The organism is Nonomuraea sp. SYSU D8015 (assembly GCF_008065375.1).
In the GTDB taxonomy this organism is placed as follows: domain Bacteria; phylum Actinomycetota; class Actinomycetes; order Streptosporangiales; family Streptosporangiaceae; genus Nonomuraea.
This window is the reverse complement of the sequence record NZ_VJYI01000003.1, coordinates 57672-173014: the sequence shown is the minus strand read 5'-3', so window position 1 is coordinate 173014 and position 115343 is coordinate 57672. Positions and strand designations below refer to the sequence as shown.

107 protein-coding genes and 1 pseudogene (2 of these 108 cut by a window edge) are annotated in these 115343 nt (G+C 71.4%); 56 read left to right on the top strand and 52 right to left on the bottom strand.

All coding sequences use genetic code 11. The annotated features are described in order from the left end of the window. The 3 genes in view from ID574_RS16250 to ID574_RS16240 are tightly spaced (at most 9 nt apart) and all read left to right on the top strand, a layout consistent with a single transcriptional unit that may run on beyond the window. A protein-coding gene (locus ID574_RS16250) for a non-ribosomal peptide synthetase (RefSeq protein ID WP_188189738.1) crosses the window boundary here: on the top strand, positions 1-2645 show its 3' portion. Its footprint begins 1600 nt before the window's first position; 2645 of the gene's 4245 nt are visible here — the last part of the coding sequence; its start codon lies off the left edge, out of view; the stop codon is at positions 2643-2645. Further along, positions 2642-3931, top strand: a complete 1290-nt coding sequence (locus ID574_RS16245; protein ID WP_188189737.1) for an MFS transporter — start codon at positions 2642-2644, stop codon at positions 3929-3931. The genes ID574_RS16250 and ID574_RS16245 overlap by 4 nt, the downstream gene beginning before the upstream one ends. A gap of 9 nt (positions 3932-3940) precedes the next feature. Then, positions 3941-4966, top strand: a complete 1026-nt coding sequence (locus ID574_RS16240; RefSeq protein WP_188189736.1) for a methyltransferase — start codon at positions 3941-3943, stop codon at positions 4964-4966. 52 nt (positions 4967-5018) lie between these two features. Here the strand turns inward: ID574_RS16240 and ID574_RS16235 are convergent, their stop codons facing one another. The 3 genes from ID574_RS16235 to ID574_RS16225 all read right to left on the bottom strand — a co-directional run bounded on the left by ID574_RS16235 (position 5019) and on the right by ID574_RS16225 (position 6858). After that, positions 5019-5315 (bottom strand): DUF3817 domain-containing protein, encoded by a 297-nt coding sequence (locus tag ID574_RS16235; protein WP_188189735.1) that lies wholly within the window; start codon positions 5313-5315, stop codon positions 5019-5021. 84 nt (positions 5316-5399) lie between these two features. Then, positions 5400-6107, bottom strand: coding sequence for a PDC sensor domain-containing protein (locus ID574_RS16230; RefSeq protein ID WP_188189734.1), 708 nt, complete (start codon positions 6105-6107; stop codon positions 5400-5402). A 10-nt stretch (positions 6108-6117) separates the two neighbouring features. Continuing rightward, positions 6118-6858, bottom strand: coding sequence for a FadR/GntR family transcriptional regulator (locus tag ID574_RS16225; RefSeq protein WP_223166747.1), 741 nt, complete (start codon positions 6856-6858; stop codon positions 6118-6120). Positions 6859-6928: 70 nt separating this feature from the next. On the opposite strand from ID574_RS16225, the gene ID574_RS16220 reads away from it, so the two are divergent. From ID574_RS16220 to ID574_RS61570, 6 genes are all read left to right on the top strand, one after another. Beyond that, positions 6929-8119: a (Fe-S)-binding protein gene (locus ID574_RS16220; protein WP_188189732.1), complete on the top strand. Its 1191-nt coding sequence runs from the start codon at positions 6929-6931 to the stop codon at positions 8117-8119. Between the two features lie 19 nt (positions 8120-8138). Continuing rightward, on the top strand, positions 8139-9638 hold the full coding sequence (locus tag ID574_RS16215; protein ID WP_188189731.1) for an FAD-binding oxidoreductase: 1500 nt from the start codon (positions 8139-8141) through the stop codon (positions 9636-9638). Then, positions 9635-9889, top strand: a complete 255-nt coding sequence (locus ID574_RS16210; protein WP_223166746.1) for a hypothetical protein — start codon at positions 9635-9637, stop codon at positions 9887-9889. Before ID574_RS16215 ends, ID574_RS16210 begins: the two co-directional genes overlap by 4 nt. Beyond that, positions 9873-11363, top strand: a complete 1491-nt coding sequence (locus ID574_RS16205; RefSeq protein ID WP_188189730.1) for an APC family permease — start codon at positions 9873-9875, stop codon at positions 11361-11363. Before ID574_RS16210 ends, ID574_RS16205 begins: the two co-directional genes overlap by 17 nt. Then, the gene (locus ID574_RS16200; RefSeq protein ID WP_188189729.1) at positions 11360-12409 is read left to right on the top strand and encodes an LLM class flavin-dependent oxidoreductase; all 1050 of its coding nucleotides are present in this window, start codon (positions 11360-11362) and stop codon (positions 12407-12409) included. The genes ID574_RS16205 and ID574_RS16200 overlap by 4 nt, the downstream gene beginning before the upstream one ends. A 137-nt stretch (positions 12410-12546) precedes the next feature. After that, the gene (locus ID574_RS61570) at positions 12547-13956 is read left to right on the top strand and encodes an FAD-binding oxidoreductase (RefSeq protein ID WP_262495997.1); all 1410 of its coding nucleotides are present in this window, start codon (positions 12547-12549) and stop codon (positions 13954-13956) included. Here ID574_RS61570 and ID574_RS16190 read toward each other — a convergent pair. After that, positions 13907-15106: a cytochrome P450 gene (locus ID574_RS16190; RefSeq protein WP_188189728.1), complete on the bottom strand. Its 1200-nt coding sequence runs from the start codon at positions 15104-15106 to the stop codon at positions 13907-13909. The two genes, ID574_RS61570 and ID574_RS16190, sit on opposite strands and share 50 nt — an antisense overlap. 108 nt (positions 15107-15214) lie before the next feature. Here ID574_RS16190 and ID574_RS16185 point away from each other — a divergent pair, with 108 nt between their 5' ends. Continuing rightward, on the top strand, positions 15215-15745 hold the full coding sequence (locus tag ID574_RS16185) for a hypothetical protein (RefSeq protein WP_188189727.1): 531 nt from the start codon (positions 15215-15217) through the stop codon (positions 15743-15745). Between the two features lie 19 nt (positions 15746-15764). Further along, a complete protein-coding gene (locus ID574_RS16180) occupies positions 15765-16196 on the top strand; it encodes a T3SS (YopN, CesT) and YbjN peptide-binding chaperone 1 (protein ID WP_188189726.1) in 432 nt (143 codons plus the stop codon). A 138-nt stretch (positions 16197-16334) separates the two neighbouring features. Here the strand turns inward: ID574_RS16180 and ID574_RS16175 are convergent, their stop codons facing one another. The 5 genes from ID574_RS16175 to ID574_RS16155 all read right to left on the bottom strand — a co-directional run bounded on the left by ID574_RS16175 (position 16335) and on the right by ID574_RS16155 (position 19604). Continuing rightward, the gene (locus ID574_RS16175; RefSeq protein ID WP_223166745.1) at positions 16335-16814 is read right to left on the bottom strand and encodes a GbsR/MarR family transcriptional regulator; all 480 of its coding nucleotides are present in this window, start codon (positions 16812-16814) and stop codon (positions 16335-16337) included. 242 nt (positions 16815-17056) lie between these two features. Then, positions 17057-17185, bottom strand: a complete 129-nt coding sequence (locus ID574_RS59700) for a DUF1707 SHOCT-like domain-containing protein (RefSeq protein WP_223166744.1) — start codon at positions 17183-17185, stop codon at positions 17057-17059. Next, on the bottom strand, positions 17182-17985 hold the full coding sequence (locus ID574_RS16165; RefSeq protein WP_188189725.1) for an ABC transporter permease: 804 nt from the start codon (positions 17983-17985) through the stop codon (positions 17182-17184). The genes ID574_RS59700 and ID574_RS16165 overlap by 4 nt, the downstream gene beginning before the upstream one ends. Next, positions 17982-18950 (bottom strand): ATP-binding cassette domain-containing protein, encoded by a 969-nt coding sequence (locus ID574_RS16160; RefSeq protein WP_188189724.1) that lies wholly within the window; start codon positions 18948-18950, stop codon positions 17982-17984. The genes ID574_RS16165 and ID574_RS16160 overlap by 4 nt, the downstream gene beginning before the upstream one ends. A gap of 108 nt (positions 18951-19058) precedes the next feature. Next, positions 19059-19604 carry an EXLDI protein gene (locus ID574_RS16155; protein ID WP_188189723.1) on the bottom strand — a complete coding sequence of 182 codons (546 nt, stop codon included), beginning with the start codon at positions 19602-19604 and terminating at the stop codon, positions 19059-19061. A gap of 164 nt (positions 19605-19768) precedes the next feature. Here ID574_RS16155 and ID574_RS16150 point away from each other — a divergent pair, with 164 nt between their 5' ends. Then, positions 19769-20710 carry a sulfite exporter TauE/SafE family protein gene (locus tag ID574_RS16150; protein WP_188189722.1) on the top strand — a complete coding sequence of 314 codons (942 nt, stop codon included), beginning with the start codon at positions 19769-19771 and terminating at the stop codon, positions 20708-20710. Positions 20711-20765: 55 nt separating this feature from the next. Next, complete coding sequence (locus ID574_RS16145; RefSeq protein WP_188189721.1) at positions 20766-21233, top strand: RrF2 family transcriptional regulator; 468 nt, start codon at positions 20766-20768, stop codon at positions 21231-21233. Here ID574_RS16145 and ID574_RS16140 read toward each other — a convergent pair. Together ID574_RS16140 and ID574_RS16135 are read right to left on the bottom strand one after the other, a co-directional pair. Continuing rightward, on the bottom strand, positions 21172-26673 hold the full coding sequence (locus ID574_RS16140) for an ATP-binding protein (RefSeq protein WP_188189720.1): 5502 nt from the start codon (positions 26671-26673) through the stop codon (positions 21172-21174). The two genes, ID574_RS16145 and ID574_RS16140, sit on opposite strands and share 62 nt — an antisense overlap. 212 nt (positions 26674-26885) lie before the next feature. Then, a complete protein-coding gene (locus tag ID574_RS16135; RefSeq protein WP_188189719.1) occupies positions 26886-27872 on the bottom strand; it encodes a serine hydrolase in 987 nt (328 codons plus the stop codon). A 172-nt stretch (positions 27873-28044) separates the two neighbouring features. Here ID574_RS16135 and ID574_RS16130 point away from each other — a divergent pair, with 172 nt between their 5' ends. Next, positions 28045-28605 (top strand): TetR/AcrR family transcriptional regulator, encoded by a 561-nt coding sequence (locus ID574_RS16130; protein WP_223166743.1) that lies wholly within the window; start codon positions 28045-28047, stop codon positions 28603-28605. A gap of 133 nt (positions 28606-28738) precedes the next feature. On the opposite strand, the gene ID574_RS16125 is transcribed toward ID574_RS16130, so the two are convergent. Continuing rightward, positions 28739-28951, bottom strand: a complete 213-nt coding sequence (locus tag ID574_RS16125) for a transposase (protein ID WP_188189717.1) — start codon at positions 28949-28951, stop codon at positions 28739-28741. A gap of 29 nt (positions 28952-28980) precedes the next feature. Between ID574_RS16125 and ID574_RS16120 the strand changes: the two genes are divergently transcribed. The 3 genes from ID574_RS16120 to ID574_RS16110 all read left to right on the top strand — a co-directional run bounded on the left by ID574_RS16120 (position 28981) and on the right by ID574_RS16110 (position 30732). After that, a complete protein-coding gene (locus ID574_RS16120; RefSeq protein ID WP_442939306.1) occupies positions 28981-29313 on the top strand; it encodes a helix-turn-helix domain-containing protein in 333 nt (110 codons plus the stop codon). A gap of 38 nt (positions 29314-29351) precedes the next feature. Beyond that, on the top strand, positions 29352-29579 hold the full coding sequence (locus tag ID574_RS16115) for a zinc ribbon domain-containing protein (protein ID WP_223166741.1): 228 nt from the start codon (positions 29352-29354) through the stop codon (positions 29577-29579). Positions 29580-29682: 103 nt separating this feature from the next. Then, entirely contained in the window at positions 29683-30732 is a 1050-nt protein-coding gene (locus ID574_RS16110; RefSeq protein ID WP_188189715.1) for an FAD-dependent oxidoreductase, read from the top strand. 83 nt (positions 30733-30815) lie between these two features. Here ID574_RS16110 and ID574_RS16105 read toward each other — a convergent pair whose 3' ends face one another. After that, complete coding sequence (locus tag ID574_RS16105) at positions 30816-32042, bottom strand: hypothetical protein (RefSeq protein WP_188189714.1); 1227 nt, start codon at positions 32040-32042, stop codon at positions 30816-30818. Positions 32043-32351: 309 nt separating this feature from the next. Between ID574_RS16105 and ID574_RS16100 the strand changes: the two genes are divergently transcribed. From ID574_RS16100 to ID574_RS16070, 7 genes are all read left to right on the top strand, one after another. Then, a complete protein-coding gene (locus ID574_RS16100) occupies positions 32352-38393 on the top strand; it encodes a golvesin C-terminal-like domain-containing protein (protein ID WP_188189713.1) in 6042 nt (2013 codons plus the stop codon). 90 nt (positions 38394-38483) lie between these two features. After that, complete coding sequence (locus ID574_RS16095) at positions 38484-39497, top strand: SMI1/KNR4 family protein (RefSeq protein ID WP_188189712.1); 1014 nt, start codon at positions 38484-38486, stop codon at positions 39495-39497. Between the two features lie 279 nt (positions 39498-39776). Further along, complete coding sequence (locus ID574_RS16090; RefSeq protein ID WP_188189711.1) at positions 39777-40475, top strand: DUF2637 domain-containing protein; 699 nt, start codon at positions 39777-39779, stop codon at positions 40473-40475. Between the two features lie 117 nt (positions 40476-40592). Further along, on the top strand, positions 40593-40907 hold the full coding sequence (locus tag ID574_RS16085) for a hypothetical protein (protein WP_188189710.1): 315 nt from the start codon (positions 40593-40595) through the stop codon (positions 40905-40907). Positions 40908-41086: 179 nt separating this feature from the next. Next, entirely contained in the window at positions 41087-42232 is a 1146-nt protein-coding gene (locus tag ID574_RS16080) for a thiolase family protein (RefSeq protein WP_188189709.1), read from the top strand. Between the two features lie 164 nt (positions 42233-42396). Then, positions 42397-43161, top strand: coding sequence for an SDR family NAD(P)-dependent oxidoreductase (locus tag ID574_RS16075; RefSeq protein ID WP_188189708.1), 765 nt, complete (start codon positions 42397-42399; stop codon positions 43159-43161). A 32-nt stretch (positions 43162-43193) separates the two neighbouring features. Continuing rightward, positions 43194-44087, top strand: a complete 894-nt coding sequence (locus ID574_RS16070; protein ID WP_188189707.1) for a LysR family transcriptional regulator — start codon at positions 43194-43196, stop codon at positions 44085-44087. Here the strand turns inward: ID574_RS16070 and ID574_RS16065 are convergent. Both ID574_RS16065 and ID574_RS16060 read right to left on the bottom strand, forming a co-directional pair. Beyond that, a complete protein-coding gene (locus ID574_RS16065) occupies positions 44018-45649 on the bottom strand; it encodes a long-chain-fatty-acid--CoA ligase (RefSeq protein ID WP_223166740.1) in 1632 nt (543 codons plus the stop codon). The genes ID574_RS16070 and ID574_RS16065 overlap by 70 nt on opposite strands. Before the next feature lie 103 nt (positions 45650-45752). Next, entirely contained in the window at positions 45753-46646 is an 894-nt protein-coding gene (locus tag ID574_RS16060; protein WP_188189706.1) for a LysR family transcriptional regulator, read from the bottom strand. Positions 46647-46786: 140 nt separating this feature from the next. Here ID574_RS16060 and ID574_RS16055 point away from each other — a divergent pair, with 140 nt between their 5' ends. The 10 genes from ID574_RS16055 to ID574_RS16010 are packed head-to-tail and all read left to right on the top strand — an operon-like array spanning position 46787 to position 57201. Further along, a complete protein-coding gene (locus ID574_RS16055) occupies positions 46787-47578 on the top strand; it encodes a crotonase/enoyl-CoA hydratase family protein (RefSeq protein WP_188189705.1) in 792 nt (263 codons plus the stop codon). Continuing rightward, on the top strand, positions 47575-48717 hold the full coding sequence (locus tag ID574_RS16050; protein ID WP_188189704.1) for a CaiB/BaiF CoA transferase family protein: 1143 nt from the start codon (positions 47575-47577) through the stop codon (positions 48715-48717). Before ID574_RS16055 ends, ID574_RS16050 begins: the two co-directional genes overlap by 4 nt. Further along, positions 48714-50399, top strand: a complete 1686-nt coding sequence (locus ID574_RS16045; protein ID WP_223166739.1) for a class I adenylate-forming enzyme family protein — start codon at positions 48714-48716, stop codon at positions 50397-50399. Before ID574_RS16050 ends, ID574_RS16045 begins: the two co-directional genes overlap by 4 nt. A gap of 3 nt (positions 50400-50402) precedes the next feature. Next, entirely contained in the window at positions 50403-51575 is a 1173-nt protein-coding gene (locus ID574_RS16040; protein WP_188189703.1) for an acyl-CoA dehydrogenase family protein, read from the top strand. Then, on the top strand, positions 51572-52765 hold the full coding sequence (locus tag ID574_RS16035) for a CoA transferase (protein WP_188189702.1): 1194 nt from the start codon (positions 51572-51574) through the stop codon (positions 52763-52765). Before ID574_RS16040 ends, ID574_RS16035 begins: the two co-directional genes overlap by 4 nt. A gap of 17 nt (positions 52766-52782) precedes the next feature. Further along, positions 52783-53937, top strand: a complete 1155-nt coding sequence (locus tag ID574_RS16030; protein WP_188189701.1) for an acyl-CoA dehydrogenase family protein — start codon at positions 52783-52785, stop codon at positions 53935-53937. A 7-nt stretch (positions 53938-53944) separates the two neighbouring features. After that, entirely contained in the window at positions 53945-54682 is a 738-nt protein-coding gene (fabG, locus tag ID574_RS16025) for a 3-oxoacyl-ACP reductase FabG (RefSeq protein ID WP_188189700.1), read from the top strand. Beyond that, positions 54679-55539, top strand: a complete 861-nt coding sequence (locus tag ID574_RS16020; RefSeq protein ID WP_188189699.1) for an HTD2 family dehydratase — start codon at positions 54679-54681, stop codon at positions 55537-55539. Before fabG ends, ID574_RS16020 begins: the two co-directional genes overlap by 4 nt. Continuing rightward, a complete protein-coding gene (locus tag ID574_RS16015; RefSeq protein ID WP_188189698.1) occupies positions 55532-56743 on the top strand; it encodes an acetyl-CoA C-acetyltransferase in 1212 nt (403 codons plus the stop codon). The genes ID574_RS16020 and ID574_RS16015 overlap by 8 nt, the downstream gene beginning before the upstream one ends. Then, complete coding sequence (locus ID574_RS16010; RefSeq protein ID WP_188189697.1) at positions 56740-57201, top strand: MaoC family dehydratase; 462 nt, start codon at positions 56740-56742, stop codon at positions 57199-57201. The genes ID574_RS16015 and ID574_RS16010 overlap by 4 nt, the downstream gene beginning before the upstream one ends. Positions 57202-57280: 79 nt before the next feature. On the opposite strand, the gene ID574_RS16005 is transcribed toward ID574_RS16010, so the two are convergent. The 8 genes from ID574_RS16005 to ID574_RS15970 form a co-directional block, all read right to left on the bottom strand. Continuing rightward, on the bottom strand, positions 57281-58042 hold the full coding sequence (locus ID574_RS16005; RefSeq protein ID WP_188189696.1) for a crotonase/enoyl-CoA hydratase family protein: 762 nt from the start codon (positions 58040-58042) through the stop codon (positions 57281-57283). A 75-nt stretch (positions 58043-58117) separates the two neighbouring features. After that, the gene (locus ID574_RS16000) at positions 58118-59266 is read right to left on the bottom strand and encodes an acyl-CoA dehydrogenase family protein (RefSeq protein WP_188190255.1); all 1149 of its coding nucleotides are present in this window, start codon (positions 59264-59266) and stop codon (positions 58118-58120) included. A gap of 88 nt (positions 59267-59354) precedes the next feature. Next, positions 59355-59966: a TetR/AcrR family transcriptional regulator gene (locus ID574_RS15995; RefSeq protein WP_223166738.1), complete on the bottom strand. Its 612-nt coding sequence runs from the start codon at positions 59964-59966 to the stop codon at positions 59355-59357. 116 nt (positions 59967-60082) lie between these two features. After that, complete coding sequence (locus tag ID574_RS15990) at positions 60083-61324, bottom strand: ABC transporter substrate-binding protein (RefSeq protein WP_188189694.1); 1242 nt, start codon at positions 61322-61324, stop codon at positions 60083-60085. 39 nt (positions 61325-61363) lie between these two features. Next, positions 61364-62500, bottom strand: a complete 1137-nt coding sequence (locus tag ID574_RS15985; RefSeq protein WP_223166737.1) for a branched-chain amino acid ABC transporter permease — start codon at positions 62498-62500, stop codon at positions 61364-61366. Positions 62501-62522: 22 nt separating this feature from the next. Next, a complete protein-coding gene (locus tag ID574_RS15980; protein WP_188189693.1) occupies positions 62523-63413 on the bottom strand; it encodes a branched-chain amino acid ABC transporter permease in 891 nt (296 codons plus the stop codon). Next, the gene (locus ID574_RS15975) at positions 63410-64243 is read right to left on the bottom strand and encodes an ABC transporter ATP-binding protein (protein WP_188189692.1); all 834 of its coding nucleotides are present in this window, start codon (positions 64241-64243) and stop codon (positions 63410-63412) included. The genes ID574_RS15980 and ID574_RS15975 overlap by 4 nt, the downstream gene beginning before the upstream one ends. Next, positions 64240-65040, bottom strand: coding sequence for an ABC transporter ATP-binding protein (locus ID574_RS15970; RefSeq protein ID WP_188189691.1), 801 nt, complete (start codon positions 65038-65040; stop codon positions 64240-64242). The genes ID574_RS15975 and ID574_RS15970 overlap by 4 nt, the downstream gene beginning before the upstream one ends. A 283-nt stretch (positions 65041-65323) precedes the next feature. Between ID574_RS15970 and ID574_RS15965 the strand changes: the two genes are divergently transcribed. Further along, positions 65324-66364 carry an LLM class F420-dependent oxidoreductase gene (locus ID574_RS15965; protein WP_188189690.1) on the top strand — a complete coding sequence of 347 codons (1041 nt, stop codon included), beginning with the start codon at positions 65324-65326 and terminating at the stop codon, positions 66362-66364. 69 nt (positions 66365-66433) lie between these two features. On the opposite strand, the gene ID574_RS15960 is transcribed toward ID574_RS15965, so the two are convergent. The 8 genes from ID574_RS15960 to ID574_RS15925 all read right to left on the bottom strand — a co-directional run bounded on the left by ID574_RS15960 (position 66434) and on the right by ID574_RS15925 (position 71828). Then, positions 66434-66823, bottom strand: coding sequence for a hypothetical protein (locus ID574_RS15960; protein ID WP_188189689.1), 390 nt, complete (start codon positions 66821-66823; stop codon positions 66434-66436). A gap of 8 nt (positions 66824-66831) precedes the next feature. After that, positions 66832-67293, bottom strand: a complete 462-nt coding sequence (locus ID574_RS15955; RefSeq protein WP_188189688.1) for a hypothetical protein — start codon at positions 67291-67293, stop codon at positions 66832-66834. Positions 67294-67417: 124 nt separating this feature from the next. Next, complete coding sequence (locus ID574_RS15950) at positions 67418-67909, bottom strand: hypothetical protein (RefSeq protein WP_188189687.1); 492 nt, start codon at positions 67907-67909, stop codon at positions 67418-67420. Next, the gene (locus ID574_RS15945; RefSeq protein ID WP_188189686.1) at positions 67906-68238 is read right to left on the bottom strand and encodes a hypothetical protein; all 333 of its coding nucleotides are present in this window, start codon (positions 68236-68238) and stop codon (positions 67906-67908) included. Before ID574_RS15945 ends, ID574_RS15950 begins: the two co-directional genes overlap by 4 nt. Beyond that, entirely contained in the window at positions 68235-68681 is a 447-nt protein-coding gene (locus ID574_RS15940) for a YbaB/EbfC family nucleoid-associated protein (RefSeq protein WP_188189685.1), read from the bottom strand. Before ID574_RS15940 ends, ID574_RS15945 begins: the two co-directional genes overlap by 4 nt. 118 nt (positions 68682-68799) lie before the next feature. Next, positions 68800-69171 (bottom strand): Mth938-like domain-containing protein, encoded by a 372-nt coding sequence (locus ID574_RS15935; RefSeq protein ID WP_188189684.1) that lies wholly within the window; start codon positions 69169-69171, stop codon positions 68800-68802. 15 nt (positions 69172-69186) lie between these two features. Continuing rightward, positions 69187-70449 (bottom strand): cytochrome P450, encoded by a 1263-nt coding sequence (locus ID574_RS15930; RefSeq protein ID WP_188189683.1) that lies wholly within the window; start codon positions 70447-70449, stop codon positions 69187-69189. A 20-nt stretch (positions 70450-70469) separates the two neighbouring features. After that, positions 70470-71828 (bottom strand): glutamine synthetase family protein, encoded by a 1359-nt coding sequence (locus ID574_RS15925; RefSeq protein WP_188189682.1) that lies wholly within the window; start codon positions 71826-71828, stop codon positions 70470-70472. A 192-nt stretch (positions 71829-72020) separates the two neighbouring features. On the opposite strand from ID574_RS15925, the gene ID574_RS15920 reads away from it, so the two are divergent. From ID574_RS15920 to ID574_RS15880, 9 genes are all read left to right on the top strand, one after another. Further along, the gene (locus ID574_RS15920; protein WP_188189681.1) at positions 72021-72209 is read left to right on the top strand and encodes a ferredoxin; all 189 of its coding nucleotides are present in this window, start codon (positions 72021-72023) and stop codon (positions 72207-72209) included. 1 nt (position 72210) lies between these two features. Then, positions 72211-73419 (top strand): NAD(P)/FAD-dependent oxidoreductase, encoded by a 1209-nt coding sequence (locus ID574_RS15915; protein WP_188189680.1) that lies wholly within the window; start codon positions 72211-72213, stop codon positions 73417-73419. Between the two features lie 13 nt (positions 73420-73432). Beyond that, complete coding sequence (locus ID574_RS15910) at positions 73433-74221, top strand: acetoacetate decarboxylase family protein (RefSeq protein WP_188189679.1); 789 nt, start codon at positions 73433-73435, stop codon at positions 74219-74221. Continuing rightward, positions 74218-75690 carry an aldehyde dehydrogenase gene (locus ID574_RS15905; protein WP_188189678.1) on the top strand — a complete coding sequence of 491 codons (1473 nt, stop codon included), beginning with the start codon at positions 74218-74220 and terminating at the stop codon, positions 75688-75690. Before ID574_RS15910 ends, ID574_RS15905 begins: the two co-directional genes overlap by 4 nt. Continuing rightward, positions 75683-76594, top strand: a complete 912-nt coding sequence (locus ID574_RS15900) for a 3,4-dihydroxyphenylacetate 2,3-dioxygenase (protein WP_188189677.1) — start codon at positions 75683-75685, stop codon at positions 76592-76594. Before ID574_RS15905 ends, ID574_RS15900 begins: the two co-directional genes overlap by 8 nt. After that, on the top strand, positions 76587-77432 hold the full coding sequence (locus ID574_RS15895) for a fumarylacetoacetate hydrolase family protein (RefSeq protein WP_188189676.1): 846 nt from the start codon (positions 76587-76589) through the stop codon (positions 77430-77432). Before ID574_RS15900 ends, ID574_RS15895 begins: the two co-directional genes overlap by 8 nt. A gap of 137 nt (positions 77433-77569) precedes the next feature. After that, entirely contained in the window at positions 77570-79018 is a 1449-nt protein-coding gene (locus ID574_RS15890) for an APC family permease (RefSeq protein ID WP_188189675.1), read from the top strand. Beyond that, positions 79015-80487, top strand: a complete 1473-nt coding sequence (locus ID574_RS15885) for an aldehyde dehydrogenase (RefSeq protein WP_188189674.1) — start codon at positions 79015-79017, stop codon at positions 80485-80487. Before ID574_RS15890 ends, ID574_RS15885 begins: the two co-directional genes overlap by 4 nt. Then, positions 80484-81197 carry a gamma-glutamyl-gamma-aminobutyrate hydrolase family protein gene (locus ID574_RS15880; RefSeq protein WP_223166736.1) on the top strand — a complete coding sequence of 238 codons (714 nt, stop codon included), beginning with the start codon at positions 80484-80486 and terminating at the stop codon, positions 81195-81197. The genes ID574_RS15885 and ID574_RS15880 overlap by 4 nt, the downstream gene beginning before the upstream one ends. Positions 81198-81285: 88 nt before the next feature. Here the strand turns inward: ID574_RS15880 and ID574_RS15875 are convergent, their stop codons facing one another. The 15 genes and pseudogenes from ID574_RS15875 to ID574_RS15810 all read right to left on the bottom strand — a co-directional run bounded on the left by ID574_RS15875 (position 81286) and on the right by ID574_RS15810 (position 92606). Then, positions 81286-81876: a MarR family winged helix-turn-helix transcriptional regulator gene (locus ID574_RS15875; protein ID WP_188189672.1), complete on the bottom strand. Its 591-nt coding sequence runs from the start codon at positions 81874-81876 to the stop codon at positions 81286-81288. Positions 81877-81950: 74 nt separating this feature from the next. Beyond that, a complete protein-coding gene (locus ID574_RS15870) occupies positions 81951-83033 on the bottom strand; it encodes an Nramp family divalent metal transporter (protein ID WP_262495996.1) in 1083 nt (360 codons plus the stop codon). A 335-nt stretch (positions 83034-83368) separates the two neighbouring features. Beyond that, on the bottom strand, positions 83369-83680 hold the full coding sequence (locus ID574_RS15865; protein ID WP_188189671.1) for an alpha/beta hydrolase: 312 nt from the start codon (positions 83678-83680) through the stop codon (positions 83369-83371). 36 nt (positions 83681-83716) lie between these two features. Further along, positions 83717-83956, bottom strand: a complete 240-nt coding sequence (locus ID574_RS15860) for an alpha/beta hydrolase (protein WP_188189670.1) — start codon at positions 83954-83956, stop codon at positions 83717-83719. A gap of 1 nt (position 83957) precedes the next feature. After that, a complete protein-coding gene (locus ID574_RS62785) occupies positions 83958-84494 on the bottom strand; it encodes a dehydroquinate synthase/iron-containing alcohol dehydrogenase family protein (RefSeq protein ID WP_442939305.1) in 537 nt (178 codons plus the stop codon). Between the two features lie 131 nt (positions 84495-84625). Beyond that, positions 84626-84991: pseudogene (locus tag ID574_RS62780) on the bottom strand (iron-containing alcohol dehydrogenase); the annotation flags it as partial. A 133-nt stretch (positions 84992-85124) separates the two neighbouring features. Beyond that, on the bottom strand, positions 85125-85373 hold the full coding sequence (locus ID574_RS15850; protein WP_223166735.1) for a VOC family protein: 249 nt from the start codon (positions 85371-85373) through the stop codon (positions 85125-85127). Between the two features lie 31 nt (positions 85374-85404). After that, positions 85405-85767 (bottom strand): hypothetical protein, encoded by a 363-nt coding sequence (locus tag ID574_RS15845; protein WP_188189669.1) that lies wholly within the window; start codon positions 85765-85767, stop codon positions 85405-85407. 144 nt (positions 85768-85911) lie between these two features. Beyond that, positions 85912-86463, bottom strand: a complete 552-nt coding sequence (locus ID574_RS15840) for a gluconokinase (RefSeq protein ID WP_188189668.1) — start codon at positions 86461-86463, stop codon at positions 85912-85914. Further along, on the bottom strand, positions 86453-87682 hold the full coding sequence (gene manD / locus ID574_RS15835; RefSeq protein WP_188189667.1) for a D-mannonate dehydratase ManD: 1230 nt from the start codon (positions 87680-87682) through the stop codon (positions 86453-86455). Before manD ends, ID574_RS15840 begins: the two co-directional genes overlap by 11 nt. A gap of 31 nt (positions 87683-87713) precedes the next feature. Next, complete coding sequence (locus ID574_RS15830; protein ID WP_223166734.1) at positions 87714-88337, bottom strand: bifunctional 4-hydroxy-2-oxoglutarate aldolase/2-dehydro-3-deoxy-phosphogluconate aldolase; 624 nt, start codon at positions 88335-88337, stop codon at positions 87714-87716. 2 nt (positions 88338-88339) lie between these two features. Further along, positions 88340-89488 carry a galactonate dehydratase gene (gene dgoD / locus ID574_RS15825; RefSeq protein WP_188189665.1) on the bottom strand — a complete coding sequence of 383 codons (1149 nt, stop codon included), beginning with the start codon at positions 89486-89488 and terminating at the stop codon, positions 88340-88342. Positions 89489-89493: 5 nt separating this feature from the next. After that, the gene (locus ID574_RS15820) at positions 89494-90309 is read right to left on the bottom strand and encodes a carbohydrate ABC transporter permease (RefSeq protein ID WP_188189664.1); all 816 of its coding nucleotides are present in this window, start codon (positions 90307-90309) and stop codon (positions 89494-89496) included. Then, positions 90306-91250 (bottom strand): carbohydrate ABC transporter permease, encoded by a 945-nt coding sequence (locus tag ID574_RS15815; protein ID WP_223166733.1) that lies wholly within the window; start codon positions 91248-91250, stop codon positions 90306-90308. Before ID574_RS15815 ends, ID574_RS15820 begins: the two co-directional genes overlap by 4 nt. Before the next feature lie 69 nt (positions 91251-91319). Continuing rightward, positions 91320-92606 (bottom strand): ABC transporter substrate-binding protein, encoded by a 1287-nt coding sequence (locus ID574_RS15810; protein ID WP_223166732.1) that lies wholly within the window; start codon positions 92604-92606, stop codon positions 91320-91322. Between the two features lie 139 nt (positions 92607-92745). On the opposite strand from ID574_RS15810, the gene ID574_RS15805 reads away from it, so the two are divergent. The 3 genes from ID574_RS15805 to ID574_RS15795 all read left to right on the top strand — a co-directional run bounded on the left by ID574_RS15805 (position 92746) and on the right by ID574_RS15795 (position 100930). Continuing rightward, positions 92746-93507 (top strand): FadR/GntR family transcriptional regulator, encoded by a 762-nt coding sequence (locus ID574_RS15805; protein ID WP_223166731.1) that lies wholly within the window; start codon positions 92746-92748, stop codon positions 93505-93507. A gap of 332 nt (positions 93508-93839) precedes the next feature. Then, positions 93840-95387 carry a pectate lyase family protein gene (locus ID574_RS15800; protein WP_188189661.1) on the top strand — a complete coding sequence of 516 codons (1548 nt, stop codon included), beginning with the start codon at positions 93840-93842 and terminating at the stop codon, positions 95385-95387. Between the two features lie 242 nt (positions 95388-95629). Next, on the top strand, positions 95630-100930 hold the full coding sequence (locus ID574_RS15795; RefSeq protein ID WP_188189660.1) for a type I polyketide synthase: 5301 nt from the start codon (positions 95630-95632) through the stop codon (positions 100928-100930). 89 nt (positions 100931-101019) lie between these two features. Here ID574_RS15795 and ID574_RS15790 read toward each other — a convergent pair whose 3' ends face one another. Continuing rightward, a complete protein-coding gene (locus ID574_RS15790; protein ID WP_188189659.1) occupies positions 101020-101838 on the bottom strand; it encodes an ABC transporter permease in 819 nt (272 codons plus the stop codon). 20 nt (positions 101839-101858) lie between these two features. Further along, positions 101859-102764 (bottom strand): ABC transporter substrate-binding protein, encoded by a 906-nt coding sequence (locus ID574_RS15785; RefSeq protein ID WP_223166730.1) that lies wholly within the window; start codon positions 102762-102764, stop codon positions 101859-101861. Positions 102765-103186: 422 nt separating this feature from the next. Between ID574_RS15785 and ID574_RS15780 the strand changes: the two genes are divergently transcribed. Next, complete coding sequence (locus tag ID574_RS15780) at positions 103187-103921, top strand: ABC transporter ATP-binding protein (protein ID WP_223166729.1); 735 nt, start codon at positions 103187-103189, stop codon at positions 103919-103921. A gap of 2 nt (positions 103922-103923) precedes the next feature. After that, positions 103924-104874, top strand: a complete 951-nt coding sequence (locus ID574_RS15775; protein ID WP_188190252.1) for an LLM class F420-dependent oxidoreductase — start codon at positions 103924-103926, stop codon at positions 104872-104874. Between the two features lie 18 nt (positions 104875-104892). Here ID574_RS15775 and ID574_RS15770 read toward each other — a convergent pair whose 3' ends face one another. Further along, complete coding sequence (locus tag ID574_RS15770) at positions 104893-105528, bottom strand: DUF305 domain-containing protein (RefSeq protein WP_188189656.1); 636 nt, start codon at positions 105526-105528, stop codon at positions 104893-104895. 199 nt (positions 105529-105727) lie between these two features. Between ID574_RS15770 and ID574_RS15765 the strand changes: the two genes are divergently transcribed. Next, complete coding sequence (locus tag ID574_RS15765; RefSeq protein ID WP_188189655.1) at positions 105728-107533, top strand: LVIVD repeat-containing protein; 1806 nt, start codon at positions 105728-105730, stop codon at positions 107531-107533. Positions 107534-108003: 470 nt separating this feature from the next. Beyond that, on the top strand, positions 108004-108189 hold the full coding sequence (locus ID574_RS15760) for a hypothetical protein (protein ID WP_188189654.1): 186 nt from the start codon (positions 108004-108006) through the stop codon (positions 108187-108189). On the opposite strand, the gene ID574_RS15755 is transcribed toward ID574_RS15760, so the two are convergent. Then, positions 108190-108849, bottom strand: a complete 660-nt coding sequence (locus ID574_RS15755; protein ID WP_188189653.1) for a TetR/AcrR family transcriptional regulator — start codon at positions 108847-108849, stop codon at positions 108190-108192. 83 nt (positions 108850-108932) lie between these two features. Between ID574_RS15755 and ID574_RS15750 the strand changes: the two genes are divergently transcribed. The 3 genes from ID574_RS15750 to ID574_RS15740 all read left to right on the top strand — a co-directional run bounded on the left by ID574_RS15750 (position 108933) and on the right by ID574_RS15740 (position 111517). Next, on the top strand, positions 108933-109613 hold the full coding sequence (locus tag ID574_RS15750; RefSeq protein WP_188189652.1) for a GAP family protein: 681 nt from the start codon (positions 108933-108935) through the stop codon (positions 109611-109613). Between the two features lie 92 nt (positions 109614-109705). Continuing rightward, positions 109706-110542, top strand: coding sequence for a leishmanolysin-related zinc metalloendopeptidase (locus ID574_RS15745; protein WP_188189651.1), 837 nt, complete (start codon positions 109706-109708; stop codon positions 110540-110542). A gap of 264 nt (positions 110543-110806) precedes the next feature. Beyond that, positions 110807-111517 (top strand): class I SAM-dependent DNA methyltransferase, encoded by a 711-nt coding sequence (locus ID574_RS15740; protein ID WP_188189650.1) that lies wholly within the window; start codon positions 110807-110809, stop codon positions 111515-111517. A gap of 44 nt (positions 111518-111561) precedes the next feature. Here ID574_RS15740 and ID574_RS15735 read toward each other — a convergent pair whose 3' ends face one another. Continuing rightward, positions 111562-112761 carry an aminoglycoside phosphotransferase family protein gene (locus tag ID574_RS15735; protein ID WP_188189649.1) on the bottom strand — a complete coding sequence of 400 codons (1200 nt, stop codon included), beginning with the start codon at positions 112759-112761 and terminating at the stop codon, positions 111562-111564. 145 nt (positions 112762-112906) lie between these two features. On the opposite strand from ID574_RS15735, the gene ID574_RS15730 reads away from it, so the two are divergent. Next, positions 112907-113566 (top strand): class I SAM-dependent methyltransferase, encoded by a 660-nt coding sequence (locus ID574_RS15730; RefSeq protein ID WP_188189648.1) that lies wholly within the window; start codon positions 112907-112909, stop codon positions 113564-113566. Further along, the gene (locus ID574_RS15725) at positions 113563-114315 is read left to right on the top strand and encodes a class-II aminoacyl-tRNA synthetase family protein (protein WP_188189647.1); all 753 of its coding nucleotides are present in this window, start codon (positions 113563-113565) and stop codon (positions 114313-114315) included. The genes ID574_RS15730 and ID574_RS15725 overlap by 4 nt, the downstream gene beginning before the upstream one ends. 18 nt (positions 114316-114333) lie before the next feature. On the opposite strand, the gene ID574_RS15720 is transcribed toward ID574_RS15725, so the two are convergent. Beyond that, positions 114334-115343, bottom strand: partial view of a bis-aminopropyl spermidine synthase family protein gene (locus ID574_RS15720; RefSeq protein ID WP_223166728.1) — the 3' portion only. The gene runs 562 nt beyond the window's last position; 1010 of the gene's 1572 nt are visible here — the last part of the coding sequence; its start codon lies beyond the right edge, outside the window; its stop codon occupies positions 114334-114336.

Here is a 115343-nt window from a genome sequence, read left to right as displayed (position 1 = left end):
CTGCCCGGGCGGCGCTGCTGCTGCGTCAGGCGCAGGCGGTCGCGGTGGTCGCGCCGCCCGGCAGGCTCGCCGAGCTGCGTGCGTTCGCGGGGGCGAAGGTACCGGTGTCCGGCGGCACCGCGGGCTCAGCCGGCGACCACCGGGTGCGGCCCGGCGGCGGCGTCGAGCGGTCGGCCGGCGGCCACCGGGTTCGGCCCGGCGACCCGGCGTACGTGATCTTCACTTCGGGGTCGACGGGCACGCCCAAGGGCGTGCTGGTGCCGCACGGCGCCGTCGCGGAGTTCACCCGGTCGTTCGTCGACGTGCACGGCTTCGGGCCGGAGCACCGGGTGCTCATGTTGCCGCCGCTCACCTTCGACGCCTCGGTCGGCGACCTGTTCCCCGTGCTCACCTCCGGCGGCGCCCTCGTCATCCATCCCGAGCCCGCCCGGCTGGACGGCGCCGAGCTCGTGCGTTTCTGCGCCGAGCACGGCGTCACCGCCGTCGACGCGCCCGTGGCGTTGTGGCGGCGCTGGGTGGCCGACCTGGCGGAGACGGGTGTCCCCGAGAGCTGGCCGGTCGAGATCATGATGGTCGGCGGCGAGGAGGTGCCGGTCGAGGACGTGCGTACGTGGCAACGCGTGACACGCGGCAGGTGCGCCTTGTTCAACCACTACGGACCCACCGAGGCCACGGTCTGCGCCACCGTGCACCGCATCGGCGGCGCCGACGAGCTCGGCGACCTGGGCCGGGTGCCGATCGGCACGCCCCTGCCGCACGTGCGCGCCCGCGTCCTGGACCGGTCGGGGCGCGCGGTGCCGACCGGCGGCGTGGGCGAGCTGCACCTGGGCGGGGCCGGCCTGGCCGAAGGGTACGTGCGCGAGCCCGCCCTGACCGCGGCGGCCTTCGTGCCCGACCCGGAAGGGCCCGCCGGGGCGCGCCTGTACCGGACGGGCGACCTGGCGCGGGTACGGCCGGGCGGCGCGATCGAGTTCCTGGGCAGGCGCGACCGCCAGGTGAAGATCCGGGGCCACCGGATCGAACCGGCCGAGGTCGAGCACGCCATCATGGCGCACCCGTCCGTCACCGACAGCGCCGTCGTCGTCTCGGGGGACCGGCTCGTCGCCTACGCGGCGACCGGCGCGCCGGAGGTGACGCCGGGCGCGTTGCGCACCTTCCTGCGCGAACGCCTGCCCGGATACCTGGTGCCGGCGGCGCTCGTGACGGTCGCCGCCATCCCGCGCACCACGCACGGGAAGGTGGACCCGGCCGCGCTGCCGCCCCTGCGGGGACCGGGGGGAGAGGCCCCCGCGAGCAGCACGGAGTCGGTGCTGGCCGCGGTGTGGCAGCGGGTCATCGGCGTGCGCGACGTGCGCAGGTCGGACAACTTCTTCGAGGTGGGCGGGCACTCGCTGCTGGCCGCCCGGGTGGTGGCGGAGGTCAAGCGGGAGCTCGGCGTGGACGTGTCCCTGCGGGCCGTGCTCGAGACGGCCGACCTCGCCGAGTTCGCCGCCGTCGTGGAGGGCGGGGCCGAGCAGGAGCACCTCGACCTGGAACCGTTCGCCGTACTGCCGCCCGATCTCGCCGTGCGGCCGGCGACCGCATCCCGGGCACGGCGCGGCCCGGCGATCCTGCTGACCGGGGCCACCGGCTTCCTCGGCGCCCACCTCGTAGGCGAGCTCCTGGCCCGCACCGACGCCGAGATCGTCTGCCTCGTCAGGGCCGCCGACGAGCACCACGCCCGGCAGCGGGTGCTGGACAACCTGCGGGTCCACGGGGTGGACGCTCCGCCGGGCATGCTGCGCGGGCTGCCCGGCGATCTGGGCTCGGCCCGGTTCGGCCTGGACGAGGAGCGGTTCGCCGAGCTGGCCGGCGCGGTGGAGGCCATCTGCCACAACGGCGGGCGCGTGAACTTCTACGAGAGCTTCCACCGCCTGCGCCCGGTGAACGTCGGCGGCACGGTCGAGGCCCTGCGGCTGGCCGCACTCGGCGGCGCCCGCCTGCACGTCGTCTCCACCCTCGATGTCTTCCTTGGCCGGGCCCACCGGGACGGGGTCGTGGACGAGACGACCGCCCCCGACGATCCGGCCGGCCTGGAGACGGGCTACGACCAGAGCAAGTGGGTGGCCGACCGGCTGGCGCGCCGGGCCCGGGACGAGGGCCTGCCGGTCGTGGTGCACCGCCCGGCGCGGGTCGGCGGGCACAGCGGGACCGGCCTGGGCAACGCCGGCGACTACTTCGGCCGCCTGCTGGCCACGTGCGTCCGCCTCGGCATGGTGCCCGACCTGCCGGCCGAGGAGGACCTGGCACCCGTGGACTACGTCGCGGCGGGCATCGCCCATCTGATCAACGATCCCGCCGCGGCCGGCGACTTCCACTATTTCAACGGCGCGACGATCTCGTACCGGGAGATCGCCGAGGCGATCGGAGCCGAGTGCGTGCCCTGGGACACGTGGCGGGCGCGGGCCGGTGAGCTGGGCACGGACAGTCCGATGGCGCCGTTCGCGGCGGTGCTGTCGGGGGCGGCCCCGCAGTTCCGGCGGCCCGCCTTCGACTGCCGTCACACCGAGCGGGTCCTCGCCCGCGCCGGGATCGTGTGCCCGCCCGCGGACGGCGCGCTCGTCCGGCGCTACGCCGATCGCCTGGCCGAGGCGGTGCACGCGTGAACATCGTCAGATTCGCGCTCATCTGGACGGCGTCGCTGCTGTCGTCCGTCGGCTCCAGCCTCACCACGTTCGTGCTGGGCGTCTGGGTGTACCAGAGCACCCGGTCGCCGACGGAGTTCGCGCTGGTCGTGCTCAGCGGCATGCTCCCGGGCATCCTCATCGGGCCGTTCGCCGGGGTGATCGTCGACCGGTTCGACCGGCGCCGGGTGATGATCGTCACCGACTGCCTGGCGGCCCTGTCGACGGCCGCCGTCGCCGCCCTGATCTGGACGCAGGCGCTGGCCGTGTGGCACGTCGCCCTGGCCGGCGCCGTCAGCGGCGCGTGCGGCGCCTTCCACCTGACCGCCTACCAGGCCATGACGCCGCTGCTGATCCCCGAACGGCACCTGGGCCGCGCCAACGGGCTCATGCACCTGTCCACCGGCATCCAGATCGCCGCGCCCGTCCTCGGGGCCACGCTCCTGGCCACGGTCGGGATGGCCGGGGTGGTGGTGCTGGACCTGGCCACCTTCGGCGCGGCCATGCTGGCCCTGCTGCTGATCCGGCTGCCCGCCGCGGTGCTGCGGCCCAACGCCGCCGCCGAGCGGACTGCCGTACTGGAGGATCTCGGGTCGGGCATGCGCCACCTGCGTGCCCGGGCCGGGCTGGGGGCGCTGGTGGCCGCGCTGACCGGCTTCAACTTCACCTTCGCCGTCGCCGGGGTGCTGGTGCAGCCGCTCATCCTGTCCTTCGCCGACCCCGGGGTGCTGGGCGTGCTGATGTTCGCGGGAGGCGCGGGCATGTTCGCCGGCAGCCTCGTCATGGGCGCCTGGGGCGGGCCGCGCCGGAAGATCACCGGGATGACGGCGTTCATGGCGCTCGGCGGGGTCTTCCTGGTGCTGCACTCGCTGAGTCCCTCGCCGCTGCTGGTGGGTGTGGCCGCCGCCGGGTTCCTGTTCACGTTGCCCGTGGTGAACGGCTGCGCGCACGCCGTGCTGCAGAGCCGTATCGCGCCGGCCGTACTCGGGCGGGCCATGGGCACCGTGCACACGCTGGGATCGGCCGCCGTCCCCGTCGGGTACCTGCTGGCCGCGCCCGTGGCCGAGCACCTGCTGAACCCGGCGTTGTCGCCCGGCGGGGCGCTCGCGGGCAGCGTGGGCCTGATCGTCGGCGTCGGCGAGGGGCGCGGGATCGCCTTCGTCCTGCTCCTCGACGGGCTGCTCCTGCTGGCCATGGCCGCCGCCCTGGCGGCGCTGCCCGCCCTGCGCCGGCTGGATCGCCGGCCGGTCCCCGTCCCCGTCGCCTGAGAGGACCCCATGCCCATCGACCTGCCACCCCACGAGGTGGCCGCATTCCGCCGGGGCGAAGCCCCGGCGCCGATGCTGGACCTGATCGGCCTCATGGCCTGCCACGCCATCGGGGCCGCGCGCTCGCTGGGGCTGTTCGACGCGCTCGCCGCCGGGCCGTTGACCACGGACGAGCTCGCCGAGGCCGTCGGCGCCGCCCCCGACGGGCTGGACCAGCTGCTCGGACTGCTGCGTGCCACAGGGTACGTGGAGCGCCGCGACGGCCGGCACGCCAACACGCCCGCGACGGCGGCCTGGCTCTGCTCGACCTCGCCCGTCGACTACGGGCGGATCCTCGGCCTGTGGCAGGCCATCGTGGAGGAGCAGTGGGCCGGACTGGCCGCCGCCGTGCGCTCGGGGACCCCGGCCGGCGGCTTCTACACCTGGCTCGCCGGCCGCCCCGACCTGTCCTCGGCCTTCCACGACCTGCAACGCGGCCTCGCCGAGTGGCTGGCGGAGGAGGTCGTCTCGCTGGTGCCGCTGCCGGAGGCCAGCAAGAGCCTGCTCGACCTGGGCGGCGGCCACGGGTCGTACGCAGAGGCGTTCTGCCGGGCGTACCCCGGGCTGTCCGGCACGATCGTCGACAGCGCCGTCGCGGAACGCTCCGACGGGAACCTGACGTGGCGGGCCGCCGACCTGCTCACCGCCGACCTGCCGGGCGAGCAGGACGTGACCGTGCTCTTCAACGTGCTGCACGGGTTCGGCGCGGCCGACGCGGCCGCGCTGGTCACCAAGGCGGCGGGCACGCTGCGGGCGGGAGGCCTGCTGATCGTCCTGGAGAGCATGTCCGAGCACCGGGGCAACGCCGCCGACCTCGCCTTCAGCGCGGGATTCTCGCTCAACCTGTGGCACACGCAAGGAGGCGGCCTGCATGCGCCGGACACGATCCGGGGGTGGCTGGAGGCGGCCGGATGCACCGCGGGCCCCTGGCGGGAACTCACCCGCTCACCGGCGCACGCCCTCCTGACGGCCAACAAGGTAGCCGATCAGAGCTGATCCGTGGGCCCGGGACCGGTTGATCCCGGCCGGACCGGTGACCCGGTCCGCGTCAGGCCACGTGCTCGGCCGCGGTGCGCGCCGCCATCCGCCGTTCGAACCACACCGAGGTGAACGGCGGCACGGCGCACGCCAGGCCGAGCACCACTGCGCCCCGGCTCCAGCCCGCCTCCCGCGCCGAGAGCACCACACCGGCCGCGTACAGCAGGAACAGCGCCCCGTGGATCGGCCCGAACACCTTCACCCCGAGTTCACCGGTCGCGATCACGTACTTGAAGAACATCCCGACCAGCAGTCCCGCCCACGAGCACGCCTCGGCCACCGCCACGACTCGAAACCAGCGCAGCACACTCCACCCCTTCTCCGGTACCGGGCGTACTCTACAAGCTGTAGAGGACAGTACGGGACGCGGGTGCGGCAGACGGCCTGTCTCCTACAGGGGGCTGATCGCCCGGTCCCTGGCGGACGTGACGATGCTCCACGGCACCTCGGGCAACGGGAGCCGGTCCGACCCCGGATCCAGGAGCAAGGAGCCGGCCGGTAACCGCGGCGAGTTGGCCGCCACCACCCTGCCCTCGGCGTTCACCAGCGTGATCTGCGTGGGGCTCGCGGCCAGCACGCCGAGCAGCAGCGCCTCGAACCTGGCCGCCCGCACGTCGGCGCCCACCACGCCGAGGAAGCGGCCGTCCACCTCGGCGGGCGCGGTGAACGTCAGCATGTAGGTGTCGGTGCCGCCGTAGTCGACATACGGGCCGACGATGTGGCGGCGGCGGGTGCGCTCGGGCACGGCGAACCATTCGGCGGCCGTGTAGTCGTAGAAGTCGAGGCTCTCCGGGTCGAGGTCCACGTCGAGGAAGATCGGATCCTGTTCGGGCGGCACCTGCCACCACTCCAGCCACCGCCGGCGGTCGGCCAGCACGCCGGGCGCCACGATGACGCCCGCCCCGGCCACCACCTCGTGCGTCCTGCTCAGGCAGGCGAAGATCTCGGGCCGGACCGCGGCCAGGTCGGCGCTGGCGAAGGAGCCGGAGGCGCGATAGCACGCCACGACGCTCGCCAGGATGCGATCCAGCGAGCTGAAGATGTCCGCGACGATCGTGTGGACCCGCTCCGCCACCTGGCCGACGTGCCGATCGCTCATCGTTGCCTCCTCACTCGGATGCGACGAGCCGCCAATGGAACTCCATCAGACGCTCTATCCCCTTGTCGATGTGTTCCTCGGTGAGCGACCTGGCTCTGTCGGGGTCGCGGGCCTCGATGGCGTCGATCACCTGGCTGTGGCTGCGCACCACCTCCTGCGGGTCGACGGCCTCCCCGTACGGGAGCCAGAGCAGCTCGCCCACCTCGGCCTGGATGTCGATCTCGGCGCGCGTCAACCGTACGGACTGGGCGGCGGCGGCGACCTCGATGTGGAAGCGGCCGTCGGCGCGGCGGCGCTCGCCCACGGAGGCGGCCGCGTCCAGGCGGGCGACGAACTGGCGCAGGCGCGTGACGTTGTCGGCGGAGGCCCGCAGCGCGGCCAGCCGGGCGGCGGTGCCGGCGATCGCGGAGCGGTAGTCGCCGATCTCGCGCAGCTCCGAGGTGCTGAGCTCACGCAGGCGGCGCCGCAGCCGGGCCGTGGACGGGTCGGCGGGCGCGAGCACGAACGTGCCGCCGCCGCGCCCCCTGCGGGTCTCGACCAGCCCGCGCTCGCGCAGGGCGGCCAGGGCCGCGCGCAGCGTCACGGTGGAGACGTTGAGCGCGTTCGCCAGCTCCAGCTCGGCGGGGAGCTGGTCGCCGTCGGCGATCAGGCCGAGCGCGATCGCCTCGGCCAGCCGGCGCACCACGACCTCCACCCGGCCGGAGCCGTCATCGAGCGGGGCGAAGACCGCCGCCTTGGGGAGCTGACTCACGTGGTCCAGCATATTGCCTTTTGAAATATGAACTCATAGTTTTAAGCGCAACCCACGGTAGGGAGGCCACATGCCGGATCCCGAGAAGAGGTTCGCCGAGGAGTGGCGCAACGCCGCCTACAACTGCTTCTCCTCAGGCCACAAGTTCTGCCGCGAGGTCTGCCCGGTCATGCAGGTCACGCGGAACGAGTCCTGGAGTCCCACCGCCTTCCACGCCAACGTCGTGGCGATGGAGAAGGGCGAGCTCGAGGTCGCGGACGTCGCGGCCGACTACGTCAACTGCACCGGATGCGGCGCGTGCGAGCTGCGCTGCCCCAACTCGCTGTTCACCGGCGACTTCTACCGCTTCCGCACCCGCACGGTCGACCTGGTCAAGGCCGTGCGCGGGCTGGCCGTCTCGCAGGGCGTGCACCAGCCGGGCTGGCAGCGCTGGAACCTGCTCACCGACGAGCGCAGGCACGAGCCGGTGCTGAACGGCACCCCCATCGAGCAGGAGCGGGTGCGCGACTGGGCCGACGGGCTGGACCTGCCGATCGGTGGGGAGACGATCTTGTTCGTCGACTGCGAGGCGGCCTTCTACCGCACGTCGGTGCCGCGCGCGGTGGCCCGGATCCTCAATCTCGCCGGCTACAAGTTCGGGCTGATGAACGAGCAGTGGTGCTGCGGCGGCCCGGCGGCCGAGATGGGCTACGAGGAGCAGGCGCGCAGGTTCGCCCAGCACAACCTGGACGACTGGCGGGCGGCCGGGGTGCGGCGGGTGCTGGTGCTCGACCCGCATGACTACATCACGTTCACCGAGGACTATCCGAAGTACTTCGGCGACGCCTACGACATCGAGATCGTGCTGGTCGTGGAGCTGCTGGCCGAGCTCATCAGGGAGGGCAGGCTGACGCCGCACGTCCCGGTCGAGCGTACGGTGACCTACCACGACCCGTGCCGGCTCAGCAAGCGCAAGGGCGTCTGGCGGGAGCCGCGGGAGATCCTGCGGGCGATTCCCGGGGTGACCTTCCATGACGTGGACCGGGTGACGCAGTGGTCGTACTGCTCGGGCGGGGGCGGCGGGCTGCCCGTCGAGAAGCCGGAGCTGACCGCGAAGATCAGCGAGCACCGGGTCGGGAAGGCGGCGGAGCTGGGCGTGGACACGCTGGTCAGCGCCTGCCCGTGGTCGGAGCGGCCGTTGTCGGAGGCCGGCAAGGCGCGCTCGATCGACGTCGTGGACCTGCACGAGCTGCTGGCCGAGTCGCTGGGGGTGGCCCCATGAGCGCGCCGGAGGTGGCGTCATGACCGTCCTGCTCGGCGACCCCGTGCTGGAGGAGCTCCGGCAGATTCTCGGCACCGACCACGTGCTGACCGGCAAGGCCGACCGGCTCAACCGGGCACGCGTGCCCGCGCCGTTCCCCGTGCACCGGTGGGCGGAGCGCATGCCCGACCTGGTCGTGCTGCCGGCCTCCACCGAGGAGGTCGCGGAGGTGCTCAGGCTGGCCAACAGCCTGCGGATCCCGGTCGTGCCGCGCGACGGCGGCACCGGCCTGACCGACGGCGCGGTGCCGCTGCGTGGCGGCATCGTCGTCGACGTCAAGCGGATCAACCAGATCAAGGAGATCGACCTCGACAATCGCACCTGCACGGCCGGCACCGGCATCAACGCGCTCAAGCTCAACGAGGTCCTCGCCCGGCACGGCCTGATCTATCCGGACGATCCGGCGTCCTACCCGTGCTCGCTCGTCGGCGGCAGGATCGGCACCAGCGGCTGGTCGCTGATCGGCTCCCGCTACGGCCACACCCGTGACCTGGTGCTCAGCTTCGACCACGTGCTGCCGACCGGCCGGGTCATCCACGTCGGCGACGGCATCGGGCGGAAGATCACCAAGAGCTCCAGCGGGTACCAGCTCAAGCACCTGTTCATGGGGCATCAGGGCACGCTCGGCATCGCCACCGAGGCGACGCTGAAGCTGTTCCCGAAGCCGGAGGCGGAGTTCTCGCCGTTCTGGGCGTTCGAGGACTACGACACCGCCTACCGCGCGGTCGGGGCGCTGGCGCGGGCGGGCGTGGCCACGTTCGCCGGCGCGGTGCTGTTCGACGAGTGGAAGGTCGACTACCTGCGGCGCGACGACGAGGCCTACATCCCGCAGCCGTCGTCGGTGAAGGCACTGGTGTGCGCCGCACTGTACGGCTACGAGGACGAGGTCCGGGCCGGCGGCAGGAGGCTGCTGCGCATCGCCCGCTCGCTCGGCGCCCGCTACCTGGGCGACGAGATCTCCGAGGGCGACTGGGCGGCCCGGCACGACAGGTACGCCACGCCGCTGCACGGCCGCACCCGGTCGGGCCAGGTCGTCCCGATGAGCTGGCACTGCGAGGACGCCTCGATCAACTACACGAACCTGCCCGCCGTACGGCTGGCCTGGCACGAGATCGCCGACCGGCTCAGGCGGGAGAGCGACGTGTTCGACGACTGGGGCATGTTCGCCTACACCAACGGCGCGACCGGCGCCGACTACCTCACCGAGATCGACATCGGCATCTGGGAGCAGCGGCTCGACGACGCCGCCTGGGCGGCGTGGGTGCGGGCCAAGCGCGACCTCGCCGCCGTGGCGCTGGCGCACGGCGGCTCGATCAGCGCCTGCCACGGCTCCTGCCGCGAGGGCGAGGTGGACCTGGTGCCCGCCGAGCTCGGTGGCGGGTACGACGTAATGCTCGACATCAAACGGGCCATCGACCCGAACAACATCATGAACCCCGGCAAGTACCTGCTCGACCAGGCATACGCGGAGAAATCGTGAAATATCGCTATCAGGAGGAGATGTCGCCTCCACCGGTCCAGCGGGTGACCGACGTCGCGATCACCCGGTTCGAGCACGTCTTCGAGGTCGAGCCCGGCCTCATGACCGAGCACGTGACGCAGCAGACCTTCCCCAACTGGGACACGCTGCGCCTGGTCCGGTCCCGGGCCGACCACCTGGCCTGGATGCACCGGCACTTCGCGGACAAGGTGATCTCCGGCGAGGAGTTGCTCGATGACCTCGACGAATGACGCCCCGCTGAGCCGCGACGCGGGGGACGACGCCCGGCTGGCCGACCTCGGCTACACCTCCGAGTTCCGCAGGGACATGAGCCTGTGGGCCAACTTCTCCCTCGGCTTCACGTACCTGTCTCCCGTGGTCGGGATCTACACGCTGTTCGCCTCGTCGCTGGCCGTCGGCGGCCCGCCGATGATCTGGAGCCTGGTCATCGTGGGGGCCGGGCAGTTCCTGGTGGCGCTGGTCTTCGGCGAGATCGTCTCGCAGTACCCGCTGACCGGCGGCATCTACCCCTGGGCCAGGCGGCTGTGGGGGCGGCGGTGGGCCTGGATGACGGGCTGGGTGTACCTGGTGGCGCTGCTGGTGACGATCGCCAGCGTGGCCTACGGCGCGGGGCCGTATCTGTCCGCCTTTCTCGGGATCGAGGTGAGCACGGGGAACACGATCCTTTGCGCGCTGATCATCCTGGCCGTGGCGCTTGCCATCAACATGGCCGGGACCAGGGCTCTCGCGATGGCGGCGATCATCGGGTTCGCCGCCGAGCTGGTCGGGGCGCTGGTCGTGGGCGGGTGGCTGCTGCTCACCCAGCGGCACCACGGGCTCGGGGTGCTGTTCGACTCGTTCGGCGCAGGGTCGGAGTCCGGATATTTCGTGGCGTTCCTGGCCGCCGGACTTATCGGGATATTTCAGTACTACGGGTTCGAGGCGTGCGGTGACGTGGCCGAGGAGGTGCCCGACCCGACGCGGCGCATCCCCAAGGCCATGCGCATGACCATCTACGTGGGCGGCGCGGCGGCGACGTTCGTCTGCCTGGCGCTGCTGCTGGCCGTGCCCGACTTCGCCGCCGTCGTCTCCGGGGCCGACGCCGACCCCGTCACGAACGTGCTGACCACAGCCTTCGGCGCCACCGGCCTGAAGGTCGTGCTCGGCGTGGTGCTGCTGTCGTTCCTGTCGTGCGCGCTCAGCCTGCAGGCGGCGGCCAGCAGGCTCCTGTACTCCTATGCCCGCGACGACATGATCGCCGGCAGCCGCGCGCTCAGGACGTTCTCCAGGGCCAGGGGCATCCCGCCGAACACGCTCCTGGTCGCCGCCGTCGTGCCCGCGCTGGTGGTGCTCGGCTCCATCGTGTCGGAAGACGCCCTCATCAAGATCATTTCTTTCGCGGTCCTCGGCATCTACCTGGGCTTCCAGATGGTGGTGCTGGCGGCGTTGCGGGCCAGGGTGCGCGGCTGGCGCCCCTCCGGGCCGTTCACGCTGGGCCGCGCGGGGCTCGCCGTCAACGTGGCCGCGCTGGTCTACGGGGTGCTCGCCATCCTCAACATGGCCTGGCCGAGAACGCCCGACGCCCCCTGGTACGACAACTACCTGGTGGCGCTGTCCGGGCTGGTGGTGGTCGCCGCCGGGCTGGTCTACCTGCTGGTCGCCAGGCCGTACGACAAGGGCGACGCCCCTTCGGGCGACGCCATCCCTCAGGAGGTCGCACGATGAAGTTCAGCTACGTGATGCTGCCCGACTACCCGCTGAGGGAGTCGCTCGCGTCCATCCGCCTGGCCGACGAGCTCGGCTTCCACGCCTGCTATGCGGCCGACGAGACCTGGCACAAGGACCTGTGGCTGCTGTTCGCCGCCGCGGCGCAGCAGACCTCCCGCATCAGGTTCGGTCCCAGCGTGTCGTCGGTGGTGCTGCGCGAGCCGTCCCTGATCGCCCAGGCGGCGGCCACGCTCGACGAGCTCAGCGACGGGCGCGCCGAGGTGGTGCTGTCGTGCGGCAACTTCGGGCTGCTCGCCCAATACAACATCGACTGGTCGGTCACCAAGCCGCTGTCGCGCGTGAAGGAGGCGGCGCACGTGGTGCGCACGCTGCTGGACGACGGCGCGATCACCTTCGACGGCGAGTTCTTCAAGTACAGCGGCCTGTTCACCTTCGCCCGCCCGGTGCAGGAGCGTGTGCCGGTCAAGCTCGGCGCGATGCGCGGGCCGCGCTCCTTCCAGGCGGCCGGCGAGCACTCCGACGGCGTGCACCACGCGCTCAGCTACACCCGCGAGGCCTACGACTACCTCGTCCAGCAGTTCAGGGCCGGGGCGGAGAAGGCGGGCAAGGACGCCTCGTCGATGGACATCGGCGCCTGGGTCGTCTTCGCCACCGGCCCGGACTCGGCCGTGGCGAAGGAGGCCGCCCGCAGCATGGTGGGCCTCTACGCCTCGTCCATGCCCGCCGAGCAGCTCGAACGCAACGGCGTCGACCCCAACGCGATGAAGCCGATCGTCGACGCCCTCGGCGCCGGCGACCTGGCCAGGGCGATCGAGCTGACCACGCCCGAACTGGGGGAGCGGCTGTCCATCGCCGGCACGCCGGAGGAGTGCGTGGCCAAGATCAAGCGCGAGATCGAGCCGTCGGGCGTCAATCACATGATCCTGGCCATCACCGACGCGACGCTGGTCAAGCAGTTCATGGGACGCGAACTGCCCGAGGTGGCGGACGTGGACACCCAGCTCAGGCTGATCCACGACCGGATCATGCCCGCGTTCGCCTGACCGGGGGAGGGGTACGGCGGGCGTCGCCGTACCCCTCCTCGGGACGGGGACCGCGACGGCGGCCGGGAGAGCGGTGAATCGGCGGATGTCCGATTCGTGCAAGACCGGGAAGTTTCTCACCTCCTACGGTGACGCACATGAGTGTCCTCACCGAACGAATCTTCCGACCGGGGCAGGACGGATACGACGACGAGCGGCTCGGCATCAACCGGGCGGCCGAATCCCTCCCCGACCACGTCTTGGCCGCCACCACTGAGCATGACGTGGCCGCCGCCGTACGCCTGGCCGCCGAGCGGGGCCGACCCGTGGGAGTGCTGGCCTCCGGGCACGGCCCTTCGGCGCCGGCCGACGGCGCCGTGCTCATCAACACCGGCCGCATGACCGGAGTCCGGGTCGATCCGCGGCGCCGCACCGCCTGGATCGAGGCCGGAGCCCGCTGGAGCCGGGTGTTGGACCACGCCACCCCGCACGGGCTGGCGCCGCTCAACGGCTCCAACCCGGGCGTGGGCGCGGTCGGCTACCTGGTGGGAGGCGGTGCGGGCCTGCTCGGCCGCCGCTACGGCTTCGCCGCCGATCACGTGCGGCGGCTGCGGATGGTCACGGCGGACGGCTGCGTACGCGACGTCACGCCGGAGCGGGATCCCGACCTGTTCTGGGCGGTACGCGGCGGCAAGGACAACTTCGGCGTGGTCACCGCCGTGGAGATCGACCTGTTTCCGGTCCCGCGCCTGTACGGGGGCGGCCTGTACTTCCCCGCGGAGGCGGTGCCGCGCGTGCTGCGAGCCTACGCGGAGTGGACGCGACGGATGCCGGAGGAGATGGCCTCCTCGGTGCTGCTGGCCGCCAACCCCGACCTGCCCGGTGTCCCCGAGCCGCTCCGGGGCCGGTTCGCGGCCCACGTCCGGATCGCCTACAGCGGCGCCCCCGAGGACGGCGCGGAACTGGTGCGGCCCCTGCGCGACCTCGGCCCGCGCCTGCTGGACACCGTGCGCGACATGCCGTACGCCGAGGTCGGCACCATCCACCATGAGCCGACGGACATGCCGTTCGTCGCTTATGACCGAAACGTGCTGCTGCGCCGGTTGGACGAGGACGGCGCGGACACGCTCGTGTCGCTCGCCGGACCACAGGCCGGCGCGCCGTTCATCGCCGAGTTGCGGCACTTCGAAGGCGCCTACGGCCGCGTTCCGGAGCCGCCCAACTGCGTCGGGGGCCGGGACGCCGCGTTCTCGCTGTTCGTCGGGACCGACGCCGCCCCGGAGAGCCGGCGGCGCCGCGACGAGCTGTTCGGCCGCCTTCGCCCTTGGAGCACGGGCGGCGCGGTCCTGAACTTCATGGGCGTGGAGGACACGGCTCTCGACCGGTGCGCGCCGCCTACGAGCCGGCCGACTTCGACCGGCTCAGGCGGATCAAGGCGGTCTACGATCCGGGAAATCTGTTCCGCGTCAACTTCAACATCCCGCCGCTCGCCTGACCGGGCGTCACGCGACGCGCCACTCAGATCAGCGGCAGGCGGCGCACTCCTGTCATGGTCGGCGTGGGAATGAACAGGACGGGGTCGTCCGGATCGGTGCGCAGCGGGTCGACCCGGTCGAGCAGGATGTCGAGGGCGACGCGGCCCTCCAGCCGGGCCAGAGGGGCGCCCAGACAGAAGTGGATGCCGCGGCCGAAGGCGAGATGCGGGTTGGGGTCGCGGCCGGGGTCGAAGACCTCGGGGTCGGAGAACTGCCGGGGGTCCCGGTTGGCCGCGGCGAGCCAGGCCATGACCACCTGATCCGCCGGGATCGTCACGCCGCCGAGCTCCACCTCGCGGGTGGTGGAGCGGCCGAGCGCGGCGAACGGGGTGAGGAAACGCAGGGACTCCTCGATGACGGCCGGGATCGCGGCGCGGTCGGCCCGTACCTTCTCCTGCTGCTCGGGGAAGGCGTCCAGGCACAGCACCGTGTTGCCGAGCAGCATCGTCGTGGTGACGTGCCCGGCGAGCAGCAGGATGATCGCGAAGTTGACCACCTGCTCGTCGGGGAGGCGTTCGCCGTCCACCTCGGCCTCGACCAGCCTGGTGAGCAGGTCGGCACGCGGCCGGCGTTTGCGCTCGGCGGCGTGGGCGGCGAGATATGCCGACATCTCCTTCCACGGTTTCAGCGTGGCCTGCACGTCCACGTTCTGCTCTTCGATCGGCTCGGCGAGTGAGATCTTGGTGTCGCGCTGGAAAAGCGCGTCGGCCCACTGTTTGAACAGTGCGCGGTCGCTGCTGGGCACCCCCAGAAGTTCGGCGATGACGATGACCGGGAGTGGATAGGCCAGATCGGTCACGAGCTCGAATCGGCCGCGGTCCCGTGCGGCGTCGAGCAGTTCGTGCGTGAGGGCGGCGATCCTCGGCTCGAGGTCGGCGACGACTTTGCGGGTGAAGGCGCTGCTGACCAGTTTGCGGAGCTTGCCGTGCTCGGGCGGGTCGATCTGGGTGATGAAGCCCGCCATGGAGAATTCCTCCGTCTCCGGCATCAGGCCCTTGGGGATCAGGCGCATGGTGTCGGAGGAGAACGTCGCGGGGTCGCCGAGGAGTTCGTGCAGTTCGGGGTAGCCGTAGACGTTCCACATGCCCGCGGCGGCGTCGTACTCGACCGGCGGGCCGGATCGCGGCCCGTGCAGCCAGAAGTGCTGGTCCGGGATGGTGTATCGCTCGACGATGTCAGCCATCGCCCCTCCCTTTGGTCGTAGATCCGTTGTCACATCGACCTGAAGAAGCGTCGAGATAAGCGTAATTAGACGTCTAGGTACGCGCAACGGGATAGATAGACTTTCCGGATGCGAGGACGGCTCTTCCCCGTAGGGGAGGACTGGTACGAGTGGCGCCAGGATCCGCCGCTCACCGGCACGGTGCTGGTCCAGCTCGCCGTGGCCGCCGGGGGACGCCTGGTGCTGACCGGGCTGCGCATCGACGGTGCGCCGACCGCCGAGCTGCTGCGTTCGATCCCGGTGGGCCGCATCGAAGCCGCCGCCAACGCGCAGCTCACCGCCGTCGACGACGTGATCACGCCCGTCACCGCGAGCCGTCGCCGGCACACCGAGCTGCCCTCGCTCGACGGGGAGGGCTGGGAGATGACCACGCCCGATCATGCCCTTCCCCGGCCCTCTCCCGCCCAGAGGCGAGGACGTCCCGACAGCTTCTACCGGGAGATCGCCGACACCTATCACGAGCTCGCCCAGACCTCGGCCCGGCCCGCGGCCGAGCTGGCCGAGCTCCGCGACGTCCCGATCACCACCGCCCATCGCTGGGTCAAAGAGGCCCGGCGCCGGGGTTTCCTGCCGCCGGGTCGCCCCGGCAAGCCCGGGTGAGGCGATGTAGCTTCGAGGCGTGCCGAATGACGCACCTCTTCGAACCCGGATTCACCGGCTCATCTCCGGATACCTCGACGGGCAACCGCTCACCACCGACATTTCCACCGAGCCCGTCGCCATCCGGTCCGGCACGGCGGTGGTCTACGTCCGCCTCATCGAGGCCACGCCGCCCGTCGTGCGGGTGTTCTCTCCGCTGCTGCGCGGCATCGACCAGTCCCAGGGCCTGCTGGAGGAGCTGAACGAGCTGAACGGGCGGCTCAGCTTCCTGCGTCTCTTCTGGCGCGACGGCACGGTGTTCGCCGCCTCGGAGTTGCTGGCCGAGACGCTGACCGGCGCCGAACTGGCCAACTCGTGCGACTGGCTCGCCGAGGCGGCCGACTACTACGACGTCCGCCTGCGCTCCCGCTTCGGCGGCGAGACGGCCTTCGCCGAACGCCGGCCCACATAGCCGGCCCGGCGAGCCAGTCGCAATCCGGGCGTCATGGCGCCGACCTGGTGAGCCGGTCGTAACCCCGGGCGTCATGGCTCCGGCTCGGTGCAACTGCCCAGCGCCGGAGGGGTGCCGGCAGCCCGTGCGGGTCGTGTTTCAGCGCGCCGGCGGCGATGCCGATCGCTGTTCCTCTTCCCAGCGCCGCAGCAGGCCGGGCAGCTCTCGCAGCATGAAGGTGTAGAAGTCGCGCATCCGGGTCAGCCGCCGGTGGGCGGCGTCGTCGGGGGCGGTGGTGGCGATGCCGGTGTCGGCGGCCTTCAGCATGACCTGGGTGTAGGCGTTCTGGGAGGAGAACATGGTGGGCCAGGCGTCGTCGCGCATGCGGTAGTGCTCGCGGCGGCTGCCGGGGGCGGGCAGGCGTTCGATCAGGCCGGCCGCCAGCAGGGCCTTGATCGCGCCGGAGATCGAGCCGGCGCTGGCGCCGAGCCGGTCGGCGATCTCGCCCATGGTGACCGTCTCGGCATCGGTGAACAGGAACACCGCCAGCGTCCGCGCGTGCATCCGCTGCATCCCGCCCTCGGTCAGCGCGAGCGCCAGTCGTTCTGCCGCCTGCCACCGCTCGTGCCTGTCGCCCACACGCCACCTCCCTGAGGAAGAATAGCCATGAGCGCAACACTTCAGAAACTCCTGAAAATTCAGTATGCCCCCCGGGCGTCCGTGGAGAGGGATCGCCGGCTCGGCCACCTGCGTGAGGTGCGGACGGTCAGGCGGCCGTAGGCGAGCTCTCCGGCGACGCGGACGTGCAGCGCGCCCGGGCGTGCGCGGCCCGCGGCCTTGCAGGTCACGCGGCCCCACTGGGATGTCGTCGTGAGGGCGAGCTAGAGCCGCTGCTCCAGCTCGCCCGCGCTGAGGCGCCCGTCGGCGAAGCTCTCCTGGAGCCGGTGCCCGGCCCTGTCGCGATCTTCGTCGGAGACCCGCACGAGTTGGTCCACCCGCTGCGGCATCATCGGCTGACCGCCTTCTTGTACAGCCTGGTCGCCAGGGGCACGAACACCACCAGGAGCAGGGCCGTCCAGAGGAGCGAGGCGGCCACCGGGTGCTGGAGCGGCCAGGTGTCGGGGGCCGGCAGTGCGGGATCGGTGTTGCCGAACAGCACACGGGCGGCCTGGACGAGGGTGGAGACCGGGTTCCAGTCGGCGACGACCTGGAGCGGGCCGGGCAGCCGGGCGCTGTCGACGAACGCGTTGGACAGGAACACCAGCGGGAACGACATCAGGGTGGCGATGTTGTTGAACACCTCGGGGGTGCGCAGGGCCAGCGCGACCGTGGCGGTCACCCAGGAGAAGGCGTAGGCGAACAGCAGCAGCACCAGGAAGCCCAGCACCACCTCGGCCGGCGAGCTGTGCACGCGCCAGCCGACCAGCAGCCCGACCAGGGCCATGACGACGACGCTGGTGAAGTTCGTGAGCAGGTCGGCCAGGGTCTGGCCGGTGAGCACCGCGGTCGGCGCCATCGGCAGCGTGCGGAACCGGTCGAAGATGCCCTTCTGCAGGTCCTGGGTGAGGGTGTAGCCGGTGATCTGGGCGCTTTGCACGATGGTGACGACGAAGATGCCGGGGATGAGGTACTCCTGGTACGACATGCCGGGCACGCTGATCATGCTGCCGAAGACATAGGCGAACAGCAGGACGAAGACGATCGGTAACATGACCACGCCGCCCAGCAGGTCCGGCGCCCGCTTGATCTTCAGGACGTTGCGCTTGGTGATGGTGATGCCGTCGGCTATGGCCAGGTTGAGGGCGTTCATCGGGCGGTCTCCTTCTCGGTGTGGTCTGTCGCCTGGTGGCCGGTGAGGGTCAGGAACACCTCGTCCAGGGTCGGCCGCCGCAGTCCGGCGTCGCGGACGGTGACGCGTTCGGCGGCCAGGTGGCCCAGGGCCGTGGTGAGCGAGGCGGCGCCGTTGCTGACCGGGATCGTGACCTGCAGGGCGGTGGCGTCGGTTTGCACGTCCCCGGCGGCCAGGGGCGCCAGGGCCCGCCGGACGGTCTCCAAGTCCCTCGAGCTCGTCACGGTCAGCTCGATCCGGTCGCCGCCGATGCGGGCCTTGAGCTCGTCGGCGGTGCCGAGGGCGATCACGTGGCCGTGGTCGACCACCGCGATGCGGTCGGCCAGCCGGTCGGCCTCCTCCAGGTACTGCGTGGTCAGCAGCACGGTCGTGCCGCCGGCGACGAGCTCGGCGATGACGTCCCACAGGGCCGCTCTGGCCCGGGGGTCGAGGCCGGTGGTGGGCTCGTCCAGGAACAGCACCGGCGCGTCGGCGACCAGCGCACCGGCCAGGTCGAGGCGGCGGCGCATGCCGCCCGAGTAGCCCCGCACCGGGCGGTCGGCGGCGTCGGTCAGGTCGAAGCGTTCCAGCAGCTCGCGGGCGCGCCGGCGGCTGCGTTCCGTGCCGAGGTGGTGGAGGCGGCCGATCATCTCCAGGTTCTCGGCGCCGGTGAGGTGCTCGTCCACGGCGGCGTACTGGCCGGAGGCGCCGATCCGGGAACGCAGCCGCGCCGCGTCGCGGACGACGTCGCAGCCGGCGACGGTGGCGCGGCCGGCGTCCGGCCTGAGCAGCGTGGTCAGGATCCGCACGGTGGTGGTCTTGCCGGCGCCGTTGGGGCCGAGCAGGCCTAAGACCGTGCCCTCGGGCACCGACAGATTCATCCCGTCGAGGGCGACGACGTCGCCGTATTTCTTGACCAGCCCTTCGGCCATGATCGCGGGGGACATGCGGGTTTCTCCTTCGGTCGTGTCTGCTGGGGTCAAGGGGGAATGAGGGCATGACGAGATGGCGGGCGGTCGCCTGCGGACCGTCCGGCCGGGACGTGCGTGCTGGATTTAGATGTCGAGGTCCTCGACGACGGGATGCCGGCCGAGGTCGGCGATCAAGTCGTAGAACTCGTCGGGGATCTTGCCGCGCAGCTCTTCCAGGGTCTCCACGATCTCGAGCGTGGCCTCGCCCTGGACGAAGCCCCAGCTGGAGTCGGTGAGGCCGAGATAGCTGCGCCACGCGCCGCGGGAGAAGAGCCCCTCCAGCCAGCTGTCCGAGCCGGCCGTGGAGCTGTCGGTCCAGTCGGGTGAGCGGTCCACGTGCAGGACGTACTTGCCCTGGCGGGAGCGGTAGACCCGGAACATCTCCACCCGGTTGCCTTGGGTGCGCCCCCACTCGCCGAGCAGCACCCCGGAGAAGCGCTGCTTGCGACCGGCGCCCTGGCCCACCTTGACGATGATCTCGTCGTAGCCCTCCTGGCGGCCTTCTTCCATCTCGACGTAGCGGCGCAGAGCGAGGCTGATCGCCGTCGAGAGCTTCCCTCCGGCGAGCTCCTGAGCCCGCAGGAAGATCGGCAGATCCTCGTCCGAAACGTAGATCGTCTTATTCGGCATCGTTCCATCCTCATCCCGTATACGTATAAGACTACATATACGGGCCATGAGAGGCAATGTCAGATTCGAGTCGGCGGACGGGGCTCCTGGCCTCGGGGCCACTTGACGAGGGCGCGAAATCTCTACATTCTTATCCTACTTATTAAGTAGAGAAAGGGGAGATCGTGCGAGCGCTCATCCTGCTCGGGCTCGTCGGTTTCGCGGCCCAGCTCGTCGACGGCAGCCTGGGCATGGCCTACGGCGTCACCTCCAGCACGCTGCTGCTGGCCATCGGCACCAACGCGGCCGCCGCCTCCGCCACCGTGCACCTGGCCGAGATCGGCACCACGCTCGCCTCGGGCATCTCCCATTCGCGCTTCGGCAACGTCGACTGGAAGGTCGTCGCCAAGATCGGCATCCCGGGCGCGCTCGGCGCCTTCGCCGGCGCGACCTTCCTGTCCAGCCTGTCCACCGAGGTCGCCGCCCCGGTCATGTCGCTCATCCTGCTGACGCTCGGCGCCTACATCCTCGTCCGCTTCACCGCGTTCGGCCTGCCGCGCGGCAACCTGGGCAAGCCGCTGCGCAAGCGCTTCCTGGCCCCCCTCGGCGTCCTGGCCGGCTTCGTCGACGCCACCGGCGGGGGCGGCTGGGGCCCGGTCGGCACCCCCGCCATCCTCGCCAGCGGCCGGCTGCAGCCGCGCAAGGTGATCGGCTCCATCGACGCCAGCGAGTTCCTCGTCGCCATCGCCGCCAGCATCGGCTTCTTCGTCGGCATCGGCTCGGAGAACATCGACTTCGCCTGGGTCGCCGTCCTGCTGCTCGGCGGCGTCGTCGCCGCGCCGATCGCGGCCTGGCTGGTGCGCCACATCCCCCCGCGCATCCTCGGCTCCGCCGTCGGCGGCGTGATCATCCTGACCAACGTGCGCACCCTGCTGCGCAGCGACTGGGTCGACGCCTCCGGCGCCGTCCAGACGGTCGCCTACCTCGCCATCGCGGTGATCTGGGCCGGCGCCATCGCCTACTCCGTCCGCGAGTACCGCCGCGACAAGGCCCACGAGTCCGTCGAAGCGGTCGAGACCGACCTGCGCGCCGCGCGAACCGCCGAGGAGGAGCAGGCCTCGGCCTGAGGCCGGCGCACCGGGCCCGGGCGTCGGAACGGGCCCATGGTGCCTTCCCACGCCCATGAGAATCTCCGCCCGCACCCAGTACGCGCTCACCGCCATGCTCGCCCTGGCCGAGGCCGGCGGCCCGATGCACGCCGAATCGATCGCCGGCTCACAGGAGATCCCACGCCGCTTCTGCGACAACATCCTGCTGCAGTTACGCCGGGCCGGCCTGGTCGGCAGCCGGCGCGGCCCGGACGGCGGTTACTGGCTGGCCCGCCCCGCCGCGGAGATCGCCCTCGCCGACATCATCCGCGTCACCGAGGGGATCGAGCCGACCGGCCCCGCCTTCCCGAAGTCGGCCGCACCGCTGGCCGAGATCTGGGCCGAGCTGCGCGCCCACGAAGACCGCCTGCTGAGCACGGTCACCCTCGCAGACGTTCTCGGGTCGTCCCGCCACGACGGGGTCAAGGAGCGGGGCGGGCCTACCGCAACCCGGGCGCCTCGGTGGAGCCGGTACCCATTCCGCGTTCGATGGCCTCGATGATCCGGGGCCGCAACTCCGCGGCGCTGATGATCGCGTCCACCGAGCCGACCTCCACAGCCCGCTGGATGCTGTGCACCCGGTCGAACTCGGCGGCGACCTCCCCCAGCTTCTCCGCCCGCACGGCGGACTGCACCTCCACCAGCTGAGCGTTGAGCGCCGCACGCTCGGCCCCGCTGGCCGCCGAGATCCGCGTCTGCAGGCCGGTCACCCGCGGGTCGGTCGCCGTGCGGTGGTTGACCTCGCCGGAGAACACCACGGCGGCCGCCGGCGCACCGCCGAGCACCGAGGCGAACGAGCCCTCCAGCGCGAGCACGGTCATGTTCGGGTTGAGCGCCTTGGAGAACACCACGAACGCCCCGCCGTGATACCGGGAGATCACGCAGAACACGATCGGCCCGTCGAAGTTGACGATCGCCCGGCCGATCTCCGCGCCGTACTCCAGCTGGAGCTTGCGCATCGACTCCGGCGAGCCGTCGAATCCGGACAGGTTCGCCAGCACCACCAGCGGCCGGTTGCCGGACGCCGCGTTGATCGCCCGCGCGGTCTTCTTCGACGATCGCGGGAAGAGCGTGCCGGCGGTGTAGGTGTCCGGCCCATCGGTGGGCGGGAAGCCGCGCCGCGGCACCGACCGGGACTCGATGCCGATCAGGCAGACCGGCCAGCCCCCGATGTGCACGTCCTGGACCACGGACGTCTCCGCGTCGGCCATGCCCGCCCAGCGTTCCAGCACAGGGTGGTCCTGGTCGGACACGGCGCGCATCACCGTGCGGATGTCGAACGGCTTCTTGCGGTCCGGGTTGTGCTCCGCGGAGAAGATCTCGCCGACGGTGGTGAAGTCGCTGCCCGCGACCGCGTGCGGGAACGACGAGACGTCGCGGTCGATCGGGTCGCCGGTGAGGGCCCGCCGCGGCGCGCGCTCGCCGGGCACGACGTAGGTGTGGTCGTAGTGCGCCATCAGCACGTCGCGGGCGGCCTGCAGGTTGGGCGCCCAGTACTGCGCCTGGCCGTTCGGGCCCATGACGCGGTCGTAGCCGCCGATGCCGAAGTTGTCCTCGGCCGACACCCCGCCGGAGAAGTCCAGCGACTGCTTGCCGGTGAGCACCATCGCCGAGTCCGGCGTCATCACCAGGATGCCCTTGGTGTGCATGAGCATCGTGGCCTCGGCGTTCCAGTACGGCTGGGCGCCGACGGTGATCCCGGCGACCACGATGTTGATCTCGCCGCCTGCCTGGGTGAACGTGACGATCCGCTTGAGCGCGGCCGCGACCCAGTCCATGTTCTCGGTGCCGGAGGTCATCGAGATCCGCGCGCCCGCCGACAGCGCGAACCACTCAAGCGGGACCCGCATCCGCTCGGCCAGGTCGAGCGCGGCGATCACCCGCGAGCACTCCGGCTCCGACAGCGCGCCCAGCGCCTTGGTCGGGTCGCCGAGCAGGACCACGCGGGTGACGCCCTCGGGGTGCCGCTCGGTAGGCGTCGTGACGACGCCCGCCACGATCGCCGCGGTGTTCTTCCCCTTCGGCCGGTCGACCGGCACGAGGGCGCCGTGCTCGTCGAGGTCGTGCTCGACGAAGCGGCCCTCGGGCCCGGCGAGCATGCCGGTCAGCTCGTACGGGTAGACGTTGCCGCGCCTGGCCGCTCGCAGCACCTTCTGGCGGTAGTCGCCGAGCGGCTGCACCGGCTCCGTCGACGGCTTCTCGACGTAGAGGCTCGCGCCGTGACCGGCGTCGAGGGTGATCCGCACGGCGACCTCGCTCAGCTCGCCCGCGGCGTTGCGCTGGCGGGCCACGAACAGGACCTCCTCCAGCCCCGCGCCCGCCGTGGTCGGCAGGATGCGCTGGACCAGTGCGTTCAGCTCGTCCTGCGACATCTCGGTCGACGGCCAGACGTACATCATGATCCGGTTGGTGTCGAACCGCTTGTTCTGGGGCCGTTGTGCCTGGATGTTGCGGATCGCGTCCATGCCCGCGGTGAGCGCGTCCTCCACAGCGGGCAGCGCGACCAGCCTGCCGTCGGCCTCGCGCAGCGGCGTCAGGTCGCGGACCTGGCCCATCGCGATGAGCCGTTCGTCGGCCGGGTTGGTCTTCGCGACGGCCTTGAACAGGTAGATCTCCTCGTCGACGGACGGCAGCCGGGTGAGGTCGAACTCGCGCCACCGCTGGAGCTGCAGGCGCCGCGCGATCTGCGGGTGCAGGCCGCGGATCAGCCGGTCCTCGGCGAAACCGGCTCCGTCGGGCCGGAAGGTGAAGTGGTGGTGCATCACGGCGCCGTCGGTGCCGGCGACGATGATCGTGATCCGGTGGACGCCCGCGGGCCGCGTGTGCTCGGCGAGGAGCCCGCCCAGCCGTACGGCCATGGCGTCGGCGTCGGGCCGGTCGTCCCAGGTGACGTAGAGGTCGGCGACCAGCTCGCGCTCAGCGGCTTCGGCGGCGAGCGTGCCGAGGGCGCCGACGGCGTCGGGCAGGGTGGCGATGTCGACGGCGGCGGCGACCACGCGCCTCGTGCCGTCCGAGCCCGAGCGCTCGGCCGTGACGAACCGGCAGCCGTCGGTCTCCCGTACGGTGACCTCCGATAGCCCGCGGTTGCCGTAGTAGCGGCGGGTCACCACCTCCAGCAGCGGCGCGTGGTCGCGCCCCGCCCGGCCGATCCGCTGGCCGATCAGCCGGACCAGCGGCTCGGGGCAGGCCACCATGGCCTGGATCCGCTCGGCGCGGTCCGGCGCCTGCGGGTTGCGGTCGAGGTAACGCAGGTGGCCGCGCACCGCGGCGTACGCCTTGGCGCGGCTGCGCCGCAGCAGCGGCTGGGCGAACCAGCGGAACACCACGCCGCGGGCCAGGTCAGACACCGTGGGGAAGCGCACCTGCGTGGCCTCGACCAGATGCTCGAGGGTGAGCCCGGCGCGCTCGCCGAGTGACTCCAGCGGCGGCGGGCCGGCCGGCCACTGACGCAGCAGCTCCGACACGATCGCGACGTCGGTGCTCATCCGCTGCTGCGCCAGGAAGATCCGGAACACCGCGGCCTCCAGCTCCGGAGTGCGGTCGAGGCCGGTGATGCCGTAGTGGGCCAGGACCTTGGCGAGCTTGGCCTGGAAGCTCTCGGGGAGCCCGGCGCGCTCCACGTCAAGGCTCTGCAGATAGCTGTGGAAGAACTCGCGCGGGCTGTGCACCGCGCTGTCGGACTCGGCGTCGAGGTCGCCGCCCGGCTTGTTGCGGCTCAGCTCGCACAGGTCGGCGAACACGGTGAGCAGGTCGAGCTCGCCCTCCAGCAGTTGCCCGCCCAGCTCGGCACGCGCGCTCAGATAGTCCGACAGCACCCGCTTGTGGTCGTGCGGGTCGACGTCGAAGCCCATCAGCAGGCTGCGCAGGTCCTGCAGGCCGCGCTCGACCCGGTCGGCCGCGGACACGTCCGTCGGCTCGGCCGGCAGGTCGATCTCGACGGTGCCCGCCTCCTCCTGCGGACCCTCATCGGCGAGCGGCTCCAGGCGCATCAGCGGGGCACCGGTCTCGACCTGGCTGCCCACCGACACCGGGCACTCACGGACCCGGGCCCGGAACGGCGCGCGCAGCACCGTCTCCATCTTCATGCTCTCCAGCACCAGGACCGGAGCGCCCGCCTCGACCTCGTCGCCGACCGCCAGCGGCGCCGCCACGACCAGTGCGGGGGCGGGGGAGCGGACGACGCCGCCCTCGTCGCGGCTGATGCGGTGGGTGACGCCGTCGACCTCGACCAGATGGATCGGCCCGTGCGCCGCCGACACCAGGCGGAACCGGCGGCCGTTGACCGTGATCTGGCCGCAGTGCGCGTCGAACCGGTCGACCTCGACGTCCGCCGGATGCACGGCGCCGCCGGCCGAGACGCCGACGCGGAACCGCTTGTGCCCGGCCCTGGCCACGCTCACCCGGTAGCCGACGCCGCGGAGCTTGAGGTCCAGCGGGCGGCCCGGGTCGTGCTGAACCTGGGGGCGCCCGCCGTAGGCGGTGGAAAGGAGCCGGCTGCGGCTGAGCTCCTCCTGCTCGCGGTAGGCCTCGATCGCGGCGGCGGCCAGGGCGATGGCGGAGTGCCGGTGGCTGACCAGGCGACCCTCGGCGCGCACGCGGTCGATCCAGCCGGTGTCGGCGCTCGCGGCGATGACCTCGGGCTGGTCGAGAAGGTCGAGGATGAAGCTCTTGTTGGTGGCGCCACCCTCGATGATCACCGTGAGGTCGGCCATCGCGCGGCGCAGCCGGCCGAGAGCCTGCTCGCGGTCGCGGCCATAGGCGATGATCTTCGCGATCATCGAGTCGAAGTCGGCCGGGATGACATCGCCCTCCCTGACGCCGGTGTCCACGCGGATGCCGGGCCCGGCGGGCAGCACCAGGCGTGCGATGCGGCCCGGGGACGGCGCGAAGTCGCGGTCGGGGTCCTCGGCGTTGAGCCGGGCCTCCACGGCGTGGCCGGCCTCGACCGGCTGGGGGCCCTCCAGCTTCCCGCCGGCGGCCACGTGCAGCTGCAGCCGGACCAGGTCGGTGCCGGTGGTGATCTCGGTGATCGGGTGCTCGACCTGCAGCCGGGTGTTGACCTCGAGGAAGGCGAACAGCTTCTCGCCCGGGTGGTAGAGGAACTCCACGGTGCAGGCTCCGCGGTAGCCGACGGCCAGGGCCAGCCGCTCGGCCGACGCCTTCAGCTCGGCGGCCTGCTCTTCCATCAGGACCGGAGAGGCGGACTCCTCGATGATCTTCTGGTTGCGCCGCTGCACCGAGCAGTCACGGACCCCCAGGGCCCACGCGGTGCCCTGGCCGTCGGCGATGACCTGCACCTCGACGTGCCGCGCGCCGGTGACCAGGCGCTCCAGGAACACCACGCCGGAACCGAACGCGCGCAGCGCCTCCTGGCGGGTGCGTTCGTAGGCGTCGGCCAGCTCCTCCTTCGAGGAGACCACGCGGATGCCGCGCCCGCCGCCGCCGGCGCTCGCCTTGAGCATCAGCGGGTAGCCGATCTCCTCGCCGGCGCGCAGCGCCTCCTCCAGGGTGGCGACCTCGCCGCGGCTCCACGGCGCCACCGGGACGCCGACCTCCTCGGCGATCAGCTTGGCGCCGATCTTGTCGCCGAGCCTGCGCATCGCCTCGGCGCTCGGCCCGACGAAGGTGACGCCGATCTTCTCGCACAACTCGGCGAACGCCGGATCCTCCGCGACGAACCCCCAGCCGACCCACGCCGCGTCCGCCCCGGTCTCGGTGAGCGCCCGCTCCAGGACGGCATGATCGAGGTACGGCCTGGCCGAGGCGGGCCCCAGTGGGTAGGCGATGTCGGCTTCGCGGACGAAGGTGGCCTCGCGATCGGCGTCGGTGTAGAGGGCGACCGTCTCGATGCGCGCCCCCGTCTCAGCCGAAAGGTCCCGGACGGCGTGGATGAGCCGCATCGCGGCCTCCCCGCGGTTGACGATGGCGACACGACTGAACACCGACTGAATCTCCCCGCTGTCACGCGCAAAAGGCGACGTTCATCCCATAGCGTCGCCTCTACCTCTTCTCTACCCTGCTTGATCGCCGCCGGGCACACCAATGTCCGCATCGCTCATGGCCGGGCCGCTGCGTTGTAGGGGATCCACAAAAAACGTGGTGATGAACCCCGGCGGCGACCCGAAACCGGGGAGCGGAGCGGCTCGCGCGGAACCTACAGGCGCCGGTCAGTGACGAGGGACGAGAGCAGTTCCACGGCCGCGGCCAGGTCCCACCGACTCTCCGAAGCGGTCTGGGACAGGATCGTGGTGACCAGCCGGCTGGCCTGCTCCACCGCCTTGACGCCCGCGTCCATGGAGCCGTGCCGGTGGGAGATCACGGCGATCAGGTACGTGCGCCCGCCATCCCGCACCCGCCCGATGCTGTTGATCGTCCACCGGCCGCCGTGCCGTTCGCGGGGCAGCCATCCGTTCTTGAGCGCCACCTCCGCGTCCTGGCCGCCCGCCGCGCTCACGCCCCACGCCTGCTCGGGCGCCACGTCGTCCATCAGGCCCAGCACGTGCCTGCGGTTCCCGGCCGACAGAGGGCTCTTGGGAGAGGTGAGCGCGGTCAGCAGCCGGACCTGGTCGGCGGCGCTGGTGGTGGTCGCACCCCACGCCCCGCCCGGCCCAGGCCGGGTGTCACGCAGGCCGAACCGCTTGTTCGCGGCGGCCAGGCCGGACGCGCCGCCGATCGCCGACCACAGCGCCGAGGCGGCGGCGTTGTCGCTGACCTTGACGGCCTGCGCGGCCGCCCGCCGCTCCCAGGAGGTGAGGCCGCGGCGCTGCCCCTGGGCCTTGAGCAGCAGCGCCATGACGATGTTGACCTTGACGATGCTGGCCGTGGCCGTCCTGAGCCCGCGGTTGTAGGAGAAGGACAGCCCGGTGGAAGGCTCGTGCACCGACACCGCCACCTCGCCGGGAACGTCGTCGAAGTAGCGGTCCAGCGCCCGGGTCAGCGGCTTCTGATACGAGGACGACGACAGCGCCGGTGTCGGCTTCGTGGCCGATGCCCGAGCGTGGGTCGTGGTCGTGGTGGCGGCGACGGGTACGGGCGAGACGCCGCAGGACGTGAGGACGATCAGTGACGCGACCGCCGCCACGGTCGAGCCCAACGCGGCACGCCGGCGCTTCGACCGCGCCCCGCACGCCCGGATCACCATGAGTGGCCAGCTCCACATGTGGCCGTATTCGTCATGCGGGGGATCGGCGGATCAGGCGAGCGGGCTCGACACCGTGACCGATCCGGTTCCGACGGCCGAACTCACCTCCCGTCCCCGGATTGTCCCCCCGGCAGTGAGGGCCTACGATGTTGAGTAAACGTTTATTCAATGGATGGCCATGGTGAGGACGCGCAAGGAACAGGCGGAGTGGCGGCGCGAGCAGCTGCTCGACGCGGCGTTGCGGGTGTTCGCCCGCAAGGGCGTGGACGGGGCGTCGGTCAAGGACCTGGCCGATGCGGCGGGCGTGACGCCCGGCCTGCTGTACCGGTACTTCGAGAGCAAGGAGGCGCTGGTCGAGGCGCTGCTCCGGGAGCGGGGTTTCCTGCCGCGGCTGCGCGAGCTGTTGACGGCCGGCCATGACGGGCGGCCCGCTCCCCAGGTGCTGGCCGACCTGCTGGGCGGGTTCGACGCGCTGCTGGCCGAGAACGCCGATCTGGTGGCGGTGTTCTTCAGCGCCACCCACGCCCGCCGGGCGCTGGCGGAGCTGGTCAGTGAGGGGCAGCGGCTCATCGGCGACTTCCTGGCCGCCCGGGTCGCGCTCGGCGAGCTCCGCCCGCATGACACGGAGACGGCGGCCCGCACGCTCTTCGCCACCGTGGCCGTCAACCGCGCGACCGGAAGCCCGGTTGACGTCCGAAGCCTGGTCGAGCTGCTCTTCCCCCCGGAAAGGTGAACACCTCGATGCTTACCGAAGGTCCGCAGAAAGCCTCGGCCTTCACTTCAGACCGGGGATGAATGCGGTCCCCGGCAAGGGATGACCCGGCGGAGCCGGGGCAGACCGGAGCGCGTAGCGCGGACCCAGGGCGTCATGCCGGTCGGCGCTTCTGTTCGATGTACTGCCTGATGATCGAGAGTGGGGTTGCGCCACAAGAGGCGGCGAAGTAGCCAGGTGACCAGAAGGCGCCGTGCATGATGGCGCGGTTGACGCGGCCGGGGAACTCCTTGCGCAGGTAGTGGGAGGAGACTCCCCTGAACGAGACCACGTACCTGCCGCGCCGGCATTCCGCTTCCTGACTCATCGGTCAGGCGATAGTATGTTCGAACTGCTGTGGCGTGGGAGGCTCCTGGGGGAGGTGTTTCGCGCGTGCTGGCGGGCCGGAGGTACCGGTTGGAGTTCGATCTCGGCCAGCGGTTGTTCGCCGAGCGGCTGGGCGGGATCTGCCGCAGCGTGTGGAACACCGGATTGGAGCAGCGCCGCGCCTATCGGCGCCGGGGCGCGTTCATCGGCTACGTCGAGCAGTGCCGCCAGCTCGCCGAAGCGAAGAAGGACCCGGACTGTGCCTGGCTGGCCGAGGCGCCCGCGCAGGTCATCCAGCAGACGCTGAAGGGTCTGGAAGAAGGGATCCAACCGGCGCCGGCGGGTCGTCCGGGCGATGGGTGATCTGATGCGGCGGGCGCGGTGGCGGCGGGCGGACTTCAATGCCCAGGCCGGACGCGAAGAGCCGCGAGAGCCAAGCCCTCTTCCGGTGCACCTCCTGCAGGCATGTCGAGCACGCAGATGTGAACGCTGCCAAGAACATCAGGACGAGAGGACAGGCGGCCGGGCTGGTCGTGTCAGGGCGTGGAGACCCTCCCGGGTCGGTGAAGCGTCAAGCATCCCGTACCACAGTTCGCAGCGCGGGTGACGCGCCTCGAGCTGCCGCCTGAGCGGCACGGGAATCTCCGGACTTCGTCGGGCCCGGGGAGCAAGTCAACGAGACAACCAGGTGCTGCGTCGTCGGAGGAGTTCCTGCGGCTGCCGCACACCACGATGCCCGACGTCACCGTGGACATCGGCGGCCGGGCCGTCACCTTCGCCGACTTCACCCGGCTGCACGTGCGATGCCCGTACATCGCCTTCATGCCCCAGTGGGACGTGCTCGACTTCCTGGCCGGCAAGGCCGCTGCCTACCCCTCCTTCCGCCTGCTGCGAAGCACCGAGGCGACAGACCTGATCAGGGAGGCGGGGCGGGTGGCCGGGGTGCGTGCCACCGGTCCCGACGGGCCGCTGGAGGTCCGGGCGGACCTGGTGATCGCCGCGGACGGCCGCCGTTCCACACTGCGGGCCCGGGCGAGTCTTGAGCCCGGGGCCGCCTCGCCGCCCATGGACGTGCTGTGGTTCCATCTGCCCCGGCGCGACGGCGACCGGGTGCCCTTCTTCCAGGGCGGCAAGGGGGCGCTGGTGGCGATCGACCGGGGCGAGTTCTGGCAGCTCGCCTACACCATCCCCGCCGGCGCGTTCGAAGAGTTGAAAGAGGCGGGCCTGCCCGCCTTCCGGGAACGGATCGCGGCACTGGCGCCCGCTCTGCGCGACCGCCTGGAGCTGATCGACGGCTGGGAACGGCTGCACCGGCTCGCCGTCAGGGTGGACCGGCTGCCGCGCTGGCACCTGCCGGGACTGCTGTGCATCGGCCACGCGGCCCACGCCATGTCGCCGGCGGGCGGCGTCGGCATCAACCTGGCCGTGCAGGACGCCGTGGCCGCCGCCAACCTGCTCGGCCCGGCCCTCCTGCGACCCGGCGTGCCCTCCGAGGCCGACCTCGCCTCGGTTCAGGCGCGCAGGGCGTGGCCGGCCAAGGTGACTCAGGCGTTCCAGGTCGGGATCCTGCGTGACCTCTATCCCAAGGAGTTGTCCGACGACACGGCCGAACACGCGCCGCCGATCTTCACCGCGTTCAAGGCCCTGCCGCCGCCCGCCGCCTGCACGCCCGCGTGTGCGCGCTCGTCGCCCGCTCCCCGGGCCCGGGCAGGTAGGCGGGCAGCAGACCGGTCATCACCTGCCACACCTCCCGATGGGCGCCCCGCTCGGCCGCCTCCCTGAGCGCGGCCACGGCGACGGACGGGCCCTCCTCTCCGCGCCTGAGCAGCTCCGCCAGCTGCCTGCCCAGCACCGCGCCCGGCAGGTCACCGGTGGCCGCCAGGTGCAGCAGCGGCCGCAGGCCGCCGCTGTCGGGGTCGTCGAGCAGGTAGTAGGCCAGCAGCAGCGCCAGCCCCGGCCGCCCGCTCCCGTGCGTCGGGCGACTCGCAGAGCAGCGCGGCGGCCAGTGCGGGCGCGTAGGCGTCGACATCGCCATCCTTCAGCACCCGGTCGAGCAGACTCAGCCCGGCCCGCACGAGCTTGCCTTCTCTGCGGTAGGGCAGGCCCTCGACGGCCTCTGCGGGCGGTGTGGTCTTCAGGCGGCGCAACTGCCGCAACGCCAGGTCGGCCACGTTGGCGGGGGCGTGGGAGAGCAGCGCCACATAGTCGTCGGCGCGCGGCGCGACCTCCTCCGGGGCCGGGTCGAGCAGGTCGTGCAGGCGTACGAAGAAACGCAGGTCGGCCGCCTGGCCACCGCGCAGGAACCGGGTGCGGCAGCCGTCGAGCAGCGCCGCGCGCCGGATCCGGCCCTCGGCGGCCAGCTTGCCGAGCGCCGCGGGCAGGGCCTGGTCGTCGCACAGCAGCCTGCCCGCCCCCTCGGCCTCGAACAGCCGCGGCAGCATGACGTCCAGCAAACGATCGCCGGCCAGGTCGCCGAGGGGGGTGGCGACCAGCCACGCCAGAGTGAGCGGGTCGTGCTCGGGCGGCTCCGCGCCGCTGGCACGCAGCAGCGCCAACGCCAGCCGCACCCGCCGGTCGTCGGCCTGGGGACGGGTGCCGCGCAGCCGCAGCGCCAGACGGACGGCGAGGTCTTGCTGCCAGGCGACGGGCCTGACCGCGACGACCTCGAGGATGGCCGGGACGTCGTCGGCCTCGCGCGGCATCCAACTGCGCTCGAAATCGCGCTTGGTGAGCCAGGTCGCGACGGCCGCGGCGCCCGCGATGGCGCCCGCTCCCGCCACGCGCATCGGCTCCCTCCAGCGGTCCTCCATCTCCGGGCCCTGGCTCAGCAGCACACTCGCTTCCGGCATCGCGAACACGTACCGGCCCATCTCCTCCGCCCGCAGCTCGAGCTCGCGCCATCGGGCCTGGTGCCGCTGCATGCGCTCGTAGTCCCGGCGGGTACCGGCCTGCCGGGCGATCGGCAGATATCCGGGTAACTCACGCGCCACCTCGCGGCGTTGCGCGTCGTCGTATCCGATCATCAGGGTCGCGACGGCGGAGAAGTCCTCGGCGTCGATGGCCGCGCGGACGGCGTCCCAGGCATTGGTCATGGCGGCGACAATAGGGCAGCTCACTGACAAATGTTCGTCCGCGGGTGGCGACGGAGGCTCACCTCGAGCTCGCGCATGTGACAGCAGAAGTCCACTCAAACCCGAAGAACCGGTAAATGTCCGGTTGTTGACCTGTTTTCGTCACTGTCTCCATGAGAGCGTGAGGGCTCAGCAAAACGGACTAAAGCCCCAGTGAATCCGCAGGTGTCGCCGGGTGTCGCCGGACGATAAATGGCTTTATCGCCTGTGCCTAATCCTCTTCGCCTCTCCTCCTCGCCATGTAATTGCGCCTGTCGGAAAGGAAGCGTCGTGGTTCGTTTGTCCAGGTTCATCGCGAGCGTTCTGGTGTTCGTTCTCCTCCTGACGTACATTCCGGAAGCTTCGGCTGCTTCCGTGCGCGTCACCGGCGGCTGGATTCCCGAGAGTGAACGCACGCTCTGGGATCGAGTGGCGGCCTGGTTCACCGGGGACGGCCTGCCGGAACCTCGCGTCGTGCCGGTCCGGGGCGCGGAGGCGGTCCGCGAGGGGGTCGCTCTCGGTCCTGAGCCCCCGCCCGGCACCACGTACTACGCCCCCGAGACGCCCGAGCGCGTCCCGCCCGACACCATCCAGTCCATCCCCGTCACGCTGACCAACACCACCACGGCGACCTGGGCCATGGCCGACTGGGTGCTGTCGTACAGGTGGAGCAGGCCGGACGGTACGCCGGTGGCCGTTCAGCAACTCCACACGGCCTTACCCGGGGACCTAGCCCCGGATGCCGCCGTGACCGTGCAGGCCCAGGTGAAGACGCCCCCCGCGTCCGACGCGGGCGACCAGCGCACCGACCACGTCCTGACGTGGGACTTATGGAACAAGAGCAAAGGAACGTGGCTTTCCAGCGCCGACGCGGACGGCGCTGACGCGGACAAGGCGGCCCCGCCGACGCAGACGCTCTCGGTGGAGGACGCCACGAGCGACCAGCTCGGCCTGGAGAAGTTCGCCTCCTACGGCGGGGTGAACACCGGCGCCGGGTCGACGCTGCTGACCAACCTGTACACCGGGAACGCGGTCTGGCAGTACAACGCCTTCTCCAACCCCTCCCGCGGCCTGAGCACGTTCGTCCGGCTGGCCTACAACTCCAAGGACTCCTCCGACACGGTGGCCGGGCACGGGTGGTCGCTGCAGGCCACGTCGCTCACCCGGCTCGGCACGACCCTCGACCCGCACCTCCTCGGCCACGCCGTCACCTTCACGGACGGCGACGGGACCACGCACACCTTCAAGCTCGACGACAAAGGGACCTGGGACAAGTCCGACGACGAGTACGTCCACCCCGCGGGCGTGCACCTGTACCTGCAGCGGCTGAAGGACTGCAAACTCTGGGACGAGGAGTCCCGGGCCTGGGTCATGACCTCGCCCGACCGCACCCGGTTCTTCTTCGACTGCCAGGGCTACCCGAGCTCGATCGCCGACAACAACGGCAACGAGCTGACCTTCGTCTACGAGGAGCGCAAGTCGCTCCTCAAGCCGGTCAAGCTGCTGCGTCACCTCACCGACGCGACCGGGCGGCGGACGCTCACGATCGACTACTACGCCAAGGGCGACACGTACGACTACATCGACGACGAGACGTGGGAGCGGAAGACCGGCACCAAACTCCTCAACCCGCACATCATTGACCACGTCAAGACGGTCAAGGACATCTCCGGCCGCACCCTCACCTTCACGTACACCCACAAGGGCCTGCTGGGCGAGCTGATCGACGGGGCGGGTTCGGAGCAGCCCAAGAAATTCCGGTTCGCTTATGAGAAGGACGACCTGACCAAGGTCACCGATCCGCGAGGCAAGGCCACCCGGCTGGAGTACCACTCCCGGTTCGACGCCTTCAAAGGCGCGGCCGAGACCATCACCGACCGGCTCGGCCAGCCGACCTCCTTCGCCTACGGCGACTCCCACAGCCACACGGGCCGGCAGGTCCGCGCGGTCGTGACGGACGCGGAGAAGCACTCCACCACCTACCTGCTGGACGCCAAGGGCCGCGCCCTCGAGAGCACGGACGCCAAGAACCGCACGACGAAGCTCACCTGGGACGCGGACAACAACGTCACCCGGCTCGAAGAGGCCAACGGGGCGGTCTCCACCTGGTCCTACGACCCGAAGACCGGCTACCCGCGGGAGATCAAGGACGCCGAGGCCACCAAGAACGGCTGGCCCGGCATCACCCTGACGTACCAGACCGGCCTGAACGGCCACGTCGCCGACCTCATCGCCAAGCGCAGCCCCGAGGGCCGCACCTGGACCTTCACCTACACACCCGAAGGCGACCTCGCCACCGCCACCGACCCGGCGGGCACCGCGACCCCCGCCGCCGGCGACTACACCACGACGTACACGTACGACACGTGGGGCCAGCCACTCACCGTCAAGGACGCCAACGGCCACACCGTCACCAACGCCGACTTCGACCCCAGCGGCTACCCCCGCGAGATCGTCGATCCGCTGGGCAAGGCCACGACCTACGTGTACGACGCGCGCGGCAACGTCACCAAGGTCGTCGACGCCAACGGCAAGGCCACGTCGCAGGAGTACGACGTCTTCGCCCGCCCGCTGGAGATGCGGGTCCCCAAGGACCAGGCGGCGGGGGAGTTCATCGTCACCCCCGCCCCCGAGTACGACGCCAACGACAACACCACCCGGGTCACCGCCCCCAACGGCGCGGTGGCGACGGCCGCCTATGACGCCGCCGACCAGCTCTCGCACATGCTGGAGCCGAAGGACGAGCCGGGCGATCCGGAGCGGAAGACGTCCTACACCTACGACCGGGTGGGCAACGTCAGGACCGTCACCGAGCCCAAGGGCAACCTGACGGCCACCGCCGGGGACTACACCACCACCTACGGCTACGACGAGATCTACCAGCTCATCTCGGTCGCCAACGCCAAGGGCCACCGGCTGACCTACGCCTACGACGCGGTCGGCAACGTGACGACCGTCGTGGACGCGCGCAAGAACGCGACCCCCGACCCCGCCGACTTCACCGCCGCGTACGCCTACGACCTGGCGCACCGGGCCGTCAAGTCCACCGACGCCGCCGGCAAGACGCGCTCGACCACGTTCGACCGGGACGGGCTGGTCAAGGCCACGACCGATGAGGACGGCAACACGACCACGGTCACCCTGGACGCCCGTGGCCTGCCGCTCGAGGCCACCGTGCCGCACAAGAAGGACGGCGGGACGCTCGTCCATCGGACCACGCGGTTCGAGTACGACCAGGTCGGCAACCGCACCAAGGTGATCACTCCACGCGGCGTGGAGACCGCCGACGACCCCGGCGACTTCGTGCACCAGGTGATCTACGACGAGCTCAACCGGGTCAAGGAGGAGATCGCTCCCTACGACAAGGACGATCCCCGCTACAACCGGCCCGACAGGACCATCCGGACCTACGACGCCGTCGGCAACCTGACCAGGATCAGCGCGCCGCCGTCCAGCGGGGAGTCCGTCCGCAACGACACCGTCTACACCCACTACGACAACGGCTGGATCAAGACCTCCGCCGACCCGTGGGACATCGTCGCGTCGTACGACTACAACCCGCTCGGACAGCAGATCGAGAACACGCTGACCAGTGCGGGCGGGTCGGTCAGCCGCACCATGACGACGGACTACTACCCGGACGGCAAGCTGCGCTCGCGTACGGACGACGGCGTCCCCGCCGGCGCCCACGCGGTGGTGGTCGACAACTCCGACCTCAACAACGCCCGCCCGACCGGTGAGTGGACCGCCCACGACGCCGGTGACGGCCTGTACGGCCACAGCTTCCACACCAAACCGGCTGGCGACGGCACCGGTCAGTTCCAGTGGGGGCTGAACATCCCCCAGGCCGGCAGCTACGAGGTGTTCGTCCGCCATCCCGAGGTCGAGGGCGCGGCCAAGGACGCCGAGTTCCTCATCGATCACCAGGGCGGGACCGCGGTCAAGAGCGTCGACCAGAGCGCCCGCCCCGGCACGTGGGTCAGCCTGGGCCGCCACGACTTCGACGCGGGCGTCATCCACAAGATCACGCTGACCGACAAGGCGGCGGCCGGGTCCACGGTCGTGGCGGACGCGGTCAAGCTCGTACGGGACAACTCCGGCGACCCCGACGAGGAGGGCAGGCGGTTCGCGTACCGCTACGACGCCAACGCCAACCTCACGTCGATCACCGACTCCAGCTCCAGCGCCAGGATCGACGACTACGCGATCACCTACGACGAGCTGAATCAGGTCGCCAAGCTCGAGGAGCGGCTCGACGGGGCCACGAAGAACACCATCTCGTTCACGTACGACGAGAACGGCCGGCCCAGGACCCAGCAGCACGACAAGGAGTACTCCACCTTCGAGTACGACGTGCGGGATCTGCCTTCGAAGATCACACATGGGAGCTCGGCGTCGGACCAGGCCCCATCGGTCACCACGTTCGGCTACACCGCCCGGGGCGAGCGGCTGTACCAGGTCAAGGGCAACGGCAACACCGTCGGCTACGAGTACTACCTCGACGGCAGCCTGCTGCGGCAGACCGAGAAGAAGCCCGGCGGCGCGGTGGTGTCCGAGCACACGCTGGAGTACGACGCCAACGGCCAGCGCAGCCGGGACGTCAGCCGCAAGATGAACGCCGACGACCACTCGGCCTACCTCACCACGACCGCCGACTACGCCTACGACCCGCGCGACCGGATCGCGAAGCTGGTCAGGACCGGTCACAACGCGGGCACCGAGACCTACGTCCACGACGCCAACAACAACGTCGTCGACCAGGTCGTCAAGGACACGCGGACGACGTTCGACTACGACCGGAACCGGCTGGTCAGGGCGGTCACCGGAGGAACCGCCGCGGCGTACGACTACGACCCGTTCGGCCGCCTCGCCGGCGTCGTGGCGGGCGGGCAGGTCATCGAGCGGAACACCTACGACGGGTTCGACCACGTCGTCGAGAACAAGAAGCTGATCGCGCCGGGGTCGACGACCACCACGCGCTTCGCCTACGACCCCCTCGACCGCACCGCCTCCAAGACCACGGACGCGGGCGGCGCCGAGGAGAAGACCACGGTCTTCAACTACCTCGCCCTGTCCGACGAGGTCCTCGACGAGGAGACGGCCGGGAAGGTCACGAAGTCCTACCGGCACAGCCCGTGGGGTGAGCGGCTGGCCCAGGCCACGCACGACGAGAACGGCGGCAGGGAGGAGTCGTACTACGGCTACAACCCGCACGGCGACGTCGAAACCCTGACCGACGCCTCCGGCGACACCAGGGCGACCTACGGCTACAGCGCCTACGGCAAGGGCGAGGACGCCGAGACGACGGGCATCGACAAGCCCGATCCGCAGGATCCGACCAAGGAGCCCTACAACCCCTACCGGTTCAACGCCCAGCGCTGGGACGCCACGTCCGGCAGGTACGACATGGGCTTCCGCGACTACGACCCGGGCCTGAACCGGTTCCTCAGCCGCGACATGTACAACGGGGCCCTCGACGACCTGGCCCTCGAAATCGACCCGTGGACCAGCAACCGCTACGCGTTCGCGGCCGGCAACCCCGTCAACCTGATCGAGCTGGACGGCCACGACCCGCACGGCTGCCGGCCCACCGACGACGCGGCCTCCCGGGCCTGCCACGAGCGGGGCCGTGCGGCCTTCTACGCGGACCAGCCCAAGGCGGCCGTGCCCACCACGGGCCCGACCGAGAAGATCAACGATCCCGAGCTGGCCTACCCGCCCGAGGGCATGCGGCCCGAGGACATCGACGCGGCCGGCATCATCCTCTTCGGCGGCGCGCTGGGCGAGCTCGCCGGGTACCTGAACCAGCACAAGCACGCCGCCCAGAACTTCACGGTGGTCCTGTCGCGCGTCACCGTGGACACGGGACAGGGCACGGTGTCCAGAGTCATCGCGTTCGTCAGCCAGGGCGGCATCCCGAAGGAGCTGAATGACAAGCTGACGAAGATGGGCGTGACCATCTATCAGGCACCGAGGGTGCCCAAGGGCGGCGACTCCAGGGACGGCCACGCCGAACGGGCCGCGGCCGACCTCCGCTCGGACGTCGGCCGCCAGGCCCGAGACCTGGGCGGCAAGATCATCAACGTCCACAGCGCCTTCTCCAGCACCCAGGTGTGCTCCCCCAAGTGCGCGGGCAACCTCAACCGATTCATCGGCGACTCGAGTAAGGACGTCAAGAAGGGCTCCAACGGCATGATCGAGGGTACCCAGCTGACTCAGGACCGCCTCAAAGGACTCAGGGGCGTGGTCGGCAAGGGCACCGCCACGTGGGTGGCGGCCCGGGCCTACTGGGGCGGTTTCTTCCGAGGGACCGGCGGCAGGGGCAGACGTTAGAGCCGTCCCGCAGGCGGCGGCCCGGCCTCACGCCGGGCCGTCGCCGAACATCCTTGACCTGGGCTCCGCGAGAATTTCAGGATGGCACACGTGACCGAAGACGAGCTGATCGCGGCGATCCGCGCCCAACCCGGCCTGTCTCCTCCGGCGACGCCGGCGGCGGTCGAGGCGGCGGAGGAGGCCATCGGTCATCCGCTGCCCCCACTCCTGCGGCGGCTGTACCTGGAGGTGGCCAACGGCGGCTTCGGCCCGCGCGACGGGGTTCTCGGGGTCTCCGGAAGCGAGTACGAGCACCACGGCGAATGGGCCGACATCGTCGACGTCCACGAGACCTTCGGGCCGCCGGAGGGCCGGCCCGGGATGGTGTGGCTGTTCGACTGGGGCTGCAACACGTGGTCCCTGGTGGACTGCACGGACCCGGCGGGCCCGATGTGGATCTGGGACCCGGGCGGCGAGCCGGCGGTGCTCTCCCAGAACATGACGCTCGCGGAATGGCTGGCCGCCTCGCTCGGCGGCAACCTGGAGAACGCCTACGAGACCGCCGGCCTGACCGCCATCGCCGCCCGCCGCCTGCTGCCCGATGACGTCCCCCAGGATCTCGGGGTCCGCCGGGCGCTGTCCGACGACGAGATCGTCGCACGGGTCCGGGAGACGACCGCTCTCCCGCCGCCCGCGTCCGCGGCCGCGGTGGCCAAAGCAGAGGAGGCGATCGGCCATCCGCTGCCCCCGCTGCTGCGCCGGCTCTACCTGGAGGCGGCCAACGGCGGCTTCGGCCCGCGCGGCGCGGTTCTCGGAGTCCCCGACGCTCCCGGCCCCCGCCTGGGCACGGACATGGTCGAGTGTCACGAAGTGTTCACCGCCGAGCTGCCCCGTCTGGTCCCCGCCGGCCTGGTGTGGTTGTGCGACTGGGGCAGCGCGATCTGGTCGTTGACGGACTGCCGCGATCCGGCCGGCCCGATGTGGGTCTGGGATCCGGTGGCGCCCGGAGCGGTTCCGGGCGCGCCGCTGCTGCCTCAGCACCAGACCCTCGCCGAGTGGCTGACGGCGTGGCTGGACGGCTCGTACGGCGAAGGTTTCAACCCTGCCGCCCTCCGGCGCGGCTAGGTTCTGTCCCGTGCTCCCTGGCCGCCGTTCTGGGTGATCACCGGACCGGCTCGTGCGCGGATTGACATGATCGCCGGGCCGGGCCGTGGGCTGGGTGACGGTGGCGCCCCTGGTGCTCAGGGACGTGGCGCTGAGCTGGATGCCCGTGATCGGTACGGGTGCGCCGGGCGCGTGGTCACATCGACGGCGGCCTGCGAGCCGGACTCACCCCGCCGCCCGCTGAGGCAGAAGTGACTGATGGGCACATAGTGGTACATCGGGCATGGCAACATTTCTGGAGTGAATGCGGTCAAACAGGCCCCTCGGGGCGGGGATCGGCTGATCCGCGCGTCGATGACGGTCGTGGTGCTGGCGGTCGCGGCGGTGGCTGCGTGGGTGTCGTACTGGCATGCCGTGGCGGTGATCGAGAAGTACGGTGCCGAGGACGAGGTGTCGGCGCATCTGGTCCCGGCGACGGTGGACGGCATGATCTACGCCTCCTCGATGGTGCTGCTGTGGTGTGCCCGCTATCGCCTGGCGGTGCCGGCACTGGCCCGCTGGGCGCTGGCGCTGGGGGTGGCCGCGACGCTGGCGGCGAACATCCTGCACGGGATCGAGCGGGGACCTCTGGCCGCGGCGCTGGCCGCGTGGCCGGCGATCGCGTTGGTGATCTCGTACGAGCTGATCATGTGGGTGGTCCGCTCGGGTCGCGAGCTCGCCGATCGCACGCACGACTCGGGGCAGCCGGAGCGAGCCCTCGCCGAGCCCGCCCCCCAGAGCGTCGCCCCAGAGCCGGAGCCAACGGCCTCACAGGCAGGCCAGGACGCGCCGGCGAGCGAGGTCCGGGAGGACGGCGACCGCCGAGCCCAGGTGGCGGCACTCCTCGCCCGGGACCCGAACATGACCGGGACCGCGCTCGCCCGTGCGCTCGGGGTGCATGAGTCCACCGGGCGCAAGTACCGCCGGGAAGCACTCAACGGCCACAGCCGCTCCACATAGCGCCGAAACCGGAGCTTCGGCGCGACGCAAGCTGACTGATCTGCCAAGAGATCACACTCTCACTTGTAAAGAGCTGCCGTAGGACCCGGTGGCACCGACAGGCGATCATGAACACCCATGACGAAAAAGATCATTTCGAGCGTCGCCGGCGTCGTCCTCGGGGCCGCGGCCCTCATCGGCAGCACCGCCTCTCCCGCGGCAGCAGTGGGCAACTGCTCCAAGACCGCGAGCACCAACCACTCCGTGAGCGTCAAGTGCACCAGCGGTCTTGAGACCTACTTCCGGGTCTACGGCTACTTCTGCTCCACCTCCTCCTGCTCCTACATCCCGGGCAGCCTGGTTCCCCTGGGCGGCACCAGCAAGGCCACCAGCAGCGCCTACTACAGCGGCAAGTGGTACGTGAAGGGCTGCTACGTGACCAGCGGCTGCTGAGTCGCTCCGGCCTGGACCTCGTCTGAGGTCCAGGCCCTTTCTGCTCTCGACGCGGTTCATATAGGTATGGGCGATATCCCCGATCGGCATCAGGGCTTTGTGCCGGGCCGGGGGCGCGTGATTGATTGCGAACGGCTCCTGCAGCCCTGTTCCGGCACTCAGCACGTGAGGAGACGTCCGTGAGGGACGCGGTCATCGTCGATGCGGTTCGCACTCCCATCGGAAAGCGCCACGGGGCCCTGTCCGGCGTTCACCCCGCGACCCTCTCGGCACATGTGCTGAAGGCGCTCGCCGAGCGCACCGGAGTGGAGCCGGCCGAGATCGACGACGTGATCTGGGGATGCGTCAGCCAGGTCGGGGACCAGTCCGGCAACATCGCACGGGTCGCCGTGCTCGCGGCCGGGTGGCCGGAGTCCGTCCCCGGCACGACGGTCGACCGCCGGTGCGGCTCCAGCCAGCAGGCGATCCACTTCGAGGCCGCGGGGGTCGTCGCGGGCCACTACGACTTCGTGATCGCCGGCGGCGTCGAGTCGATGAGCCGCGTGCCCATGGGCTCGGCCGCGCGGGACGGCCGGCCGTACCCGGACGAGGTGCTCGAACGTTACGGCGTGCCCGGATTCAACCAGGGCATCGGGGCCGAGATGATGGCCGCGCGGTGGGGCCTGTCCCGGCGGCGGCTCGACGAGTACGCGGCCCGCTCCCATGCCAGGGCGGCGGCGGCCGCCGACGCGGGCACGCTCGACGGGCAGCTCGCCCCCGTGGGGTGCCTGCGGGCCGACGAGGGCGTCCGCCGCGGCTCGTCGGTGGAGACGCTGGCCGGTTTGAGAACCGCGTTCCGCGAGGACGGCGTGATCACCGCGGGCAACGCCTCACAGATCTCCGACGGCGCGGGCGCCCTGCTCATCACCTCGGGCGAGCTCGCCCGGGCGCGCGGGATGCGGCCGATCGCCCGGGTGCACACCGCCGTGCTGGCGGCCGGCGATCCGGTCATCATGCTGACCGCGCCCATCGAGGCCACGGCCAAGGCGCTGAAGAAGTCGGGCCTGCGCCTCGACGACATCGGGGCCTTCGAGGTGAACGAGGCCTTCGCGCCGGTCCCGCTGGCCTGGCAGGCCGAGACCGGAGCACCCGGCGACCGGCTCAACCCCCTGGGCGGGGCCATCGCCGTGGGCCACCCGCTGGGCGGCTCGGGCGCCGTCCTGATGACGCGTCTCGTGCACCACATGAAGGACCAGGGCCTTCGCTTCGGGCTGCAGACCATGTGCGAAGCGGGCGGCATGGCCAACGCGACCATCCTCGAACTGCTGTCAACGACTCGGGCCTGAAGGCCCGGAGCTTGCAGCTCTTGCCTGGCCCGTCCGGGCCGGGTGCGTTCCATCCCGTCACCGTGCGACTGAGCGTCATACATGAACCACGAAGAGGTGCGCGATTCCTCGGGGGCGTAACACCCCGATCACTCGCAAGGGTCTCTGAAGAGAGGACTGCTCACATGCGTCTGGAAGGACTGTGCACCGCCGTCACAGGAGGCGCCTCCGGCCTCGGGCTGGCGACGGCCCGGCGGCTGGCCGCCGCGGGCGGCAAGGTCGTCGTCATCGACCTGCCCGGCTCCGCCGGCGCCGACGTCGTCAAGGAGCTCGGCGAGGCGACCAGGTTCGCCGCCGCCGACGTCACCGACGCCGAGCAGTTCGCGGCGGCGCTCGACGTGGCCGGCGAGTTCGGCGGCCTGCGAGGGCTCGTGCACTGCGCGGGCGCCGGCCGCCGGCTGAGGCTGCTGGACAAGGAGGGCAACCCCGGGTCCCTGGAGGACTTCGAATGGGTGATCAAGCTCAACCTGGTCGGCTCGTTCAACGCCCTGCGCCTGGCCGCGGCCCGCATGGCCCGCCAGGACGAGATCGACGGCGAGCGCGGCGCCATCGTGCTGACCGCGTCGGTCGCCGCGTACGAGGGCCAGATCGGCCAGATCCCCTACACCGCGGCGAAGGCCGGCATCGTCGGCATGACCCTGACGGCCGCCCGTGACCTGGCCAGCCGGTCGATCCGCGTGTGCACGATCGCGCCCGGGATCATGGACACGCCCCTGCTGGCGCGGCTGCGCGAGGACGTGCGGAGCTCGCTGGAGGCCGCCGTGCCCAACCCCGCCCGGCTCGGCCGCGCGGACGAGTTCGCCCAGCTGGCGTGCCAAATCCTGGAGAACGGCTACCTCAACGGCGAGACCATCCGGCTCGACGGCGCCATCCGCATGGCGCCACGCTGAGCCCCATGGAAGGGCCTGGATACAGTCAGGCCGTGGACCTGCACCAGATCAAGTATTTCCTGGCGGTCGTCGACCACAACGGCATCAACGCCGCGGCGGCCGTGCTCGACGTGGCCCAGCCCACCGTCTCGCAGGCCATCCAGGGGCTGGAGCGGGAGCTCGGCGTCCCGCTGTTCCACCGCATCGGCCGGGGCGTGGTGCTCACCTCGGCCGGGCACAGCCTGGTCGGGCCCGCGCGCCGGATCCTGCGCGACGTCGTCGCCGCGGAGGGCTCGCTCGTCGACGCGGCCGGACGGCCCCGGGGACGGCTCGACGTCTTCGCCATGGCGGCCTTGTCCGCCGATCCGGTGGCCCGCCTGGTCGGCGCCTTCCGCAGGGAGTTCCCGAAGGTCTCCATCCGCATCGGGGACCTGCGCGACGAGACGGCGGCGGCCTCCCTGATCAGGGAGGGGCACTGCGAGATCGTGGTCTGCCACCTCCCCGCGATGGACTGCGCCGGCCTGGCGGTCCGTGAGCTCGGGGTGCAGGAATACTGGCTCGTCCTCCCTCCCGGCTCGGCGCCCCTGTCGGATTCGCTGCCGGATCCGCTGCCGCTGGCCGAGCTGCCGGACCTCCCGCAGGTGACCGTGCCGCGCGGCAGCTCCCTGGCGGTCGGCGAGATCGAGCAGGCGGTCGCGGCGGCGGGCCGGGCCATCCGGCCGTCCGTGGTGGTGGAGCACCGTGAGGCCCGGCTGCCGTTCGTGCTCGCCGGCGTGGGCGCCACCTTCCTCGAACGATCGATGGCCGAGGCCGCCGCGGCCCGGGGCGCCGTGGTGCGCTCCCTGGAGCCGCGGATCAGCCGGGCGTACGGGCTGGTCTACGACCCCGCGGCGCTGTCGCCGGCGGGCCGGGCGTTCGTCGGCGTGGCCGAGGCGTCCTGCCCGTAAGCCTGCCCGTAAGCCTCGCGCAGCTCGTGCTTGCGTATCTTCCCGCTCGCGTTGCGCGGCAGCTCGGCGACCACGGCGACGCGCCGCGGCACCTTGTACGCCGCCAGCCGCGTCCGGCACCACTGACGGATCTCCTCGGTGGTTGGCGAGTCCGCGGCGTGGGCGGGCACCACGACGGCCAGCGGCGTCTCGCCCCACCGCTCGTCCGGCACGCCCACCACGGCCACCTCCGCCACCTTCGGGTGGGCGGCGACGGCCTCCTCCACCTCGGCGGAGTAGATGTTCTCGCCACCCGAGATGATCATGTCCTTGAGCCGGTCGACGACGTAGATGTAGCCGTCCTCGTCCTGGCGGACGAGATCACCGGAGTGGAACCAGCCGCCGGTGAAGGCCGCCGCGGTCTCGGCCGGCTTGTTCCAGTAGCCCGTCATGATCGTCGGCCCCCGGTAGACGATCTCGCCGATCTCGCCCCGCGGCACGTCGTCCATCTGCTCGTCCACGATGCGGACCTCGACGTTGACCAGCGGGGTTCCCACGGATCCGATCTTGCGGAGCGCGTCCTCGCCGAGGAGCACGGTCGACACCGCGCTGGATTCCGTCTGGCCGAACACGCTGAGCAACCGGGCGCCGGGGAACGTCTCGATCATGCGGTGCAACAACGCCTTCGTCGCGGGCGCGGCGCCCCACGAGATGAGCCGCAGGGCCGACAGATCCCGGTCCGCGATGCCGGGGACGTCGCAGACCGCCTGCCACTGGGCGGGGACGAGGAAGACGTAGCCGATGCGCTCGCGTTCGAGCAGGTCCACGGTCCCCACCGGATCGAACCGGCCCGACCTGGCGATCACCGTCCGCCCGCCGACCATGACGCTCGACAGCAGGGCTGCCAGGCCGCCGATGTGGAAGAGCGGGGTGCTGATCAACCACACTCGGCAGTCGCTCGGCACGCCGATGTGGGCGAACCTGCTCATGGTCTGGACGGCCAGGTTGTAGTGCGTGAGCACCGCGCCCTTGGGGCGTCCGGTCGTGCCGGAGGTGTACATGATGAAGGCGGGCGCGTAGAGGTCGACCACCACGCCGGGGTCGGTGCCGGGAGCGTCGCGCAGCGCGTCGTCGTACCGCTCCATGTCCGTGAGGGGTTCGTCGCCGGCCCCGACGACCAGGCAGTGCCGCACCGTCGGCACGTCTTTCCACGCCCGGGCGAATGTGGCGGCCAGCCCGGACTCGACGACGGCGAGCACGGCTCCGCTGTCGGCCAGCTGGTACGCCACCTCCTCGGCGTGCAGCCGGAAGTTCACCGGCACGCAGATGGCCCCGAGCCTGGCGCAGGCGAAGAAGACCTCGGGCATCTCGAGCGTGTTGGACGCCATCACCACGACCCGCTCGCCCGGCCCGGCGCCCCGCGCCGCGAGGGCATGGGCCAGCCGGTTGACCCGCGCGTCCAGCTCGCGGTACGTGCGATCCACCCCGTCCATGCGCAGCGCCACGGCGTCGGGGACGGAGCGGGCGTGCCTGGCGAGCTGGTCGCTGATGGTCATCCCCGAGTAGGCCGATGGCGGGTTCACTCGATTCTCCTTCGCATCCGCGGCCGAGACACGCTCCTGAGAGTCGACCATCACGGAGGGCGCGGCGCAAAGAGGGAACGCCGCATCGTCCGATAGGCCGAACCTATGGGAGGCGGTCCCGGCTCAGGTCGGCCGCCACGTCGAGGAACGCCGCGGCGGCGGGGGAGAGCGGTCCCGGCCGGAACACCAGCCGCACGGTCCGCCGGACCGGCGGCGACGTGGACCGCACGACAACGTTGCGCAGCTCCGTCTCGGCGATCCTCCGGGGGAGGAACGTGGCGCCCGCGCCGTGCATGACCAGCTCCCAGATCGCCTGCCGGTGCGCGCACTCGACGGCGACGAAGCCGACGGCCTGCCCGAGCACCCGATCGATGGCGGGGTCGATGGCGGCCCGGCCGCCCGCCTGCGAGGATTCCAGCACCAGCGGGATGCCGGCGACCGCCGCCAGCGGCACCGGGTCGGGCAGCGCGGCGGCCAGGTCCGGGGGGAGGACGAGGGCGATCTCCTCCTCCCAGAGGTCGCGGGTCCGCACCATGTCGCTCTTCACCGGGAAGTCCGTCAACCCCAGCTCGGCCTCCCCCTGGCGGACCTGGCTCAGGACCCCGGACGAGCTGCCGGGATCGCGTACGGTGACCAGGATGCCCGGATGCCGCCGGCGCAGTGCGCCGGTCAGCTCCGGCAGGGGGTCGGCGGACAGCGCCGACAGCACCGCGATCTCCAGCCGCCCGGTGACCAGATCCCTGACCGCGTGCACGCGCCGCTTGGCGGCCTCGACGTCGGCCAGGATCTGCCGCGCGGGCGCGACGAACGCCCGCCCGTCGGCGGTCAGGGTGAGCCCGCGGCCGGACCGGTCGAACAGCTGGGCGCCGAGCTGGCGTTCGAGGGTGCGGATCGCCTGGGACAGCGACGGCTGCGCGACGTAGAGCGCCCTGGCGGCCTTCGTCACGCCGCCGTGGTCGACGACCGCTACGAAGTACGCGACGAGCCGCAGGTCCATGCCCCCGAACTCTACTCATAGGCAGCGCCGATAGATCCATACGCTCCCTGGTCTTTGCGCCTGCCCGCCCGCTGATGATGCAGTCGGGGTACGCCGGGACACCACCGGCCGACCCCGTTCCCCGTCCGCCCAGGAGCACGATGACAAAGGAGAGCAGCACGGCCGCCGCCGGCGACGACGTGCTGGTGCGTCACGAGTCGCGCATCGCGGTGATCACCATCAACCGGCCGCACGCCAAGAACGCCGTCACCCGGGCGGTGTCCGAGGGCATCGCCGCCGCGCTCGACGAGCTGGACCGCCGCGACGATCTCTCCGTCGGCGTCCTCACCGGGGCCGGGGACTCCTTCTGCGCGGGAATGGACCTGAAGGGATTCCTGCGCGGCGAGCGGCCGAGCATCGAGGGCCGGGGGTTCGCCGGCCTGACCGAGGCGCCGCCGAAGAAGCCGCTGATCGCCGCGGTCGAGGGGTACGCGCTCGCGGGCGGCTGCGAGATCGTCCTCGCGTGCGACCTCGTCGTTGCCGCGCGGACGGCCATGTTCGGCATCCCGGAGGTCAAACGGGGCCTGGTGGCCGCCGCCGGGGGGCTGCTGCGCCTGCCGCACCGCGTCCCGCCGCAGATCGCGATGGAGCTCGCGCTGACCGGCGACCTCGTCACGGCCGCGCGGGCGTACGAGATCGGCCTCGTCAACCGGCTCACCGACGAGGGGAAGGCGCTCGCCGAGGCGCTCGCGCTGGCCGCCCGCATCGCGGAGAACGGCCCGCTGGCCACCCTCGCCAGCAAACGGGTGATCATGGAGCACCAGCAGTGGCCGGAGGCCGAGCGGTTCGCCCGCCAGCGCCTGATCATCGAGCCCGTCTTCGCCTCGGAGGACGCCAAGGAAGGCGCCCGCGCCTTCGCCGAGAAGCGCCGGCCGAACTGGCGGGGCCGATGAGCCGGAGCGGTCCCCTCGCCGGAGTGCGCGTCGTCGAGCTGGGCGGCATCGGGCCCGTCCCCTTCGCCGCCATGATGCTGGCCGACCTGGGCGCGGAGGTGATCCGCGTGCACCGCCCCGCCGATCGGCACACGCGCCCCAACCCGGTGCTCGACCGCGGGCGCCGCTCCCTCGTCGCCGACCTGAAGAACCCCCGCGGCGCCGCCGTCGTGCGGGCCCTGATCGACACGGCGGACGCGGTGCTGGAGGGCTTCCGGCCCGGCGTGGCCGAGCGGCTGGGCTTCGATCCCGGGGTGCTGGCCGAGCGCAACCCGCGGCTGGTCTTCGGCCGCATGACCGGCTTCGGCCAGGACGGGCCCCTGGCCATGCGGGCCGGCCACGACATCAACTACATCGCGCTGTCCGGCGCCCTCGCCGCGATCGGCCGCCCCGACCACCCCCCGACGCCGCCGCTCAACCTCGTCGGCGACTTCGGCGGCGGCGGCATGCTGCTGGCCCTCGGCGTGCTGGCCGCGGTGCTGAACGCGCGCACGTCGGGACGCGGCCAGGTCGTGGACGCGGCGATGGTCGAGGGCTCCGGTCTGCTGATGGCGATGATCTACGGACGGTACGCGCAGGGCGCGTGGACCGTCGAGCGCGGCGCGAACCTGCTCGACGGCGGCGCCCCCTTCTACGACACCTACGAGTGCGCCGACGGACGGCACGTGGCGGTGGGCGCCATCGAGCCGGCCTTCTTCGCCGAGCTGGTGGACGTCCTCGGCGTCGCCCACGAGGTCGACCCCGCCGCCCAGCGGGACCCGGACACCTGGCCGGCGATGCGGGAGACGTTCGCCAAGGCGTTCAAGAACGCCTCCCGCGACGAGTGGGCCGAGCGCTTCGCCGGCGTCGACGCGTGCGTGACACCGGTGCTGACCATGGACGAGGTCGCCGCTCACCCCCACAACGCCGCGCGGGGGAGTTTCACCGGCGACGGCGCGGGCGCGATCCACCCCGGGCCCGCGCCCCGGTTCGCCGGCACCCCCTGCGGCAGGCCGGCGTCCGCGCCGGTCCCCGGCCAGGACACCCGTGCGATCCTCACCGAACTGGGGCATACCTCCGAGGAGATCGAGAGCCTGCTGGCGGAGGGGGCGGTGCGGTGAGCGCGTACTGGCCGGCGGGAATGCCGGCCACGCTCGACTACCCCGAGCTGACCGCAGGAGAGCTGCTCACCACCGCGGCGCGCCTGTACGGCGACCGAACGGCCGTCGTCGACGGGCCGGAGCGGCTCACCTTCGCCCAGCTGCACGCGCGGGCCGCCGCGTTCGCGCACGCCGCGCGCGACGCCGGTGTCCGCGACGGCGACGCCGTCCTCCTCCACCTGCCCAACAGCGTGTGGTTCCTGGTCGGCTACTACGGAGCGCTGCTCGCCGGCGCGAGCGTGACACCGGCCAACCCGCTGCAGCCGGCCCCGGCCCTGCGCGCCCAGCTGCTCGACACCCGCGCGGTCCTCGCCGTCAGCCACCCCGCCCACGTCGCCGCCCTGCGGGCGGCCGCGCCGGACTCCGCCCTGCGCACGATCGTGGTCGTCCCGCCCGCGGACCACCCCCCGGACGGCACTCCGGCGGGCGCGGTGACCCTCGCCGGCTTCGTCGCGGGCCGGCCCGCCGCCGCCCCCGGGACCGCCGTCACCCCGGACGACGTGGCCCACATCGCCTACACCGGCGGCACCACCGGAGACCCGAAGGGCGTACGGGTCCTGCACCGCAACGTGGTCGCCAACGTCGTCCAGATGACCGCCTGGCGCGCCGCCCACCTGCTCGTCGCCGACCGCGGCGGCGCCCGGCTCCGCCCGATCCCCGGCGTGCTCGACGCGGGGGTGAGCCCGGGAAACGCGGTCACGGTGTCGGTGGCGCCGCTGTTCCACGCGCACGCGCTCATCAACGTGAACTTCCTGCTGCTGTGCGGCACCACCGTCGTGCTTCCCGGCCGCTTCGACCCGGGGCTCCTCCTGGCGGACGTCGAACGCCACCGCGCCACCTACGTCACCGGCAGCCCGGCGATGTGGCACGCGCTGCTCGACAGCCCCGAGCTGGGCGCCCGCGACCTGTCCTCGGTCCGGGTGGTCTCCTCGGGCGCCGCCCCGATGGACCCGGCCACGCTGGAGGCGCTCGCCGCCGCCTTCCCCGACGCGATGGTCAGCGAGGGGTACGGGCTCACAGAGGCGACGTGCCTGGTGACCGCCGCGCCGCTGCTGCGCGGCGCCCGGCGCAAACCCGGAAGCGTCGGCCTGCCGATCTTCGACACCGCGGTGCAGGTCCGCTCGCCGGGCGACGGCGCGGCCGTGCTCGGCCCGGACGAGCCCGGCGAGCTGTGGGTACGCGGCCCGCAGGTCACGGCCGGCTACCTGAACCGGCCGGAGGCCACCGCCGAACAGTTCGCCGGCGGCTGGCTGCGCACGGGGGACATCGGCCACGTCGACGCCGAGGGCTTCGTCTTCATCTCCGGCCGCACCAAGGACATGCTCATCTACAAGGGCTACAACGTCTATCCGCGCGAGCTGGAGGACATCCTGCACGGCCACCGCGACGTGGGCGCGGCGGCGGTCGTCGGCAGGCCCGTGCCGGACGTCGGGGAGGAGCCGGTCGCCTTCGTCGTGCCGCGGCAGGGCGCGGTCATCGACCCGGAGGCCGTCATGGCGTTCGTCGCCGAGCGCGTGCCGCCGTACAAGAAGGTCCGGGCCGTCCACGTCGTCGACGCGTTGCCCACCTCGCCCGCCGGGAAGATCCTCAAAGCCGAGCTGCGCGCGCGGCTCGCGCAGCCGCCCACCACCGTCAGGAGCTGAACCGTGGAGACCGAAGCGTTCCAGGCGGTGCTCGCCGCCGTGCGCACCTTCGTGCGCAAAGAGGTCGTGCCCGCCGAAGACGTCATCGAGCAGACCGACGAGATCCCCGAGGCCATCCGCGCCAAGGCGGCCGACATGGGGCTCTTCGGCTACGCGCTGCCCGAGGCGTACGGCGGGCTCGGGTTCACCATGATCGAGGACGTGCGGCTGGCGATGGAGCTCGGCTACACCGCGCCGGCCTTCCGCTCGATGCTCGGCACCAACAACGGCATCGCGGGCCAGGTGCTGGTGAACTTCGGCACCGAGGAGCAGAAGCGGCGCCACCTGCCGGGCCTGGCCTCCGGCGCCAAGATCGCCTCGTTCGCGCTGACCGAGTCCGAGGCCGGCTCCGACCCCAGCGGGCTGCGGACCCGGGCGGTCCGGGTCGAGGGCGGCTACCGGCTCACCGGGCACAAGCGGTTCATCACCAACGCCGACCGGGCCGACCTGTTCATGGTCTTCGCCAGGACGAGCGCCGACACGAGCGCCGGCACGAGCGCCGGCACCGGGGGCACCAAGGGCATCTCCGTCTTCGTGGTCGAGTCCGGCGCTGAAGGACTGAGCGTCGGCCCCAAGGACGAGAAGATGGGGCAGCGCGGCGCGCACACCGCGGAGGTCTTCCTCGACGACGTCTTCGTGCCCGAGTCCGCGCTGGTCGGCGGCGTCGAGGGCGAGGGGTTCGCGGCCGCCATGCGCTCGCTGGCGCGCGGCCGGCTGCACATCGCGGCGGTCTGCGTCGGGCTCGCCCGGCGGCTCGTCGAAGAGAGCGTCGCCCATGCCGCGGCCACCCGGCAGGGCGGGCGTCCCATCGCGGAGTTCCAGCAGGTGCAGGCGATGCTCGCGGACTCGCAGACCGAGCTGATGGCCGGGCGGGCGATGGTGCTGGAGGCGGCGCGGGCGTACGACGACGGCAGCGACCGCCGCATGGCGCCGTCGTGCGCGAAGCTGTTCTGCTCGGAGATGGTCGGCCGGGTGGCTGACCGCGCCGTCCAGATCCACGGCGGCCTGGGATACATGCGGTCGGTCCCGGTCGAGCGGTTCTATCGCGACGCCCGCCTGTTCCGGCTGTACGAGGGCACGAGCGAGGTGCAGAAGGTCATCATCGCCAAGCAACTGCTCAGAGAGGCACACCGGTGACGCGTCCGCTGCGGGGCCTGCGGATCGTCGAGATCTCCAGCTACGTGGCGGCCCCGCTGAGCGGGATGACGCTGGCCCAGCTCGGCGCGGACGTGATCCGGGTGGAGCCGATCGGCGGGGCGGCGGACCGCACACGCTGGCCGCTGGCCGGGAGCGGGACGAGCCTGTACTGGTCGGGGCTGAACAAGGGCAAGCGCGCCATCGAGGTGGACCTGTCCGCCGGAGAAGGCCGCCGGCTCGTCGCCGACCTGGTCGTCACCGGCGGCGGGATCGTGATCACCAACTCCGATCACCACCCGGAGCTGACCTTCGAGGCGCTGCGGGCGCGGCGCGCCGACGTGATCCACGTGCTGCTCACCGGCCGCCGGGACGGCGGGCCCGCGGTGGACTACACCGTCCAGGCCGCGACCGGATTCCCCCTGCTCACCGGAGCGGAGGACACGACGGGGCCGGTCAACAGCGTGGTGCCCGCCTGGGACGTCGCCGCCGGGCTCTACCTGGCGGCCGGGCTGCTGGCCGCCGAGCGGCATCGCCTGCTCACGGGGGAGGGGCGGCAGGTGCGGGTCGCGCTCGAGGACGTCGCCCTGGCGACCGCGGGAAACCTCGGCCACCTGGCCGAGGCGCAGCTGGGCGGCACACCGCGGCACCGCGACGGCAACCACGTCTACGGCACGTTCGGGCGCGACTTCGCCACCGCCGACGGCGGACGGCTGATGATCGTGGCGCTCACCGCCCGGCACTGGCGTGACCTCCTCGCCGCGACCGGCCTCACCGACGTGGTCTCCGCCCTGGGCGACGCGCTCGGCGCGGACTTCGCCGAGGAGTCGGAGCGCTATCGGCACAGGAAGGTGCTCGGCGACCTGATCGCGGCCTGGTTCGAGCGGCGCACGCTCGCCGAGGCGGAGGAGGCGCTGCGGGCCACGCGCGTGTTGTGGTCGAGGTACCGGAGCTTCGCCGAGCTGGCCGCGCTGCTGCCGGAGCACCCGCTGATGGCGGAGCTGCGGCAGCCCGGGGTCGGCACGTACTGGGCGCCGGGATCGCCCGTGGTGATGGACGACGAGCAGCCGCCTCCGGCGGCGTCCCCGCTCGTGGGCCAGCACACCGACGAGGTGCTGCGGGGCGAGCTCGGACTGTCCGAGCGGGACCTCGCGACGCTGCGGAAGAACGGCGTCATCCGAGGCGGGGAATGACGGAGCGGAGAGTGATCATGAGTGGACTGACCGAGGACGAGCGGGAGATCGTCGCCCTCGCCGGCGAATTCGTCGACGAACGGGTGCGGCCGCGGGTGCGGGACTACGAGCCGGTGGACGAGTACCCCGCCGAGTTCATCGAGGAGATGAAGAAGCTGGGCTTCTTCGGCCTGCTCGCGCCCGCGGAGTACGGCGGGGTGGAGGTCAGCACGGAGTGCTTCGCCCGGGTGACCGAGGAGCTGGCCCGCGGGTGGATGAGCCTGGCCGGCGCCATCGGCGGACACTCGGTGATCACCTACCTGATCAGCACGTTCGGCACCCCGGAGCAGCGCGAACGCTACCTGCCCCGGATGGCCGACGGCACGATCAGGGCGGCGATGGCGCTCACCGAACCCGGCGGCGGCAGCGATCTGCAGGCGATGCGCACCCGCGCGGTCGCCGACGGCGGCGACCTGGTGATCAACGGCTCGAAGACGTGGATCACCAACGCCCGCCGTTCCGGCCTGATCGGCCTGCTCTGCGTGACCGATCAGGACGCGCGGCCCGCGCACCGGGGCATGAGCGTGCTGCTCGTCGAGCCCGGCGACGGCCTGACCGTCTCCAAGAACCTCCCCAAGCTCGGCTACCGCGGCGTCGAGTCCTGCGAGCTCGTCTTCGACGAGATGCGGGTGCCCGCGTCGGCCGTGCTGGGCGGCGAGCCGAACCAGGGGTGGGCGCAGATGATGCGCGGGCTCGAGGTCGGCAGGATCCAGGTGGCCGCCCGCGCGGTCGGCGTCGCGCGGGCCGCGCTCGACGACGCCGTCCGCTACGCGCAGGAACGTGAGTCGTTCGGCAAGCCGATCTGGAGACACCAGTCGGTGGGCAACCTGCTGGCCGACATGGCGACCAAGGTCCGGGCGGCCCGGCTGCTCACCGAGGACGCCGCCCGCCGGCTCGACGCGGGCGGGCGCGCCGACATGGAGGCCGGAATGGCCAAGCTGTTCGCCTCGGAGGCCGCGATGCAGGTGGCGCTGGACGCGATGCGCGTGCACGGAGGGTATGGCTACTCCAAGGAGTTCGACGTCGAGCGCTACTTCAGGGACGCCCCGCTGATGATCCTGGGCGAGGGCACCAACGAGATCCAGCGCAACGTCATCGCCGCCCAGCTGATCGCCCGCAACCCCGTCACCTGAGGAACAGATGCTGCTCAACGACAAGACCGCGGTCGTCACCGGAGGAGCCCAGGGCATCGGGCTCGCCATCGCGGAGGTCTTCGCCGGCGAAGGCGCGCGGGTCGTGCTCGGCGACCTCGACCTGGAGGCCGCCCAGGCGGCCGCCGAGCACCTCGGCGGCCCGGACACGGCCCGCGCGGTGCGCTGCGACGTCACGCGCGCCGCGGACGTGGACGCGCTGATCCAGACTGCGCTGGAGGCGTTCGGCTCGCTGGACGTCATGGTCAACAACGCCGGGATCACCCGCGACGCGACGATGCGCACGATGACCGAGGAGCAGTTCGACCAGGTCATCGACGTGCACCTCAAGGGCACCTGGAACGGCACCCGCAAGGCCGCCGCCGTCATGCGCGAGCAGAAGAGCGGCGCGATCGTGAACATCTCCTCGCTGTCCGGCAAGGTCGGCATGGTCGGCCAGACCAACTACTCCGCGGCCAAAGCGGGCATCGTCGGCCTGTCCAAGGCCGCCGCCAAGGAGCTGGCGCACCACGGCGTCCGCGTCAACTGCATCCAGCCGGGCCTGATCCGCTCGGCCATGACCGAGGCGATGCCGCAGAGGGTGTGGGACCAGAAGCTGGCCGAGATCCCGATGGGACGGGCGGGCGAGGTGCGCGAGGTCGCCACGGTGGCGTTGTTCCTGGCCTCCGACCTGTCGTCGTACATGACCGGGACGGTGCTCGAAGTGACCGGCGGACGGTTCATGTGAGCTGGGAGCCGCACACCGTCGTCACGACCGAGACCGTCGACCCCCATCCCGTGGCGGCGCTGTCCGCGCTGTTCGACGACGGCACGCCCGCGATCGGCCCCGGCGACCCCCTGCCGCCGCTGTGGCACTGGGTCGCGCTGCCCCGCTGGCCGCGTTCGTCCCTGCTCGGCGCCGACGGCCATCCGGCCCGCGGATCGTTCCTGCCTCCGGTGGAGCTGCCGCGCCGGATGTTCGCCGGCGGCGAGGTCGTCTTCCACGCCCCCCTCACGGTGGGAGGCACGCTCCGGCGCGAGGCGCGCGTGGAGTCGGTCACCGAGAAGACCGGGCGCTCGGGCCGCCTCGTCGTCGTGGTCGTCGCCACCGGCCTGTACCAGGACGACAAGCTCGCGCTCGAGGAGCGCCAGGACCTCATCTACCGCGACGCCGGGCCCGCCGCACCCGCCGCCGCGGATCCGGCCACCGCGGTCCCGGCAGGCGCGCCCTTCACCCGGGCGGGGGAGTGGGCGTGGGACTTCGCCACGGATCCGACGCTCCTCATGCGCTTCAGCGCGGCCACCGCCAACCCGCACCGCATCCACTACGACTGGCCCTACGCCACCCGCGTCGAGGGCTACCCCGGCCTGGTGGTGCACGGCCCGCTGATGACGCTCGCCCTCGCCGAGGTCCTCCGCCTCGAAGGGCACCGGGGTGGAGTCGTCCGCATGCGGCACCGCAACCGCAGACCCCTGTTCTGCGGCCAGGCCGCCCGCCTCCGGCGGGTCGGGGACGCCACACCGCTGACCTTGGGCCTGTTCGGCGCGGACCCCGAGCCCTGCAGCACGTTGACGATCGAGGAGGAAGGGACCGGCCATGCGTGAAGCGGTCATCTGCGAGCCCGTCCGCACCCCGATAGGGCGCTACGGCGGGAGGTTCAAGAGCCTGACGGCGGCCGACCTCGGCGTCATCGCGCTCAAGGGGCTCATCGAACGCACCGGCATCGCCCCGGACACGATCGAGGACGTCGTCCTGGGCCACTGCAACGCCAGCAGCGAGGCGCCCGCGATCGGCCGCGTCGTCGCGCTCGACGCCGGGCTGCCCGTCCACGTCCCCGGCTTCCACCTCGACCGCCGGTGCGGCTCGGGGCTGCAGGCCGTCATCCACGCCGCCATGCAGGTGCAGACCGGGGTCCACGAGGTCGTCGTCGCGGGGGGCACGGAGAGCATGAGCAACGCCACGTTCTACTCGGCGGACATGCGATGGGGCGCGAGGAACGGCATCGCGATGCACGACAGCCTCGTCCGCGCCCGGCAGACGGCGGGCGGCCGGAGCCATCCCGTCCCCGGGGGCATGATCGAGACGGCCGAGAACCTGCGCCGCGCGTACGCGATCTCCCGCCGGGAACAGGACGAGCTGGCCCTGCTGTCCCACCGGCGCGCGGTCGCGGCCCAGGCCGCGGGGATCCTCGCCGAAGAGATCATCCCGACCCCGGTCAAGCACCGGAACGGCGAGATCGTGATCGACACCGACGAGCACCCGCGCGCCGACACCACCCTGGAGTCCCTGGCCGGGCTCAAGCCGATCCTGCTCGGCTCCGAACCGGACGCGACGGTCACCGCGGGCAACGCCAGCGGCCAGAACGACGCGGCTGCCATGTGCCTCGTCACCACGCCCGAACGCGCCGAACGGCTCGGCCTGCGGCCGCTGGTCCGCCTCGTGTCGTGGGCCGTGGCCGGAGTCGAGCCGGAGACCATGGGCATCGGCCCGGTCCCCGCCACCGCGGCCGCGCTGGGCCGGGCCGGCCTCTCGCTGGACGACATGGACCTCATCGAGCTCAACGAGGCGTTCGCGGCACAGACGCTGGCGGTCATGAGGGAGTGGACGTTCGGCGACGAGGACCTGGCGCGTACGAACGTGCACGGCTCCGGCATCTCACTCGGCCATCCGGTCGGCGCCACCGGCGTGCGCATGCTGGCGACGCTGTCCCGCGAGCTCCACCGGCGCGAGGCCAGGTACGGCCTGGAGACGATGTGCATCGGCGGGGGCCAGGGCCTGGCCGCCGTCTTCGAACGGGTGACGGCATGAGCCCGCGCGTCTTCACCTCACTGGAGGAGGTCGGGAGCGCCCTCGGCGAACCGCTCGGGCCCGGCGACTGGCTGGTCGTCGGCCAGGAGCGCATCGACGCCTTCGCCGCCGCGACCGGCGACCACCAGTGGATCCACGTCGACCCCGCACGGGCCGCGACGGGGCCGTTCGGCCGCGCGATCGCGCACGGCTACCTCACCCTGTCCCTCATCCCGGGCTTCGGGCAGCGGCTCTTCCGCCTCGACCTGGGCCGGGCCCGCGTCAACTACGGCGTGAACAAGGTCCGCTTCCCCTCGCCCGTGCCCGCCGGATCGCGCCTGCGGGCCCTGGCCACGTTCGCCGAGCTGCGGGAGAGCGCGGCGGGAGCCCTGCTCACGACGCGCTACACCATCGAGCTCGACGGGGGAGGCAAGCCCGCCTGCGTCGCCGAGACCATCACGCTCATTCTCGAGGCCTGAGGATTCCGGCATGGAGCATCTCATCCGCGCGCCTGCCCTCGTCCGCGCCTGCCCTCGTCCCGACCGCGCCCGGCCCGAATCAGCGGTCCTGCCAGACGGGCGGGCGCTTCTCGGCGAAGGCGCGGGGGCCCTCCTGCGCGTCGGCGGAGGCCGCCACCGCGGCCCACACCTCCCGCTGCGCCGCGAACGCCGCCTCGTCGGTGTAGTCCACCGACGAGGCGAGGATCCGCTTGGACGCGCGCACCGCGAACGGCGCGTTGGCGGCGATCCTGGCGGCCAGCGCCCGCGCCCCCTCCAGCGCGCCGCCCGGCTCGGTGAGCTCGTTCACCAGCCCGTACGCGTGCGCCTGCACGGCCGGCAGCGGGTCACCGGTGAGCACCAACCGCATGGCGAGGTGGTACGGCAGCGCCTTCGCCACCCGCAACAGCCCGCCCCCCACCGCGATCAGCCCCCGCTTGACCTCGGGCAGGCTGAACACGGCCTCCCGGGAGGCGACCACGAGATCGGCGGCCAGCGCCAGCTCGCAGCCCCCGGCGGCGGCCCACCCCTCGACCGCGGCGATCAGCGGTTTCTCGGGGAGACGTTCGGTGATGCCGGCGAAGCCGCGCCCCGGCAGGGCGGGCTTCTCTCCCCGCGCGAACGCCTTCAGGTCCATGCCCGAGCAGAACGTGCCGCCGGCGCCGGTGAGGATCCCGACCAGCAGCTCGGGCCGCGACTCGAGCTCGTCGATGGCGGCGGCCAGCGCCTTGGTGGTCTCCAGGTCCACCGCGTTGCGCGCCTCCGGCCGGTTGATGGTGATGACCGCGACACCGTCGGCGAACTCGGTCAGCACAGTGCTCATTGGTCGCTCACCGCTCCTCATTCGCTCCGCTCACTACGTCGGGTTCGCTCCGTGCTCATTGGCGTGCTCCCTGGTTCACAGCCCGATGGACTTGGCGATGATGCTCTTCATGACCTCGCTGGTGCCACCGTAGATGCGGGTGACCCGCGCGTCGGCGTACATGCGGGCGATCGGGTACTCCAGCACGTACCCGTAGCCGCCGTGCAGCTGCAGGCACTTGTCGACGACGCGGGACTGCAGCTCGGTGCAGAAGAGCTTCACCTTGGCCGCGTCGGCCGCGCTCAGCCCCCCGGCGTCGTGCTCCTCCAGCGCGCGGTCCACCAGCGCCTGGCCCGCCTCCACGTCGGTCGCGCACTCGGCGAGCACGAACTTGGTGTTCTGGAAGCCGGACAGCGGCCGGCCGAAGACGTTCCGCTCGCCCACGTACGCGAGCGTGACCTCCAGCGCCGTCGCGGCCGCCGCCTGCGCGTTCACCGCGATGGACAGCCGCTCCTGCGCGAGGTTGTGCCGGAGGTAGTCGAACGCGCGGCCCTCCTCGCCCAGCAGGTTCGCCGCCGGGACGGGCACGTCCGCGAAGGCGAGCTCGGCGGTGTCCTGCGCCTTGAGCCCGAGCTTGTCCAGATTGCGGCCCACCGAGAAGCCGGGCGCGGCCGACTCGACGACCAGGATGCTCAGCCCCGCCCGCCGGTCGTCCGCCGGCGGCGCGGTACGGGCGACGACGAGCACGAGATCGGCGTTGACGGCGCCGGTGATGAAGGTCTTGGCCCCGTTGAGCACATAGTGCTCCCCGTCGAGGACCGCGGTCGAGGCGATGCCGGCGAGGTCGGACCCGGTGCCCGGCTCGGTCATCGCGATCGCGGTCATCAGCTCGCCACTGGCCACCCCGGGCAGCCAGCGCCGCTTCTGCTCCTCGCCGGTGTAGCGCAACAGGTACGGCAGCACGATGTCGGTGTGCACCCGCACCGGGCCGAGGCCCAGCTTCGCGCGTGCCAGCTCCTCGTTGACGACGGCGTTGAACTTGAAGCTGCGCTGGCCCCCGCCGCCGTACTCCTCGGGGACCTGCAGGCCGAGGATGCCCAGCTTGCCCGCCAGCCGGTAGAAGTCGCGGGGCGCCGCCCCCGCCTTCTCCCACTCGGGGTAGACCGGGACGACCTCGCGGACCAGGAAGTCGCGGACAGTGGCCCGGAACGCCTCGTGGTCCTCGTCGAAGACGGTGCGTCGCATCATTCCTCTCTCTGCCGGCAGGACGGCTTGTCGAACGATCGTTAAGTACGGCGCGCAAGCCGGCGATGTCGGGATTCGGCGGGGGACGTCAGCGGCTCTTGGCGCGCGGCTTGCGGGCCGGCGGGCGGTGCTGCACGACCGTCAGGGCCAGATGGACGTACCGCTCGACCAGATCGCTGACGCTCAGGTCGCCGGCGGGTTGGTACCACTGGGCGATGGCGTTGCACATCGCCAGGATCGCGCGCTGCGCCTCGTCGGGATGAGGAGTGGCGAAGACGCCGCGCGCCACGCCGTCGTCGATGATCTCACGCAGCAGCTTCGGCAGCGCGTCGCGCCGCTCGACGAAGCGCTCGAGCCGCTCGGGCTCCAGGTTGCGCAGCTCGCGCAGCGCGAGCAGGCTGTCGACCTGGCGCCGCACCCGGTATTCCACCGTGGCCTGGACGAAGGCGCTCAGCCGCGCCGCCGGGTCGTCCGCGGCGGCGGCAAGTGCCGTCTCGCAGCCCCGCCAGCAGTCGTCGAGCGCGTCCTCCAGCAGCGCGTGGAGGAGCTCCTGCTTGCCGGCGTGGTAGTAGTAGAGCACCGAGAGGCTCAGCCCCGCGCCCTTGGCGATGTCCCGGATCGAGGCGCCGTGGTAGCCGCGCTCGGCGAAGATGTCACGCGCCGACCGCATGATCGCGGCGAGCCCGTTTCCCCTGGTCACCGCCCGAGACTGCCGATCCGCCGCATCGGCCGTGCCGCGTGTCGCCATTGCTGCATCCTATTCCACACCCGTCGAACGTCAGATCATCGTGCCGCCGGGACGCCGCCCGGCCGGAGCTAGCCCGCCTTCACCTGATACTCCTTGGCGAGGTCGGACACCTTGAAGTCCTCGACGAGCTTCATCCCCGCGTAGACGCCCTGGTCGGGCCGGTGGATCTGGCTCGCCCGCGAGGTCGGCTGCGCCGGGTCGGACAGGTCCAGCGCCGGACCCAGCCCGTCGATGCTGAAGCTGGTCACCTTGGCACGCGCGGCCAGCACGCCCTTGCGGGTCAGGTCGTCGCACGCACCATTGATGATCTTGGCCCACAGATGTGTGGACAGGTAGGCGAGCACGACCGCGCCGCCCGACTCCGGCTGCTGCGCTCCGAACTTGGCCTTCCACGCGTCGGCGAGCTTCTTCACCGCGGGGGTGTCCGCGCTGAGCAGGCCGATGCCCGACACGCGGTGGTAGCGCTTGATCAGCGCGGGCCCGGCGGCCGTCGACAGCAGGCTGGTGGCGAACGTCGCCACGTTCCCCATGATCGGCACGTCCAGCCCGGCGGCCTGGGAGGCGCTGGCCACCGCCGCGGTCTGCTTCGCCGTCGAGTCCAGCAGGATCGCCTTGGCGCCGGCCGCCTTCATCGCGTTGACCTGGCTGGTGAGGTCGGCGTCGGTCGGCTTGATCTGCCGGCTCGCCAGCTTCAGCCCCAGCTTCTCCGCCGCGAACGTGCTGCCCTTCAGGCTGTTCTCGCCGATCTCGCCCTGCATGTAGATGTGCCCCAGGGTGTCGCCCTTCTTCAGCATGCCCTCGCGCACCATCCAGTCGACGCTGTTGATCGCCTGGATGTCGTAGGTGGAGCCGACCACGATGAGATGCGGGTCGCCGAGCAGGGTGGGCGCGAACGCCGTCAGGCCGACCAGCACGTCGTTCGCCGCGATCTTGTCGCGCAGCGCCGAGGTGACCGCCGAGCCGTAGACGTTGAGGAACCCGAGGACCTGCGGCGCGACCTCGTCGTAGGCCGTGACCGCCTTCTGCACGTCGTACCCGTGGTCCCGGACGACCAGCTCGATCTTCCGCCCGCACACGCCGCCGGCCGCGTTGATCTCGTCGACGGCGAACTGGCTGGCGGTGTTGCTGGTCTTGCCGGACGTGGCGAACGCACCGGACAGGTCCAGCAGCATGCCCAGCTTGATGGTGGAGTCACTGACGCCGGGGGCGGCGCCGTTCGCGGACGTGGTGGCCTTGGTGGAGCAACCGGTGACGGACAGGGCGACCGCGAGGGCGGCCGCGGCGAGGACGCGCGGACGGGACCGGTTCATGGGTTCTCCTGGCATGGTGTTTCCGGGGGGTGGGATGGTTCAGGCGGAGGCCGGCCCCCGCCGGTCGCGGACGGCGTGCACCATCGCGCGCAGCCCGCCGGGCTGGGTCAGCATGACGACCACGACGAGCGCGCCGTACACGAACTGCGCGGCGATGGACGCGTCGAGCCCGTCCTGGCCGGGGCCGACGACGAGCGGCAGCACGTCGGCGTATCGGGACAGCACGATCGGCAGAGCGACCACGAAAGTCGCGCCGATGATCGCGCCGGACGTCGAGCCGAGCCCGCCGAGGATGATCATCGCGAGGAAGTCGATGGAGAGCAGGAGATCGAAGTAGTCGGGGACGGCGCGCTGGAAGGCCAGCGCCGTCAGCACGCCGGCGACGCCGGCGTACATCGAGGACAGGACGAACGCGGACGCCTTGGTGCGCTGCACCCGCACGCCCATCGCGGCGGCGCCCACCTCGCTGTCGCGCATGAGGCGGAACGCCCGGCCCGGGCGGCCCCGCAGCACGTTGCGGGCCACCAGCGTGGCCGCGACGGTGACGGCCAGGAAGAGGTACCAGAGGTTCTCCACGGCCCCGAACGGCACGCCCAGCACGACCAGGCCCGAGGCGTCGGAGAAGGCGAACCCGCCCAGCGCGAACGGCGTGACCGAGCGCCCGTCGTAGCCCCCGGTCACCGGCCGCAGGTTGAGCAGCAGGTGGTGGCCGAGGAAGACCAGGCCCAGCGAGGCGATCCCGAGATAGATGCCGCGCAGCCGGCTGGCGACCGGGCTGAACAGCAGGCCGCACAGCCCGGCGAGCAGGGTGGCGAGCACGGCCGCCGCGAGCGGGGGCAGCCCCAGGCCCGTCAGGTGGCCGCCGTCGCCGCCGGCCAGGAACGCGTACCCGTACGTGCCGACCGCGACGAAGAACGCGTGCCCGAGCGACAGTTGCCCGGCCGCGCCGAACAGGATGGTCAGGCCGAGCGCCCCGACCGCCGCGGCCATCGCGAACAGGCCGATGCGCAGCCAGAACGCGTCCACGTACAGCGGCAGCGCCAGCGCCACGACGACCGCGGCGACCGCGGCGGCGACCGCCGGCAGCCGGTGCGGCGGCGTCCGGGTGCGCGTTCCGGCGGCGGTGGCGGCGCGGGCAGGCGCGACGGTGTCCTCAGTCGCGGTGTTCTCAGACACGGTGCTTTCAGAAACGGAGCTTTCAGACACGGCTGAACTCCTTCGACCCGAACAGTCCGGACGGCCGCCACAGCAGCACGACGATCATCACGAGGTACGCCACGACGTCGCCGATGCCGAGCCCGAGGAAGGCGAGCGAGTCCTGGTGGCCGGCCACGAGCACCTGGACGACCCCGACGATGAGGCCGCCCGCGATGGCCCCGCCGAGCGAGTCGAACCCGCCGATGATGGCCGCGGGGAAGGCGGCGATCGCGACCGACTCGATGCTGAGGCTGACGCCGGGGCTGGGGAACGAGGCCAGGCCGATCCCCGCCGTGGTGGCCAGCAGGCCGGCCAGCACCCAGGCCGTGGCGGAGACCCGGCGCAGCCGGATCCCGGCCAGCGCCGCCCCTTCGGCGTCGGCGATGGACGCGCGCATCGCCAGGCCCCAGCCGGTCAGCGTGAGCAGCGCGGTGAGGCCGCCGATCAGCAGCGGCACGCCGGCCACGGTGATGACGACCGTGAGCGGCAGCGTCAGCGGCCCGAGGTCGACCACGCGACCGTCCCACGGCGCGCCCAGCGGCAGCACGTGCTCGCCCAGGCGGCGGGTCAGCTCGGCGGTCAGCACGACGTTCAGTCCGATCGTGAGGATCGCCATCGCGTGGTGGTTGTGGCGGTCGATGCGGGACAGCAGGAGCCGCTCGGTGGCCAGCGCCAGCAGGCCGACGACGGCGAGGCCGAGCAGCGCCGCCGCGGCGAAGCCGATCCGGGCCTGGGTGGCGGCGACCACGTACACGCCGAGCAGGAGGAAGGACGCGTGCGCGAAGTTGACCACGCGGGTGGCCTTGAAGACGATGACGAATCCGAGGGTGATGAGCGCGTACAGCAGGCCCAGGGACACGCCGTTGACGAGCAGTTCCAGCAGGCGGATCATCGCGGCGTCCTCTCGGCCTCGTGACCGGTCACGGCATCCTCCGGCGCCGGGGCGTCCGGCGCGTCGTCGTCCGGTACGCCGAGGTAGGCGCTGACCACGGTCGGGTCCCGGCGCACCTCGGCGGGCGCGCCCTCGGCCACGACCTTGCCGAAGTCGAGCACCGTGATGCGGTCGGCGATCGACATGACCACGCCCATGTCGTGCTCCACGAAGACCACGGTGAGGCCGAGGGCGTCGCGCGCGGCGAGGACGAGCCGCCCCAGCTCGCGGCTCTCCGCGGTGTTCATGCCCGCGACCGGCTCGTCGAGGATGAGCAGGCGCGGCTCCAGGCACAGCGCCCTGGCGAACTCCAGGCGCTTGAGGTCGCCGTACGCCAGCCGTCCCGCGGTGGTGTCCAGCCGTGCCGAGAGGCCGGCGAACTCGGCGATCTCGCGTACCCGCGCCTCGTGGCGGCGCTGTTCGCGGCGGCCGAGCCACAACGCGGTCCGCACCAGGCCGGCGCGGGTCAGCCGGTGCCGCCCCACCATCAGGTTGTCCAGCACCGACTCCCGCGGCGAGACCACGATGTTCTGGAACGTCCTGCCGACCCCGAGCGCCGCGACCCGGTCGGGCCTCTGCCGGGTCACCTCGTGCTCGTCGAGCAGGATGCGCCCGCCGGTCACGGGATAGATGCCGCACAGCGCGTTGAGCAGCGACGACTTCCCCGCCCCGTTGGGGCCGATGACGGCGTGGACCGTGCCCGGCTCGACGGTGAACGACACCGCGTCCAAGGCCAGCAGGCCGCTGAACGCCACGCTCACCGCCTCGACCACCAGCCGGGGCGGGCTCATGCGGTCCACCGGGCCAGCTGGGGCACGGCCCGGCCGTCACCCGGGGCCTCCGGGCCCTCCGGACCCTCGTCCACGTCCTCGCCGAGATAGAGCCGGCGGACCTCGTCGCTGTGCGACAGCTCGCCGGCCGGCCCGCTCAGCACGACGCGCCCGAGCTCCAGGACGTACGCCGAGTGGGCGACGGACAGCGCCATCGCCGCGTTCTGCTCCACCAGCAGCACGGGCACGCCGTCGCGGGCGATCTCGCGTACGGTCTCGCCGATCTGCCTGACCAGCCGCGGCGCCAGGCCGAGCGACGGCTCGTCGAGCAGCAGCAGCTTCGGCTGTGACATCAGCGCGCGGGCGATGGCGAGCATCTGCTGTTCGCCGCCGGACAGCGTGCCGGCGCGCTGCCGGCGGCGCTCGGCCAGCCGGGGGAACATCTCGAACACCTGGCGGCGGGCGCGCGCCCGCGCCTCTCGGGAGCGGACGGTGATGGCGCCCGCGTCCAGGTTCTCGTCGACGGTGAGCGGGCCGAACACGTGCCGGCCCTCCGGGACCTGCACGAGCCCGCGGGCCACCACGTCGGCGGGATTCGCCCGTGCGATCTCCTGACCCAGGAAGCGGATCGACCCGGCGGCGACCGTCCCGCCGTGCAGCGGAACCGTCCCCGAGACGGCCCGCATGAGGGAGGTCTTTCCCGCGCCGTTCGCGCCGAGCAGCGCGACCACGCCCGCCTCGGCGACCGCGAGGCTCACCGCGTGTAGGACCGGCTCCCGCGCGCCGTAGCGGACGGCAAGCCCTTCGATCTCGAGCATCCGGCTTCTCCTTGCCTGCTCATGGCCTCACTCTGTTCGGCGGCTCGCTCGCCAGATGCCGCCGTCTTCCCCCGCTCTGGTCGCTGCGCTTCCGCCGCTCCTCCAGACGACGGCACTCCCTCGCCGGGCCGAGGTGTGCATCGATCGTTCGTTAAGTTCAGGTTGTCTCTATCGATCGTTCGTTAAGTACGCGTAATGTAGGTGACCTCTGCGACACACGTCAATACCTGGCGGGCGCAGGCCGCAGCGGGGTTTGCGACCCATCTGACCTTGGAGGTTCGCCATGAGGATCGGAACGACTCTGGCCTACAGCGGCGGTTTCAAGCAGGCGGCCGCGGGCCTGCGCGACCTGGAGGCCGCCGGGGCCGAGATCGCCTTCGTGGCGGAGGCGTACTCCTTCGACGCCGTGAGCCAGCTCGGATACCTCGCCTCGGCCACCGACCGGATGCACCTGGCCTCGGCCATCCTGCCGATCTACACCCGGACGCCGTCGCTGCTCGCCATGACCGCAGCCGGGCTGGACTACGTCTCGGACGGCCGGTTCACGCTGGGCCTGGGCGCGTCCGGGCCCCAGGTGGTGGAGGGATTCCACGGCGTTCCGTACGACGCGCCGATCGCCCGCACCCGCGAGATCGTGGACATCTGCCGCCGCGTGTGGAGCCGCGAGGAGGTCGTGTACCAGGGCGAGCACTACGAGCTGCCCCTGCCGGCCGGGCGCGGAACCGGCCTGGGCAAGCCGCTGAAGCTCATCAACCACCCGGTACGCGACCGCATCCCGATCATGCTGGCCGCCATCGGCCCCAAGAACGTGCGGCTCACCGCCGAGATCGCCGAGGGCTGGCTACCGATCTTCGTACATCCCGGCAGGCTGCGCGAGGTGTGGGGCCCGTCCCTCGACGCCGGTCTCGCCCGCCGCGACCCGAGCCTGGGGCCCCTCGACATCGTGGTCACCATGCCACTGGCCATCGGCGACGACGTCGGCCACCTGCTCGACCGCGGCCGCCCGCAGCTCGCGCTGTACATCGGCGGCATGGGCGCCCGGGGCAGGAACTTCTACAACGACCTCGCCCGCCGGTACGGCTACGAACGCGAGGCCGAGCTCATCCAGGACCTCTACCTCTCGGGACGCAAGCGGGAGGCCGAGGCCGCGGTCCCGGAGGACCTGCTGCGCGCCACGTCGCTCATCGGACCGAAGGAGTACGTGGCCGACCGCGTCGCCGAACTCGCCGCATGCGGCATCACCACGGTGAGCGTGAAACCGCTGGCGGAAGAGCCGGCCGGGCGGGTCTCCGCGATCGAGCGACTCCGGGACCTGATGCCCTGATCTTTTGGCCGCGGACCCGGTGCCCGGTCAGGGGTGGAGCGCGGCCATGCCCTCTCCAGGCGCTCGGGCTCATCCCTTGAGGCGCGCCAGAAGCTGGTCGATCGAAGGGGCGACCATCACCCACTTGCCGTCGGCCTTGCGGTACACGACCGTGGGCCCGACGGCGGGGCGGTAGTCGAGCGCGAACGGCATGTCGGGTCCCAGGTCGCCGACGATGAGCGAGCTGCGCGGTTCGAGGTCGCCGGGCGGCTGTGCGGCATCGGGCGTGCCCAGGAACATCGGTCCCGTACGCGCCAGCCAATGGCGGTTCTCGAACTCCATCTGATCGAGGGTGTAGAAGGAAGGCTCCTCCGGCTGCTCGCCGAACACCTTCGCCAGGACGGCGGAGTCCGGTGGCGCCCACCGGCCCTCCCTCATGGCGGCGAGCAGCGCCTCGGGAAGGGGCAATCCATTGATCACGTTACTGTTCACCGAGTAGGCCAGACTTGTCGGTTGGTGGTTTGCCGGATGAGGTCCATGATGGGCCCTCGCAGGTGGTGGGGCACTTCGACACCCTCGAAGGAGGGATTGGCCCCGTTGACGGATCGGGAAACCCAGTGCATGCCGATGGACCCGTCCTCGCGCAGGATCGCGGTGAACCCGACGTTCCCCTCTGGGCGCGTCCCCGTGACGCGCGTGAAGATCTCGTTGACGTCGTAGTGCCCGCCGTAGCGCGGCACCGCGTTCTCGGGCGCCGCGCCGGACCGCAACCTCGAGTCGCCGCTCGGATAGGCGAGGAACCGGCGCGAACCGTGGTCGTACACCCCCGAGAATCCCGCGCCGGGCCGGAAGTCGTCCAGGCGCGCGGGACTGTCGGTCCTGAGATTGGTCAGCGAGTTCCTGGCCTGCTGTCCGGTCAGGTCGTAACGCACCGGGACGTCGTCCGCCACCGCGGGACCGGGCGTGGCCGCCCCGGCTCGCGCGCTCCCCGACCTCCGGAAGAAACGCGCCCCGAGTCTGCCGAAGAGCCCCCCGACCGCGCGGGATACTCCTCTTCCCCCTCTCGCGGCCATGTCAGTCCATGAGCGGGGCGGCGGCCATGATGATCAGCAGGCCGATCAGCCGTCCGGTGAGTTCCTTGAAGACCGGTATCTGCAGCAGAGACGCGCCCAGGGTCGGGCCCGCGGCGGCGATCGCCCGGATCATCGCGGTGGCCAGCGAGGCGAGCTGGACCAGGACATGGACCTTGAGGGCCAGCACGATCGCTCCCGAGATGAACAGCCCCGCGCCCACGGTCAGCATGCCGGTCGTGGCGTCGGAGAGCACCACGTCCGGAGCGTCGTCGGCGTCCCAGGCGGTCTGGAACGCGTTGACCCCGTCACCGGCGTTGTCGTTCCACACCTTGGTGGCCGACATCCGCGCGAGATCGCGTACCGCGTCGAGCAGCGGCTCGGCGTCCACGACCAAGGTGCCCGCTTGTCCGAGCTTGGACTCGTCGGCGTTCGTCCACCAGTATCCGAGGTCCTCGAGCAGCGAGGCCGCCCATCCCGGCAGTTGCAGGCTCATGCCGACGTTTCCCGGCCGAGATCGAAGATGGAGCGCTGCTCCGCGGACGAGCGGTTGACGTCCATCTGGAGTACACCCGTCCCGTAGCTCTGCAGGCCGCTCATCACCGAGCCGAGCGTCTCATCCGCGGCCTCGCGAATCCCCTTGTACGACGCCCCGATGAGCTGGCTGATGAGGTCCTCGCCCACCATGGGTTCGAGCGCGTCCAACGCGTTGCCCAGCGTCACCCAGTGGTCGGTCAGTTCCTTCATCGCCGTGTGCAGACCCGAGCCCGAGAACTGCAGGCTCCCCGCGTGCAACTCCATCTCGCCATCGAATCGGGAACTCATGATCGCCTCTCGAACCGCAGGACGACATCGTTGATCGCCTGAGTGAACTTCTCCATCTGGCGTACCGACTCCTGTTGCAGGGTGAGCAACGTCGCAGAGAGCTCCTCCGCGTCAGGTGACGCGCCGGCCTGCTGGACCGCCTTCGCCCGCAGATCGTCGACGGCCGCGTTCACCGCCTTGACGATCTCCGCGCACATCTCCTCGGAACCGGCTCGCATCAGGCGCGGATCGACCGTCAGGGACGAGAGCCGCCCGCCGGGCGCGACGGTGGCCCGCACCCGGCCGTTGGCCGCCGTGCCCTCACCCTGGAGCGCCGTGCTCTGGTCCCTGGACGTGCCGCCGGCCGAGCCGCCGCCGGCGGCCTGAGCGGATGCCAGGGCTTGCTGGGCCCGCTCGATGATCCGGTCGAGCCCCTCGGCGCCAAGCCCTTCACGGTCCGCCATAGAGTCCCCCTCGCCTCGGTCCAAAGCTCCGCAGACTGTATATATCAGTCATCTTTTCTGAATGTCGGCGACACAGAAAGGCGAGAGTGACCATTGTGACCAGAGTGGCGGTGCCGGCTCAGCAGGTCGAGTGGAACAGCCCGCCCACGGCCACCGACGCCTCGGCCAGCGCGTTGTAGTGCCCGACGGCGGCCGTCGTCTCCTCCACGTGCACCTCGACGCCCTTGTCCGCCAGCTCGCTGAGCGTCTCGGGGCAGACCTGCAGCACCAGCTGCATGCCGCGGGACAGCACGACGACCTGGCAGCCGTGGTCGAGCAGCTCGCGCACGTCGGCGGGCTGGATGCCGGGCGAGTGCCTGGTGCCGGTCTCCCCCCAGTCCCAAGGGCGGCCGCCGCCCGGGTAGAGCTTGAAGTCCTTGCCCTCGCCGATGCCCTCGACCACCATCCGGCCCCAGGAGACGTGCGTGACGAGCGGGCTCTTGTCGTCCATGGAGGGAGACTACGCTCAGGCGAGGATGACCTCGACGGGCAGCTTCTTGATGCCGTTGACGAAGTTCGAGCGGACGCGCGGCACGTCCCCGGTCAGCCGGATGCCGGCGATGCGGGGGACGAGCTCCTCGAACATGATGCGGATCTCGGTGCGGGCCAGGAGGTTGCCCAGGCACAGGTGCGGGCTGCCCTTGCCGAAGGTGAGATGGTCGTTCTTGCCGCGGGTGACGTCGAAGTCGTACGGGTTGCCGAAGACCTTCTCGTCGCGGTTGCCGGAGGCGTACCACATGACGACCTTGTCGCCTTCCTTGATCCGCTTGCCGCCGAGCTCGACGTCCCGGGTGGCGGTGCGGCGGAAGTGGTAGACCGGCGAGGCCCAGCGCAGGAACTCCTCGACCGCGCCCGGGATGAGCGACGGGTCGCGGCGCAGCAGGTCGAGCTGGTCCGGGTGCTGGATGAGGGCGAGCATGGCGTGCGAGATGGCGTGCCGGGTGGTCTCGTTGCCGGCGACGACGAGGAGCAGGAAGTAGTTGTCGAAGTCCTGCCCGGAGAGGGGGACGCCGTCGCGCGGGGTCTCGTTGACGAGCTTGGAGACCAGGTCGGACCCGGTGCCGCCGCGCCGCTGGCGGGCCAGCTCGCGGCCGTACTCGAAGACCTCCAGGGAGGCGGGGGAGCGAAAGGGCAGGTGCTTGTACTGTTCGCTCTCCTCGCTGCCCAGCAGCACGTCGGCGTAGTCGGGGTCGGTGTTGCCGATGATGCGGTTGCCCCACTCGATGAGCTGCTTGGTGTCGCCGTCGGGGACGTCCAGCAGGCGGGCCAGCACGTTGATGGGGAAGTCGGCGGCGACGTCGGCGACGAAGTCGAAGGAGCCCTTGGCGAAGGCCGCGTCCAGAGTGGTGGCGGTCAGACCGCGCAGGAAGTCGGTGTACTGGCTGATGACGGCGGCGCCGAACTGGCGCTGGAGCAGGCCGCGCAGGGCGCGGTGGCGCACGCCGTCGAGCTCCAGGATGGAGGCGCGGCGTTTGATCTGGTCGTCGTCGACCTCCTCCAGGTTGACGAACTTGGTGGAGGTGAAGGTCTCGGCGTCGCGGTCGACGCGGGTGATGTCCTCGTGGCGGGTGACGGCCCAGAACCCGGCGTTCGGGGCGGGCTCCGGCTGCCAGTGGACGGGGTCCTCGTGGCGCAGGGTGTGGAACATGCGCCAGGGGGTGACGCCGTCGGTGAAGTTGCCGGGGTCGGCGAGGTCGATCTCGTCGAGGGGGAGGGGCTCGGGGATCATGACGGTGCTGCTCCTCGGCGTCACAGGTGGTAGGCGTACTCGGTGAACTCCCAGTCGGTGACGTGCCGGTGGAAGCGTTCGATCTCGTTGCGCTTGTAGGTGAGGTAGGAGGTGGCGAAGCCCTTGCCGAGCAGGTCGGTCAGCTCGGCGTCGGCCTCGAAGGCGTCGAGCGCGTCGGCCAGCGTCATGGGGAGCACGGCGGCGCGGGAGGTGTCGTAGCCGTAGCCCTCCAGCGGAGGAGGCGGCTCCTGCCCGGCGCGCACGCCGAGCAGCGCGGCCGCGACGGTGCCGGCGATCAGCAGGTACGGGTTGGCGCTGGCGTCGCCCAGGCGCAGCTCGAAGCGGGTGCCGGCGCCGCGCTCGGGCGGGATGCGGACCATGGCGCTGCGATTGTCCAGGCCCCAGTCGATCAGCCAGGGGGCGAGCGTGTCGGGGCCGAAGCGCTTGTAGGAGTTGACGGTCGGGTTGGCCAGCGCGGCCAGCGCGGGGGCGTGGGCCAGGACGCCGGCGATCGCGTGCCGGGCGGTGGCCGACAGCCCGTACGGCGCCGACGGGTCGTCGAAGCAGTTGCGCGCATCGTCGCCCGCGACGCAGGACAGATGGAGGTGGAAGCCGGAGCCGCCTTCGTCGTTGAACGGCTTGGCCATGAACGTCGCCAGCCGTCCCTCCGCGCGGGCCAGTTCCTTGACCGCCGACTTGAACAGGAACGTCCGGTCGGCGGCGTCCAGGGCGGCGGAGTGGGTGAGGTTGATCTCGAACTGGCCGCTGCTGAACTCGTGGTTGCCCATGCTCACGCCGAGGCCGAGGTCGCGCAGGAGGCGCAGCGTGCGCAGCAGGTGGCCGTCGGGGTCGCCGCGCCGCCCGGCGGTGTAGACGTTGCCCGGGGCCTCGGCGTAGCGCCGCCATCCGGTGGGCGCGGCCGGGTCGGGTTCGCACAGGAAGTACTCCAGCTCGGGGCCGGTGACGAGGCCGAGCCCGTGCTCGGCGTACCGGTCGAGCACACCGCGCAGCAGGTCGCGCGGCGACTCCGGGACCGTCTCGCCGGTGGCCGGGTCGATCACCTCGCCCAGGCACCAGGCGACCCCGGGCTCCCACGGCAGGGGCGCGAGCGTGCCGAGGTCGGGGCGGACGACGATGTCGGGCAGCCCGGCGTCGAGGCCGCCGGCGACGGGGACGACGTCGCCTTGAGGGCTGGTGTGGTAGACGGCGCGGCAGAAGGCGAGCCCGTGCTCGCACGCGCTCTCCAGGTGCTCGACCAGCACGTCCCGGGCCCGGTCGGTGCCGATGAGATCGGGGTAGACCACGCGGACCACGTCCACGTCCAGAGCGGCCAGCCGGGCCAGGTGCTCGTGGAGGTGCGGCATGTCCTGAGCGCTCATCGGCGTCTCCTCGGGCGGGCGGGGTGAGGGCACGGCAGCGCACCCTTGGCTTCGTTTGAAGCCAAACGATATGTTCTGGCGGACGAGCCTGCAAGAGGCCGTCCCCATCATTTTCCGTGGTCACGGCCCTTGACCTGGTCCTGGGCGCCTCCTTATGTTGTTTGGACTCAAACGATTAGGAGGGTGTGGCCGATGAAGGTCGTCGTCGACATGAACAAGTGCCAGGACCACGGGCAGTGCGTGTTCGCCGCCCCCGACGTCTTCCGGCTCGACGAGGCCGGTCACCTGGCGTACGTCGCCGATCCGGACGAGTCGCTGCGCGCCGACGTCGAGGACGCCGCGGACGTCTGCCCGCTCCAGGCGATCACGGTTGAGGACTGACGTGTCGTCCCGCGTCGTCGTGGCCGGAGCCTCGATGGGCGGCCTGCGGGCGGCCGAGCAGCTGCGTGCGGCGGGCTGGACCGGGTCGATCACCGTGGTCGGCGACGAGCCGCTCATGCCCTACAACCGCCCGCCGCTGTCGAAAGAGGTGCTCGCAGGCAAGGAGTCCTTCGAGTCGCTGGCCTTCCGGCCCCGCGCGAGCGTCGCCGACGCGGAATGGATCCTCGGCACCGCCGTGACCTCCGCCGATCTGGCCCGCCGTGTGGTCGGCCTGGGCGACGGGACCGAGCTGGCCTTCGACGGCCTGGTCGTCGCCACCGGCGTGCGGCCCCGGCGGCTGCGCTGCCCCGGACCGGCCGCCGGCCGCCACACCGTGCGCACCGTGGACGACGCCCGCGCGCTGCGTGCGGATCTCGCCCGGCCGGGCGCGCACGTCGTGGTGGTCGGCGCGGGGTTCATCGGCTGCGAGGTCGCCGCCACCGCCGTGGCTCTCGGCGCCGCCCACGTCACGGTGGCCGACCCGGAGCCGCTGCCCATGCTGCGACCCCTCGGCGACCTGCTGGCCCGCGAGTTGCTGCGCCGTCACCAGGAACGCGGCGTGCGCTTCGCCCTCGGCACCCCGGTGACCGCCTTCGAAGGCGGGGATCGGGTGACCGGCGTGGTGCTGGCGGACGGGCGAAGGCTGCCCGCGGACGTGGTGGTCGAGGCGGTCGGGTCGATCCCCAACACCGCATGGCTGGACGGCAACGGCCTGGACCTCGCCGACGGCGTGCTCACCGACGAACTGCTGCGGGCCGGCGGCCTGCCGCACGTCGTGGCGGTCGGCGACGTCGCCCGCTTCCCCAACGCCCGCTACGACGGCGTGCCCCGCCGGGTCGAGCACTGGTCGATGCCCGCCGACAGCGCCAAGCGCGCCGCGAAGACCCTGGCCGCCCATCTCGCCGGCGCCGAGCCGGACCCCGAGCCGTTCGCGCCCCTGCCTGCCTTCTGGAGCGACCAGCACGACTTCCGCCTGCAGTCCTTCGGCGCCCCGGCGCTCGGCCTGGACGACACCCGCGTGCTCGACGGCGAGCCGGGCGGGGACGTCGTCGTCGGCTACCACCGCTCCGGGCGGCTGGTGGGCGTCGTCGCCCTCGGCGGCCCGGCCGCCGGCGCCGCGGCCGCCCGCCACCGCCCCGCCCTGCTCGAGCAGCCCGCTCTCACCGCGTAAGGAAATCACCCCCATGACCTTCTGGTATCCGCGGACGGCCACCGGCCGGGCCTCGCTGATCCCCGCGCCGCCGTGGCACTACTCCGGCGACCTGCTCACCATCGAGTACCGCACGGACCCCGCCCGGGTCAGGGAACTGCTGCCCGAGCCGCTGGAGCTCGCCCCTGAGGATCCCGGCGCGGTGGCGCTCATCTGGGCCGACTGGCAGTCCTGCGCCGCCTCCGGAGAGGAACTGCTCGATCCGGTACGCGCACAGTACAAGGAGGCGTTCGCGGTCGTGCGCTGCTCCTACCGGGGCCGCACGTACTCCCGCTGCGTCTACATCTGGGTGGACAAGGACTTCGCCATCGCGCGCGGCATCCACCAGGGCTACCCGAAGAAGCTCGGCTCCATCCACCTGACCCGCCCCCACCCGTACGGACCCGCGCCGCGCATCGAGGCGGGCGCCCGTTTCGGAGCGACCCTCGCCGCCGCCGACCGCAGGCTCGCCCAGGCGGTGGTGACGCTGCGCGAGCCCGCCGAGGGCAACGGCTTCGTCAACGGCCATCCCATGGCGCACCACCGCAGGTTGCCCTCGATCGAGAAGGGCGGCGGGCTCGCGCTCGACGAGCTGATCGCCTCCGGCGCGGCCTCCTTCGAGGGCGGCACGCCCTGGCGCGGCGAGGCCGACCTGGAGCTGTTCGAGGCCCCCACGGAAGAGCTGGCCAGGTTGGAGATCCGCGAACCCATCGGCGCCTATTACCGCCAGGTCGGCGTCGTCTGGGACGGCGGCACGCTACTCGAAGCAAAGGAAGACTCATGACCGCGTACACCGCGACCGTCGCCGGGATCGCCGTCGACACCCGCCACTGGATCGGCGGGGCCCGCGTCGCCTCCGCCACGACCTTCACCGACGAGTCGCCCATCGACGGCCGCGTGCTCGCCGAGATCGCCCGCGGCGGCCGGGCGGAGGCCGAGGCCGCCGTGGCGGCCGCGCAGGAGGCCTTCCCCGCGTGGGCGGCCACGCCGCCCGCCGAGCGCGCCCGCCTCCTGCGCGCGATCGCCGACGGGGTGGAAAAGCGCCTGGAGGACCTGGCGATCGTCGAGACCACCGACAACGGCGCGCTGCTGCGCTCCCACCGGCGCGGCGTGATGCCGCGCGTCGCCCACAACTTCCGCTTCTTCGCCGGCCGGCTGGACGGCCTGGGGCACGACGACTTCGACACCCGCGGCCACACCAACCACGTCTCCTGGGATCCGGCCGGGCCGTGCGTGCTGATCACGCCGTGGAACGCGCCGCTGATGCTGGCCACGTGGAAGGTCGCCCCGGCGCTTGCCGCCGGCGACACGGTGGTGCTCAAGCCGGCCGAGTGGTCGCCGCTCACCGCCTCACTGCTGGCCGACATCGCGGCCGAGGCCGGGCTGCCCGCCGGAGTCCTCAACGTCGTCCAGGGGTACGGCGCCGAGGCCGGGGCCGCGCTGGTCTCCCACCCGGGGGTGCGCCGCATCAGCTTCACCGGCTCGGTGCCCACCGCCAAGCACATCGCCCGGGCCGCCGCCGCCAACCTCGTCCCCACGAGCTTCGAGCTGGGCGGCAAGTCGCCGCTGCTCGTCTTCGCCGACGCCGATCTCGACCTGGCCGTGGACCTGGCGGTCGAGCAGTACGACAACGCCGGCCAGGTCTGCCTGGCCGCCACCCGGCTGCTCGTGGACTCTTCGATCGCCGAGGAGTTCACCCGCCGCTTCGTGGCCAAGGCGGCGGCGCTGGTCCAGGGCGACCCGCGCGACGAGGCCACCGACATCGGCCCCAACATCCACTCCCGGCAGCTCGACAAGATCGACGGGTTCGTGCGACGGGCGCTGGCCGCCGGAGCGCGGGCCGTCATCGGCGGCGGCCCCAACACCGATCTCGGGGGCCTCTACTACCGGCCGACCCTGCTCACCGGCGTGGCCCAGGACAGCGAGATCGTCCAGGAGGAGGTCTTCGGCCCGGTGTTGACCCTGCAGACCTTCGACACCGAGGACGAGGCGATCCGGTTGGCCAACGACACCCGCTTCGGCCTGGCCGCCACCGTCGCCACCGGCGACCGCGATCGCGCCGAGCGCGTCACCGCCCGGCTCGTCGCCGGGACCGTGTGGGTGAACTGCTTCTTCGTCCGCGACCTGCGCGCGCCCTTCGGCGGCTCGCGCGAGTCCGGCGTCGGCCGCGAGGGCGGCACCTGGAGCTTCGACTTCTACTGCGACCTGAAGAACACCGTGACCGCCCCGGAGGGATGGCAGAACCATGGGTGAGATCGTCGGAGCGGGCCTGCTCGCGCACGTGCCCACCATCGTGCTCCCCGAGCACGAACGGCTGGAGCTGAACGAGGGCAAGGAGATCACCCTCGTCACCGGCCTGCGCGAGCTGCGCAAGGACGTCTTCGAGAGCCTCGACTACGACACCGTCGTCGTGCTCGACTCGCACTGGGCCACCACCGTGGAGTTCGTGGTCACCGCGCACGGGCGCCGGGCCGGGCTGTTCACCAGCGAGGAGCTGCCGCGCGGCATGTGCCGCATGCCCTACGACTTCCCCGGCGACCCGGAGCTGGCCGCCAACGTGGCCGCCTTCGCCGACAAGCACGGCACCTGGATCACCCCGATCGACGACGAGTACCTGCCGATCTACTACGCCACGATCAACCTGTGGAAGTTCCTCGGCGAGGGGCTGCCGGACAAGCGGTGGGTGACGATCGGCGTCTGCCAGACCGGCGACATGGAGGACCACCTGCGCCTGGGCCGTGCCCTGGCCGACGGCATCGCGGCCACCCCCGGCCGCAGGGTGCTGCTCATCGCCTCCGGCGCGTTGTCGCACACCTTCTGGCCTTTGCGGGAGCTGCGCGACCACGAGGCCAGCGACCCGCGCCACATCTTCACGCCCGAGGCGCGGGCGGCCGACCAGCAGCGCATCGCCTGGTTCAAGGAGGGCCGCCACGACAAGGTCCTGGACACCATGCCGGAGTTCTGGACGTACAAGCCCGAGGCCCGCTTCTCCCACTACCTCATGATGGCCGGCGCCCTCGGCGAGCAGGCGTGCACCGCCCGCGCCCGCCAGTACGGCGAGTACGAGAACTCCGTCGGCACCGGCCAGGTCCACCTCTGGTTCGACCGCCCGTCCGGCGGCTGGACCGCGCCCCGTCAGGAGAACGCCCATGCCTGAGTACCGCCGCATCCTGCTCAACGGCGCCGTCGTGGAGACCGTCCGCGACGGGGACGAGCTCGTCGCCGGCGACGGCCGCCGCGTCAAGATCGACGACGCCGTCCATCTGCCGCCGGTCGTCCCGTCGAAGATCATCGCGGTGCACCTCAATCACCGCAGCCGGGTCGAGGAGTTCCAGATCAAGCTCTCGGCCACGCCCACGTACTTCCACAAACCGACCTCCTCGCTCAACGCCCACCGCGGCGACGTCGTGCGCCCGGAGGGCTGCAAGTGGCTCAACTACGAGGGCGAGGTGGCCATCGTCATCGGCCGGACCTGCCGCAACGTCTCTCCCGCCGAGACGGTGGATTACATCGCCGGCTACACCGTGGCCAACGACTTCGGGCTGCACGACTTCCGCGACACCGACGCCGGGTCCATGCTCCGCGTCAAGGGCTCCGACACCCTGTGCCCGCTCGGCCCCGGTCTGGTCACCGGCTGGGACTTCCGCGGCAAGTACCTGCGCACGTACGTCAACGGAGCCGTGGTCCAGGACGGCTCCACCGACGAGATGACGTGGGACATGCACTACCTCGTCGCCGACATCGCCCGCACCATCACCCTCTACCCCGGCGACGTGCTGCTGTCCGGCACCCCTGCCAACTCCCGCCCGGTCCGGCCGGGCGACCTGGTCGAGGTCGAGGTCGAGGGATTGGGGCGGCTGTCGAACCGCGTCGTCACCGGCCCCGCCGCGATCCGCGCCGACGTCGGCGCCCAGCCCACCGAGTCCGAGGAGGTGCTGTCCACGGCGCTCGGCGGCGACTGGGAGTTCCGCGGCATCCGCCCGCCCCGCCGATAGACGGGCCCGATAGACGGGCCCGATAGACGGACGCGGCCGACCCCTCTTGCCAGACGAACGGTTCAGAGCTCATGATGAGGCGCATTCGTTTGGCTGCAAACGATATCCCCTCCTTTTCGGCACCGGCAGGTGACTTCATGGACACATCAGCGACCGCAGCCACAGGAGTGGCGCAGGAACCACACGCGGCGGCCCGGCTCAAGCCGAACGCGCTCGGCGTCCTCGGCATCGTCTTCTTCGTACTCTCCGCACAGGCTCCGCTGACCGGCATCGCCGGTGCGGCCCCCATCGCGGTGGCCATCGGCAACGGCGCCGCCGCCCCTGCCGCCTACCTCGTGGCAGGGCTCGTCATCCTGCTCTTCTCGGTCGGCTTCGTGGCCATGAGCAGGCACGTCGTCGACGCCGGCGCCTTCTACGTCTACATCGGCAAAGGTCTCGGCCGGACGGCCGGCACCGGCAGCGCTGCTGTCGCGCTGTTCGCCTACTGCGCCATCCAGGCCGCGATGTACGGCCTGTACGGCGCCATCGTCTCCGGTCTCGCCGGTCAGTACGCCGGCCTGGACCTGCCCTGGTGGGTCTGGTCGCTGCTGACGATCGCCGTCGTGCAGGTGCTCGGCCAGGCCGGCATCGAGATCGGCGCCAAGGTGCTCGCGGTCTTCGTGCTCGCCGAGTTCAGCATCCTGCTCGCCTTCGCCCTGGTCACCCTCGTCAAGGGCGGTGGGCCGGAAGGGCTCGGCGTCGCCCAGACGTTCGCGCCGGACGCGGTCCTCGCCGGCGCGCCGGGTGTGGCGCTGATGTTCGCCGTGGCCTCGCTGTTCGGCTTCGAGGCCACCGCCATCTACGGCGAAGAGGCCCGTGACGCCAGGCGCACCGTCCCGAGGGCGACCTACCTGGCGGTCGCCGTGGTTAGCGCCTTCTTCGTGCTCACCTCCTGGATGCTGATCAGCGCGTACGGCGCCTCCAAGGCCGTCGCGGAAGCCGGCAAGGCCCTGGAGGCGGGCGACTCGGCGGGGTTCGTCTTCGCGCCCGTGGTGGCCCTGTTCGGCGGCTGGGCCGGCGAGGTGCTGCCGATCCTGCTGGCCACCTCCCTGTTCGCGGGCGTGCTCGCCTTCCACAACTCCGCCAACCGCTACCTGTTCTCGCTCGGCAGGGAGGGCGTGCTCCCGCGCAGGCTGGGCTCGCTCAACCGGCGGCACTCGCCCTCGCAGGCGGGATGGGCGCAGACGGCGATCGCCGTGGTCCTGATCCTGCCGTTCGCGCTGGGCGGGCTGGACCCCGTGCTGACCCTGTTCTCCTGGTTCAGCGGCGTGGCCGTGCTCGCCATGATGCTGATGTACCTGCTCACCTCGGTCTCCGTGGTGGTCTTCTTCCGCCGGGAACGGGTGGACAGCCGGCCGTGGAACACCCTGGTCGCGCCCCTCCTGGGCGCGCTCGGCGTCGCGGCCGTCATCTGGCTCGTCCTGGCCAACTTCGCCACGCTCATCGGCGGCTCGGTCGCCACGGCGGTGTGGCTGGTGTGCGCCGTACCGGTCGTCATGCTTGTCGGCATGCTCGCCTCACGGCGGGCGGGAAGGGCCACGCAGTGATCGACGAGGACTGGGCCGCCCGCGCCGGGCGGACGGCCCTGCCCACCTGTCACCACATCGACGGCGCCGGCGAACCCGGCGGGGGAGCGACGTTCAAGGTCGTCTCACCCCGGGACGGGCGGGTCCTGACCGAAGTCGCCGACGCCGGGCAGGCCGAGGTGGACCGCGCCGTGGCCGCCGCCCGCCGCGCCTTCGACCACGGCGACTGGCCGCGCCTGGCGCCCGCGGACCGCGGCCGGACGCTGCTCCGCCTCGCCGGCCTGCTGGAGGAACGGCGCGCGGACCTGGCGCTGGCCATCAGCCTGGAGATGGGCAAACCCATCAAGGACGCCTACGACATCGAGCTGCGTGCCGCCATCTCCACCTTCCGCTGGTACGGCCAGCTCGCCGACAAGCTCACCGGCGAGTCCCCGCACGTCGCTCCCGACGCCCTCGCACTCGTCACCCGCGAGCCCGCCGGCGTGGCCGGCGCGGTCGTGCCGTGGAACTTCCCGCTCACCATCGCCTCGTGGAAGATCGCTCCTGCTTTGGCGGCCGGGTGCACGGTGGTGCTCAAGCCTTCGGAGCGGTCGCCGCTGTCGGCCCTCATGCTGGCGGGGCTGGCGACCGAGGCGGGGCTGCCGCCCGGCGTGCTCAACGTCGTCACCGGAGACGGCCCCATCGCCGGGCGGGCCCTCGGCCTGCACCCCGACGTGGACGTCCTGGCCTTCACCGGCTCCACCGCCGTCGGCCGGCACTTCCTGCGCTACTCCGCCGACTCCAACCTCAAGCGCGTCTGGCTCGAGCTCGGCGGCAAATCCCCGAACATCATCCTGCCCGACGCCCCCGACCTCGACCGGGCCGCCGCCACCGCCGCTTGGGGCATCTTCTTCAACCAGGGGGAGATGTGCACCGCGCCCTCCCGCCTGCTCGTCCACTCCTCGATCGCCGAGCGCGTGACCGAGGCGATCGTCGCCCGCGCACGAGAGCTGCGGGTCGGCGACCCCCTCGACCCGGTGACGGAGATGGGTCCGCTGGCGGGCGAGGCGCACCTGGGGCGGGTGCTCGACCACGTCCGCTCCGGCGTCGAGGACGGAGCCCGCCTGCTGACCGGGGGATCGCGCAGGCAGCCCGGCAGCTACCTGGAGCCCACCGTGTTCGACCGGGTCACTCCCGGCATGCGGCTGGCCCGCGAGGAGATCTTCGGGCCCGTGCTCTCCGTGCTGACCTTCGACGACCTGGACGAGGCCGTCGAACTCGCCAACGCCACCGAGTACGGGCTGGCCGCCGGCCTGTGGACCGCCGACCTGTCCACCGCTCACAAGGTCGCCCGCGCCCTGCGGGCCGGCACGGTCTGGGTGAACTGCTACGAGGAAGGCGACCTGACCGTGCCGTTCGGCGGCATGAAGCAGTCGGGCAACGGCCGCGACAAGTCCACTTACGCCCTGGAGAAGTACACCGAGCTGAAGACCACGTGGATCCAGCTGTGAGACCCCTGATCGCGATACCCGCCCGATTCTCCGCCTCCGCCTCCGCCCTGCGCCATGCCGCCGAGGTCAGCGCCCGCGCCCTGCTCGAAGCCGTCTGGCGGGCGGGCGGGGAGCCCGTCGCGCTCCATCCGCACGCCCCCGGCGGGGTCGCCGACCCGGACGAGGTGGCCGCCCGGCTGGCCCGTTTCGACGGCGTCCTGCTCCCTGGCGGCGGCGACCTCGCGCCGCACCGGTACGGTGAGGCCGCCGCGCACGAGAGCGTCTACGACGTGGACGACGATCAGGACGGCTTCGACCTGGAGGTCGCCCGCCAGGCCCTGGCCGCCGGGCAGCCGCTGCTGGCCGTCTGCCGGGGTCTCCAGGTGCTCAACACCGCGCTCGGCGGCACCCTGGAGCAGGACATGGGCGGTCCGGGCAGGGAGCACCGCCACGTCGTGCACCCGGTCGCGTTGCTGCCGGGCTCGCTGCTCGAGCGGGTCACCGGGGCGCAGAAGGTGAGCGTGTCCTGCTACCACCACCAGCGGGTGGCCCGGCTCGGCACGGGGCTGACCGTCACCGCCGAGGCGGCCGACGGCACGATCGAGGCGCTCGAAGGTCCCGCCCTGTCCTCGTGGCTGGCCGCCGTGCAATGGCATCCCGAGGACACCGCCCACGAGGACCCCGCCCAGCAGGCCGTCTTCGACGCCTTCATCCGCGCGGCCCGGCCCTGACCGGCTCCAGCCCCAGGTCTCGGGCCGGACGGGCCGGGGTCTCGGGCGGACGGGGCCTGGCGGGCCCGGGTATCGGGCCTGACCGGCTTCAGCCCTGGTCGTCGGGGCGCGGACGGCGGCGGCGGCCGCTCCGGCGCGGGGCGGGCTCGGCGCCGTCGAGCAGCGCCAGCCTGCGCTCCTCGCCGTGCTCCTCCACCTGCAGGACGACCTGGCGCAGCCCGTTCGCCAGAGCGCGGCAGGCCTCGTCGTCGAGCCCGGCGGTGACGAAGCTCTCCTCGGCGTTGAAGGCGGGGAAGACGCGCCGCATGAGCTGCTCACCCTCATCAGTGAGGCTCAGCAGCAGGAGCCTGCCGTCGGAAGGGTGCTCGGCCCGCTTGACCAGCCCGCGCGACTCCAGCGTGCGCACGACCCCGGTCAGCGTGCCCTTGGAGATGCCGGCCTCCTCGGCCACGTGGCGGCTCTCCGACTCGCCCCAGATCCACATCACCCACAGCACCACGAACGCGGTCCACGACAGGTCGCTGCTGCGCAGGACCGCGTTCTCCAGGTGCTGGCGGACCGCCGAGGCGGCGCGGTAGATGTTGGCCACGACCGCCATGCGTTCGTGCTGGATGGGGGTGCCGCCGAGCTTGGCCTCGACCAGCTTTTCCGCCTCGGTGATGGACCGTTGCCCGGGCACGCGGCCCTCCCTGCGCCATGGAAACCGAAATCGTTCGAGTCCAAAGTATAGGGCAGCCTGCCCGTCTCCCAGCTTCAGCCGAGGATGAGCTGGTGCAGCAGATACACGTTGACGCCTGAGATGAGAGCCGCCGCCACGGCGCCCGCGAAGGTGGTCACGGGCCGGTTGACCAGGTCGCCCATGAGATCGCGGCGGCGGCTGATCAGCACGAGCGGGATCAGGGCGAACGGGATCCCGAACGAGAGCACCACCTGCGAGAGCAGCAGCACGGTGTCCGGCTGCACGCCCAGACCGATGACCGCCAGCGCGGGCACCATGGTGATGCCGCGGCGCAGGAACAGGGGGATGCGCCGGCGCAGGAAGCCCTGCATCGCCTGGCCGGAGTAGGTGCCCACGCCGGAGGAGGAGAGCCCCGAGGCCAGCAGCGCGGCGGCGAACGCCAGTGCGGCGCCGCCGCCGACGAGCTGGGCGAAACCTTGGTGTGCGCCCTCGAGGCTGCCGTCGAAGCCCTCGCCCGCTCCGTGGAAGACGGCGGCCGCCACGCACAGCATGGACAGGTTGATGAGCCCCGCCATGCTGAGGCCCATCGTGGTGTCGGCGCGAAGCACCCGCAGAGCACGCCGCCGCTCGGCCGGCCCGTCCGGTGCCGGGCGGTCGGCGGTGAGGGCGGAGTGCAGGTAGATGACGTGTGGCATGACGGTCGCCCCGATGATGCCGATCGCCAGCACCACGGAGTCGATGCCGGCGAACGTGGGCACCATGCCGGACGCCAGGGCGGAAGCGGACTGGCCACCCGCGGCGAGGAGGGTGTAGAGGAACCCGAAGCCGATCACTCCCAGCAGGAAGACGATGGCGAGCTCGAAGGGACGGTAGCCGCGTCGCTGGAGGGCCAGGATCGCGAAGCTGACCACCGCGGTGATGAGCGCGGCAGGGAGCATGGGGATGCCGAAGAGCAGGTTGAGCCCGATCGCCGCGCCGACGAACTCGGCGAGGTCGGTCGCCATGGCCACGACCTCGGCCTGCGCCCACAGGCCGAGGACGACGGGGCGGCGGAAGGTGTCCCGGCACAGCGTCGGGAGATCACGGCCGGTGGCCAGACCCGTCTTGGCCGACAGGTGCTGCACGAACATGGCGACCAGGCAGGCGGACACCAGCACCCACGCGAGCAGGTAACCGTGGCGCGCCCCGCCTGGACGTTCGTGGCGAAGTTGCCCGGGTCGACGTAGGCGACGGCGGCCACGAAGGCCGGGCCGAAGAACGTGAGGCCACGCCGTACGGGCCGGCGCGCGGCCTTGCCGGCGGCGGGCACGGGTGACGCGTACGTGCCAGTGCTCATGGGGGTCTCCTGATGCTTCTGGGACAGAAGTCGGGCGCGGCTACGGCTCTGGCTCCGTGACGACCTCGACGCGTTCGAGCAGGCGCTTTCGCAACATCCGGCGGAGGCGCACGATCGAGTCCTCGTTGAGGTGGTGCAGCGGGTCGTCGTACGCCGTCAGCTCGATCCGCGCGCCCAGGGAGGCCAGGGCACCGCGGTCTTCTCGACCCGGGCGAGCGGGACGAACTCATCCTCCTCGGCGCACAGGAGCACGGCCTCGGTGCCGGGCAGGCCGCCTCCCGGGACGGCAGCCCAGGGCCTGGGCTCCGGGCCGAGGTATCCGCCGGTGTGGAGGAAGACGCCGGCACATGACGGCTGCTCCCGCAGCAGGTACTCAGCGAGCAGGCAGGCCCCCTGCGAGAAGCCGAACAGGACCACGTCCCGCGGCGCCCAGCCCATCCGGCCGAGGTCGGCGAGGTGGGTCCGCACCGCGTCGAGGGCATGGTCGAGTCGCGGCTGGTTCTGCTAGATCGGTGCGAGGAAGCTCTGGGGATACCACGTGTCGGCGTCCGCCCGCGGCGCCACCCATGCCACCCCGGGAAGGTTGACGCGGTCGGCCTGCTCGATCATGAAGTGCGGGCCCTGGCCGCGCCCGTGCACCGCGTAGACGACCAGACCCGCCTCGGTCAGCGGCGCGCCGTGCAGCACCGGCGGGCCGGCCAGGTGCGGGTTCGCGGGCGCGACGGTGAAGGCCAGGGTTTCCATGTCAGTCCTTCCGGTCCTGCGCGGGCTCGCCGGCCCAGGCGCGGGTGAGCAGGTCGGTGAGCTCGTCGATCCCGACCGGCACGGGGTTGTCCGCGGGCACGTACGGCAACACCAGCCGGGCCGCCTCGGGGATGTCCTCGCGTCGCATGCCGTAGTCGGCGAGCGCGCGCGGGGCGTCGAGTTCTCGGCGAAGCGCGTTCAAACCCGCCACCGGCGTGGCGGCGCCCAGGGCGGCGGCGATGCGGCGCGCGGCGTCCGGAGCACCCCGCGCGTTGAGCCCCAGCACGTAGGGGAGCACGGTGGCGTGGGTCTGCGCGTACGGCAGGTCGTACGCCCCGCCCAGCACATGACAGATCTTGTGGTGGAGGCCCGACCCCGCGGAGGTGAAGGCCACCCCGGACAGGTAGCAGCCGTACAGCGCGGCGTCCCGCCCATCGACGCCGTCGGGCCGGCGGGCGATGCGGCGCAGCCCGTCCGCCACGGCGCGCAGGCCCTCCATCGCGAAGGCCTGATTGATCGGGTTGCGCGCGGGGCCCACATGGAGTCGACGCAGTGAGCGGCGGCGTTGAGCCCGGAGGCCACCGAGAGGTCGACCGGCAGCGACATGGTCAGCTCGGAGTCGTACACCACGGTCACCGGCAGGACCGCGTCGTCCACCCCCGTGATCTTGCGGGATGCCTCGGTGAGCCCCCACACGTTGGTGGCCTCGGACCCGGCGTACGTCGTGGGGACGGCGACGATCGGCAGCCGCGTCGTCAGCGCCACCGCCTTGGCCAGCCCGGTCGTGGACCCGCCGCCGACGCAGACGAGGAGGTCGGCTCCGCATCCGGCCGCGGCGGCCCGGGCGGCCTCGGCCTTCTCCACGGGCACGTGGGGCCGTACGTCGCCGTGCCGGAGCACGACCGGAAGGCCGGTGGTGACACGGTCGGCGATCCCGGCCTCGGGCGGCGCGGCGATGACCATGACCCGGCGGGCGCCCAGGCGGTCGACCTCCGCGGCGAGGTTCCGGGCAGCACGGCCGTATCCGAAGAGCACGCGCTGCCCGAGCGTGACGTTCTCGAAGGCGAGGCTCACTGTTCGCTCCTGGTGCGGGGTGGGCCGGAGGATCCCTCCGGTGCTCACGGCGCCCCGCGCCGTCACGTCGTGAGGGACGCCATGAGCACGGAGGTCAGTCGGTCGTCACCGGCTCCAGGCGCGCGAGGATGCTCTCCCGCTCGCTTTCGGACTGCGGCGGCAGCATGAAGTTCTTGCCGAGCTCCTCGGCCGGCTCGTCGCAGTCCCAGCCGCCCTCGTCGTCGGTGACCGCCAGCTCGAACAGGGCCCCACCCGGCGTCCGTACGTAGTGGGACTTGAAGTACGTGTTAGCGTTCTGCCCATCCGGGTGGGGGCTCCGCCTGGTGACGGGCAGCATGCTCAAGGGCCCGCGATGGTGGCCTGTGCCGGTTGCCTCAGAAGCGCTTCGTGTAGCGGGTGCCCCGGTAGTAGATCTTCACGCCGTCGGGCTCGGACGCGCTGTGCCCGAAGGAGTACTTGCCGATGTTGCGGAAGCTGGTCTTATCTGGGGCGACCTCCACATAGCCGAAGTCGGACTGCCGGTCGCGCACGATCGCGTACTTGATCCGGCGAGAGCAGTGGTTGGCCACCCGGACCTGCCACTTGGGATCCGACCAGCCGTCGTTGTTCAGCTTGGTGCGGGTGGCTTTCACACAGGAGGGCCAGGCGGCGGCCGAGCCGGTGGTGGCGGCCTGCGCGGTCAGCGGGGCGGCGGTGAAGAACATGGTGCCCGCAGTCAGCAGGGCGAGGACTCGCATCGGGTTCCTTCCGGAGTGGTGATTCCGTTCGTGGCGCGCGCTCCGGTCGTCATGCTGGCACGCGGCTTTCCGGCCGGCCAAGGGATCTTTGTCCAGAGGTCGTCCAAAGTGGCGCTCGCCCTGTTGGACAAACGAAACCGCAGGTCAGAGCACATCCACATGGACATCGAGTGCGGGTGGCAGGCCGAGCCGGGCGCTCACGGCCGCCACCAGCTCCTCCAGCGACAGCGCCACCTCCAGCACCATCCCGGACTCCTCCGGGCCGAGGGGCTCCAGGATCGCCCGCTGCGAGTCGAGCAGGCTCGCCGACATGTAGTGGCCGGTGCGGCGGATCATCCGCTCGCGGATCAGCTCCGCGGCCCCGTCCAGGTGGACGAACTCCACGTCCGGCGGCCCCTGCCGGAGCACGTCCCGGTAGGAGCGCTTGAGCGCCGAGCAGGCCAGCACCGTGGAGACGCCCTCGGCGTGCCGGGCGGCCATCCAGGCGGCCAGGTCGCGCAGCCAGGGCCAGCGGTCCGCGTCGTCCAGCGGGATGCCGGCGCGCATCCGCGCCACGTTCGCCTCCGGGTGGAACTCGTCCGCCTCGGCGAACCGCAGCCCGGTCAGCTCGCTGATCCTGCGGGCCAGGGTCGTCTTGCCCGCGCCCGACACGCCCATCACCACGATGTGCCGGGTGGTCCGGAGCTCACCAGTCATGGACGGTGCCGTCCTTGAGCCGGTTGAACGGCAGGTACGCCGGTTGGTACGGGAACCGCGCCGCGGCCTTTTCGTCGAGCTCCACTCCGAGCCCCGGCAGCTCACCGGGGTGCAGGTAGCCGTCGGCGAAGCTGAACGACTGCCGGAACACCTCGTCGGTCGCCTGGCCGTGCTGCATGTACTCCTGGATGCCGAAGTTGTGGATCGCCAGGTCCAGGTGCAGGGCGGCGGCCATGCCGATCGGCGAGATGTCGGTCGGGCCGTGGATGCCGGACTTGATCTGGTACTGGGCGGCGTAGTCGAGCAGCTTCCGCATGGCCGTGATCCCCCCAGTGTGGGTGACGGCGGACCGGACGTAGTCGATGAGCTGTTCGCGGATCAGGGTCTGGTAGTCCCACACGGTGTTGAAGACCTCGCCGATGGCCAGCGGGATGGTGGTGTGCTGCCGGACCAGGCGCAGCGCCTCCTGGTTCTCGGCCGGCGTGCAGTCCTCCAGCCAGAACAGGTCGTACGGCTCGAGGGCCTTGCCGAGCCTGGCGGCCTGGATGGGGGTCATCCGGTGGTGCCCGTCGTGCAGCAGCGGCAGCTCGGGGCCGAACTCGTTGCGCACCGCCTCGAAGACACTGGGCAGATGGCGCAGGTAGGCGCGGGTGTCCCAGTCCTCTTCGGCGGGCAGCGCGGTGCGCTGGGCCGGCTCGTAGTCGTACCGCTTGCCGTCGACGCTGGGCTGGGCGGCCACGCCGTACACGGCGTTGATGCCGGGGACGGAGGTCTGCACCCGGATCGACCGGTAGCCCATCTCCAGGTGCTTGCGGATCGAGTCGAACAGCTCCGGCAGGTCCCGGCCGGAGGCGTGCCCGTACGCCATGATCCCGTTCCGGGAGGCTCCGCCGAGCAGCTGGTAGAGCGGCATCCCGGCGGCCTTGGCCTTGATGTCCCACAGCGCCACGTCCACGGCCGCGATGGCGGCCATGGTGACGGGCCCGCGCCGCCAGTACGCCGAGCGGTAGAGGAACTGCCAGGTGTCCTCGATGCGATGCGGGTCCCGCCCGATCAGCAGGGGGACGACGTGGTCGGCCAGGTACGACGCGACCGCCAGCTCGCGCCCGTTGAGGGTGCCGTCCCCCAGCCCGGTGATCCCCTCGTCCGTCGTGATCTTGAGGGTGACGAAGTTGCGGTCGGGGCTGGTGACGATGACGTCCGCGGCGATGATCTTCACGCAGGTGCCTTTCTCACAGGTGGTGCCGGGGTCATGACGTCGCGGCGAGGTAGGCGCGGGCCCGCTCCCTCAAGGCGTTCAGGTCACCGCCGGACGCGGCGTCGCCGATCAGCGGCCCTCCGACGCCGACGGCGAGCGCGCCGGCGGCGAGGTAGCCGGGCAACTCGGCCAGGCCCACCCCGCCGACCGCGACGAACGGGATGTCCGGGAACGGGTCGCGCAGCGCCTTCAGATACGTCGGCCCGCCCAGCGAGGCCGGGAAGAGCTTCACGGCGGCGGCGCCCATCCGGACCGCGGTGTACGCCTCCGTCGGGGTGAGCGCCCCGGCGGCGACCGGGAGCCCTCGGCGGGCCGCCTCGCCGATGGAGTCGACGACGGCGGGGGTGACGACGAACTGCGCGCCGGCCGCGGCCACGTCGGCGACGGCGGCCGGGGTGAGCACGGTGCCGGCGCCGACCAGCGAGCCGGCCGGGGCGGCCGCCCGGATCGCCGCGATGGCATCGAGCGCGCCGGGCATGGTCAGGGCCACCTCCACCACGCGGACGCCTTCGGCGAGCAGCGCGGTGCCGGTGGCGATGGCGGCGGCGGTGTCGGTGCCGCGGACGATCGCCAGGAGCCGGGTGGCGGCCAGTGCGGCGGTGAGGTCGAGGGTCATGGTCACCATTCCGCGTAGGAGCCGTCCTGGTGCCGCCAGACGGGGCTGCGCCAGGCGTGTCCTCTTTTGCCGGCGGAGCGGACCGCCTGGTCGTCGACCTCGATGCCCAGACCGGGCGCGGTGAGCCGCTCGACGTGTCCGTCCACGAACGTGAGCGGGGTCTTGTCGAGGCAGTAGTCGAGCACCTCGGCGCCGCGGTTGTAGTGGATGCCGATGCTCTGCTCCTGGATCAGGTAGTTCGGCGTGGCGAAGCCGACCTGCAGGCAGGCCGCGAGGGCGATCGGGCCGAGCGGGCAGTGCGGGGCGAGCTGCACGTCGTACACCTCGGCGAGCGTGGCGATCTTGCGTACCTCGGTGATGCCGCCGGCGTGCGAGAGGTCCGGCTGGGCGACCGCGATGCCGGCCTGGAAGACGGGCAGGAACTCCTGCCGGCTGTAGAGCCGCTCCCCGGTCGACACCGGGATGGTGGTCGAGCGGACGAACTCGCCGATGAGGTGGGAGTTCTCCGGGACGACCGGCTCCTCCAGGAACAGCGGCCGGTACGGCTCCAGCAGCGGCGCCACCCGGCGGGCGTTGGCCAGGGTGAACCGCCCGTGGAAGTCGACGGCGACGTCGCGGTCGTCGCCGAGCACCTCGCGGGCGGCGGCCACCCGGGCGACCACGCCGTTCAGCTCGGCGACCGAGGCGACCGGGCTCATCCTGCCGGAGGCGTTCATCTTCACCGCCGTCAGCCCGGCCTCGACCTGGGCGGCGATGTGGTCGCGCACCTCGCCGGGCTCGTCGCCGCCGACCCAGCCGTACACCCGGATCCGGTCCCGGACCGGGCCGCCGAGCAGCTGGTGCACGGGGGCGCCGAAGTGCTTGCCGGCGATGTCCCAGAGGGCCTGGTCCAGGCCCGCCACGGCGCTCGCCAGGATCGGGCCGCCCCGGTAGAACGAGCCCTTGGTCAGCACCTGCCAGTGGTCCTCGATGCGCAGCGCGTCCCGGCCGATCAGCAGCTCGGCGAGCTGGTCGATGGCGGCGCGGACGGTCTCGGAGCGCCCCTCGCAGGTGGCCTCGCCCCAGCCGACGATGCCGGAGCCGGTCTCCACCCGGACGAAGAGCCAGCGGGGGGCGACGAGGAAGGTCTCGATGCGCGCGATGGTCGTCATGCCGGTCAGCCCTTTGTCGCGCCGGCGGTGAGGCCGGAGACCACGTACTTCTGGACGAACAGGGCGATCACCATGATGGGTACGGTGACCACGGTGGCCGCGGCCATCAGGCCGCCCCAGTCGATGCTGGCGTAGCCGACGAAGTCGAAGATCGCCACGGGCAGGGTCTTGGTGTCCGCGTCGGAGAGCACGAGCGCGAACATGAAGTTGTTCCAGGAGAAGATGAAGGACAGGATTCCGGCGGTGGCGATGCCCGGCACGGACAGCGGCAGGGTGATGCGGCGGAACGCGCCGATGTGGGTCAGGCCGTCGACCAGTGCCGCCTCCTCCAGCTCCTCGGGCAGGCTGTCGAAGTAGCCCATCATGATGTAGACCACCAGCGGCAGCGAGACGAACATGTGGCTGACGATCAGCACCCCGAAGCCGCCGACCATCTTCAGGTTGGAGAAGACGTAGAACCAGGGCACCAGCAGCGAGACGCCGGGGATGACCCGGGCCATCAGCACCACCAGCGCGGACTTCTTCATGTTGAACCGGCTCATCGAGTACGCGGCCGGCACGCCGAGGATCAGCGACGCCACGGTCGCGGCGAAGGCCACCCAGAGGCTGTTGCCGATGAACTCGACGTAGTTCGCCTGCTGGAGCACTTTGGCGTAGTTGTCCACGGTGGGGGAGAAGACCAGCGCCTTGCCCGTGTCGTAGATGTCGACGTTGGTCTTGAACGACGCGGCGATCATCCAGAGCAGCGGCGCGAGCAGTGACAGCACCACGACGGCGAGCGCCACCACCCGGAACACCTGGTACGCGGGACGGGGCTTCATCGCTGCGCCTCCTTGCGCCGGGCGGTCAGGGCCCACATCGCCCCGATGATGATCAGGAAGAAGAGGATGAGGACGGTGGAGGAGACGCCGTACTCGTTGTAGTCGAAGCTGAGGCCGTAGGCGTACACGTTCAGCGTCTCCACCTCGTGGAACGAACCGCCGCCGCGGCCCTTCGTGGCGTAGAGGATGTCGAAGGTCTTCAGCGCGTCGATGCCGCGCAGCAGGATCGCCACGGTCAGCGTGGGCATCAGCAGCGGCAGGGTGACGTGCCGGAAACGCTGCCAGGTGCTGGCGCCGTCGATCCGCGCCGCCTCCTGCGGCTCCTCCGACAGAGAGGTGAGCCCGGCGAGCAGGATCAGCACCACCATCGGCGTCCACTGCCACACGTCGATGAAGATCGTGGTGGGCAGGGCCGAGTGCTGGCCGGCCAGCCACGGCTGCGGCCCGATGCCGAACCAGCCGAGGACCTGGTTGGCCAGGCCGATGTTCGGGTCGAAGATGAGCCGCCACATCATGCCGACCGCGACCGGGGTGGCGACCAGCGGCATCAGGATGGCGACCCGGACCCACCTCTCCCCTTTGAACGGCCGCCAGAGCAGCAGCGCGATCGCCATCCCGAGGACCACCTCGAACAGCAGCGCGACGACGGTGAACGCGGCGGTCCGCCCGACCGCGGGCCAGAACCGTTCGGTGTCCGTCAGGACGTCGAGGTAGTTCTGGATGCCCACGAACTCGCTCTCCGCTCGGACGGATCCCTCGGCGTCGGTCAGGCTGAGGTAGCCCGTCCAGGCCAGGGGGAACACCAGCAGCGCGGCGACGAAGGTCATCGCGGGCGCGGCGAAGAGCCATTTGCGGTGGTCGTTGACCCAGCGTACCCAGCCGGGCGTTTCGGGGGCGGTGGGGGCGCTGTCCGGCGCCTTGGTGGTGGTGATCGTAGCCATGAGGTCTCCAGTGGTGGCCTGCGGGTACGCGGGCGGCGGGCGATCGAGCCCGCCACCCGCCTGCGCCGCCTACTTGGCCTCGTCGTCCAGGAACTTCTGGAAAGCGGCGTTGGCCGCGTCGGCGGCCGCCGCGGCGTCCTTGCCGGTGATCGCGTCGACGATCGGCTGGCCGACGATCTCGCGGGCCTCGGCAACCTTCACGACCAGCGGCCGGTCATGGCCCACCCCGACCTTGGTGCTGGCCGCGATGGCCTCCACCAGGTCCTTCGGGAAGGTGGAGGTGCCCTCCGGGTTGGCCCAGACGGAGCTGCGCGCGCCCGGCACGCCGGACTTCTGCTGGGCGAGCGTCTGCTCCTTGCCGGTGGCCCACTCGATGAACTTCCAGGCGTTGCCCTGGTTCTCCGAGCTGGAGTTGATGCCCAGCGCCCACGACGGGATGTTGTACGGCTTCGAACCGGCCGGGCCGGCCGGGAACGGCGCGAAGCCGACCTGGTCCGAGACCTTGGACTTCGCCGGGTCGGTGGCGTTCTTGTAGAGCGAGTTGGCCTCGGTGTAGAAGGCGGCCTTGCCCTGGGTGAAGATCGCCATCGCCTCGGGCCAGCCCATGTCGGTGCTGACGTTCGCCGGGCCGGAGTCCTTGATCAGCCCGCCGTAGTAGGCGTACGCCTGCTTGGCCGCTTCGCTGTTGACCGCGGCCTTGCCGCCGCCGTCGACGAAGTCGCCGCCGAAGCTGTAGAGGAAGCTGGAGAACTGGGTGACCGCCGGGGACTTGCCGGTGCGGGCGACGAAGCCGGCGACGTCCGGCTCGGCCGCCTTGATCTTGGCGGCGGCGGCCTTGAGCTCGTCGAGGGTCTTCGGTGGCGCGTCCAGGCCGGCCTTGGCGAGCAGGTCCTTGCGGTAGTAGAGGACCTCCTGCTCGGTGATGATCGGGACACCGACCGGCTTGCCCTCGTACGTGGTGGCCTCCACCGGGCCGGCCTGGAAGTCGCCGACATCCCAGTTCTGGTTGGACTTCACCTGCTCCGACAGGTCGGCCAGGTACTTGTTCTTGGCGAAGAGCCGCCCCTCCTGCAGAGGGCGGTACATCATCACGTCGATGTCGGCCGAGCCGGCGTTCAGCTTGACGTTGTACTGGTCGGAGAGCTGGTCCTCGCCGAGCTGGGTGACCTCGACCTTGAGGCCGGTCTGCTTCTCGAACTCGGGCAGGGCCTGCTTGATGTTCTCCGTCCACACGTGGTTGGCCAGGGTGACCCGGACCGTCGTGGACGCGCCGCCGTCGCCGCCACCGCCACAGGCGGACAGGCCCATGGCGGCAACCACGGCCAGAGACGTACCGAATATCGCTCGACGTCGCACGTCGTCTCTCCCTTCTGTCATGGCCGCCGCCCCCCGGTAGAGCGCCACACACTCTCGTAACATCTGCTTAATGCCGGGATGCTAGGGCAAAAAAGCTGACTTATTCAAGGGTTGGTCTTCAACTGATATGCTCTGTGGCGTGAATCAGTCCGCCCCAGGGGGCGCACCCACCCAGCACGCCCCCGCCGAGGCCGGGCTGCACGCACGCGTCCTCGACCACCTCGGCACCGCCATATGCAGCGGTGACGTGGCCGCCGGCTCCGTCCTGAGCATCGAGGACCTCGTCGACCGCTATCAGGTCTCCCGCTCGGTGATCCGCGAGGTGCTGCGGGTGCTCGCGTCCATGGGGCTCATCGAGACCCGGCGCCGGGTCGGGATCATGATCCAGCCCGCCGAGATGTGGAGCGTCTTCGATCCGCAGGTGATCCGCTGGAGGCTCGCCTCGGACGGGCGGATGGCGCAGCTGCGTTCGATCACCGAGCTGCGGACCGCGATCGAGCCGCACGCCGCCTGGCTGGCCGCCGAGCGGATCGGCGACGACGAGGCGAGCGAGCTGGTCGCGGTCGCGGCCAAGATGTGGGCCGCCGGGAAGGCGGGCGACGAGGCCCGCTTCCTCACCCTGGACATCGACTTCCACCGGCGCGTGCTGGCCGCCTCCGGCAACGAGATGTTCGCGAAACTGCAACTGATCGTCGCCGAGGTGCTCGCCGGCCGGCACCACTACCACCTGATGCCCCACTACCCGGACGAGCAGGCGCTGCAGCTGCACACCGATGTGGCTCAGGCGATCCAGCGGCGCGACGGCGGGCGGGCCAGGGAGGCCATGGTGGGGATCATGGAGCAGGGGTTCGCCGAGATGAAGTCGATGTGGGAGCGGGGCGCCGAGCCGGGCGACGCCTGACTGATCCGTCGTTCATCCGTCGATATCCCCACGATGGATTTTGTGGATCGCATTTCCGAATGACGCGCCGCCGCCTCCATTGGCCTGGACGGATGCGTTTTGGTCTGCAAACACCATGCTGATTTCGCGTACGTGTGCAGCTTTGTTGCAGCTTTCGCCCTCACCATTGACGCCATTTGACGGCCGCCTCTATGGTCCGAGTGACTGGTAAGCGCTTTCCGTCTCAGTGTCGGCAGAGAAGACCTTTTAGGCGTACGGCTCTCGAGGCCCCCTTTTGTCATGGCGGCAGCACGAAGAGAGGCCCGGCATCCGACGACGAAAGTGAGACGAGCATGAGACGAGCAGCCGCATTACGACTCCAGGCGGCGCTGGCTACGGCGGCCGTCGCGGCCGCGGCCGGCGTGGTTTTGCCGGCGATCCAGGCGTCGGCGGCGTCCGGCAGCGCCACCGGTTACGCGACCGCCAACGGTGGGACCACCGGCGGTGCGGGCGGGCAGACGGTGAGGGCCACCACGGGGACCGCGATCCATGCGGCCCTGTGCGGCCGGGCCAGCAGCAGCACCCCCATCACCATCGAGGTCGAGGGGACCATCAATCACGGCAACACCAGCAAGGTGTCGGGCGCGAGCTGCAACACCGCCGACGGCGTGATCGAACTCAAGCAGATCAGCAACGTCACGATCATCGGCGTCGGCAACGGGGCCGTCTTCGACCAGCTGGGCATCCACATCCGCGAGGCCCGCAACATCATCATCCAGAACGTGACCGTCCGGAACGTCAAGAAGTCGGGCTCGCCCACGTCCAACGGCGGTGACGCCATCTCCATGGAGAGCGACGTCCGCAACGTGTGGGTCGATCACGTCACCCTGGAGGCCTCGGGCGGGGAGTCGGAGGGGTTCGACGGCCTCTTCGACATGAAGAACAACACCCAGTACGTGACGCTTTCCTACAGCATTCTCCGCAACTCCGGCCGCGGCGGCCTCATCGGGTCCAGTGAGAGCGATCTCACGAACGGCTTCATCACGTTCCACCACAACCTGTACGAGAACATCGACTCCCGTACGCCCCTGCTGCGTGGCGGCATCGCTCACATCTACAACAACTCCTATGTGAGCCTCAACGAGTCCGGCATCAACTCCCGGGCCGGGGCTCGCGCCAAGGTGGAGAACAACTACTTCAAGAACTCCAAGGACGTCCTCGGCACCTTCTACACCAGCGAGCGCGGCTACTGGCAGGTCGGCGGCAACATCTTCGACAACGTGACCTGGTCCAGCCCCGGCAGCGACAACTACCCGGCCGGCCCCGACCCGCAGTCCAACACCACCGTCAGCGTCCCGTACTCCTACAGCCTCGACGGAGCCGCCTGCGTGCCGGGCATCGTCAGCCAGACGGCAGGCGCCAACAAGGGCATGCAGGTGTCGAACGGCAACTGCTCGCCGCAGACGCCGACAGCCACACCGACCACCAGCCCTACACCGACGACGAGCCCCACACCGACCACCAGTCCCACCAGCGGGACCAACCTCAGCATCGGGGCCGGCTCCGACGGCTCCAGCAAGGCCGACGGGACGAGCTACGGCAACGTGCGGGACGGCAACATGAGCACGTACTGGTCGCCGGCCGGCTCGACCGGTGACATCTCGATCAAGTGGGGCTCCGCCACGACGGTGTCGAGGATCATCATCCGTGAGGCGTCAGGTTCCGTAGGCGGCATCGGCTCCTGGCAGGTCATCAACGCCGGCACCGGTGCGGTCCTGAAATCCGGCAGCGGAGCGGGCACCATCACCTTCGCCCCGACCTCGCTGAGCAAGATCACCTTCAGGATCACCGGCTCGACCGCCACGCCGAAGGTCGCCGAATTCGAAACCTACGCCGGGTAGCCGACCGGCCCCACCGACCGCCACCGATCAGCCGGTACAGGGGCGGGGACCGTCAGACTGACGGTCCCCGCCCCTCGGCCTGGAACGGCCGGGGATTCTCGGCCCCCTGCCCCGGCCTGTCGAACAAGGCATCTACAAGTCATCCCCAAGACGCGACTGTCAGGCTGCCCGCGCCGCATCGCACGGCCGGAATTCCGCCGGCTCAGTGCAGAAATCGTCAAAAAAGGGGGGCCCGAGCTGCCATGACCTCGATCCGTGAAACTCCATCCCCGCATGAACCCATCGCCGTGGTCGGGATGGCCTGCCGCCTGCCGGGGGCCGATTCGCCCGGGGAGCTGTGGGACCTGCTGTGCCGCGGCGCCAACGTGATATCCGAGATCCCCTCGGACCGGTTCCCGGTGGATGAGTTCTACGACCCGGCTCCCGGCACGCCGGGGAAGCTGTCCTCCCGGTATGGGGGATTCGTCCCGGGCATCGACGAGTTCGACGCGGAGTTCTTCGGCATCTCGCCGCGTGAGGCCGCGCGGATGGATCCGCAGCAGCGCATGGCGATGGAGGTGGCCTGGGAGGCCTTCGAGGATGCCGGTCTCACGCTGGAGCAGATGCCCGGCATGACCGGCGCGGTGTTCATGGGGGTCATCACCAGTGACTACTGGGATCTCCAGTCCGGCGCCGTGGAGGAGCTGGACGTCCACACGGTGGGGGGCAGCACCCGTGGCGGCAACGCGGGCCGCATCTCCTATGCCCTGAACCTGACCGGTCTGAGCGTGGCCTTGGACGCGGCGTGCTCGTCCTCCCTGGTCGCCATCGACCTCGCGGTGCAGTCGCTGCGCGCCGGGTCGTGCGACATCGCCTTCGCCGGCGGGGTGAACGCGATCCTCACGCCGGACCACGCCGTCGGATTCTCGCAGGGCTCGATGATGGCTCTCGACGGGCAGTGCAAGGCGTTCGACGCTCGCGCCGACGGCTACGTACGCAGCGAAGGGGCGGGGGTCGTGGTGCTGAAGACCCTCACCCGTGCGCTGGCGGACGGCGACCGCGTCCATGCGGTGATCCGTGGCGTGGCCGCCAGCAACGACGGGCACGGCGAGAGCTTCATGGCCCCGCAGATCCCCGGTCAGCGTGCGGGGCTGGAGGCGGCGTACCGCAACGCCGGGGTCGACCCGGCGAGCGTCGCCTACGTGGAGGCGCACGGCACCGGGACGAGCGTGGGGGACCCCGTCGAGATCGCCGCGCTGGAGGCGGTCCTCGGGCAGGGGAGGCCGTCGGGATTTCCTCTGCTGGTGGGATCCGTCAAGACCAATCTCGGCCACACCGAGGGGGCGGCCGGCGTCACCGGTCTCATCAAGACCGTGCTGTGCCTCAAGCACGGCTGGCTGCCCGCGAGCCTCAACTTCGAGACGCCCAACCCCGCCATCCCCTGGGACACGATCGGGGTGCGGGTGTGCGACCGCGGCCAGGTGTGGCCGGAGCAGGACGGCCCGCGGCGCGCCGGCGTGAGCAGTTTCGGCATCGCCGGAACCAACGTCCACGTCGTGCTGGAGGAGGCGCCGCCGGCGGCGCAGGCCGCTGAGGGGAACGCGGACCGCGCGGTGCTGCTGCCGCTGTCCGCGCGCTCGCCGAAGGCGCTCACCGCCCTCGCCGAGCGCTACCGCGATCTGCTCAGCTCGCCGGGGACGTCTCTGGAGCGGGTGGGGGCCGCGGCAGGCGTACGGCGCAGCCATCATGATCTGCGGCTCGCGGTCGTCGCGGACACGCCGAGGGACGCCGCCGACAAGCTGGCCGCCTTTGTCACCGGCGGCCACGCCGACGGCACGCACACCGGCGAGACCGACGAGACGCGGCACCGGACCGCATGGGTGTTCCCCGGCCAGGGGGCGCAGTGGATCGGCATGGGCCGCGACCTGCTCGACACCGAGCCCGTCTTCGCGGCGGCCATCGCCGAGTGCGACCGCGCCATGTGGCCGTACGCCGACTGGTCCCTGATCGCCGAGCTCACCGCCGACCGGCAGACGTCGCGGCTCGACGAGATCGACGTGGTCCAGCCGGCGATCTTCGCGGTGCAGGTGGCGCTCGCCCGCCTGTGGCGCTCGTGGGGCTTCGAGCCCGACGCGGTGATCGGGCACTCCATGGGGGAGGTCGCCGCCGCTCACGTGGCCGGCGTGCTCGACCTCGACGACGCGGCGCGGATCATCTGCGGCCGCAGCCGGCTGATCCGCACCACCAGCGGCCGCGGCGCCATGGCCGCCGTCGAGCTGTCGGCCGGGCGCGCGGAGGAGCTCGTGGCCGCGTACGGCGGGCGGGTCAGCGTGGCGGTGAGCAACGCGCCCACCTCGACCGTCCTCGCGGGAGACCCGGAGACGATCGACGTCATCCTCCGCGACCTGGAAGCCCAGGGCGTCTTCGGCCGCCGGGTGCAGGTGGACATCGCCTCGCACAGCCCTCAGATGGATCCGCTGCGCGAGCCGTTGCTGGAGCTCATGTCGCCGCTGCGCCCGCAGGCCGGGACGGTGCCGCTGTTCTCGACGGTCACCGCCCAGTTCCTGAGCGGGCCGGAGATGGACGCGGCGTACTGGGTGGACAATCTCCGTGAGCCGGTGCTGTTCGCGGACGCCGTGCAGCAGCTCGCCGAGACCGGGTTCGACACCTTCGTCGAATTCAGCCCCAACCCCCTGCTGGCCCGCGCGGTGCAGCAGAACCTGCGCCACGTCGGCGAGGACGGGGTGGCCGTCACCGTACTCGCCCGCGACGTGCCCGGCCGTACCGCGCTGCTCGAGGCGGTCGCCGGGTTGTACGTCACCGGCCGTCGCGTGGACTTCGGGCGGATTCAGCCGTACGGCACGCACGAGGTCGGCCTGCCCTCCTACCCCTGGCAGCACGAGCGGTACTGGAAGACCCCCGGTGCGGCCACGGCGAAACGGGGCGGTTCCGGGCACCCGATCATGGGGGAGGCCCTCCGCCTGGCGCCCGGCGACCAGCTCGTGTGGGACTTCGACCTCGGCCTCGACCGGCTGCCGTATCTCGTCGAGCACCGGGTGCACGGGATGCCGGTTTTCCCCGGGGCGGCCTACCACGAGCTCGCGCTGGCAGCCGGCCTGGCGGCCTACGGCGAACGGCCTTTCCAGGTGGAAGACCTGCGGCTGGAGCGCGCCCTGTTCCTGACCGCCGAGACCGCCCAGCGCGTCCAGGTCCGCCTGGACGCCGCCGGAGACCACGAGAGCCGCCGCCTGACCGTCTTCGCCGCCGACGCGGCCTCCTCCGGCGGCGAGGCCACGGGGTGGGCCGAGGTCGCCACGGCACAGCTGCGCCCGTGCCCCGCCCCCGCGGTCGCCGTACCCGACCTGGCCTCCTGTCCCGAACAGGTGGACGTGGCCGCGCACTATGCCGCCTCCCGGCGTCGCGGCATCGAGCAGTTCGGGCCCTTCCAAGGCGTGGCGGCGCTCCATCGGTCGGACCGGGTCGTCGTCGCCGAGCTGTTCGTGCACGACGGCATCAGGACCGGGCTCGGGCGCCACCTGCTCCACCCGGCGCTGCTGGACTCGGCTCTCCAGCCGCTCATGACCCTGCTCGACACGACCGGCGTCGCCGAGGACACGTACCTGCCGGTGCGGACCGGCACCTGTCGCCTGTACGGGCGGCCGGAGGTGGGAAGGCCGCTGCGGTCCCATGCGGTACGCTCCTCGCCGCCTGACGAGAAGGACCTGGTCGAAGGCGATGTCGTCATCACCGACGACACCGGCCGGCTGATCGCCGCGATCACCGGCTTCCAGCTCCGGCGCCTGTCGTCCGACCTGCCGGAGGTCGTCGAGCAGCGAGCGCGGAAACTGCTGTACGGCATCGAGTGGACGGCCCTGGAACCGCTCCCCGAGGCGGCGCCGGAGGCGGCGCGCTGGCTGGTGGTCGCCGACTCGCCGCTGGGCGCCGAGGTGTGCGCCCGGCTCGGTGGCGAGGCCCTGCTCGTCCAGCCGGGTGACGCCTACCGCAGAGTCGGCCCTGACCGGTGCGTCCTGGATCCGTCCTCCGAAGACGACTGGAAGAAGCTCATCAAAGACCAGTCCGCCGGCGGGGCATGGCCTCCCAAGGCCGTGGTGCACGTGCCGAGATCGGGTACGCGGACGCTGGAGGGCTGCTTCGACGTGCTGGCCTTGGTGAAGGCCCTGGCGGACAGCGACCAGAGCGCGCCTCGTCTCTGGCTGGTCACCACCGCCGCCCAGGCCCCGCTCGGGACCGGTGATGTCGACCCCGAGCAGACGGCCCTGTGGGGGCTCGGCCGGGTGATCCCGTACGAGCACCCCGAGCTGCGGTGCTCCATGATCGACCTCCCGGCCGCCCTCGATGCCGCCACGCTCGGCGCACTGAGCGCCGAGATCACGGCGGACGGAGCGGAGACCGAGATCACGCTGCGCGCCGGCCGCAGATACGCCGCCCGGCTGCGCGGCCGGCAGTTGCCGTCCGAGCGGCCGATCCCCGTCCGCCCCGACGCCACCTACCTGGTCGCCGGCGGTTTCGGCGGCGTGGGGCTGCTCACCGCGGAATGGCTGGTCCAGCACGGCGCCCGCCATCTCGTTCTGGTCGGGCGGAGCGGCCCGGCCCCCGAGGCCGCCGACCGGATCGCGGCGCTGACGGCCGGCGGCGTGGAGATCCACATCGCCAAGGCGGACATCACCTCCCGGGACCAGCTGGGCGAGCTCCTGAACGAGATCGCCCGGCGGATGCCGCCCCTCCGCGGTGTCGTCAACTCCGCCGTCGTCCTCGACGACGGGACGCTGGCCCAGCTCGATCGCGCCCGGTTCTCCGCCCCGATGCCCCCGAAGGTCGACGGGTCGTGGAATCTGCACGAGCTCACCCGGCACCTGCCGCTCGACTTCTTCCTCCTCTACTCCTCGGCGGCCTCCCTCATCGGCTCACCCGGGCAGGGCAACTACTCCGCCGCCAACGCCTACCAGGACGGGCTGGCCTGGCACCGGCGGGCGTGCGGGCTGCCCGCCCTCAGCCTCAACTGGGGGCAGTGGGCCGGCACCGGACAGGTGGCCAAGGCGAACAAGGACCTCCGCCTGGACGAGCGCGGCTTCGCCGGCTTCGCTCCGTCCGACGCCCTGACGGCCCTCGGGCGCCTGCTCGCCGACCCGCCCGCCCAGGCCGGGGTCATGTCGTTCGAGCCGGGCACGTGGACGCACTTCTTCCCCGCCCTGCGGGCGTCCTCCCTCTTCCGGGGCCTGATCGAGGAGGGCTCCGCGCAGCAGCCGGCCGAGCCGGAGCTGACGCGGAGCATGCTGGCCGAGCAGGATGCCGAGACGGCCGAGCGGCTCCTCACCGCATACCTGTACACGCAGGTCGCCGCCATCGTCCAGCTCCCACGGGAGAAGGTCGACGCGTCGCAACGCCTGCACCGTCTGGGGGTGGACTCCCTCATGGCCGTCCAGCTGCGTAACCGGATCGCGGTCGACCTGGAGATCAACCTGCCGGTCGCGGTCTTCCTGCAGCGCCGCGCGATCGGCGACCTCGCAGCCCTGGCACTCGAGCAGACCGATCTTCTTCGGTGAGCGCGCATACGGCCGGCGTCAGGGGCGCCGGCCGTATGGGGTTCCGGCGTGAGGTGCCGTCAGGCCCCGGTCCGCCGGGGCGGGCTCGGTCAGCGCTCGGACGTGGTTTCCCGCACCCAGGGCAACGCCAGTCGCTCGACGAGCACGAGGGCCGAGTAGAGCGCGACGCTCATCGCCGCCAGCAGGGTGATCGCGGCCCAGGCGGTGGCGCTGTCGGCGACTCCGCTGTATTGGACGATCTGGTAGCCGAGGCCGCCCTCGCCGGCCTGGAACTCGCCGATCACAGCGCCGATCGCGGCCAGCGGCATGGCGACCTTCAGCCCGACGAAGATGTGCGGCAGTGCGGCCGGCAGCCGTACCTTGCGGAAGGTCTGCCAGCGGGAGGCGTCCAGGGAACGGGCCAGTTCGGCGAGTTCGGCGGGCGTCGTGGTCAGGCCGGTCGCGGTGGAGAGCACGATCGGGAAGAAGGAGAGCAGGAAGACCATGGTCAGGATGGGCCGCTGACCCCAGCCGAGCGAGACGACCAGCAGCGGCCCGAGCGCGATCTTCGGCACCGCGTTGATCGCCACCAGCAGGGGCGAGAACATCCGCTCGGCCGCCCGCGAGGCGGCCAGGAGCAGCCCGATCAGCACTCCGGCGACCGCGGAGATCAGGAAGCCGGCCATCGTCTCCAGCGTCGTCGTGGTCAGTCCGCCGAGCAGCTCCGCCGACTTCACCTGGAAGGCGGTCAGGACCTCGGCGGGTGGTGGCAGCACCGCCGGATGGACGAGGGGGAACGCCGCGGTCACCGCCCACCAGCCGCCGATCGCCACCACGAGCCCGAGAGCGGGCCACCCCACCGCCGTGACCGTCGCGCGCCCGTGGGGCACGACACGTCTCACCGGTCGGGAGCCGCCCGCCTCGGCCATGTCACCTGCTCCTCGTCCGGTCAGGGCTTCGGCGTCAGATCCGCGCTGACGAGCTGGTCGGGAGTCAGGCCGGCCGGAATGGCGTCGGCGTCCTGGAGCAGCTTGATGCTGCCGGCGACCCGCTTCGTGTCGACAGTGCCGACCACGTTGCCGGAGCCTTCCGGCCGGACGAAAGCACTCATCAGGGTGAGCTCGGCGGCGGCGGGGGCGGCCGCCGACGCCGGGACGTTCTTCTGGAGGATCCGGCCGGTCTCGTCCGGGTTGTCGATGCTGTGGACGAGCCCCTTCATCAGGGCCGCGATGAAGCGCTTGGCCAGGTCCGGCTGCTCCTGGGCAATCTTGGTCGTGGTGACCAGCACGTTGCCGTACAGATCGCTCATCACGTCGCTGTAGGGGAGCACGACCGCCTGCTTGCCCTTGGCCACCGCCTCCACCGTCGGCTCGCCCACCACGAACTGACCGATGCCGGCCACGGTGCCGCTCGCCAGCAGGGCGATGAGGTTCGCGGGCGCGCCGTTGACCCAGGTGACCTTCTTCGCGTCGACGCCGGCCAGCTTGGCGTAGGTGGGGAAGAGATTGCGCACCACCGAACCCGGGCTGTCGGCGAGTGTCTTGCCCTCCAGGTCCTTCGGCTTGGCGATCCCGTTGCCTTGGAGGCTGATGAGCGCGGCCATGGTGCGCTGCTGAATTCCGGCCACCACGACGATGCTCTCGGCTCCGCCGTTGCCGCGTGCCAGGAGGAGGCCGGTGAGGTCGACCGGGGCGAACATCGCCGCGCCGGCCTCGATCTTCGCGATGTTGTCGCCCGTACCGCTCCCGGGCTTGATGTCCACGTCAAGCCCGGCCTCGCGGAAGAACCCCTTGTCCTTCGCGACCCAGGCGTACGCGTCCCGCCCGAAGTTGCCAAATGAGGTCAGATAAGTCACCTTTTCTAGTGGTTTAATGCTAGAAGTCGATGTCTGCTGTTGATTGTCAGAATTACTGCAACCAACGACGAACGCGCAGGTCAAGGCGAGAGTGGCGACAGTACGGGTGAGCCTGCTCATGCACCGTTTCCTTTCAGCCGGCGCCGATCGGCCTGCGAAGGACGTCCGGGGGCGGAGCGGGGAGATCATCGGTGAGGTGATGTCGCGGAGCGGCTGTCGCGGACAGCGTACGAGGTGCCTGAGTCCTCAGATGGAATCGCGCTGAATATTACAACAAATGGTATCTGGCCACACAAGACTTCCATTTCTTGTCAATCCGTATACTCTGGTTCGACTGGGTAAAAACCGCAGTCAGATGGAGAGCTGCGCGCATGATTGGGCTGTCCGGGGTTTCCCGCAGTTTCGGTGGACGTTCCGGAGTCGTGGAGGCACTGCGCGGCATCGACCTGACCGTGGCCGAGGGCGAGTTCGTCGCCCTGGTCGGCCGATCAGGATGCGGTAAATCTACACTTCTGAGGCTTATCGCCGGTTTATTGCCGCCGACCGCAGGTGAGATCACGGTCGCCGGCGAGCGGGTCACCAAGGCGCGGCGCGACATCGCGATGCTCTTCCAGCGGCCCGCGCTGCTGCCCTGGCGGTCGGTCATCGACAATGTGCTGCTCCCGGTGGAGATCTTCGGCTGGCGGCGGGCGGCGCATCGTGAGCGCGCCATGCGACTTCTGGAGATGACCGGACTGGCCGGCTTCGAGAAGCGCCTGCCGCACGAGCTGTCCGGCGGCATGCAGCAGCGGGTCTCCCTCTGCCGGTCGCTCATCGGCAACCCCCGGGTGATGTTGATGGACGAGCCGTTCTCCGCGCTCGACGCGATCACCCGTGAGGAACTGTCGGTGGAGTTGCAGCGCGTGCACATGGAGAACGCGTCGACCATCGTCTTCGTCACCCACTCCATCGACGAGGCGGTGCTCCTGGCCGACCGGGTGGTGGTTCTCACGCCGCGTCCGGGACGGATCCGGGAGGTGGTCGACATCCGCATCCCGCGTCCGCGGACCCTGGGGCGCAACGCCCATTTCGAAGAGGTCGCACGATGCAGCGCCGATCTGCACGAGCTGCTGATGGGGTGGGGCACGTCGGCGGTGACCCGGGAGAGAGGACAGTGAGCATGCGCGTGTGCGTCTTCACCGAACCGCATCGCGGCGCCACCTACGACGATCAGCTGCGGATGGCGCGGCTGGCCGAGGACGGCGGGTTCGAGGGCTTCCTCCGCGCCGACCACTACCGGTCCATGGAGCTCGAGGGCGGCCTGCCCGGCCCCACGGACGCCTGGGTGACGCTGGCCGGCCTGGCCAGGGAGACCTCCCGGATCCGGCTGGGCACGCTGGTCTCCTCGGCGACCTTCCGGCTGCCCGGGCCCCTCGCGGTGTCCGTCGCGCAGGTGGACCAGATGAGCGGGGGCCGGGTGGAGCTGGGCCTCGGCACGGGCTGGTACGAGCGGGAGCACACCGCCTACGGCATCCCGTTCCCCCCGCTCGGTGAGCGCTTCGACCGGCTGGAGGAGCAGCTCGCCATCGTCACGGGGCTGTGGGCCACGCCGCCCGGCGCCCGGTTCAGCCACCAGGGGAAGCATTACCGGCTGGTCGACGCCCCTGCCCTGCCCAGGCCGGTGCAGCGGCCCCGGCCGCCGATCATCATCGGCGGCCGCGGACCGAAGCGCACCCCGCGGCTCGCCGCCCGCTACGCCGACGAGTTCAACCTGCCGTTCAGGAACGTGCCGGAGACCGCGGAGGCGTTCGGGCGGGTCGCCGAGGCGCAGGAGCGGATCGGCCGGACTCGGGACGGCCGTGCTCCGCTGGTGCTGTCCGTCGGCGTCGTCGTCGCGATCGGGCGCGACGACGCCGAGGCCCGGCGCCGGGCGGCCCCGCTGCACGTGCCGAGCGCGCTGCCCCCGGAGGATCCGGTGATCGGCTCACCCGCCCAGCTCGTCGACCGGATCGGCGAGTTCGCCGCGATCGGCGCCACCCGGGTGCATCTTCGCCTGCTCGACTTCGCCGACCTCGATCACCTTGAATTGATCGCGGCCAAGGTGCTGCCGCAACTGGACGGCGGGCGTTGACGACTGCCGGGCGTGGGTTCAGAGGTCGGTGAGGAGCTGCTGCATGCGGGCGATCTCAATGCGCTGGTCGGAGTCGACGTGGGTGGCGAACTGGTTGATCTCCGGCTCCAGGCCGCCCTTCTCGGCGTACAGCCGCTCCACCATCTGCAGCGCGCCGGTGTGATGCTGGATCATGTACCGGTAGAAGAGCCGGTCGAACTGCTCGCCCTTGGCCCCCCGAAGCTCGGCGAGCTGGGCCTCGGTGAGCATGCCCGGCATCAGCCGGCCGCCGCCGTGGCCGTGCCCGGAGTCCACGTTGGGCACCTGTTCCAGGCGGTCGCGCAGCCAGCGCACCATCAGGTCCATCTCGTCCCGCTGGGAGATCTCGATGCGCTTGGCGAAACGCGGCAGGCTCGTGCTCTCGGTACGCCCGGCGACCAGGCCGGTCATCTCCAGCGCCTGGGCGTGGTGGCGGATCATCCCCTGCATGAACCGTACGTCCGCGTCGGTGTACCCGGTGTCGGGCTGCTGGATCTCGTCCAGCGGCACCGCCTGGCCGCTCTCGCCTGGCTTTCCCGGCTGCACGACGGTCACCGAGGGCTTGTCGGCCGTGCACCCGGTGACCAGGGCGGTCACGATCAGGAGCGGGGGGACGAGGAGGCGTAACGAGATCATGACGGACGCTCGCTTCAAATGGCAGATATCGGTCATATCCGGAAAATCGGACGAGATATAGCACCGCTCACCAAATTACTTTAGTGTCCGCATAACCGTCGTGCCGAACACCGGCGGTCCGGCCGGACATCCGGTCCTTCCGGGCTGCGGCACGGCGCGTGGGGTCACGCCGAACACCAGAAAAGGAGGGGTGCGACCCATGCAGGAGAGCAGGAGAGCACGACGTCGCGCCGGGTTACGCGGCCTGGCTGTGATCGCCGCGGGGGTGATCTTAGCCGGAATGCTGCCCAGCGCGGCGGTGTTGGCCGAGCCGGCTCCGTCCCAGGTCGACCCGCGGGTGGGCCTGGGGGCCGGATGGCTCGACGCCCAGCAGGCGGCCAGCGGGATCCAGCTCGTCGGCCACCAGAATAGGCCGGAGGGCTTCTATCAGGCTGACAACCCGGGCAATCTAGCACTCGCCAACTCTGACCTCGCATTCGGCGGCAAATACGCGTTCGTCGGAAATTTCCACGGTTTCAACATCTATGACGTCTCCACGCCGTCCCAACCGGTCCTGAAGACCTCCGTGGTCTGCCCGGGCGGCCAGGGCGACATGTCGGTGTACGGCAACCTGCTGTTCATGTCGGTCGAGGAGAACCGCGGCCGGCTCGACTGCGGCACCCAGGGCGCCCCCGGCCCCGTGAACCCCGAGCGCTTCCGCGGCGTACGGATCTTCGACATCAGCGACATCTCCCAGCCGGTCCAGGTGGCCGCGGTGCAGACCTGCCGCGGCTCGCACACGCACAGCGTGGTGACCAGCAAGAACGACCGGGACAACGTCTACGTCTACGTCTCCGGCACCGCGGGGGTGCGCAGCGGCCAGGAACTGGCCGGTTGCGTGAACGCGCCGGCGACCGACGTGAACACCGCCCTGTGGCGGATCGAGGTCATCAAGGTTCCGCTCGCCGCCCCGCAGAACGCGGCGATCGTCAGCCAGCCCCGGGTGTTCACCGACCCGGCGACCGGGGCGATCAACGGCCTGCAGAACACCCCGCCCGCGCCGACGCACCCGTCCGGCGGCCCCTGGTCACCGCAGCCGGTCACCAGCGCCTGCCACGACATCACCTCTTTCCCGGCGCTCAACCTGGCCGCCGGCGCCTGCGCCGGCAACGGCATCCTGCTCGACACCAGCGACCCGGCCAACCCGGTGCGGCTGGACGAGGTCAGCGACCCCAACTTCGCGTACTGGCACTCGGCGACGCTGAGCAACGACGGGAAGAAGGTCGTCTTCACCGACGAGTGGGGCGGCGGCACCGGCGCGCGCTGCCGGGAGAGCGACGAGCTGTCGTGGGGCGCGAACGCCATCTTCGACATCGTGAACGGCAAGATGGAGTTCCGCAGCTACTACAAGATGCCCGCGGTGCAGACCACCACGGAGAACTGCGTCGCGCACAACGGGTCGCTGATCCCGGTGCCGGGGCGGGACATCATGGTCCAGGGCTGGTACCAGGGCGGCGTCTCGGTGTTCGACTTCACCGACTCGACCAAGCCGAAGGAGATCGCGTTCTTCGACCGCGGCCCGATCAGCGCCACCCAGCTGTTCACCGGCGGCATCTGGTCCGCGTACTACTACAACGGCAACGTCTACGGTTCGGAGATCGCTCGCGGTCTGGACGTCTTCGAGCTGACCCCGACCAAGGACCTGGCCAAGGCGGAGATCGCCGCCGCGGCCAAGGTCAAGTACGACGTGTTCAACGCCCAGCACCAGCCGCAGGTGATCCACCAGCCCAGCTTCGAGGTGGTCCGGGCGTACCAGGTGCAGGCTGAGCGGGCCGGCACGATGAAGAAGGGCATCTCCATCGCGGTGGACAAGCTCATCGACTCGGCCGAGCGCATGGCCGGCCGGGGGCTCAAGAAGGTCGCCGCGATCGAGCTGCGCACCGCCGCCAAGCTGCTCAAGACCTCTGACCCGGCCCAGGCCGCCCTGGCCAAGGCGCTCAAGGACCTGGCCAGAGATCTGGACTAGCGGCAGTACGACGCCACGAGGGGCGCCCCCGCCAGGGGCGCCCCTCGTGGCGCCCAAGACGTACATTCAGGAACGTCGGCACGACCATGTGCCTGACATGGGGCCCGGCCCCGGCCGACAGCGGCGCGAAGTACTCCCCGTCGGCAGGCCGAACAAGGACCCGGGCCTGGTGCGGATGGAGCGCTGCGGCATCGACCTCAAGAACCACCGCATCGCCTTCGTCACGGTGAGGCGGGAATGGGGAGGCGACCAGATCGTGATCAAGTGGAAGGGCCGTCCGGTGAAGTGGCAGAACCCGTCCAGGAGACGTGCCTGCACGCCGGCCTGCGGAACGAGGTCTTCGGCAGCCCGTGCGACCCCTCCAACGGCGATCAGAACTGGACGCTCCGACCGGTGTGATCCCCCGTCTCGGCGCTCGGCCAGGGCGCGACCCGGCCGGCTCCTCCCGCGAGGCCCGCAGCGGGGAGGCGGTGATCTCGGCGCGCCGGGCCTCGTCGGTGCCGCAGAGTCAGACATTCGCGATCGTCGTCCGTGACGGTCGCGTCGTCGACGCGGCGCCGATCGCTCGATGGGCGGTGGGGAAGCCCGAGCAGCGGGTCTCCGACTACTATCGGCGCAAAGGCGCGCTGAACTGGGCTGACGATCCAGGTCTGTGATCACGGCCGGTCCCGGCCGCTCTCGTCGTCCAGTGGCCCGCGAGGTACGGCCTCCAGCAGTGAACGCAGCAGTTGTGCGGCGGTGCCGGCGGACACTTGGCCGGGTGTGTTCATGATCTGGGAGGCGAGTCCGTCGACGAACGTGTGCAGGAGCGCCGCCCAGAGCTCGACCTGGGCATCAGGGTGCGGGAGCATGGCCTGGCTCGGCTCGCGGACCGGCTCGTATCCGCGCAGGGCGGCGATGCACTGGCGGTGCAGCGCCCGTTGGTCGTTCCACGCCACAGAGCCTCCTTCCGGAGGGTGCTGACGCTCCCATTCCACGACCGCTGACCAGAGCGCGTATTCCTCGCGCCGCTCGTCGTCCAGCGGCAGCATCTCCTCCACGATCGAGGCGATCTGCTCGACCACCGACCCTTGGGTGCGGGGCCGCTGGGCGCGGGGGAGGACCCGTCGACGGAGGGTGTCGGTGGTGGCCTGGACGACGTAGGCCTGCAATTCGTGCTGATTTCTGAAGTAGTGCCGCAGGGACCCGGTGGACCAGCCGGCCTCGGCGGCGACTCCGCGGACGGTCACGCCGGCAAGGCCTTCGCGCAGGATCACCCGGATGGCGGCCTCGCCGAGCTCGGCCCGTCGCTGGTCGTGATCGACGAGTCGTGGCACGTTCACATACTAACACGCATGTGCTAGTTTAAGTAACACAGGCGTGTTAGTTGCGGCTCCTCGGCTCCCGGAAGGAGACAGGTTTGTCGATCGGGACAATCGGGGCGGTGCTCGGACTGGCCCTGCTCGACACGCTGAGCCCCGCCGTGATCGGGACAACCCTCTATCTGCTGCTGTCCAGGCCACACCGCGTCGGTGCGCTGCTCGGCGTGTACCTCGGATCGGTCGCGATCGCGTACTTCGCCTTGGGCGTCCTGCTCATGCTCGGCCTCGGCGCGGTCGTGCCGCATGTCGACGACACCCCCTGGGCCTGGGGACAGGCCGTCGTCGGCGCGGCGCTCATCGTGGGGAGCTACTTCATCCCCGGCAAGAACGCCCAACGTGCGCCCCTCCGGGCCCGGTCCTTCACCATGCGCTCGATGCTGCTGCTGGGGCTGGCGACCTGGCTGTTCGAGTTCTCCACGGCCGTGCCGTACTTCGGCGCGATCGGCATCATGACCTCCGCCGGCCTGCCCGCCGTCCAATGGTCGCCGCTCCTCGGCGCGTACGTGATCATCATGGTGATTCCAGGCATCCTGCTCTTCGTCGCATGGGCCGCCCTGGGCGAACGGCTGCGTGAACGGTTCGAGCGGTGGCAGAACAAGATCTCCTCCGGATCCCGCGCATTACTGAGCTGGATCGTCTGGATAGCGGGATGCCTGATCCTGCTGGAGGCAGCGGACACACTGTTCACGGAAGTAACCGTCGTCACTCCATGGGGCTAGTGCATCCACTGAACTAGGTAGGGGGTACTCAGGCGCTTTCCGGCCGATCGGCGGACCATCTCGGAAGAGACCTCTTCCAGGAGATGGTGCAGATGTCAGATTTCGAGGTGTTCCGTGCGAGCGCAAGCCCTGACAGGGTCAAGGCGCTGGGCAGGGAGGAGAGCCCGTACACCATCGAGGTGCGCTTCCTCGACGGGCTGAGCGTGACCCAGCAGGCCGCGTTCAAGGCCGCGGCACGCCGGTGGACCAGGGTGATCGTCGGCGACCAGCCTGAGGCGGAGGTCAGTCCGGGCCCCGGGCTCCCGGACGGCGTCACCCCCGGCGAACTGATCGACGACATCGTCATCGTCGCGGAGGGCGCCAAGATCGACGGGCCGGGCACCATCCTCGGCCAGGCCCTGCCGCTCCGGTTCCGGCCGAACGGGCTGCCGCTCGTCGGCCGGATGAGCTTCGACACCGGGGACCTCGACAAGATGGAGGCCGACGGCAGGCTCCACGACGTCATCGCGCACGAGATGGGCCACGTCCTCGGCATCGGCAAGACGGTCTGGCGCAGGCTCGGGCTGCTCGTCGGCGAAGGCACCGCCGAGCCGCTGTTCATCGGACAGCGGGCCGGCCGGGAGTACGGCGCGCTCCTAGGCTCGCTCGAAGCCCACCCGGTCCCGGTCGAGAACGTCGGCGGCTCGGGCAGCGTCGGCAGCCACTGGCGGGAGTCGGTCTTCGGCGAGGAGTTGATGACCAGCAGGATCGGCAACGCGACGGTCCGCCCGCTGAGCAGGCTCACCGCCGCCGCGCTCGCCGACCTCGGCTACGAGGTGGACATGGCGGCGGCAGAGCCGTACGTGCTGCCCACACCCCTGCTGCTTGCCCAGAACCGCGAGCAGCCCGGCGAACTCGTACTCCACTGCGACATCGAGCCGCCGAGCTAGGCGACGGCCCGAGCCGTCCTCGCGCTCACCCGGCGCCCCGATGACGAGCTGGACGCGGCCGTCCCCACAGCGGCCGGATCGCGACGTCGGAGCAGAACTCGTCGTGGTCGCCGGGGCCGCGGTGCGGGAGCCGGGCCCCATACGTGTCGGAAATGCTCCTCACGGTGCCGCACCGGGTGCCGATCGCCGTAGGCGGGCTGCTCGTGGTGAGATGGGATCGGGGAGCCGACCGCCCGCCCGGCGTCTGGGAAGTACCCTTGGCTGATGTTCTCGCCTCAAGGCCCGTCGCTGCGTGAACTGGTGGTCCAGGCACTGTCCTCGGTCGAGCGCGGCTACGACCTGCTGGCCCCGAAGTTCGACCACACGCCTTTCCGCACCCCCGACAGCGTTCTCGACGCCACCGCCGACGCTCTGCGTCCGCTCGGCCCGTTCGGGCACGGACTGGACGTGTGCTGCGGCACCGGCGCGGGCATGCGGATCCTCGAACCCCTGTGCCAGGGACGGATCACGGGCGTCGACTTCAGCGCCGGCATGCTCGCGCAGGCACGCCGGACACACCCCGGCGCCGAGTGGGTGCAGGCCGACGTCCGAGCCCTGCCCTTCGCCGAGGCCTTCGACCTCGCCGTCAGCTTCGGTGCGCTGGGACACTTCCTGCCAGCCGAACGGCCCGGGCTCTTCACCGGGGTGTACCGCGCCTTGCGGCCCGGCGGGCTCTTCGCCTTCCCGATCGGCGCGCCCCCGCCCGTCACGTCGGGCCGGTACTGGGCGCTGCTCGGATTCGACCTGGCCATGCAGGTGCGGAACGCCGTGTGGCGTCCTCCCTTCGTCATGTACTACGGCACCTCCCCGCTGCACGCGGTCCGCACCGACCTGACAGCCGCCGGGTTCACCGTGACGACAGTCCCCTTGACGGCCCTGGGCCGGCGCGAAGACGGCAGCCCGCGGGGCCGGCTCGTCCTCGCGCGCAAAACCTAGGTGCACGGGTGCCGGCGCCCCAGTCGTGGCCGTCGACCAGATCATCAGTCCATGATCACGACGGAACGCAGGGCGGCGCGGATCTCGGCGGCCGGGTCGCCGAGGTGGTAGATCCGCTCCGACGGTTCGATGCCGTCCAGGAACTCCTGGTAGCGGACGGCGTAGGCCAGGTGGGACAGCGGTTCGGCGATCGCGAGTGCTCGGGCCGGGGCGCAGCCGGGCACGTGGGCGGTCCAGGCCTCGATCCAGGCCTCGGTGGCGGCGGGTCGTCTGGCGGGGGGAAGCCAGTCGCGGGCCCGTATCCCGTCCAGCACCGGGTCGCCGAAGTGCGCGTCGGCGAAGTCCACCACGGCAGGCGGGCCGCCGTCGCTGCGCCAGTTTCCCGGATGGAAGTCGCCGTGCACGATCGTGTCGGGCAGGCCGCACTCGGCCAGCATGGGCCACCGCTCGACCAGCTCGTACGCTCCCGCCAGCTCCTCGGCGGTCAGCTCGCGGCCCACGTCGCCGGCGAGCAGGTCGCGGACCCGGTCGGCGACGACGGGCCCGCGCCGGTCCGGTAACCCGGGCGGGATCGCGCCCGCCAGACGGGCCTGCGCCGCGACCAGTCGCGTCACAGCGCTTTCGACGATTTCGACGGGGGCGTCCCAGCAGTCCTCGCCGGGAAGGTGCTCCAGCAGGATCCGCCGCGGTCCCGACGCCACGACCGCGGGAACCAGGCCCGGGTCCAGAGCCGCGAACGCGCCGATGACGGCGGCCTCGTCGGTGGCGAAGTGCGGCGTGGCCTTCAGCCATACAGGGCCTCGAGCGGTGGGCAGGAGGAACAGCCCGGCCAGATTCCAGGTCCTGCGCTGCCGGATCGGCCCGGTCAGCGGCCGCCCGGCCGCCCTGAGCGCGTCCGCCGCCCAGCTCAACAGCTCCCGCAGCCCGTCGATCCGCGCCCACGGCGCCCGCAGCCGCTCGGGCCTGACCAGCACCGCCTGATCGGCCGGCAGCGGAGCCGTCAGCCGCGCCGGCGCGGGCCGCTCCAGCGCTTCGACGTGATAGGTCACATGGCCACCGCGTCCGCCTTCGCCGCCGTCCACGCCCAACAGGCGCAGCACCAGCACGTCCACGCCGAGCGCTTGGCGCAGGTGCGCCACGACCGGCTCCACATCGGCCCACCACGGCACATCCACCCCGAAGGGGCCGATGACACCGAGCTGATCCTCACCCGATGTGACCCATGCGCTGACCGTCCTGTCCATTCGCTCAGTGTGATCGCTCCCCGTGATGTCCGCCACGGAATATCCGTGCCCTCCTGGCGAGCGTTCACGTCGTCCTTGCCCGACGTCGGGCGGAAATGCGATGCTGCTCCCCGCGCCTGCTGGATCATGACCGAGGGGAGCGCGGATGGGTGACCTCCGGCCGTCGTCATGGGGCGTTCTGTCGCGGGCCGAGCCGTACAGCGACTGCTTCGGCTACGACCGGGGCACGCCCATCGACCGCGGTCACATCGAGGCGTTCCTCACGGCCAACGCGGGGCTGATCCGGCCGCCGCTGCTGGAGGTCGGCGAGGACGTCTACGCGCGCCGGTTCGCGGGCGAAGCGGCGCAGACCGACGTCGTGGACATCGACCCGGGCAACGAGGACGCGACGCTGATCGCAGACCTGTCCGAGCCCGGGTCCCTGCCGGCCGCGCGCTACCGCTGCGTCCTGCTCGTCCAGACCCTCCAGTACGTACGGGATCCGCGCGCCGCGCTGGCCAACGTGCGGCGCAGCCTGGCACCAGGCGGCAGCCTGCTGGTGACCGTGCCGGGGATCAGCAGGACCGACCCCGTCGACGACGCCCTCATGGCCGACCGGTGGCGGTTCACCCCGGCGGGGCTGCGCGACCTCCTGGCCGGGGTGTTCGGCCCCGAGCACGTCCACAGCCGAGGGTACGGCGGGCTGCGCAGCGCCACCGCCTTCCTCTACGGCCTGGCCGCCGAGGAGACCGGCCCGCTGGACGACGACACGGAGGACGGCGAGTTCCCCGTCGTCGTCTGCGCCACCGCGCGGGCCGCGGCATGACCCCCGGCACGCTGCTCAGCGACGGAGCGGCCGAGGACCTGATCGCGGCCGCGGTCCGCGCCCTGCGGCGGCTGTGCGCGGGGGAGGGGAACGCGCGTCACCTGCGGGCGCCGCCCGTCCTCGACGCCGCGGTGGCGAAGCGGGCGGGGTACGCCACGTCGTTCCCCCACCTGCTCGCCGAGGTCAGCCAGGGCGGCGCCACCACGGACCTGGTGCTGACGCCCGCGGCCTGCTACCACGTCTATCCGCTCTACGAGGGGCGCGTCTTGGACGGGCCGGAGGAACTGAGCGTGCTCGCCGCCTGCTACCGGCAGGAGGCCACCTCGGAGCCCGGCCGCCTCAGGTCCTTCCGCATGTTCGAGGCGGTCCGGCTCGGCACCGCCGAGCAGTGCCTGACCTGGCGTGACGACCGGCTCGACCGGCTGACCCGCTGGTTGGGGACGCTCGGCGTGCCGTGCGAGGCGCGCCCGGCGAACGACCCGTTCTGGGGACGGCCGGGCAAACTGCTCGCCGACGCGCAGCTGGCCGACGAGCTGAAGTGGGAACTCGCCGTCGACGTCGCCGACGGCACCCGCCAGGCCGTCGTGTCGGTGAACTACCACAAGGAGCACTTCGGGGCGGTGTTCGGCATCACGGCCGACGACGGGACACCCGCGCACACCGCCTGCGTCGGCTTCGGCCTGGAACGGCTCCTGCTGGCCCTGCGGCACGCGCACGGCCCGGACATGGACCGCTGGCCCACCCTCTGAGACACCCTCCGGGACCGGTCAGGCCGCCTCGCGCAGCGTCGCGCGGACGGCCTCGCCCAGCTCGGCGAGCCGGTGCAGGGGCAGCTCCAGAGCGGTGACCCCGTCGGCCCAGGGCGCGGCCCGCAGGACGATGTCACGGGCCTCGCGTTTGGTCAGCCCGCCGGTGGCCGCCGCGATCAGCGCCTCCCGCCAGGTGTTGACCAGCTTGCCGTGCGCCCGGTCGAGGAGTCTGCGCAGCAGCAGGCCGGCCGGGTCGCCGCCGGGCGGACGGCGTACGGCGTCGACGACCGCCCCCCGCACCGTGACGTCGTAGAGCGGCTCCAGCGATGCGGCGAGCTCCGTCATCTCGCCCAGCGGTTCGGCCGTGAAGGCCCGGACGTGATCGGCGCGGGCGGCGAGCAGCAGCCGGGGCAGCGCCGCCTCCAGCCCGGCGGGCACGGCGACGGCCACCCGCTCCGGCGAGGCGGCGTACGGCTTGGCGAGCCAGGTGCCGAGACGCACCCGCGGCGTACGCGGCGCGAACCCGGCGGGCCAGTCGCCCACCAGCAGGCCGGGGTCGAAATCGGCGGCCCGCGCGAGCAGCCGCTCGTCGCCGGAGCCGGCCTTGCTCTCCACCGACTGCGGCCCATGGGTGTAGATGGCGGCGGCGAACCGCTCCACCCGGGCCGCCACGGCCGGCTTGGTCTTCGTCGTGGGCCGCAGGATGTACAGGTCGGCGGCCGAGCCGATGGCCTCCGCCCCGAAATAGCGGTTGAGGTCGGGATACATCGCCTCATAGGCAAGATTGAGCTCGTGCAGGGAGTTCTGCACCTTCAGGGCGAGCATCGGCGTCCGCTCGCTGGCCCCGTACGCCAGCATCACGCGCCCCTGCTCCGGGTCGCGCAGCCCCTCCACGCACCGGGCGACGAACAGGCCGACGCCCTCCGGGGTGTAGGGCGGGTCGGTCACGGCCACGTCGGCATAGCCGTGCAGGGAAGGCGGCAGCCCGAGCCGCAGGTCCGTCCACCGTGTGCGCACCGACAGGCCGA

What these genes read in the sequence shown, in the direction of transcription:
- ID574_RS16240 (WP_188189736.1), top strand. Translation starts at nt 3,941, where the DNA reads ATGCCCATCGACCTGCCACCCCACGAGGTGGCCGCATTCCGCCGGGGC.
- ID574_RS16230 (WP_188189734.1), bottom strand. Translation starts at nt 6,107, where the DNA reads ATGAGCGATCGGCACGTCGGCCAGGTGGCGGAGCGGGTCCACACGATC.
- ID574_RS16220 (WP_188189732.1), top strand. Translation starts at nt 6,929, where the DNA reads ATGCCGGATCCCGAGAAGAGGTTCGCCGAGGAGTGGCGCAACGCCGCC.
- ID574_RS16215 (WP_188189731.1), top strand. Translation starts at nt 8,139, where the DNA reads ATGACCGTCCTGCTCGGCGACCCCGTGCTGGAGGAGCTCCGGCAGATT.
- ID574_RS16205 (WP_188189730.1), top strand. Translation starts at nt 9,873, where the DNA reads ATGACCTCGACGAATGACGCCCCGCTGAGCCGCGACGCGGGGGACGAC.
- ID574_RS16200 (WP_188189729.1), top strand. Translation starts at nt 11,360, where the DNA reads ATGAAGTTCAGCTACGTGATGCTGCCCGACTACCCGCTGAGGGAGTCG.
- ID574_RS61570 (WP_262495997.1), top strand. Translation starts at nt 12,547, where the DNA reads ATGAGTGTCCTCACCGAACGAATCTTCCGACCGGGGCAGGACGGATAC.
- ID574_RS16190 (WP_188189728.1), bottom strand. Translation starts at nt 15,106, where the DNA reads ATGGCTGACATCGTCGAGCGATACACCATCCCGGACCAGCACTTCTGG.
- ID574_RS16185 (WP_188189727.1), top strand. Translation starts at nt 15,215, where the DNA reads ATGCGAGGACGGCTCTTCCCCGTAGGGGAGGACTGGTACGAGTGGCGC.
- ID574_RS59700 (WP_223166744.1), bottom strand. Translation starts at nt 17,185, where the DNA reads ATGATGCCGCAGCGGGTGGACCAACTCGTGCGGGTCTCCGACGAAGAT.
- ID574_RS16165 (WP_188189725.1), bottom strand. Translation starts at nt 17,985, where the DNA reads ATGAACGCCCTCAACCTGGCCATAGCCGACGGCATCACCATCACCAAG.
- ID574_RS16160 (WP_188189724.1), bottom strand. Translation starts at nt 18,950, where the DNA reads ATGTCCCCCGCGATCATGGCCGAAGGGCTGGTCAAGAAATACGGCGAC.
- ID574_RS16155 (WP_188189723.1), bottom strand. Translation starts at nt 19,604, where the DNA reads ATGCCGAATAAGACGATCTACGTTTCGGACGAGGATCTGCCGATCTTC.
- ID574_RS16145 (WP_188189721.1), top strand. Translation starts at nt 20,766, where the DNA reads ATGAGAATCTCCGCCCGCACCCAGTACGCGCTCACCGCCATGCTCGCC.
- ID574_RS16135 (WP_188189719.1), bottom strand. Translation starts at nt 27,872, where the DNA reads ATGGTGATCCGGGCGTGCGGGGCGCGGTCGAAGCGCCGGCGTGCCGCG.
- ID574_RS16130 (WP_223166743.1), top strand. Translation starts at nt 28,045, where the DNA reads ATGGCCATGGTGAGGACGCGCAAGGAACAGGCGGAGTGGCGGCGCGAG.
- ID574_RS16125 (WP_188189717.1), bottom strand. Translation starts at nt 28,951, where the DNA reads ATGAGTCAGGAAGCGGAATGCCGGCGCGGCAGGTACGTGGTCTCGTTC.
- ID574_RS16115 (WP_223166741.1), top strand. Translation starts at nt 29,352, where the DNA reads ATGCCCAGGCCGGACGCGAAGAGCCGCGAGAGCCAAGCCCTCTTCCGG.
- ID574_RS16110 (WP_188189715.1), top strand. Translation starts at nt 29,683, where the DNA reads ATGCCCGACGTCACCGTGGACATCGGCGGCCGGGCCGTCACCTTCGCC.
- ID574_RS16105 (WP_188189714.1), bottom strand. Translation starts at nt 32,042, where the DNA reads ATGACCAATGCCTGGGACGCCGTCCGCGCGGCCATCGACGCCGAGGAC.
- ID574_RS16085 (WP_188189710.1), top strand. Translation starts at nt 40,593, where the DNA reads ATGACGAAAAAGATCATTTCGAGCGTCGCCGGCGTCGTCCTCGGGGCC.
- ID574_RS16075 (WP_188189708.1), top strand. Translation starts at nt 42,397, where the DNA reads ATGCGTCTGGAAGGACTGTGCACCGCCGTCACAGGAGGCGCCTCCGGC.
- ID574_RS16060 (WP_188189706.1), bottom strand. Translation starts at nt 46,646, where the DNA reads ATGGACCTGCGGCTCGTCGCGTACTTCGTAGCGGTCGTCGACCACGGC.
- ID574_RS16055 (WP_188189705.1), top strand. Translation starts at nt 46,787, where the DNA reads ATGACAAAGGAGAGCAGCACGGCCGCCGCCGGCGACGACGTGCTGGTG.
- ID574_RS16050 (WP_188189704.1), top strand. Translation starts at nt 47,575, where the DNA reads ATGAGCCGGAGCGGTCCCCTCGCCGGAGTGCGCGTCGTCGAGCTGGGC.
- ID574_RS16030 (WP_188189701.1), top strand. Translation starts at nt 52,783, where the DNA reads ATGAGTGGACTGACCGAGGACGAGCGGGAGATCGTCGCCCTCGCCGGC.
- fabG (WP_188189700.1), top strand. Translation starts at nt 53,945, where the DNA reads ATGCTGCTCAACGACAAGACCGCGGTCGTCACCGGAGGAGCCCAGGGC.
- ID574_RS16015 (WP_188189698.1), top strand. Translation starts at nt 55,532, where the DNA reads ATGCGTGAAGCGGTCATCTGCGAGCCCGTCCGCACCCCGATAGGGCGC.
- ID574_RS16010 (WP_188189697.1), top strand. Translation starts at nt 56,740, where the DNA reads ATGAGCCCGCGCGTCTTCACCTCACTGGAGGAGGTCGGGAGCGCCCTC.
- ID574_RS16005 (WP_188189696.1), bottom strand. Translation starts at nt 58,042, where the DNA reads ATGAGCACTGTGCTGACCGAGTTCGCCGACGGTGTCGCGGTCATCACC.
- ID574_RS16000 (WP_188190255.1), bottom strand. Translation starts at nt 59,266, where the DNA reads ATGCGACGCACCGTCTTCGACGAGGACCACGAGGCGTTCCGGGCCACT.
- ID574_RS15990 (WP_188189694.1), bottom strand. Translation starts at nt 61,324, where the DNA reads ATGAACCGGTCCCGTCCGCGCGTCCTCGCCGCGGCCGCCCTCGCGGTC.
- ID574_RS15980 (WP_188189693.1), bottom strand. Translation starts at nt 63,413, where the DNA reads ATGATCCGCCTGCTGGAACTGCTCGTCAACGGCGTGTCCCTGGGCCTG.
- ID574_RS15975 (WP_188189692.1), bottom strand. Translation starts at nt 64,243, where the DNA reads ATGAGCCCGCCCCGGCTGGTGGTCGAGGCGGTGAGCGTGGCGTTCAGC.
- ID574_RS15970 (WP_188189691.1), bottom strand. Translation starts at nt 65,040, where the DNA reads ATGCTCGAGATCGAAGGGCTTGCCGTCCGCTACGGCGCGCGGGAGCCG.
- ID574_RS15965 (WP_188189690.1), top strand. Translation starts at nt 65,324, where the DNA reads ATGAGGATCGGAACGACTCTGGCCTACAGCGGCGGTTTCAAGCAGGCG.
- ID574_RS15950 (WP_188189687.1), bottom strand. Translation starts at nt 67,909, where the DNA reads ATGAGCCTGCAACTGCCGGGATGGGCGGCCTCGCTGCTCGAGGACCTC.
- ID574_RS15945 (WP_188189686.1), bottom strand. Translation starts at nt 68,238, where the DNA reads ATGAGTTCCCGATTCGATGGCGAGATGGAGTTGCACGCGGGGAGCCTG.
- ID574_RS15940 (WP_188189685.1), bottom strand. Translation starts at nt 68,681, where the DNA reads ATGGCGGACCGTGAAGGGCTTGGCGCCGAGGGGCTCGACCGGATCATC.
- ID574_RS15935 (WP_188189684.1), bottom strand. Translation starts at nt 69,171, where the DNA reads ATGGACGACAAGAGCCCGCTCGTCACGCACGTCTCCTGGGGCCGGATG.
- ID574_RS15930 (WP_188189683.1), bottom strand. Translation starts at nt 70,449, where the DNA reads ATGATCCCCGAGCCCCTCCCCCTCGACGAGATCGACCTCGCCGACCCC.
- ID574_RS15925 (WP_188189682.1), bottom strand. Translation starts at nt 71,828, where the DNA reads ATGAGCGCTCAGGACATGCCGCACCTCCACGAGCACCTGGCCCGGCTG.
- ID574_RS15920 (WP_188189681.1), top strand. Translation starts at nt 72,021, where the DNA reads ATGAAGGTCGTCGTCGACATGAACAAGTGCCAGGACCACGGGCAGTGC.
- ID574_RS15910 (WP_188189679.1), top strand. Translation starts at nt 73,433, where the DNA reads ATGACCTTCTGGTATCCGCGGACGGCCACCGGCCGGGCCTCGCTGATC.
- ID574_RS15905 (WP_188189678.1), top strand. Translation starts at nt 74,218, where the DNA reads ATGACCGCGTACACCGCGACCGTCGCCGGGATCGCCGTCGACACCCGC.
- ID574_RS15900 (WP_188189677.1), top strand. Translation starts at nt 75,683, where the DNA reads ATGGGTGAGATCGTCGGAGCGGGCCTGCTCGCGCACGTGCCCACCATC.
- ID574_RS15895 (WP_188189676.1), top strand. Translation starts at nt 76,587, where the DNA reads ATGCCTGAGTACCGCCGCATCCTGCTCAACGGCGCCGTCGTGGAGACC.
- ID574_RS15890 (WP_188189675.1), top strand. Translation starts at nt 77,570, where the DNA reads ATGGACACATCAGCGACCGCAGCCACAGGAGTGGCGCAGGAACCACAC.
- ID574_RS15860 (WP_188189670.1), bottom strand. Translation starts at nt 83,956, where the DNA reads ATGGAAACCCTGGCCTTCACCGTCGCGCCCGCGAACCCGCACCTGGCC.
- ID574_RS15845 (WP_188189669.1), bottom strand. Translation starts at nt 85,767, where the DNA reads ATGCGAGTCCTCGCCCTGCTGACTGCGGGCACCATGTTCTTCACCGCC.
- ID574_RS15840 (WP_188189668.1), bottom strand. Translation starts at nt 86,463, where the DNA reads ATGACTGGTGAGCTCCGGACCACCCGGCACATCGTGGTGATGGGCGTG.
- ID574_RS15830 (WP_223166734.1), bottom strand. Translation starts at nt 88,337, where the DNA reads ATGACCCTCGACCTCACCGCCGCACTGGCCGCCACCCGGCTCCTGGCG.
- dgoD (WP_188189665.1), bottom strand. Translation starts at nt 89,488, where the DNA reads ATGACGACCATCGCGCGCATCGAGACCTTCCTCGTCGCCCCCCGCTGG.
- ID574_RS15820 (WP_188189664.1), bottom strand. Translation starts at nt 90,309, where the DNA reads ATGAAGCCCCGTCCCGCGTACCAGGTGTTCCGGGTGGTGGCGCTCGCC.
- ID574_RS15815 (WP_223166733.1), bottom strand. Translation starts at nt 91,250, where the DNA reads ATGGCTACGATCACCACCACCAAGGCGCCGGACAGCGCCCCCACCGCC.
- ID574_RS15800 (WP_188189661.1), top strand. Translation starts at nt 93,840, where the DNA reads ATGAGACGAGCAGCCGCATTACGACTCCAGGCGGCGCTGGCTACGGCG.
- ID574_RS15795 (WP_188189660.1), top strand. Translation starts at nt 95,630, where the DNA reads ATGACCTCGATCCGTGAAACTCCATCCCCGCATGAACCCATCGCCGTG.
- ID574_RS15790 (WP_188189659.1), bottom strand. Translation starts at nt 101,838, where the DNA reads ATGGCCGAGGCGGGCGGCTCCCGACCGGTGAGACGTGTCGTGCCCCAC.
- ID574_RS15775 (WP_188190252.1), top strand. Translation starts at nt 103,924, where the DNA reads ATGCGCGTGTGCGTCTTCACCGAACCGCATCGCGGCGCCACCTACGAC.
- ID574_RS15770 (WP_188189656.1), bottom strand. Translation starts at nt 105,528, where the DNA reads ATGATCTCGTTACGCCTCCTCGTCCCCCCGCTCCTGATCGTGACCGCC.
- ID574_RS15765 (WP_188189655.1), top strand. Translation starts at nt 105,728, where the DNA reads ATGCAGGAGAGCAGGAGAGCACGACGTCGCGCCGGGTTACGCGGCCTG.
- ID574_RS15745 (WP_188189651.1), top strand. Translation starts at nt 109,706, where the DNA reads ATGTCAGATTTCGAGGTGTTCCGTGCGAGCGCAAGCCCTGACAGGGTC.
- ID574_RS15740 (WP_188189650.1), top strand. Translation starts at nt 110,807, where the DNA reads ATGTTCTCGCCTCAAGGCCCGTCGCTGCGTGAACTGGTGGTCCAGGCA.
- ID574_RS15735 (WP_188189649.1), bottom strand. Translation starts at nt 112,761, where the DNA reads ATGGACAGGACGGTCAGCGCATGGGTCACATCGGGTGAGGATCAGCTC.
- ID574_RS15730 (WP_188189648.1), top strand. Translation starts at nt 112,907, where the DNA reads ATGGGTGACCTCCGGCCGTCGTCATGGGGCGTTCTGTCGCGGGCCGAG.
- ID574_RS15725 (WP_188189647.1), top strand. Translation starts at nt 113,563, where the DNA reads ATGACCCCCGGCACGCTGCTCAGCGACGGAGCGGCCGAGGACCTGATC.